We start from the raw sequence: 114,193 nt of genomic DNA, 5'->3' as shown, positions 1-114,193 counted from the left end.
GTGGCGTCGTCCACCACCGTCACCCCGGGGGCGGCGACGCGCTGGCCCATGCGCCCGGCGAAGGCCGAGCTGCCCTTGCGGTTGAAGTCGCCCTCCAGGCCGTGGCCCACCGCCTCGTGGAGCAGGATGCCGGGCCAGCCCGGCGCCAGCACCACCGGCAGCTGGCCGGCCGGGGCGTCGACCGCCTCGAGGTTGACCAGCGCCTGGCGTACTGCCTCCTTCGCATAGCGCTCGGCCACCCCCTCGTCACGCAGCCGCGACATGGGGTAGCGGCCGCCACCGCCGGCGCTGCCCCGCTCGCGGCGGCCGTCACGCACGGCGATCACGCTGACGTTGAAGCGCACCAGGGGGCGGATGTCCGCCGCCAGGGTGCCGTCGCTGCCGCGCACCAGCACCACCTCGTGGACCCCGGAGAGCGAGGCGCTGACCTGGCTCACCGCGGGGTCGGCGGCGCGCGCCGCGCGATCCGCCGCCTTGAGCATGGCGACCTTCTCCTCGGCGGAGAGCCCGGAGAGCGGGTCGACCCCGGCGTAGCGGGCGGCGGGCGCCACCGCCACCGGCACGCCGGCGGTCAGGCGGCTGCCGTGGCGCACGATGCCGGCGGCGGTGCGCCCGGTCTCGGCCAGGGCGTCGGCGGTGATCTGGTTGGAGTAGGCGAAGCCGGTCTTCTCGCCGGCCAGCGAGCGCACGCCCACCCCGCCGTCGATGCTGTAGCTGGCCTCCTTGACCTCGCCATCCTCGAGCACCCACCCCTCGTGCCAGCTGCGCTGGAAGTAGAGGTCGGCGTAGTCGATACCCGGCCCCAGGGCGTGGCCCAGGCCGGACTCCAGGTCCTCCAGGGAGAGCCCGCCGGGCGCGAGCAGGATGCCGGCGGCTTCGTCTAGCTGTGCGTGTCGGGTCATTCGGCGCTTTCCACTGAGATCTGCGGCGCGGTCCAGGGGCCGCGCACGCGGTAATGAATTCGGGTCACGCTGTCGATGGCGTCGCCGAACAGGCGATCGGCGATGAACAGGGCACCCCCCACCACCGGGGCACCGGCGATCACCGCGGCCAGCGGCAGGTTGCGGCTGATGGGTACCGTGACCCCCAGCCCCATGTCGAGTTCCCGCCGCGCCAGGTCGACGCTGCCGTCCAGGGTGAAGCGGGTCGCGGGCCCCTCGACCTCCACCGGCCCGCGGGTCTCCAGGGTGCCACCATACAGGGTCGCCGCGCCGCTGACACGGTCGAAGGCGGTGCCCTGGCCGGTCACGTCGGAGAAGTCCAGGCGCAGCCGGCGTACCAGGTTGTCCAGGTTGAGCAGTCCGACCAGCCGTGCCGGGGCCGACTCCAGGTTGACGAAGCGCCCGTCGCGAAGCTGTGCCTCGACGCTGCCCCGGGAGCGCTCCAGGGCGAACTGCCAGGGCGTGCCGGGCCAGGCCAGCTGGCTCCTGACCCGGGTCTCGGCGCTGCGGATGGCGGGGGGCTGGCCGAGGCGCTCCAGCGCCGTCCCCAGGTCGCGACCGTCCAGGTCGAGCCGCGCCCGGGTCAGGCTGGCCTCCGGACCGGCGGCCTCCCAGACCAGTTCGCCCCGGGCGCTGACCTGGCCCAGGGTCAGCCCCAGCGGCACGATGCTGAGCCGCTCGGGGGTGGCCCGCCAGCGGGCGGTGAGGGGCCCCAGGCGCTGCCCCTGGCGGGTGATCTCGGCGATGCGCAGCCGCCCGGCGGGCAGCGTCGCCACCCAGTCGGGCAGCGGCTCGGGGGCCGGCGGCGTGGCGACCTCGTCGAGCAGCGACCCGGCCCGGGCGGTGGCGGGCGTCAGGGGGTCCAGCGCCAGGCGGGTCAGGCCGATGTCCAGTGGCTCGGCCAGCCCCGGCCGGTAGTCGAGCTGGCCCGCCAGCAGGCTGCCCTCCAGCCCCAGGCGCCAGCCGCCGCCGGCCTGGGGACGCGCCCTGGCCTGGAGCGAGCCCAGGCAGCGCTGCTCGTGGGAGAGGCAGTCGCTCTCAAGGCGCACCTCGCGCAGCGCCTGGGCACTCGTCCCGCCGCCAGCGACCCCACCGCCGAGGGCGGCGGCCCACTCGGCCGGGGCCAGGCGGGGCAGGTAGGCATCCACCCACCAGCCCTCGCCGGCCGGCCAGTCGCCGCCGGCCGGGCGCCCCAGCCACACCTGGCCCTGGCCCGAGGTGCCATCGAGCCGCCGCCAGCGCAGTGCCAGCGCCTCGCCCAGCCACCCCTCCAGCCGGCCCCGGGTCAGGTCCATGTCGAGTCGCAGGGGGCGAACCTCGCCGGCTGCCTTGCCCAGGGGCGACGGCAGGTCGATGGCGAGGCCGGTGAGGTCGCTGGCAAGGCCCAGGCTGACGCTCGCCTCGGCGATCGCCAGGCGGCCCTGCCAGTCGACGGCCCCCGCGAGCGGCCCCGCCAGCGAGGCGACATCGCCCAGCGCCAGCAGGGGGGCGATCTCGGCGCGTCCGGAAAGGTCGAGGCCGCCGGCGGCGGTGTCGATCTCGGCACGCACCGGGCCACCCAGTGCCCGCCCCTCGAGGCGCCCCTCGAGGCCGCCCGCCGCGCCCTGCTGGCGCCAGGTCAAGGGCCCCTCGAGGTCACGGAAGGCGAGCCCCAGGGGGGCGTACTCGAGGCGCGGGAAGGCGGCCTGGGTGGTGACCGTGAGCGCGATGGCCTCCGGGTCGTCCAGGGGTAGCGCAAGGCTCAGGTCGCCCTCGGCGCGCCCCTCGGCCCACCAGTCGTCGAGTGCCTCCATGCCGGCCACCGGCATCGCCGGCAGGAAGTCGCGCAGGGCCTCGGCGTCGGCCGCGACGGCGCCCTCCACCTGAAGGCGCTCGTCGGCCAGGCGCACACGTCCCTCACCGGCCTGGACGCCGAGGCTCTCGGCCCGCGTCACCTCGGCGTCGAGCACGCCGTCGTCGAGGCGCAACCGCCCCTCGACACCGTCGAGGGCCGGCCAGCCCGGGGCGATGGGCAACCGGCCATCGCGGATCGCCAGGTCGAGTCCGAAGCTCGGCGCCAGGCGCTCGCCACTGCCGCCGGAGAGCGGCACGTGCAGGCGCAGCGAGCCCTCGGGGACCCGGCCGGCCACGCCCTCGGCGAGCCAGGCGCGCAGCTCGTCGCCGAGGATCTTGACCGGCAGCCACTCGACCAGCGGCGTCGCCACGGCGTCCACCTCTTCCAGGGCCAGGGTCAGGCCGAAGCCGCCCCGGGCACCGCGCCCGGTGGAGAGGCCGAAGCCGCCGCGCACCGTGGCGCCGTTCCAGACCACCTCGAGATCGCGGCCGCTGACCATGCTGCGCGGGCCATCGTAGGACCAGTGCACCTCCCCCGAGGCGCGCTCGAGGGCCATGGGGCCGGCGAAGACCTCGGGAAAATGCAGCGTGGCGGCGTCATCGCCGACGAAGCGCACCCGGCCGTTGCCGCCGCGCGCCTCCACCCACATGTCCAGGGGACCACCTCCCGGGGCCTGCTGCCAGGGGGATACCGCCACGCCGCGCAGCGCGGCCCGGGCCTCCCACTCGCCGTCGCGCCGCCCCAGCGCGAAGCCCATCACCCGCCCGCGCGGGTCGAGGCTCTCCACGGCCCGGCCCAGCGCCTCGGGCAACGGCACCCGGTCCCGCCAGGCGGCCAGGGAACCGAGGTCGAAGGCGCCGGTGGTCAGCCACCAGCCGGCATCGTCGCCGCGCAGGTGCCAGCGATAGGGCAGCGCCGGCCCCCAGCGTCCCGCCAGGTCGTCCGGCTCGCTGGCGTCGCGGCTCTCGGCGTCGCCCTCGAGCCACGCCTCCCAGCCTGTCTCGCGGCGCAGCCACTGGCCACGGGCGGTGACGCTCTCCAGGGCCAGCTCATGGCGCTCGCCGGCCGAGTCGGCATGGCTCACCGCCAGGCGCTCGACGTCCAGCGCCAGGCGCACGTCCTCCAGGGCGGCGCGATGCCAGCGCCCCCACAGCCGCGCCTCGCCGCTGGCCTCGTCGAGGCGCAGCGGCTGGTCGCGCCCCAGCACCGCGGCCAGCGCCACCAGGCTATCGAGGCGCATGTCGGCCTGCAGGGCGGCGTTGAAGTCGCCGAGCCCCCGGGGCCCCGGCAGCACCTCCAGGACCACCTGCATGGCGATGTCACGGTCGCCGACCAGGCGCAGGGTGCCCTCGAGATGGGCGCGGCGGGCATCCCCGGTCATCAGCAGCCGCGGCGCCTCGAAGGCCACCTCCCGGTCGCGGCCGTGGAGTACCACCCGCACCTCCTCGGCCCAGGCGCGCTGGCGCAGCAGCACGCCGACCCAGAAGTCGAGGCGCTCCAGGTCGAAGGGCTCGTCGGGCTGCAGCACGGGCGGCAGATCGGCGGGTGGGGGCCAGTGCCAGCCACCATCGGCGGCCTGGTAGAGGTGCAGGGTCAGCCCCTCGAGGCGGGCGTCCTCCACCACCGGCAACCCCTCGCGCAGGCTTCGCCAGGTGTCCAGGCGCAGGTGGCCGGCCTCGACCTCGAGCAACGGCCGGTCCCCGGCGCGGGTGCGCAGGTCGAGCCCCTCCACGGCGAGGTGGGGGTCGAGGCGCGAGAGCCCCCCCTCCAGCCCGGCGAGGCTGACCTCGGCGCCGAAGCGCGCCGAGAGCAGCGCCTCGAGCCGCGGCGTCAGCCCATCCACCATGCCCAGCGCCAGGCGCGCCGCCAGCGTCAGCAGCGCCAGCGCCGCCAGCAGCAGGGCCAGCAGGGTCAGGGTCCAGCGGATCAGCGGGCGAAGCGCGGCCATGGGCTCACATCAGCACGATGTCGTACTGCTCCTGGGAGTAGTGGGTCTCGACCTGGAAGCGGATCGGCTTGCCGATGAACTCCTCCAGGTCGGCCACCGCCGCCGACTCCTCGTCGAGCAGGCGGTCCACCACCGCCTGGGCGGCCAGCACCATGTAGGTCTCGGCGCTGTAGGCGCGCTCCTCGCGCAGGATCTCGCGGAAGATCTCGTAGCAGACGGTCTCGGGGGTCTTGAGGGTGCCACGCCCCGCGCAGGTGGGGCACGCCTCGCAGAGGGTCTGCTCGAGGCTCTCCCGGGTACGCTTGCGGGTCAGCTGCACCAGGCCCAGCTCGGTGACCCCGGTACACTTGGTCTTGGCGTGGTCGCGCTCCAGCGACTTCTCGAGCATGCGCAGCACCTGGCGCTGGTGCTCGGTGTCCTCCATGTCGATGAAGTCGATGATGATGATGCCGCCAAGGTTGCGCAGGCGCAGCTGGCGGGCGATGGCGGTGGCGGCCTCGAGGTTGGTCTTGAAGATGGTCTCCTCGAGATTGCGGTGCCCCACGTAGCCGCCGGTGTTGACGTCGATGGTGGTCATCGCCTCGGTGGGGTCGATCACCAGGTAGCCGCCGGACTTGAGCTGCACCTTGCGCCCCAGCGCCTTGTGGATCTCGTCCTCGACGCTGTAGAGGTCGAAGATCGGCCGCTCGCCGGCGTAGTGCTCGATGCGCTCCACGGCGTCGGGCATGAACTCCTCGGCGAACTCGATCAGCTTGACGTAGTTCTCCCGGGAGTCGATGCGCACCTTCTCGATCTCGTGGCGCATCACGTCGCGCAGGATGCGCATGAACAGCGGCAGGTCGTCGTAGATGACGCTGGGCGCCGGCGCGGTGACCTTGCGCTCGCTTACCTTGCGCCACAGCCGCAGCAGGAAGTGCATATCGGCGGCGAGCTCCTCGACCCCCACCCCCTCGGCGGCGGTGCGCACGATGAAGCCGCCGGTCACCTCCAGGGTCTGCTGGGTCTGGGCCTCCTCGATCAGGGCCCGCAGCCGCTCGCGCTCGCGCTCGTCCTCGATGCGCTGGGAGACGCCGTGGTGGGGGGCATCGGGCATGTAGACCAGGTAGCGCGAGGGCACCGAGAGGTGGGTGGTGAGCCGCGCCCCCTTGGAGCCGATGGGGTCCTTGGTGACCTGCACCACCAGCGCCTGGCCCTCGTGGAGCAGGTGGCCGATGGAGAGCTGCTCATCGGCCGGGGTGCCGGGGGGCATCACCTCGTGGGCGTGGATGAAGGCGGCCCGGTCGAGGCCGATATCCACGAAGGCCGCCTGCATGCCCGGCAGCACCCGCACCACGCGCCCCTTGTAGATGTTGCCGACGATGCCGCGCCGCCGGCTGCGCTCGATGAAGGCCTCCTGCAGCACGCCATTCTCCACCACGGCGACACGGGTCTCCATCGGCGTCAGGTTGATCAGTACTTCGCCGCTCATGCGGAAATCCTTGTCCAGATTGCTTTGCGGCCATTATGACATAGAGCCCCGCGCCCCAGGCGTTGAGACGCGCCACGCGAGCCGCCGGCTCGCCGGCGGCCTGGCCGGCGCGTCACCCGAGAAGAGGCCCTCAGGCGAGGGCGCCGTCCCAGAGCGGCACGCCCTGGCGGCGCAGCAGCGCGGCGGTCTCGAAGAGCGGCAGCCCCACCACCGCCGAGTGGCTGCCGGCGATGCGCTCGACAAACACCGCGGCCAGCCCCTGGATGGCGTAGCCGCCGGCCTTGTCGGCGGGCTCGCCGCTCGCCCAGTAGGCGGCGATCTCGGCATCCGAGATCTCGCGCATCGCCACCCGGGTGGTCACGCAGGCATCGAGCAGCCCGGCGGGGCCGCTCACCGCCACCGCGGTGAGCACCCGGTGCTCACGGCCGGAGAGCGAACGCAGCATGGCGGCGGCATGCGCGGCATCCTCGGGCTTGCCGAGGATCTCGCCGTCGCGCACCACCGCGGTGTCGGAGCCCAGGGTCGGCAGCTCGCCATGCCCTGCCCCCGCCCGGGCCTTCTCCCGGGCCAGGCGGATCACATAGGCCTCGGCGGCCTCGCCGTGGTGCGGGGTCTCGTCGATGTCGACCGGGCGCACCGTCACCGGGACGCCGATGGAGGCCAGCAGCTCGCAACGCCTGGGCGAGGCGGAGGCGAGACAGAGCACGGGCGGGGCCGTGGGCATGGGAGAGGCAGTGGGCATGGGAGGGCTCCGTCAGTCGCGGGCCAGGCGCCGCCCCAGCAGGTTGAACAGGGTGGCGAACCAGGGCCAGAGCAGCGCGCCGATCAGCGACGGCGTCAGGAAGGCGAGGTGGATGGAGAAGCTGCCCACCAGGGTGCGCAGCCACTGGTCGGCGAGCTGCACGCTGCCCAGCAGCACCAGCACCATCAGCGCCTGCTGCACCAGCGAGTAGGCGCGGAAGCGTGGATAGACCAGCGCGGAGAGGAAGGCCAGCAGCGACAGCAGCAGGGCGTTGTGGCCGAGCACGGCGCCCTCGATCAGGTCGAGCAGCAATCCCAGCACGAAGCCATGGAAGACCCCCACCCGATAGGGGGTCTTCATGCACCAGTAGACCAGCATCAACCCCAGCCAGTCGGGGCGCCAGAGCTGCCAGCCCTCGGCCAAGGGCATCACCTGCAGGCAGAGCGCCAGCAAGAGCGAGAGCCAGATCCAGGGCAGCGCCAGGTTGGCGGCGGAGGGGGGAGCCATCAGCGCGCCTCCTCGTCGTCGACGCCCGCCACCGCCCGCGCGGCCTCGATGGCGACGGCACTGAGCTCGCCCTCCCAGGCCTCGAGGGGACGACGCTCGGGCGGGAACAGCAGCAGGAAGTGGCGCGAGCGCTGCAGCTGCGCCACCGGCTCGGCGGTGACCCGGGCGAAGGGCTCGCCGGGGTCATGCACCACCTCGCCCACCCGCGCCACTGGGTAGCCCGGCGGGAAGCGCCCGGCCAGGCCCGAGGTGACCAGCAGGTCGCCCTGGCGGATGTCGGCGGTATCGGGGACGTGCAGCACGTTCAGGCGGTCGTAGCGCCCGCCGCCCTGGAGGATGAAGCGCAGGCCGTTGCGGTTGACGCGCACCGGCAGCGCATGGCTGGCGTCGGCCACCATCAGCACCCGACTGGAGTAGGCCGACACCGAGGTGACCTGGCCCACCAGGCCGGCGGCGTCCATCACCGGCTGGCCCACGCGCACGCCGTCGCGCCGGCCGCGGTCCACCACCATCTGGTGAGCGAAGGGGTCAGGGTCCAGGGAGAGCAGCTCGGCGGTGATGAAGGGCACCTCCTGCTGGCGGGCGGCGGCGAGCAGCTCGCGCAGGCGCACGTTCTCGGCGGTGAGGTCGGCCATGCGCTGTACGCGATGGGAGAGGGTGAGGATCTGCTCGCGCAGGCGCTGGTTCTCCTCCACCAGCGCCCGCTGGTCGGAGAGCGCCAGGGTGCTCCAGCTGAGCACGTCACTGGGCAGGCTGACCACCCACTGGATGGGCGCCACCAGCGTGGAGAGCTGGGCACGCACCTCCTCCATCCGGGTCAGGCGCAGGTCGGCGACCATCAAGCCCACCGCCAGCGCACCGCACACCAGCAGGCGGTAGACGGGCAGCGGTCCATGCGAGAACAGCGGCTTGATGACGCGTCCTCCCGGGTCAGTCGCTGGAGAGCAGCTCGAAGGTGTGCTGGTCGATCATCTCCAGGGCCTTGCCGCCGCCGCGGGCCACGCAGGTCAGCGGATCCTCGGCGACGATCACCGGCAGGCCGGTCTCCTCGGCAATCAGCTTGTCCAGGTCGCGCAGCAACGCGCCGCCGCCGGTGAGCACCAGGCCACGCTCGGCGATGTCGGAGGCGAGCTCGGGGGGCGACTGCTCCAAGGCGTTCTTCACCGCCGCGACGATGGAGGCCAGGGTCTCCTGCAGGGCGTCGAGGATCTCGTGGGAATTGAGGGTGAAGCTGCGCGGGATACCCTCGGCCAGGTTGCGGCCGCGCACGTCGATCTCGCGCAGCTCGCCACCGGGATAGGCGCAGCCGATCTCCTCCTTGATGCGCTCGGCGGTGGCTTCGCCGATCAGGCTGCCGTAGTGGCGGCGCACGTAGCCGATGATCGCCTCGTCGAAGCGGTCGCCGCCGACGCGGATCGACTCGGAGTAGACGATGCCGTTGAGCGAGATGATGGCGATCTCGCTGGTGCCGCCACCGATGTCGACGACCATGGAGCCCTGGGCCTCCTCCACCGGCAGGCCGGCGCCGATGGCAGCGGCCATGGGCTCCTCGATCAGGAACACCTCGCGGGCACCGGCCCCCTCGGCGGACTCCTTGATGGCGCGCCGCTCCACCTGGGTCGACATGCAGGGCACGCACACCAGCACCCGGGGGCTTGGCGTCAGGAAGGTGCTCTGGTGGACCTTGCGGATGAAGTGCTGGAGCATCTGCTCGGTGACGGTGAAGTCGGCGATCACCCCATCCTTCATCGGACGGATGGCGGTGATGTTGCCGGGGGTGCGGCCCAGCATGCGCTTGGCGTCGGAGCCCACGGCCGCCACGCTGCGCATGTTGCCGGACTGGCGGATGGCCACGACCGATGGCTCGTCGAGCACGATACCGCGGCCGCGGACGTAGATCAGCGTATTGGCCGTGCCCAGATCGATCGACAGATCGCTGGAGAACAGCCCCCTCAAGCGTTTGAACATGGAAGTCGTTACCTAGTGCAGTCCGGGAACCCTGTGCGGAGGCAAACGGTATCACCGCACCCCACCCGCAGCAAGCGAAACGCCCGCGGCACGGGGCATCCTCGCCAGGCGAGGCGAGACGCAGCGTGAGGCCTCGACGACCGGCCGCGACGGCGCCACTGCCACTGCCCGAAAGGCGGCGATTGTGGTACCGTCTCGGGCCTGATTTTCTCCATCGAGGACACCCGACTCATGGCGCTAGAACACGCTGACGTGCTCCGGGCCGCGCACCTCGCCCGGCTCGGCCTCACCGACGACGAGGCCGCCCACTACCAGGCGGACCTCGGCCGCATCCTCGAGATGGTCGACCGCCTTCAGGCGCTGGACACCGAGGGCGTCGCCCCCCTGGCCCACCCGCTGGACACCACCCAGCGGCTGCGCGCCGACGAGGTCACCGAGAGCGACCAGCGCGACCGCTTCCAGCGCAGCGCCCCCGCGGTGGAACAGGGCCTCTATCTGGTCCCGCGGGTGGTCGAGTAACCCTCGCCCCTCTTCCTGTCCCGGCAATGCCCACGGAGCCTCCGGCCCATGCATGACAAGACACTGACAGAGCTCGCCGCCGGCCTCGCCGCCGGTGAGTTCATCAGCCGCGAGCTGACCGAGCACCTGCTCGCGCGCATCGAGCGCCTCGACGGCACCCTCAACAGCTTTATCACCGTCACCGCAGAGCAGGCCCTGGCCGCCGCCGACGCGGCCGACGCCGCCCGTGCCCGCGGCGAGGCCGGGGCGCTGACCGGCGTCCCGGTGGCGATCAAGGACCTCTTCTGCACCGAGGGGGTGCTGACCACCGCCGGCTCGAGGATGCTGGCCGACTTCGTCTCCCCCTACGACGCCACCGTGGTGGAGCGACTCAAGGCCGCCGGCACGGTGAGCCTCGGCAAGCTCAACCTGGACGAGTTCGCCATGGGCTCCTCCAACGAGAACAGCGCCTTCGGCGCGGTGAAGAACCCCTGGGACACCCGCGCCGTGCCGGGCGGCTCCTCCGGCGGCAGCGCCGCCGCCGTGGCCGCGGGCCTGGCCCCGGCGGCCATGGGTACCGACACCGGCGGCTCGATCCGTCAGCCGGCGGCCTTCTGCGGCATCACCGGCCTCAAGCCCACCTACGGCCGGGTCTCGCGCTGGGGGATCATCGCCTACGCCTCGAGCCTCGACCAGGCCGGCCCCATGGCACGCTCGGCCGCCGACTGCGCCCTGCTGATGAACGCCATCGCCGGCCTCGACCCCCGGGACTCCACCAGCGTGGCCCGCGGCGTGCCGGACTACACCGAGGAGCTCGCCGCCCCCCTCGCCGGGCTGAAGATCGGCCTGCCCAGGGAGTACTTCGGCGACGGCCTCGCCCCCGAGGTGGAGGCCGCGGTGCGCGAGGCGGTCAAGGTCTACGAGTCGCTGGGTGCCACGGTGCGCGAGGTGAGCCTGCCCCACACCCACTACGCCATCCCGGCCTACTACGTGATCGCCCCGGCGGAAGCCTCCTCCAACCTGTCGCGCTACGACGGCGTGCGCTTCGGCTACCGCTGCGAGGCGCCCTCGGACCTGAACGACCTCTACAAGCGCTCCCGCGCCGAGGGCTTCGGCGAGGAGGTCAAGCGGCGCATCCTGATCGGCACCCACACCCTCTCCGAGGGCTTCTTCGACGCCTACTACAAGAAGGCGCAGCAGGTGCGCCGGCTGATCCGCCAGGACTTCCTCGACGCCTTCGAGGAGGTGGACGTGCTGATGGGCCCGGCCTCCCCCACCCCGGCCTTCGACCTGGGCGCCAACAAGGACCCGGTGACCATGTACCTGCAGGACATCTACACCATCGCCGTGAACCTGGCCGGCATCCCCGGCATCAGCGTGCCGGCGGGCTTCGCCGGCGGCCGCCCGGTGGGCCTGCAGATACTCGGCACCCACTTCGCCGAGCCGCGCCTGCTCAACGTCGCCCACCAGTTCCAGCAGGCCACCGACTGGCACCTGCGCCGCCCCGAGCTTGCCGAGGAGACCGCCTGATGCAATGGGAAACCGTGATCGGGCTGGAGGTGCACGTCCAGCTCGCCACCCGCTCCAAGATCTTCTCCGGCGCCTCCACCGCCTTCGGCGCCGAGCCCAACACCCAGGCCTGCGCCGTGGACCTGGGCCTGCCCGGCGTGCTGCCGGTGTTGAACGAGCAGGCGGTGGCCATGGCCGTGCAGTTCGGCCTGGCGATCCACGCCGAGATCCCCGAGGTCTCAGTGTTCGACCGCAAGAACTACTTCTACCCGGACCTGCCCAAGGGCTACCAGACCAGCCAGATGTACCACCCCATCGTCGGCCCCGGTGAGGTGGAGATCACCCTGGAGGACGGCAGCACCAGGCGCATCCGGGTGCACCATGCCCACCTCGAGGAGGACGCCGGCAAGTCGCTGCACGAATCCTTTTCTGACGGCATGGGCCACGCCATGACCGGCATCGACCTCAACCGTGCCGGTACGCCGCTGCTGGAGATCGTCTCCGAGCCGGACATGCGCTCGGCCAAGGAGGCGGCCGCCTACCTCAAGGCGATCCACTCCATCGTGACCTACCTGGGGATCTCGGACGGCAACATGGCCGAGGGCTCGATGCGCTGCGACGTCAACGTCTCGGTGCGCCCCAGGGGCCAGGAGACCTTCGGCACCCGCGCCGAGATCAAGAACGTCAACTCCTTCCGCTTCGTGGAGCGCGCCATCGAGTTCGAGGTGGAGCGCCAGATCGAGCTGATCGAGGATGGCGGCGAGGTGGTCCAGGAGACGCGCCTCTATGATCCCGAGCGCGACGAGACCCGCAGCATGCGCACCAAGGAGGAGGCCAACGACTACCGCTACTTCCCCTGCCCCGACCTGTTGCCGGTGGTGCTCGATGACGCCTACGTCGATCACCTGCGCGAGGCCCTGCCGGAGCTGCCCGCCGACAAGCGCGCCCGCTTCCAGGACGAGCTCGGCCTCTCCGCCTATGACGCCGGGGTGCTCGCGGCGAGCCGCGAGATGGCCGAGTACTTCGAAGTGGTCAAGGACACCTGCGGCGATGCCAAGCAGGCCGCCAACTGGGTCCAGGGCGAGCTCGCAGGCGCGCTCAACCGCGAGGGGCTGGCCATCGGCGACAGCCCGGTCAGCGCGCGCCAGCTCGGCGAGCTGATCGCCCGGGTGATGGACGACACCATCAACGGCAAGGCCGCCAAGCAGGTCTTCCAGGCGCTGTGGAACGGCCAGGGCGAGAGCGCCGACGAGGTGATCGAGGCCAAGGGGCTCAAGCAGGTCACCGACACCGGCGCCATCGAGGCGATGATCGACCAGGTGATCGCGGACAGCCCCGCCCAGGTGGCCCAGTACCGCGACGCCGAACCCGAGAAACGCGGCAAGATGATCGGCTACTTCGTCGGTCAGGTGATGAAGGCCTCCCGCGGCACCGCCAACCCGCAGCAGGTCAACGCGCTTCTCAAGGAGAAGCTGGACGCCCTGTGCTGAGGCACGCGGCGAGGGATAGAGCCAAGGAGACGCGCCATGGCCGATGACGTCGGCGAACGCCTGCGCACCCTGCGCACCCTGCGTGGTATCTCCCAGCGTGAGCTGGCCAAGCGCTGCGGGGTGACACACTCCAGCCTGTCGCTGATCGAGCAGGGCAAGGTGAGCCCCTCGGTGAGCTCGCTGAAGAAGATCCTCGACGCCATCCCCATGAGCGTCGGTGACTTCTTCACCATGGACCTGGAGAACGGCCGCCGAGTCTTCTATTCGGCTGAGGACCTGGCCGACGTGGGCGCAGGCGACGTCATCTACAAGCTGGTGGGCGCCGATCGTCGCGACCGGGCCTTGGCCTTCATGATCGAGACCTATCCCCCCGGCGCCGACACCGGCCGCGAGATGATCGCCCACCAGGGTGAGGAGGCCGGCGTGGTGCTGGAGGGAGAGATCGAGATCACCATCGGCGCCGAGTCGCGAATGCTGAAGGCCGGCGAGGCCTACTACTTCGAGACCAACGTGCCCCACCGCTTCCGCAACCCGGGCGGCGAGCCCTGCCGCCTGGTGAGCTGCGCAACCCCTGCCCGGGCCTTCTGAGGGCCGGGCTCAGCCCTTTTTTACAATAAGGCCGACGCCATGGCGCCGGCCTCGTCGCGTGGCGGGTGATCGCGCGGCTCAGGTGGCCAGCGACATCCACACACTCTTGAGGTCGGAGTACTCCTCGAGGCTGTGGTGGGACTTGTCGCGGCCATTCCCGGACTGCTTGACCCCGCCGAAGGGCATGGTCTGGTCGCCGCCGGCCCAGTTGTTGACGAACACCTGGCCCGAGGCCAGCCGCCGGGTCACCCGCATGATGCGGTCAATGTCCTGGCTCCATAGCCCCGCCGCCAGGCCGTAGACGCTGTCGTTGGCCAGGCGCACCGCCTCCTCCTCGGTGTCGAAGCCGAACACCGCGAGCACCGGGCCGAAGATCTCCTCGCGGCCGATGGCCATCTCGGGGGTCACGCCATCGAACACCGTGGGCGGGATGAAGAGCCCCTTGCCATCCACCTCGGTGGCCTCGCCACCGGCGCGCAGTCGGGCGCCCTCCTCCTGGCCACGGCGGATGAACTCCAGCACCCGGCGGTGCTGGGTCTCGTCCACCATGGCGCCCATGAAACTCTCCGGGTCCAGCGGGTCGCCGGGCTGCATGGTCTCGGCCGCGGCCACTAGCTTGTCGATGAAGGCCTCGCGAATGCTGTTCTCCACCAACAGCCGGGAGCCGGCGATGCACACCTCGCCCTGGTTGTGGAAGATCGCCTCGGCGGCGTGGCGAGCCACCTTATCGAGATCCTTGCAGTCGGCGAAGACGATATTCGGGCTCTTGCCGCCGCACTCCAGGTAGAGGCGCTTGAGGTTGGACTCGCCGGCGTACTGCATCAGCTGCTTGCCCACCCCGGTGGAGCCGGTGAAGGCGAGGCAGTCCACCCCCATGGAGAGCGCCAGCGCCTTGCCCACGGTGTGGCCGAAGCCCGGCAGCACCTGGAAGACGCCCCGCGGCAGGCCCGCCTCCTTGGCCAGCTGGGCCAGGCGCAGCGCCGAGAGCGGCGACTTCTCCGAGGGCTTCAGTATCACGCTGTTGCCGGCGGCGAGCGCCGGGGCCACCTTCCAGGCGGTCATCATCAGCGGGAAGTTCCAGGGCACGATGGAGGCCACCACGCCCAGCGGCTCGCGCAGCACCAGCGCCAGGGTATCCTCGCCGGTGGGGGCGACCTCGCCGTAGAGCTTGTCGATGCACTCCGCCTGGTAGCGGAAGCAGGCGATGGCGCCGCTCATGTCGCCCAGCGAGCTTGCGATCGGCTTGCCCATGTCCAGGGTGTCGAGCAGGGCGAGATCGGCCTTGTGGGCCTCCATCAGGTCGGCCAGGCGCAGCAGCGTCTTCTTGCGCCTGCCCGGGGCGAGGCGCGACCAGGCGCCGCCATCGAAGGCGGCGCGGGCGTGGCTCACCGCCACGTCGGCGTCGGCGGCGTCGCAGCTCGCCACCCTCGCCAGCACCTCGCCGGTGGCCGGGTTGGTGCTCTCGAAGGTCTCGCCGCTGGCGGCGTCGACGAAAACGTCGTTGATGAAGGCGCGGGTCTCAAGGCCTTCTCCGGCGGTCAGGTCGGCGGCACGTTGCTTCCACTCGGCCCGGGTGCGGGGCATCTCGGGGCGACTCATGCGGAGGTCTCCTCGTGCTGTTCGGTGGTCGTGTCGGCCAGTCGGGCCAGGGTAGCATCCAGGGCGGCGCGCGCCTTGTCGACGAGCTCGTCGATCTCGGCGTGGGTGATCACCAGCGGCGGCGAGATGATCATGGTATCGCCCACCGAGCGCATCACCAGCCCCGAGGCGAAGCAGAGGTCGCGGCACAGGTTGCCCACCGCCAGCGCCTCGTCGAAGCGCTCGCCGGTGGCGGGGTCGACCAGCTCCAGGGCGCCGATCAGCCCCAGCGAGCGCGCCTCGCCCACCAGGGGATGCGCGGCGAGGGCCTGCCAGCGCTTCGCCAGGTGGGGGCCGAGGTCGTCGCGTACCCGCTCGACCACGCCCTCCGCCTCCATCAGCTCGAGGTTCTTCAGGGCTACCGCGGCGCAGGTGGGGTGGCCGGAGTAGGTGAAGCCGTGGAAGAACTCGCCGCCCTCCTCGATCAGGGTGTCGGCGACCCGGTCCCCCACTAGCACCCCGCCGATGGGCAGGTAGCCGGAGGAGAGCCCCTTGGCGATGGGCATCAGGTCGGGCGCAAGTCCGTAGTGCACGCTGCCGAACCACTCGCCCAGGCGGCCGAAGCCGCAGATCACCTCGTCGGCCACCAGCAGGATGTCGTACTTGGCGAGCACCGCCTTCACCGCCGGCCAGTAGCTCGCCGGGGGAATGATGGCGCCGCCGGCACCCTGCACCGGCTCGGCGATGAAGGCGGCCACGTTCTCCTCGCCGAGCTCGAGGATCTTCGCCTCCAGGGCCGCGGCGCAGTCGCGCCCGAAGGCCTCGGGGTCCTGGCCCTCGGATCGCCCTTCTCCAAACCGCCCTTCTCCAAACCAATAGGGCTGGCGCACATGGGCGATCTTCGGCACCAGGGGGCCGCCCTGGGCGTGCATGGGGGCCATGCCGCCGAGGCTCAGCCCGGCCACGGTGGAGCCGTGGTAGGCGTTCTCGCGGCCGATCACCCACTGCTTCTCGGGCTGCCCCTTCAGGGCCCAGTAGCGGCGCACCATGCGCAGCACGGTGTCGTTGGCCTCGGAGCCGGAGCCGGTGAAGAAGACGCGGTTGAGGTGCCCGGGCGCCAGGCGGCAGAGGGTCTCGGCGAGCCTCACCGCCGGCGGGTGGGTGGTCTTGAAGAAGTTGTTGTAGTAGGGGAGCTGGCGCATCTGGGCGGCGGCCGCCTCCACCAGCTCCTCGCGGCCGTAGCCGAGGTTGACGCACCACAGGCCGGCCATGCCGTCGAGGATGCGGTTGCCCTCGGAGTCGATGATGTAGACCCCCTCGCCACGCTCGATGATGCGGCTGCCCTCCTCGCCCAGGGCCTTGAAGTCGGTGAAGGGGTGCAGATGGTGGGCGCGGTCGAGGCGCTGGTAGTCAGGCGTCTGCATGGTCGAGGGCTCCCGGGGACTGGACACGGTGGGCGTGACGCGCCCCGCAGGCCGCGGCGAAGGCGCGGAACAGGGCGTCATAGAGGGGGTGCTCGCGGGGCTGCCACTCGGGGTGCCACTGCACCGCCAGGGCGAAGCCCGAGGCATCGCGCACCGAGATCGCCTCGACGAGCCCGTCCGGGGCGTGGGCCTCGGCGACCAGGCCCGGCCCCAGGCTGGCGATGCCCTGCTGGTGCAGCGAGTTCACCCGCGAGGCGGGCTCGGCATACAGCGCGGCCAGCCGACCGCCGGGCACGATGGCAAGGTCGTGGCTCGGGGCGTACTTCTCCGCCCGCTCGCCCTCGGGCTCGCGGTGGTCCATCAGCCCCGGCACCGTCTGCACCGCCTGGTGCAGGGTGCCGCCGAAGGCCACGTTGAGCTCCTGGAAGCCGCGACAGATGCCGAACAGCGGCAGGCCGAGATCGAGGGCGGCGGGAACCCAGGCCAGGGCGGCGGCATCCCGATCCCGATCGTCGCGGGTATTTTCCGGGGCCCGCTCGGCGCCGTAGCGGCCCGGTGCCATGTTGGTGTAGCTGCCGGTGAGCAGCAGCCCATCAAGGTGGGCCGGCAGGTCGCCGGCCACGGCATCCTCCCAGACCGGCAGGATCACCGGCGCCAGGCCATAGTCGCGCAGCGCGGCCAGGTACTTGTCGGTGACCATGTGGGCCGGATGGCCCTCCACCTCGCGACGGCAGGCGATCACGCCCACCAAGGGTCGGGACGTCATGGCGCCCTCCTCTCGGTTATGAAGCCAGATGTTATGCTTTGCTCAACATAGCGCGTCACACCGCCGATGCCAAGCGACACCCCGGAAGACGTCAGAAAGGATAATTAAAGCCTGAAGAAAGAGGCAACCTCGAGGCGCCGGCGCGGCGGACAGCCGGCCGGCTCGCCGTAAAGAATTTGACAACACCCCGAGCCACCCTCAAAGATAGCGCCATGCCAAGCAGAACAAGGGACGTCACGCCATGTCGCCACACCCCGCCGCCGAGGCGCGAGACTTCCTCGCCCGTCATCCCGAGATCGAGACCGTCGACCTGCTGATCAGCGACCTGAACGGCGCGCTGCGCGGCAAGCGGGTGGCGAGGGAGAACCTCGAGAAGGCCTACACCCAGGGCATCAACCTGCCCGCCTCGGTGTATGCCCTGGACATCCTCGGCAACACCATCGAGGAGACCGGGCTGGGGCTGGCCAGCGGTGACGCCGACCGGGTCTGCCGGCCGTTGCCCGGCACCCTGATGCCTACGCCCTGGCGCCGCCAGGGGCGTCAGGCCCAGCTGCTGATGGCCATGGAGGAGCCGGATGGGACGGGTTTCTTCGCCGAACCACGACGGGTGCTGGCGCGCCAGCTGGCGCGCCTGGCCGAGCGCGGCCTGACCCCGGTGGTCGCCGTGGAGATGGAGTTCTACCTGGTGGATCGCGAGCGCGATGCCGCCGGCGGCATCCAGCCGCCCTGCTCGCCCGCCACCGGCGAGCGGGCCCACCACAGCCAGCTCTATTCGGTCGGCGAGCTCGACGAGTATGCCGACTTCCTCGGCGAGGTGCAGGCGGCCGCCGAGGTCCAGGGGCTGCCGCTGGACACCATGCTCAAGGAGTGTGCCCCGGGCCAGTTCGAGATCACCCTCAAGCATGGCGCGGACGTGCTGGCCGCCTGCGACGCGGCGGTGCTGCTCAAGCGGCTGATCAAGGGGGTGGCCCAGAACCACGGCGTCGAGGCCACCTTCATGGCCAAGCCCTACGGCCTGGAGGCGGGCAACGGCACCCATGTGCATATCAGCCTGCTGGACGCGGCCGGGGAGAACGTCTTCGCCGACGCCGAGGGCGACGTGCTGGGCAGCACGACGCTGAAGCAGGCGATCGCCGGTCTGCTGGCGCTGATGCCGGCGAGCGTGGCGCTGTTCGCGCCGAACCTCAACTCCTTCCGCCGCTTCCAGCCGGGGCTCTACGTGCCCATGGCCCCCACCTGGGGCTTCGACAACCGCTCGGTGGCGATCCGCATCCCCTCCGGGCCCAACGCGGCGCGGCGCCTGGAGCACCGGGTGGCCGGTGCCGACGCCAACCCCTACCTGCTGCTGGCCGCCCTGCTGGCCGGCATCGAGCACGGCCTCTCCGGCGAGCTCGCGCCCCCGCCCCCGATCACCGGCAACGCCTACGACCAGGTCGCGCCCAGCCTGACCAACAGCTGGCGCCAGTCACTGGAGCTGCTCGAGGCGAGCGAGCCGCTCCGCGCGGCCCTGGGCGGCGACTTCCTCGGGGTCTTCCTGGCCAACCGCCGCGCCGAGCGTGACCAGGCGATGCAGCATGTCAGCCGCCTGGAGACCGACTGGTACCTGCGCCACGTCTAGGCGCGGCGCGCCTTATGCCTCGGTGATGGCCTCGGCCGACGCCTCCCCGGACCCGGCCCGCCACTGCACCTCGCCGTCGACGACCGGCAGGCGCTCGGCCTGGGGGGGCTCCTCCAGGCGGTGGATGAGCTCCTCGCCATCGAGGCGGTAGGTGACGTCATAGCCGTGGGTCTCCTGGTGCGTCTCCATGACCGTGCGGCACTGCTCCTCGGTGATCACCCGCTCGCGGGTCTCGTAGCGCGTCTCGTAGCGCACCTGGCCGCCCGCCTGGGCATGCTGGCGCGCCTCGACCCGCTCCTGCACCTCGCGCCCGGCCAGGGCACCGCCGATGGCGCCGGCCACGGTGGCGATCTTCTTGCCACTGCCGCCGCCCACCTGGTTGCCCAGCAGGCCGCCCACCAGGGCCCCCGCCGCGCTGCCGACGATGCGGTGCGGGTCGCGGCTCGCCGCCGGCCCGGAGGGGGCCTGCACCGGTACCTCCACCGGCACCTGCTCGGTGACCACCCGTTCCACGTCCTCGCACACCTCACGGGGACGCTCCACGCTGCGGGTCACCGGCTGCACCCCCACGATCTCTGCGTAGCGGGGACCGCTCGGCTGCTGCACCTGCCAGGCCCCGAAGGCCAGCCCGCCCAGGCCCAGCACGGACAGGGTCGTCCCTACCACGATCGACTTGTTCATCTGTCACCTCCTGTAGTGAGTGGCATACCACTCGCTGAAACACCATCGGGCTCCAGGCGTGAGTGACCCTATCGGGGAGTAACGATGAGAGAGGCGGCACGCTCCAGTGCCACCCGATGGGGAGCAGTATACGTGAGGGCACAGGAGCAGACGGCGCAGGCAGGCGGCTTCCACAGACTCTCCCTGGCCGTCTCCAAAAGGAGACAGCCAAGGCATTACGCGGGTCTCACGACACTCGCCGATGCCCGGGAGACAAGGCGCACGACTCGAGCGGGGCCCCAACCAGGGGCCGAGGGCGAACGTCGCCTACAGGCAGCGCTGGAACAGCGTCTTGAGGTTTTCGACGGTCAGAGGCACCGGGTTTCCACCACAGCTGGGGTCCTGGATCGCCATGGCGGCCAGGTCGTCGAGGCGATCCGGGGTGACCCCGACCTCGGAGAGGGTGCGCGGGATGCCCAGCCGATCATTGAGTTCCTGGGCGAAGGCCCGGAAGCCATCGAAGCCGTCCGCGATGCCCAGATAACCGGCCGCCATGTCGAACCGCTCGCGGATCGCCTCGGCGTTGAACTCGAGCACCGCCGGCATGCAGATCGCATTGGTGGTGCCGTGGTGGGTGTTGAAGACGGCGCCGATGGGGTGGCTCATGGCGTGGATGGCGCCCAGCCCCTTCTGGAACGCCGTGGACCCCATGAGAGCCGCACTCATCATGTGCGCCCGTGCCTCCAGGTCCGTGCCGTCGGCATAGGCGCGCGGCAAGTACTCCTTGACCAGGCGCATGCCCTCCAGGGCGATGCCCTGGCTCATCGGGTGATAGTGCGGGCTGGAGAACGCCTCGACGCAGTGGGCGAAGGCATCCAGCCCGGTACCGGCGGTGATCGGCCTGGGCATGCCGACCGTCAGTTCGGGATCGCACAGCACCACCCTGGGCAGCACCCTGGGATGGAAGATGATCTTCTTCTCATGGGTACGGGAGTTGGTGATCACGCTGGCCCTACCGACCTCCGAACCGGTCCCGGCGGTGGTGGGCACCGCCACGATGGGGGCGATGGCCTCGGCATCCGCGCGCTGCCACCAGTCACCGATATCCTCGAAATCCCACACCGGACGCGTCTGGCCGGACATGAAGGCCACCATCTTGCCCAGGTCCAGCCCCGAGCCACCGCCAAAGGCGATTACCCCGTCGTGGCCGCCAGCCCGGAACGCCTCGACCCCTGTCGCCAGGTTCCGCTCGTTCGGATTGGGATCCACCTCGGCAAACAGGTGGCGGCCAAGCCCCGCGGCCTCGAGGATATCCAGCGCTGTCCGGGTGATCGGCAGGTCCGCTAGGCCACGGTCGGTAACCAGCAGCGGTCGGCTCATGCCCGCCTCGGCACAGGCCGCGGGCAACTCCTCGATGCGACCCGCACCGAAGCGGATGGCGGTGGGATAGGTCCAGTTTCCGGTCAGCATCATGTCGTCACCCTCTTCGTCATGTTGTTGTTTTCTTTAGATAGTAGGACTTCGGCCGGGTCAGGTTGTGGTAGCCGATCACCGACAGGCCACCGCCGCGCCCGGTCTCCTTGCAGCCGGTCCAGCACAGGCCAGGGTCCAGGTAGTCGGCGCGGTTCATGAACACGGTGCCGGTCTCGACACGGTCTCCCACCCGCTGGGCCCGCTCGATATCGGCGGTCCACAGGCTGGCGGTCAGGCCGAAGCGGCTGTCGTTCATCAGCCGGATTGCCTCCTCATCGTCCGCCACCGGCATGATGCCGACCACCGGCCCGAAGCTCTCATCACGCATCACGCGCATCTCATGGCTCACCCGGGTGAGGAGCTGCGGCGTCAGGTAGGCGCCCCCATCATCCTCGGGCTTGCGGGCGATATGCGCCCTGGCACCGGCCGCCAGGGCCTCGTCGATCTGGGCACGCACCTCCCGGGCGAAGCGGATATTCGCCATCGGACCGATATCGGTATCGGCGGCCAGGGGGTTGCCCAGCTTGTAGCCCTCGACGATCGCAACCGCCTTGTCGACGAAGGCCTCGAAGAGGCTCTCGTGCACATAGATGCGCTCGATCCCGCAGCAGCACTGCCCCGAGTTGAACATCGCGGCGTCGATCAGGGTGGCGACCGCGGCATCGAGGTCGGCATCCTCCATGACATAGCCCGGATCCTTGCCGCCCAGCTCCAGGCCCAAGCCGATGAAGGTACCGGCCGCCGCCTGCTCCATGGCGCGCCCTCCGCCGACCGAGCCGGTGAAGTTGACGAAGTCGAAGGCCCGCTCGGCGATCAGGGCCGAGGTCGTCGCGTGATCCAGGAAGACGTTCTGGAACACCTCCTCCGGCACCCCGACCGAGTGGAAGGCCCGCGCCAGGCGCTCGCCCACCAGCAGCGTCTGGGTGGCATGCTTGAGCACTACCGTATTCCCCGCGATCAGCGCCGGGGCCAGGGTGTTGATCGCGGTCATGTAGGGGTAATTCCAGGGGGCCACTACCAGCACCACTCCATGCGGGACTCGCTTGATGAAGCGCCTGACCGTGGCGTCCTCCCCCACCGCGATGTCCGCCAGCGCCTCCTCGGCGATGGCCGCCATGTGGGCGCCGCGCTCCTCGAAGCCAGCGAACTCGCCGCCATAGCGAACCGGTCGGCCCATCATGTGTGCCAGCTCCGGCACCACCTCGTCGTTCATCTCCCCCACCGCGGCGATACCCGCCCGCACCAGCGCGATCCTTTCCTGGACAGGGCGTGCCGCCCAGCTCGCCTGGGCCGAGCGCGCCCGCGCCGCGGCCTGCTGCGCGGCCTCTAGCGACAGGGCCTCTCGCTCGGCGTAGACCGAGCCGTCGATCGGCGAGATGCATGTCAGGATGTGACCCATCGTCTTCTCCCATGTGTGGAAAGTGCGTCTCCCCTGCCCTCGTGGGCAGGGGTCCGGTCGGCATAGCGCGGCGTCACGAGCGCTCGAAGCCGCGTGCCACCTCGTAATCGGTCACCACCCGGTCGAAGTCCTCGAGCTCCACCTCGGCGGCGCGACTGTAGTGATCGACCACCGCATCCCCCATGGCCTCGCGCAGCATGGCGGACTCCTTCAGGGCGTGCATGGCATCGCGCAGGGTCTGCGGGATCAGGCCCGTCTCCCCCTCGTAAGTGTCCCCCATGGCGGGCGGCGGCAGCTCGAGCGCCTCCTCGATGCCCTTGATGCCGGCGGCGAGCTGTCCCGCCATGGCCAGGTAGGGGTTCAGGTCAGAACCGCCGATGCGACACTCGATGCGCACCGCCCGTGTGTTGTCGGCGCAGAGACGAAACCCGGCGGTACGGTTGTCGACCGACCAGACCGTTCTGGTCGGGGCGAAGGAGCCCTTCTGGAAACGCTTGTAGCTGTTGATATAGGGGGCCAGGAAGCAGGTGTAATCCGCCGCATACTTCAGCAGGCCGGCCAGGTAATGCTTCATCAGTGCCGACATGCCATGGGCATCACTCTCGTCGAAGAAGGCCGGGGTATCTCCCTGCCACAGCGACTGATGGATATGGGTGGAACTGCCCGAATGGCCGTGATGCCACTTGGGCATGAAGGTCACCGCCCTGCCCTGCTGCCAGGCGATCTCCTTGGTCGCATGCTTGGCGATGGTGTGATAGTCCGCCGTATCGAGCGCCTTCGCATAGCGGATATTGAGCTCACCCTGGCCGGATCCGGCCTCGCCCTTGGTGCCTTCCACCGGTATGCCGGCCGCATAGAGATGGTTGCGCAGGGGGCGCAACACATGCTCTTCCTTGGTGGTCTGGAGGATATGATAATCCTCGTTATAGCCGCTGATCGGCTCGATATCGCGGAAGGCGTTGCGGCGGATCTCGTCGAAGCTCTTCTCGAACAGGAAGAACTCGAGCTCGGTGGCCATGAGCGCATCGAACCCCAGCGCCTCCAGCCGTGCGAGCTGGCGCTTGAGGATGGTGCGCGGGGCATGGGGCACCGGCTCGTGGGTGTGATGATCCAGCACATCGCACAGCACCATGACGGTGCCCTGAAGCCATGGGACGGGGCGCAGCGTGGTCAGGTCCGGCTTCATGATGTAGTCGCCGTAGCCGGCACTCCAGGAGGTGCTGGCATAGCCATCTGGCGTTTCCATCTCGAGATCGGTGGCCAGCAGGTAGTTGCAGCAATGGGTCTCGCCCCAGCCGTCCTCCACGAAGTGGCGCGCATGGAGCCGCTTGCCCATCAGGCGCCCCTGCATGTCGACGATGCACGCGAGCACCGTATCCACCTCACCGCTTCCCACCTTGGCCTTCAGGTCCTCAAGGGCATCCAAAGCCAGCGCGTTGGTCATTGCCGACGCTCCTCATCGCATCCAGAAATCCATGCCGGCCCCGGTCGGGGCGGCGCCTTGCCCATTGGAGATGCCCCGGCACCCGCCGGGGCGTGTGACCCGATCAGGCATCGGTGTAGCGGTAGGGCCGCCCGGCCTTGCGCATATCGGCGTTGTACTGCTTGAAGATCTCGACCACCCTGGCCTTGGTCTCCGACTCCGCCGCGATCTCGTCCCAGAACGCCTGGGCGGCGGTTTCCACCTGATCCCACTCGGCATCGGGAATCGAGGTGAGCTCCAGCTTGTCGCCATGGACGCGCAGCCTGGCCTCGCCCCCCCAGTACCAGTGCTGGCGGTAGTAGTGGGACTGTTCGCAGCACACCTCGAAGAGCAGTCGCAGGTCTTCCGGAAGCTCGTTCCAGCGCTCCATGTTGACGAAGAAGTGACCGATCCAGGCACCCGAGATGTTGTTGGTCAGGAAGTAGTTGGTGACGTCGGCCCAGCCCACCGTGTAGTCCTCGGTGATGCCGGACCAGGCGATGCCATCCAGCTCGCCGGTCTGGACAGCCACCTCGATGTCCTCCCAGGGCAGGGTCACCGGCACCACGCCGAACTGCGACAGGAAGCGCCCAGCGGTGGGGAAGGTAAAGATACGCTTGCCCTCGAGGTCCTTGAGGCTGCGGATCGGCTCCTTGGTGGCGAAATGGCAGGGATCCCAGGCACCGGCGCTGACATGCTTGACGCCGACCTTGGCATACTCCTCCTCCCAGATCTCCTTGAGGCCGTACTGGTTGAATAGCACCGGCACATCGAGGCTGTAGCGCGAACCGAAGGGGAAGTAGCCACCGAAGACGGTGACCTCGGTGGGGGATGCCATGGAGTCGTCGTCCGACTGCACGGCATCGATGGTGCCGCGCTGCATCGCCCGGAACAGCTCGCCCGTCGGCACCAGCTGATCGGCATAGTAGAGCTCGATCTGCATGCGGTCCCCGGCGATCCGGTTGAACAGGTCGATGGCCGGCTTGGCGACATGCTCCGCCAGGGCGGCACCGGCATAGGTCTGCATGCGCCACGTGATGGTGGGCTCGGACGGCGACTGAGCCATGACCCGAGAGGCGAGGGGCGCGATGGCGGCACCCGCCGCGGCGTTGATCAGAAACTTGCGTCTTGTTGTCATTTTCTCGTTCTCCTGGTGGTAACTATCGGATGTGACACCTTGCCGGCCCCTGGTGAGGCTCTTGTTGTTGATTCCTGCCACGGTCAATTCCCATAGATGTAGCCCGGGAGCCAGAGTGCAATCTGCGGAAAGACCATCACCAGGCTGAGGGCGACCGTCATCACCAAGACGAAGGGGAGGATCGACCGATAGATATCGCCAAGCCCGATCTCGGGCGGCGCCATGGCACGCATCAGGAACAGGTTGTAACCGAACGGCGGGGTCATGTAGGCGATCTGGGTGGTGATCGTGTAGAGCACCCCGTACCAGATCAGGTCGAAGCCGAGCGCATCGACCAGCGGGACATAGAGCGGCGCCACGATCACCAGCATGGCGGTATCGTCGAGGAAGGTCCCCATCACGATGAAGCTAAGCTGCATCAGGATCAGGATCATCCAGGGCGACAGCCCCAGGCGCTCGGTGAACAGGTCCTCGATGGCCCTGACCGCGCCCAGCCCGTCGAAGATGGCGCCGAAGGCGAGCGCGGCTAGGATGATCCACATGAACATGCAGGTGATGGCCAGGGTCTGGCGCACCGACACCTCGAACACCTTGCGGGTCATCCGCCCCTTGAGCGTCGCCGCCAGCAGTGCGGTCACCGCCCCCACGGCGGAACTCTCGACCAGCGACGTCCAGCCCTTGACGAAGGGCACCATCATCACCGCGAAGATGGCCAGCGGCAGCAGGCCCGCCCTCAGCAGGCGCAGCTTCTCGGCAAGCGACACATTGCGCTCCTCGACGGGCAGGACCGGCCCCAGGGAGGGCTGCAGGCGGCAGCGGACATAGATATAGATGATGAACAGCGTCGCCATCATCAGCCCCGGCAACACCCCGGCTAGCCACAGCTGGCCCACGGGCTGGCGCGCGATCATCGCGTAGAGCACCAGCACCACCGAGGGCGGCACCAGAATCCCCAGGCTGGAACCCGCCTGGATGACGCCGGTCACCATGATCTTGTCGTAGCCCCGCCGCAGCAGTTCGGGCAGGGCGATGGTGGCACCGATCGCCATCCCGGCCACCGACAGGCCGTTCATGGCCGAGATGAGCACCATCAGACCGATGGTCCCGATGGCGAGGCCGCCCCTGACCGGCCCCATCCAGACATGGAACATGCGGTAGAGGTCATCGGCGATGCGGCTCTCCGAGAGCACATAGCCCATGAAGATGAACATCGGCAGGGTCAGCAGCGGGTACCATTTCATCAGCTTCATCGCCGATGAAAACGGGATATCGACACCCCCCGTGCCCCACAGCAGCACGCCGGCCACGGCCCCGACGAAACCGATGGCGCCGAACACACGCTGGCCGGTGAACAGCATCAGCATCATGGCGCTGAACATGACGATGGCGATCATCTCGTACGGCATCAGTCGAGCACCCCGCGCAGACGGCCGATATCCTTGAAGAACTCGGCGAGGGACTGGAGGATCATCAGGAACACGCCGAGACAGAGGAGCGTCTTGATCGGCCACAGCCAGGGCCGCCAGGCCGTGGGGCTGCGCTCCAGGAAGCCGAGCGCCTCGCCCGCCGCCGACGGGCCCTCGGTGAAGAAGGTCGCGATGAGGGACAGGAAGAAGTCGAAGGGTTCGCTACCGAAGTAGCCGAGGGAATAGGCCGTCGACACCAGGCCACCATAGAGCAGCACGCCGAGATAGAAGAGCAGGAAGAAGACGGTGATGGCATCGACCCACGCCTTGGTCTTGGGACTCCAGTCGCCATAGAAGAGGTCCATGCGCACGTTCGCCCCCATCTGGATCGAGTAGGGCCCGCCCAGCACGAAGTAGGCCACCATGACGAATTGCGCGGTTTCCAGGGTCCACAGCGAGGGGGTCATGAACACCTTGGACGCCGACGACCATAGCAGCACCGCCATCAGCACGAAGATCAGGTACATCGCCATTCGCCCGATGACACGGTTCATGGCCTCGATGGCGCCGATATAGATCAGGATGGCCCTAGGCATCGTGCTGCCCCTCCTCGGCCGCTGGCGCCATCCCCAGGCTGGCCAGGGCGGGCCGGATCAGCTGCGACAGCTCCCGGGCCAGCGCCTCCTCCCCTTCCGGCGTGGCCAGCAGGTCATTGCGAATCTCGATCATCACGTTCGCCAGCCCGTTGTCGATACCATGCCGCTTCAGCGAGTGGGTCACCCCATCCTCGGGCCCGTAGGGAGCATTACGCTGAATCTTTCGATGTGGCAGGAGGTGGGATTGCGCCAGCATCGCATCGGCCATTCGCCGGTCGACATCATGCAGGATGCCGATCTCGACCGTGCGGGCCTGACCATGAAAGCTCGGCGTGAAGCTATGGATAGTGATCAGCACCGTCGGGGCACGGCGCGACGCACGCTCGGCGATCACCCGAGCCACGGCGTCGCAGAACGGACGATAGACCGCCTCGACCCGGGCCAAGCGCTCATCTGCCGTCAGCTGGTGATTGCCCGGCACGTCGATCACTTCCACGCGCTCGGGCATCGCGCTTTCCGCCTCGGGGGGACGGTTGCAGTCGTAGACCAGCCTGGAGATCCGGCTGGCCACCAGCGGCGAATCCAGCATCGCTGACAGCGTCACGGCCACGGCCCTAGCACCGGGATCCCATGCCGCGTGACTGCAACGATGCTCGGGCTTCAGACCCAGGTCATGGTATCGCTCGGGGATATGATGAGACGCATGTTCGCACAGGATCACGGCGGGGCCGCTGCCCTGACGGTTATGGATCTCGACACTCGGGGATGACGACTCGATTGCGCTGGACATCAGGACTCCTCCACGGTCCTGTAAAGATATAGACGTCGAAAAGTCGGCGTGTCAATATTTCTTCAATCACCGTTTCAACGTCGATCCGCCCGCGTAATCGGGTAACCGATGCCTACCAGAAAGGACGCGTTATGAAGGACTCGTCATGACGACCGCCAACTCCCCCCCCACCGTGCGAGAGCTGATCCGCCAGCATTACCCGGCGCTCACGCAAGCGGAACGCAAGTTTGCCAACGCCCTGCTCGACAACTATCCAGCGGCCGGCCTGGCCTCCATCACCATCGTGGCTGGCAACGTGGGCGTCTCCTCTCCAACGGTGGCAAGGATGGTCAAGAAGCTGGGGTTCAAGGGCTATCCGGAGTTTCACCGGGCGCTTCTGGGCGAGCTGGAGGCAACGGGGGTCGGCCCTACCCAGAGGCGCGCCAACTGGTCATCCGAAGCCCCCGAGACCCATCTGCTCAACCGCTTCGCCCAGGCGGTCACGGGCAACATCCAGCAGACCTTCGCGCATATCGAGACGGAGCGGTTCGACCGGGCCACCGCTCAACTGGCCGATGCCGACCGGCGACTCTACATCGTCGGCGGGCGCATCACCCAGGCGCTGGCCGACTATGCCTTCACGCACTTCCAGGCGGTGCGACCCCGGGTGACCCACATGACCTCGTCCTCCGGCACCTGGCCCCATTACGTCCTGGACATGGCGCCGGGTGAGACCCTGCTGATCTTCGATATTCGACGTTACGAGACCAACCTGCTGCGGCTCGCGGAGATGGTCAGCAAGCGTGACGTGCGCATCGTGCTGTTCACCGACCAGTGGGGCTCACCCGTCTCCTCCCTGGCCGACGTCACCTTCAACTGCTGGGGGGAGATTCCCTCGGGATGGGACTCCAGCGTGGCGACCCTGATGCTGCTGGAGACCATGATCGCCGCGGTCCAGGAACGGCGCTGGCCGGAAGCCCGCGACCGCTACGAGCGACTGGACGAGCTGTTCGACATGACGAGCCTATTCCGCAAGTTCACCTGATTCCCCGCCTCCCACGCCTGTCGCTGTCCCGGCATCAGTGAGGGGGCCGGCCCCTATATCCCTAACCTGTCGCGGGTCTGGTAGTACCAGGCGCCGATCGCCGAGAGCGGCACCCGCAACAGGCGCCCCCCCGGGAACGGCAGCTGGGGCAGCCCGGCGAAGGCATCGAAGCGCTCCCCCTGGCCGTGCATCACCTCGGCGATCAGCTTGCCGGCCAGGTGGGTACAGGTGACCCCGTGGCCGGAGTAGCCCTGGGCGTAGTAGACATTGCCGTTGACCACCCCGAACTGGGGCAGGCGGTTCAAGGTCATCAGGAAGGTGCCGCTCCAGGCGTAGTCGATCGCCACGTCGGCAAGCTGGGGAAAGGTCTTGAGCATCTTGGGCCGGATCACCGCCGTGATATCCGCCGGGTCGCTGCCGCCGTAGTTGACCCCGCCGCCGTAGAGCAGGCGGTTGTCGCGGGTCAGCCGGTAGTAGTCGAGCAGGTAGTTGCAGTCCTCCACCGCCAGGCCATTGGGGAGCAGCGCACGGGCGCGCTCCTCGCCCAGCGGCTCGGTGGTGATGATCTGGGTGCCGCAGGGCATCGACCGGCCCTCGATCTCCGGCAGCACGCCCTTGAGGTAGGCGTTGCCGGCCATCACCACCCGTTCGGCGCGCACCTGGCCGTTGGCGGTGGTCACCACCACGGGTTCGCCATGCTCAAGGCCGGTCACCGGTGAGTCTTCGAAGATGCGCCCACCCAGCGACTCGACCGCCGCCGCCTGACCCAGCACCAGGTTGAGCGGGTGCAGGTGGCCGCCGCCGTGATCCACCAGGGCGCCGGTGTAGCGGTCGGAATTCACCTCGCGCTTGAGCGCCGCCCCCTCCAGCAGCTCCAGTTCGCGGTAGCCATAGCGCTCCCACAGCGCCTGGTGCTCACGCAGCCCCTCGAGCTGCTTTTGATTGCAGGCGGCGAAGAGGTTGCCGTCGGTGAGGTCGCAGTCGATGGCGTAGCGCTCGACGCGCTCGCGGATGATGCGGTTGCCCTCGAAGGCCATGTCGCCCAGGGCACGGGCGGTCTCGGCACCGTACTTGGCCTCGATCACATCCATGTCGCGGCTGTAGCTGTTGACGATCTGGCCGCCATTGCGCCCGGAGGCGCCGTAGCCGACCCGGACCGCCTCCAGCACCACCACCGAGAGGCCACGCTCCGCCAGGTGCAGGGCGGCGGAGATGCCGGTGAAGCCGGCGCCCACCACACAGACGTCGCATTCGACCTCGCCCTCGAGGGCGGGGCGCTCGGCAGCGGGGTTGGCGGTGGCGGCGTACCAGGACGCGGCGTGATCGGGCTCGAACGAGACGGACATGAGACCCCCTTGGAAATTTTATTCAACACCTTATCGCCATACTACCGAGGCTTGGCGGAATATGGCAAACGGCATGACATGTAATACTCACCAACAGAACGCCGCCGGAGGCGAGCCTCCGGCGGCGTGATGGCACGCGAGGGCGGTTCAGCGGCTACGCGCCTCGTTCCACAGCTCCTGAAGCAGCTCCAGCTGCTCGCCGCTCACCGAGGGGGTGAAGTGCAGCCGCTCGCGGGCGGCGGCGTCGGGCATCACCGGCGGCTCGCGCAGGGCGTCGTCGACCCGCTCGAGGGCGGCCTCGTTGGGCGTGGTGTAGAAGTTGTAGTTGGCCAGGCGGGCGGCCACCTCGGGGCGCAGCAGGTACTCGATAAAGGCGCGGGCGGCCTCGGGATTGGGCGCCCGGGCGGGGATCGCCATGACGTCGACCCAGCGCTGGGAGCCCTCCTCGGGGATGAAGAAGCCCAGCTTGCCGTAGGTCTCGGGATCCTCGGCGCGCTTGCCGGCCAGATCGCCGTTATAGGCGATGCCGGCATGGATCACGCCGCTGGCCACCTGCTCGATGGCCGCCGTGGCATCCACGAAGCCGACGAAGTTGTCGCGCCCGCGGGTCTCGATCACCAGACGCGCCGCCTCCACCCAGGGCGCCTGCCCCACGCAGTCAAAGCCGGCGCCCTGGAAGGCGCAGGCGGTGCCGAAGGTGAACTGGGCATCGCCCTTGAGCAGCGCGAAGGGGTAGTCGCCGTTGACCTCGGGGTCATAGAGCAGCCCCCAGCTGGGTGCCGGCTCGGGCCAGGTCTCGGTGTTGTAGACGATGCCGGTAGCGCCCCACAGGTAGGGCACGGTGTAGTCACCTTCCGGGTCGTAGCTCGGCGCCCGGAACTCGGCGAGGATGTTGTCATGCCCCGCGAGTGCCTCGCCCTGCTCGGCCAGCGGCTGCACCAGGCCGGCGTCGATCAGGCGCGGCACGAAGTAGTCCGAGGGCACGATCAGGTCGTACTGGGCGTCGCCGCCGGCGGTGAGCTTGGAGAACAGCTCGGCGTTGGAGTTGTAGTAGTTCTGCACGACCTCCAGGCCGCTCTCCTCCTCGAAGTCGGCGATGATCGCCGGGTCCATGTAGTCGGACCAGTTGAACAGCCGCAGCTTGCCGTCGTCGGCGGCCGCGGCCACGCTCAGCGTAAGCAGGCCCAGTCCGGCCAGCGGCGCCCAGCGACTCGGTGTCATCGGCATCGTCACTCTCCTTGTCTCGTTCCTGTTGGATGGAGCCCTCGTGGGGCGAGGGCCCCGCTATCAGCCTAGACCCGAAGCAGCAGATGCTCCCGCTCCCAGGAGCTGATCACCTGGAAGTAGGCGCGGTGTTCGGCGCGCTTCACCGCCAGGTAGCTGTGGGTGAAGCGCTCGCCGAGGATATCGGCCAGGGCCTGGCAGCCGTGCAGCAGGTCCAGGGCCGGGCCGATATCGTCGGGCAGCTTGTGGCCACCGGACCAGGCGGAGCCGGTCATCGGCGGGCGCGGCTCGAGCTGGCTGAGCATGCCCAGGTAGCCGCAGGCCAGGGAGGCCGCCATCACCAGGTAGGGGTTGGCGTCGGCACCTGCCAGGCGGTTCTCCACCCGGGTCGCCGCGGCGCCGGAGACCGGCACCCGCAGCCCCACGGTGCGGTTGTCCATGCCCCACTCCACGTTGATGGGCGCCGAGCCGCTGCTATCGGTACGCATCAGGCGGCGGTAGGAGTTGACGTTGGGGGCCAGCAGCGGCATCGCCGCGGGCAGGTACTTCTGCAGCCCGCCGATGAAGTGGTGGAAGAGGCGGCTGGGCTGGCCATCATCGCCGGCGAAGACGTTGTGGCCCTCCTTGTCCAGCAAGCTCTGGTGGATATGCATGGAGCTGCCCGGCTCGTTGGCCATGGGCTTGGCCATGAAGGTGGCGTACATGCCGTGGCGCAGCGCCGTCTCGCGCAGGGTGCGCTTGAACATCACCACCTGGTCGGCCAGTGCCAGCGGGTCACCGTGCTGGAAGTTGACCTCCATCTGGCCCGCCCCCTCCTCGTGGATCAGGGTGTCCAGGTCGAGGTTCATGGCCTCGCAGTAGTCGTACATCTCCTCGAACAGCGGGTCGAACTCGTTGACCGCGTCGATGGAGAAGGACTGGCGACTGCTCTCCTGGCGCCCGGTGCGCCCGATCGGCGGCTCCAGGGGGTAGTCGGAGTCGGTGTTGGTCTTGACCAGGTAGAACTCCACCTCCGGGGCGATCACCGGGGTCCAGCCGCGATCGGCGTAGAGCGCCAGCACCCGCTTGAGCACGTGGCGCGGCGCCAGCTCCACCGGCTCGCCGGTCAGGTAGTAGCAGTCGTGGATGATCTGGGCGGTGGGGTCGTCGGCCCAGGGCACCAGGTAGATGGCCCCGGGGTCGGGCACCAGCTCCATGTCACGCTCGGCGGGGTTCCAGAAGCGGATGTCCTCGTCGTCGGGGTAGCCCCCGGTGACGGTCTGGATGAAGATCGAGTCGGGCAGGCGCGGCCGCCCGCCGTTGAGGTACTTGCCGGCGGGCATGATCTTGCCCTTGAGGATGCCGGTCAGGTCGCTGACCAGGCACTCCACCTCGGTGATGCCGTGATTCTGGAACCAGTCGTTGAGGAGCGGCTGCTCCTGTCGGTTACTCATGGGAATGTCCTTGCTCATGGGAAGGCGGCCCCCGTCGCCGGGGGCCGTCCGCTCAGCGTGACTGCACCTCCGACCACAGCTGCTGGAAGATCTGTAGCGACTCGCCCTCGAGGCTCGGCGTGAAGCGCAGGCGCTCCATGTCCGCCTCGCTGGGCTGCACCGGCGGCTGGGTCAGCACCTCGTCGAGGTAGGGCTCGGCGGCGGCATTGGGGCTGGCGTAGTAGTTGTAGTTGGAGAGCTGGGCGCCGACCTCGGCATCGAGGATGAAGTCGATGAACTTGTGGGCCATGTCGGGGTTGGGCGCCTCGGAGGTGACCATCATGGAGTCGACCCACATCTCGGCGCCCTCGTCGGGGATCATGAAGTCCAGCGTGGCGAAGGACTCGGGATCCTCGTCCTTGAAGAAGAGGTAGTCGCCGTTGTAGGAGAGCCCGACGTGGGTCACGCCGCGGGCCAGCTGCTGCAGCGCCGGGGTGCCGTCGGTGAAGCCGCTGAAGTTGTCACGCCCCTTGGTGTCGATCAGCAGGCGCGCGGCCTCCTTCCAGCCCTCGGGGTCGGTGCAGTCGTAGCCGTGGCCGAGGTAGGCGCAGGCACCGCCCAGGCTCACCTGGCCGTCGCCCATCAGCGCGAAGGGGTGGTCCGGGTTGACCTCGGGGTCGAACAGCAGCGACCAGCTCTTGGGCGCGTCGGGGAAGGTCTCGGTGTTGTAGACCACCCCGGTGGTGCCCCACTGGTAGGGCGCGGTGTACTCGGCGCCCGGGTCGAAGGCCGGATCCTGGAACTGCTCCATGACGTTGGCGAAGTTGGGAATCTTCGACTTGTCGAGCTTCTGCACCAGGCCGGTCTCGATCAGCCGCGGCACATAGTAGTTGGAGGGCACGATGATGTCGTACTGGGAGACGCCGCCGGCCTGCAGCTTGGAGAGCATCTCCGGCAGGGAGTTGAAGTAGTTCTGCACCACCTCGACGTCGTGGGCCTCCTCGAAGGCCTCGATGATCGCGGGGTCCATGTACTCGGTCCAGTTGAACAGGTAGAGCTTGTTCTCCTGGGCCTGGACACTGCCGGCCAGCAGCGCAGCGCCGACGGACAGGGCGAGGGCGGTCTTGTTGATTGTCATGATGACTCTCCTGGTTTCCCCGTTGGGATGGAATGCCGGCTCAAGCCTGCCGGCGACGGCTGAACATCAGGCTGATGATGGCGGCGATGGCCACCGCGCCGATCATCAGGGTAGCGATGGCGTTGATCTCCGGCGACACCCCCTTCTTGATCGCGCCCCAGATGTAGATCGGCAGCGTCGCGCTCTCGGGCCCGGCGGTGAAGAAGCTGATGACGAAGTCATCCACCGAGAGGGTGAAGGAGAGGAAGAAGGCCGAGATCAGCGCCGGCTTGATGGTCGGCAGCATGAAGTGGATCACCCGCTTGGCGGGGGTGGCGTAGAGGTCCTTGGCCGCCTCGAACAGCGTCGGGTCGAGCCCCACGAAGCGCGAGTAGACGATCAGCGCCACGAAGGGGATCTGGAAGGTGACGTGGGCGATGATCATGGTGCCGAGCCCCGGCTGGAAGAGCCCGGTCAGGCGATGGACCTGCACGAAGAAGGCCATCTCCGAGATGCCGAAGACGATGTCCGGCAGCACGATGGGCAGGTAGATCAGCACGATCAGCCAGCCCAGCTTGCGGTGGCGATGGCGGTACATGCCGTAGCCGATCAGGCAGCCGATGCCGAGGGCGATCACAGAGGAGACGATGGCCAGCACCATGCTGTTGGCGAAGGCCGAGAGGATCTGCTCGTTGCCCATCAGCTGGTGGTACCAGCGCCACGAGAAGCCGGTGAAGCTGGCCGCGCTGTTGGAGGCGTTGAAGGAGAACAGCACCACCACGGCCAGCGGCAGGTAGAGGAAGGCCAGGGTGAACCACCAGAAGCCGGTCAGGCCGCGCTTGAGCGTGCGCTTTCTCATATCACCACCTCCTCGCCGCCACCCAGGCGCTTGCCGATGCGACGCATGGCGAACAGCCCCACGAAGGTGGCGATCAGCATCAGGATCGCGCCGGCCGCCCCCAGCGGCCAGTTGGCCCCGCCGGAGAACTGGTTGGCCACCAGGTTGCCGAGCATCATGCCCTTGCCGCCGCCGAGCAGCTCTGGGATCACGTACATGCCGAAGGCGGGGATCGCCACCAGCACGATGCCGGCCAAGAGCCCCGGCAGGGTCTGGGGGAAGACCGCGTGCCAGAAGGCGCGCACCGGCGAGGCATAGAGGTCCTGGGCGGCCTCCACCTGGGCGGTGTCGAGCTTCTCGAAGGCGGCGTAGAGCGGCAGCACCATGAAGGGCAGGAAGTTGTAGACCAGCCCTAGGGTGACCGCGAAGTTGGAGGGGTAGAGCCCCATGTTGGGCGGAATCAGCCCCAGCCCCTCGGCCAGGCCGGAGAGCGGGGTCCCCGGCGCCAGCAGGTTCATCCAGCCGAAGGTGCGGATCACCTGATTGGTCCAGCTGGGCACCACCACCAGCAGCAGCATGATCGGCCGCCATTTCTCGCGGCAGGTGCTGATGTAGTAGGCGATGGGATAGGCCACCAGCACCACCAGGCCGGTGGAGACCAGGGTCTGCCACAGCGAGCGCAGCAGGGTGTAGAGGTTGCCCGGGCTCCAGCCCAGGAAGCCGAAGCCCGCCAGGCGCTCGAACGACGCAAGCGACAGCGGCATCTCCGGCAGGCCGTAGGGGCCATTGGTCATGAAGGCCACGCCCATCAGGTAGGCGCTGGGCAGCACCAGGAAGATGACGATCCAGGTCGCCCCCGGTGCCACAGTGAACAGCAGGTGGCGGCTCTCGCGCACCATGGCCCGGCTGCGGGCCGTCGGGGTCACGCCGGCGTAGGACATGGGAGGCTCCTCATTCGCTCAGGGTGACCAGGTCTTCCGGCGCCACCGTCACGGTGACCCGGTCGCCGACCTCGGGAAGACGCCGGCCGCGGTTGTTGACCGTGGCCTGCAGGGTGCTCTCGCCCACCTCCAGCCGATACTCGGCGTGGCTGCCGCGGTAGAGCCGCTCGCCGACGGTGGCCGGCAGGCGGTTCTCTCCGGGCTGGTCGCCGGGCAGCAGGTCGAGGGTCTCGGGGCGGATCAGCAGCAGCTCGCCCTGCCCCGCTCCCTCGGCGGTGAGCACGCCGAGAGGGGTGGTCAGGCGGTCGCCGTCGCGGGCGCTGACCGGATAGAGGTTGGCATGGCCCATGAAGCGGGCCACGAAGGCGTTAGCCGGATGCTCGTAGACCTCCCGGGGCGGCCCCACCTGCTGGATCACCCCGCCGTTGAGCACGGCGATGCGATCCGACATCACCATCGCCTCGTCCTGGTCGTGGGTGACGAAGACGAAGGTCATGCCCAGGCGCTTCTGTACCCGCAGCAGCTCCACCTGCAGCTGGCTGCGCAGGCCGGCGTCCAGCGCCGAGAGCGGCTCGTCGAGCAGCAGCACGTCAGGCTCGTTGACCAGCGCCCGGGCCAGGGCGATGCGCTGGCGCTGGCCGCCGGAGAGCTGGTCGACGCGCCGGTCCACCAGGTCGCCCAGCTGGATGAACTCGGCGATCCTGGCCACCCGCGCCTCGCGCTCCCGGGGGGCGATGCCCAGCATCTTGAGGCCGAAGGCGAGGTTCTCGCGTACCGAGAGGTGGGGGAAGAGCGCGTAGGACTGGAACACGGTATTGACGCTGCGCTTGTGGGGCGGCACCTCGGTGACGTCGCGCCCGCCGATGGACAGCCGGCCGTCGTCGGCCTCCTCGAGGCCGGCAAGGATGCGCAGCAGGGTGGTCTTGCCGCAGCCGGAGGGGCCCAGCAGGGTGAAGAACTCGCCGGCCTCGATGGTCAGGTCGACGCCAGCCAGGGCCACGGTGTCGCGACCGAAGCGCTTGTGCAGCCCCTGCATCTCGATGGAGGACGCCTCGCGGGCCGGCTCGGCGGTCGCGCCGTCCGCGGCTCGCGAGGCCTCGGCGCTGTCCAGGGTCAGGGTGTCGGTCATGGGCTTGCCCTCGGTGGTCTTGTTATCGATCCGCCGGCCGGTCACAACCGGTCGCGCAGCTTGTAGAAGGTGGTCGCCAGCACCAGCAGCGGGGTGCGCAGCAGGGTGCCGCCGGGGAAACGCCGGTGGGGCATGGCGGCGAAGGCGTCGAAGCGTTCGGCCTGGCCGGCGATCGCCTCGGCCATCAGCCGCCCCGCCAGCCCCGCCAGGGCCATGCCGTGGCCGGAGTAGCCCTGGGCGTAGTAGACGTTGCGGCCCAGGCGACCGAAGTCGGGGGCCCGGTTCAGGGTGATGGCCACGTCGCCGCCCCAGCGATACTCGATGGGGATGCCCGCGAGCACCGGGAAGAGCCGGGCGATCTTGGCATCCATGCGCGCCTGGATGCCCTTGGGCTCGCGACCGTCGTAGCTCACCTCGCCGCCGTAGATGAGACGGCGATCGCCGGAGAGGCGGTAGTAGTCGAGCACGAAGTTGGCATCCGACAGGGCGTCGTTGTGGGGCAACACCTCAGCTGCTTGCGCCTCGCTCAAGGGGGCGGTGGCGATCATGTAGTTGGCCGCCTTCATCACCCGCCCGGAAAGCGCCGGCACCAGGCCCGACTGGTAAGCATTGGTGCCCAGCACCACATAGTCGGCGGTGACGACGCCGCGGGCGGTGCGCACCCGGGCCGGCTCGCCATGCTCGATCGCCACCACGGCGCTATGGGCGTGGAGGGCCACCCCGGCCTCGCCGGCGGCGCGGGCCAGCCCCAGGGTGTAGTTGAGCGGATGCAGGTGGCCGGCACCGGCCTCGTGGAGGGCTGCCGGGTAGGCGTCGGTGACCACCCGCTCGCGCAGGGCGTCGCCCTCGAGCATCTCGAGGTCGTGGTAGTCGTAGTCCCGGGCCATGCGCTCGCGATGCTCGGCCAGCTCGCGCACGTGGCGCGGCTTGACCGCGGCATGCAGGTAGCCCCACTGCAGGTCGCAGGGAATGGCGTGGCGTTCGACGCGCTCGGCGGTGAGGCGCACGGCCTCGCGGCTCAGCGCCCAGATGTCACGGGCCGCCTCGCGCCCCAGGGCCGTCTCCACGGTGGCCATGTCGGTGCCCAGCCCCGGCAGGATCTGGCCACCGCTGCGCCCCGAGGCGCCATGGCCGATCTCGCCGGCCTCCAGCAACACCACCGAGTAGCCACGCTCGGCCAGCTCCAGCGCCGCCGAGCAGCCGGTGATCCCGCCCCCCACCACGCAGACATCGGCGCGCACCTCGCCCTCGAGGGGGGAGCAGTCGCCCGGGTCCACGGCGATGGAGGCGCGATACCAGGAGGTCGGTGGGTCGAGAGGGTCGATCATGCGGGCTCCCCGAGGCTGGGCGCGGTGCGCCGTGGCGAATGGTTGTTGTTGGCGTGATGGCCGTCGTGGTGACCTCAGTTTGACACCAGACGCCGCATCGATGTCAAGTATTCAATAACAACGCTTACCGAGCCACCGCCACCCGCCTACCCCGCTTTCTCGCCATTTCACGCCGCCCCCGGGAATATTCCGAGGCATGCCAGACACCCCGCCAGGGCCCCGTCGTCAAGAAAACACGAGCACTACGCCTCGCCACAGACGGGGCAGCGCGGGTCGCGGGGCACCGTGAAGCGGCGCCACTCGCCGCTGAGCCCATCGAAGGTGGCGAGCCCCCGATGCGGGGTCCCAGCGCCGGCCAGCAGCTTGATCGCCTCCAGCGCCTGGAAGCTGCCGATCAGCCCCACCAGCGGCGCCACCACGCCGCTCTCCGCGCAGGAGAGCGCGGCGTCGCCCTGGCCGTCCGGAGGGTAGAGGCAGGCGTAGCAGGGTCCCTCGGAATCACGGGGATCGAACACCGCCAGCTGGCCGGAGAAGCGGATCGCCGCCCCGGAGACCAGCGGCACCCCGGCCGCGCGGCAGGCGGCGTTGATGGCGTAGCGGCTGGAGAAACGGTCGGTGCAGTCGAGCACCACGTCGGCCGCGGCTACCGCCGCCGTCATGGCCTGCCCCTCCAGGTGGGTCGTGCGCGCCTCGATGCGACACCCCGGGTTGAGCGCTTGGGCCGCCTCGCGGGCCGACTCGGCCTTGTTGCGCCCCAGGTCCGCCTCGCCATGGGCGATCTGGCGCTGCAGGTTGGAGAGCTCGACCTCGTCGGCATCGGCCAGGGTCAGGCGCCCCACCCCGGCGGCGGCGAGATAGAGGGCCACCGGCGAGCCGAGCCCGCCGGCGCCGACCACCAGGGCGTGGCCGGCCAGCAGGCGCTCCTGCCCCTCGATGTCGATGGCCTCCAGCATGATCTGGCGGCTGTAGCGCAGCAGGTCGCGGTCGTGCATGGGGGGATTCACTTGCTGTCGAACTCCTCGATGTCGGGCACGTGCAGGGAGAACGCCTCCTTGACCTCCTCCATCACCACATAGCTCTTGGACTCCTTGACCCCGGGCAGGGTCAGCACCACGTCGCCGAGCAGCTGGCGGTAGGCGGCCATCTCGGGGATGCGGCACTTGAGGATGTAGTCGAACTGGCCGGAGACCAGGTGGCACTCCTGGATCTGGGGCAGCCGCGCCACGGCGCGACGGAACTCGTCGAACACCGCCGGGGACTGGGTCTCCAGGCTGATCTCCACGAACACCAGCAGGTTGGCCTTGAGCGCACGGGGGTCGAGCACGGCCTTGTAGCCGCGGATCACCCCGGCGCGCTCCAGGCGCTTGACCCGCTCCAGACAGGGGGTGGTGGAGAGCCCCACCTGGGCGGCGAGGTCGACGTAGGAGATGCGGGCGTTCTCCTGCAGGCAGCGCAGGATCTTGAGGTCGATACGGTCGAGAGAGCGTGTCTTGGCTTTCATTGTAATGGCAGGCACCGGTCGGCAGAGTCTTGAGCGCCGCCGTGACAGCGAAATCCACTGGAAATCGCCCGAGATCACGGCGGCAAACGGAAAAATCCTCTGCCGAAGGTGTACCACAGCCTCCCGTCGGCGGCTATCAACGCTTGGTCTGACTCAGGCTGGCTGGCGCCCCAGGCTGATGCGCTCGTGGCCACCCAGGTCGCGGCGGCTGGCCACCTCGGCGTAGCCCGCCGCGAGAAGGGCCTGGCGCACCGCCGCGGCCTGGCGAAAGCCATGCTCCAGCAGCAGCCAGCCAGCGGGTCGCAGGTGCTCCCGCGCCCGGGCCACCAGGTGGCGCAGGTCGGCCAAGCCCGCGTCGCCGGCCACCAGCGCCGAGCGCGGCTCGAAGCGCACGTCGCCTTCGGCCAGGTGCGGGTCGTCCGCGGCGATATAGGGAGGGTTGGAGACGATCAGGTCGAAGCGCTCGGCGGTCGCCCCCGCGGCCAGGGCCGAGAACCAGTCGCTCTCGCGGAACTCGGCGTTGGTCAGGGCGTGGCGTGCGGCATTGTGTCGCGCCAGGGCCACCGCCTCCGGCTGCAGCTCCAACCCCAGCACCCGCCAGCCGGGGCGCTCGCTGGCGAAGGCCAGGGCGATGGCGCCGCTGCCGCTGCCCAGGTCGAGAAGCCGTCCCCGGGTCGCCGGCGCCAGGGCCAGCGCCGCCTCCACCAGGGTCTCGGTGTCGGGCCGCGGGATCAGGGTACTGGGGTCGGTGGCCAGGGCGAGCCCCCAGAACTCCCGCTCGCCGGTCAGGTAGGCCACCGGCTCCCCGGCCTCGCGGCGTGCCACCAGCTCGCGGAAGCGCCGCGCCGCCGCCGCCTCGGCCGGGCGGTCGCCCCAGGTGTAGAGCCAGGTGCGCTCGACCCCCAGCACATGGCATAGCAGCACCTCGGCGTCGAGGCGCGCCGAGGGCGAGCCGGCGGCGACCAGGCGCGTCGCGGCCTCGACCAGCAGGGCATCGAGGGTCACGGCCGTCGTCGACACCTCAGGCCTCCTGCTGGAGGGCGGCGAGCTGCTCGGCCTGGTACTCGTGGATCAGCGGCTCGATCACCTCGTCGAGCTGCTCGCCGCCGATCACCTCGGCGAGCTTGTAGAGGGTGAGGTTGATGCGGTGGTCGGTGACCCGCCCCTGGGGGAAGTTGTAGGTGCGGATACGCTCGCTGCGATCGCCGGAGCCCACCAGCGAGCGCCGGGTATCGGCCTGCTGCTGGCGCTGGCTGTCCACGGCGTGCTGCTTGAGCCGGGCGGCCAGCAGCGACATCGCCTTGGCGCGGTTCTTGTGCTGGCTGCGCTCCTCCTGGCACTCCACCGCCACGCCGCTGGGCAGGTGGGTGATGCGGATGGCGGAGTCGGTGGTGTTGACGTGCTGGCCACCGGCGCCGCTGGAGCGGAAGGTGTCCACGCGCAGGTCGTTCGGGTCGAGGTCGATGTCGCCCACCGCCTCCACCTCGGGCATCACCGCCACGGTGCAGGCGGAGGTGTGGATGCGCCCCTGGGACTCGGTGGCCGGCACGCGCTGCACGCGGTGTGCGCCGGACTCGAACTTGAGCCGGGCGTAGGCCCCCTCACCCTTGATGCGCGCGATGATCTCCTTGTAGCCGCCCTGCTCGCCGTGGCTGGCGCTGATCACCTCCACTTTCCAGCCGTGCTTCTCGGCGTAGCGGGAGTACATGCGGAAGAGGTCGCCGGCGAACAGCGCCGCCTCGTCGCCGCCGGTGCCGGCGCGCACCTCGAGGAAGACGCTGCGGCCGTCGTCGGGGTCCTTGGGCACCAGCAGGCGCTTGAGGCGCGCCTCCAGGGCGTCGCGCTTGTCGCGCCCCTCGGCGAGCTCCAGCTCGGCCAGCTCGCGCATCTCGGGGTCGCTGTCGGAGGCGAGCTGTTCGGCGGCCTCGAGGTCGCCCTCCACGGCGCGGTAGTCGCGCCACGCCTCCACCAGCGCCTCGAGCTCGGCGTATTCGCGGGAGTAGTCGCGGAAGCGGGACTGGTCGCCGATCACCTCGGGCTCCGCCAGCAGGGCGGCGAGCTCCTCGAAGCGCTCGCCGAAGGCGTCGAGACGCGCACGCAGGGAAGCTTTCATGGATGGTCCTATCGGGTCTTGTCGGGGGTCGCGTCGAGCAGCAGGTCGGTCGCCGCCTGGAGCAGGTCGTGACGCTCGGCGGAGGCCGCCTCGCGCAGGGCCACGGTGGGGCCGTGCAGCAGCCGGTTGGTCAGCTGGTGGGCCAGGCGCCGCACCACCGCCTCGGGCTCCTCGCCGCGGCCAAGCCGCGCCAGGGCCTGCTCCAGGGAGTGGTCGCGCAGGCTCTCGGCGCGGGAACGGTAGTCGTGGATCAGCTCTCCGCCGCTGCGGATGCGCCGGTCGTGGAGCCAGGCGCCCACGCCGTGCTCGATCAGCGACTCGGCCTGGTCGGCGGCCACCTGGCGGTGACGGCGGTTCTCCGCGATCACCTCCTGCAGGTCGTCGACCGTGTAGAGGAAGATGTCGGCCAGTTGCCCCACCTCGGGCTCGATGTCCCGGGGCACGGCGATGTCGACCATGAAGATCGGCCGGTAGCGGCGCTTCTTCAGCGCCCGCTCCACCATGCCCTTGCCGAGGATCGGCAGCGGGGCGGCGGTGGAGGAGATGACGATGTCGGCCTCCGCCAGGGCGTCGGGGATGGCGTCCAGGGTGATCGCCTGGCCCCCCAGGGGCGCGGCCAGCTGTTCGCCGCGCTCGCGGGTGCGGTTGGCCACGGTCAGCTGGCGCACCCCCGCCTCCACCAGGTGGCGGGCGACCAGCTCGATGGTCTCGCCGGCGCCGATCAGCAGCGCTCGGGCGCGGCCGAAGTCCTCGAAGATGCGGCTGGCCAGGCTCACCGCGGCGTAGGCCACCGATACCGGGTTGCGGCCGATGCCGGTCTCGGTGCGCACCTGCTTGGCCACCGCGAAGGTGTGCTGGAAGAGGCACTCGAGCTCCTTGCCCAGGCCACGGGCCTCGCGGCTGGCCTGGTAGGCATCCTTGAGCTGGCCCAGGATCTGCGGCTCACCCAGCACCATCGAGTCGAGCCCCACCGCCACCCGCATCAGGTGGCGCGCGGCCTCGTGGTCCAGGTAGTGGTAGGCGCAGCGCGAGAGGTCCTCCACCGGCAGGCCGTGGAAGCGGCCCAGCCAGTCCAGCACCACCGTCTCGCCCTCGGGCTCGGTCACGCAGTAAAGCTCGGTGCGGTTGCAGGTGGAGAGCACGGCCGCCTCCCTGACCTCGGGCAGGCTACGCAGCTCGCCCAGCGCGGCGTCGAGCTCGGCGGGGTCGAAGGCCACCTGTTCACGCACCTCTACGGTGGCGGTGCGATGGTTGATTCCAAGGGCAAGCAGCGTCATGCGTCGGGCATCTTGAACGTGGTGTGTGCGGCGATTCGGCCTCCAGGCCGAGCGCCAGGATTCTATCACAGCCCTGCCGGCAAGGGCTCTCCCCCGCGGTGCCTTTGCCCGCGCCGGCCGAGCCGTTATGCTGGGGCCACGCCCCGCAAGCCGAGACCCCCATGGCCCGCGCCCCCTTCTCCTCCCCGTTACTGCGCCTGGCGGCCCCCTCGCTGGCCCTGCTGCTGGCCGGTTGCCAGGCGCTCTCCCATGATGCGGCGGGGACGCCGGCGATGGCGGACCCGCTGGAGGGCGCCCCGCCCATCACCCGCGGCCTCGACGCCGAGGGGCTGGCGGGGCTGCTCACCGCGGAGCTCGCCGGCCAGCGTGGCGACTACCGTCGCGCCGCCGAGGGCTACCTGGCGGCCAGCGAGCGCTACGGCGATCCCGGCCTGGCCGAGCGGGCGGCCCTGGCCGCCAGCTTCGGCGACCAGCGCGAGCTGCTCAACCGCGCCGCCCGGGAGTGGCAGGCGCTCTCCCCCGACAGCCCTGCCCCGGCGCGGCTGCTGGCCGGGCTCGCCGTGCAGCGCGGCGACTGGCCCGAGGCGCTGCGCCAGCGCCTGGCCCTGGTGCGCGAGGGCGGCGACAGCGAGATCACCTCGCTGGTGGAGTCGGCACTGGCCGCCGAGGCCGACCCCGCCCCGCTGTTGGCCCTGCTGCGCGACCACCTGCGCGAGGCGCCGAGCGACGCCCGTCGTCACGATGCCGAGCTCGCCACCGCCCTGCTCGAGGTCGCCGTCGGCGATACCGAGGCCGCCGAGCGCCGCCTCGACCGCCTGGGCGACCGTGCCCCCGAACTTCCCGCGCTGTGGCTGACCCGGGCCCGCCTGACCCAGGAGGCCGACGACCCGCGCGCCGCCCGTGCCGCCGCCGCCCGCGGCCTCGAGGTCTCCCCCGGCGATGCGCGTTTCATCCTGCTGCTGGCCCAGAGCGAGCTGCGCCTTGGTAACGTGGCGGCCGCCGAGGCGCGCACCGACGCCCTGCTCGCGGAGCACACCGGCGACGCCAGCCTGGCCATCGGCCTGGCCCGGCTCTACCTCGACGAGGGCTACCCCGAACCGGCGCGCCGCCTGCTGCTGCCCCTGGTGGAGGAGCCCGATGCCCCGGCCGGCGCCTTCCTGCTGCTGGGTGACATCGCCCGAGACGAGGGCGAGGCCGACAACGCCCTCCTCTATTACCGCCAGGTGCGTGACGACGAGGCCTTCCTGCTCAGCCGCCTGCGCGCCGCCGAGGCGCTGATCGAGGAGGACCGCCTCGACGACGCCCGCGACTTCCTGCGCGCCGAGCGCCTGCGCCACGACGACCGCTTCGACGACCTGGTCGGCCTGGAGGTGGAACTGCTCGACCGCGAGGGACAGGAGGCGGCCGCCGACGCCCTGCTCGACCGCGAGCTCGCGCGCACCCCCAATGACGAGGCGCTGCTCTACCTGCGCGGCATGCGCGCCTTCGAGGCCGGTGACCTCGAGGGCATGGAGCGCGACCTGGGGCGCATCATCGAGCGAAACCCCGACAACGCCATGGCCCTCAACGCCCTGGGCTACACCCTGGCCGACCAGGGGCCCGCCGCGCGCCTGGATGAGGCCCGCGAGCTGATCGAGCGGGCCCACGAGCTCGACCCCGACAACCCCGCCATCCTCGACAGCCTGGGCTGGGTGCGCTATCGACAGGGCGACCCCATGGCCGCCCTACCCTGGCTCGAGCGTGCCTACGCGGCGATGCCCGACCAGGAGATCGCCGCCCATCTCGCCGAGGTGCTGTGGGTGCTGGGGCGCCAAGAGGCGGCCCGCGAGCTGGTCGGCGAGGCCCTGGAGCGCTTCGACGAGCGCCCGCTGATCGAGGAGCTGCTCGAGCGAGAGCCGGGACTCACCCCCGCGCCTGCCGCCGACTGATCACGCCTGCCCGCCATTCAAGGAACCCCATGCGACACCCACGACCGCTACGCCTTATCGCCGCCCTGCTGCTGCTGGCCCTGGCCGCCGGCTGTGCCCGCCAGGCGCCACTGCCCGAAGGGGAACGCGCCGCCGGCCAGTGGCAGGCCCAGATCGAGCGCGTCGAGGCCCTGGAGACCTGGCAGCTGGCCGGCAAGGTCGGGCTGCGCACCCCGCAGGACTCCACCAGCGCCACCCTCGACTGGAGCCAGTACCCCCACTACTACCGCCTGCTGATCAGCGGCCCCTTCGGCGGCGGTCGCACCACCCTGGAGGGACGCGAGGGGCGCTTCTCGCTGACCAACGCCGAGGGACGCTTCGAGGCCGAGACCCCCGAGGCGCTGATGGAGGCACAACTGGGCTGGTCGCTGCCGCTGGGCGCCCTCTCCCGCTGGGTGCGCGGCCTGCCCGGCGAGGCGAGCGCCCACCGCCTGGAGAGGGACGAACTGGGCTTCCCCGCGCGCCTCGAGCAGGATGGCTGGGAGATCGCCTACCGCGACTGGACCCGCGGCGAGGGGCTGTGGCTGCCGCGTCGGCTGGTGATGACCTACGGCGAGCTGCGCGTCACCCTGGTGGTCAACGAATGGCGTCCCGGCGACGATGAGTGATGCCCTGCCCGCCTCGCGCCTGACCCTGCCGGCGCCGGCCAAGCTCAACCGCATGCTGCACATCACCGGGCGACGCGCCGATGGCTACCACGAGCTGCAGACGCTGTTCCAGTTCCTCGACCACGGCGACACCCTGCACCTGGCGCCCCGCGACGACGGCGAGATCCGCCTGACCCCGGGGATCGCCGGGGTGGCGCCCGAGAAGAACCTGATCGTGCGCGCCGCGCGCCGCCTCCAGGCCGAGAGTGGCTGCCCGATGGGCGCCGACATCCACCTGGAAAAGCGCCTGCCCATGGGCGGCGGCCTGGGCGGCGGCAGCTCCGATGCCGCCACCACCCTGCTGGGCCTCGATGCCCTCTGGGGACTGGGACTGTCGCTGGAGCGCCTAGCCGCGCTGGGCCTCGCCCTGGGGGCCGACGTACCGGTCTTCGTGCATGGCCACGCCGCCTGGGCCGAGGGGATCGGCGAACGGCTCACCCCGGTGACCCTCGACACCCCCTGGTTCGTGGTGGTGCACCCCGGCATCGAGGTCGCCACCCCCGCGGTGTTCCGGGCCCCCGAATTGACACGTCACACCCCCCCGATTACCATGGCGCGCGCACTGCAGGGGGGGGCGTCCAGCTGGCGCAACGACTGCGAGGCCACGGTACGAGCGCTCTACCCGCCGGTGGCCGCGGCGCTGGACTGGCTCTCCGAGCGCGCGCCGAGCATGCTCACCGGCACCGGTGCCTGCGTCTTCGCCCGTCTGGCGACGGAGGAGCAGGCCGATCGGCTGCTCGCCGCGATCGGCGAGCGCTGGCAGGCCTTCAAGGCGCGTGGCCTGAACCGCTCTCCTCTTCATGACGTTCTGGATCGTTGATCCTCCCCGATCCGAACCCTGTCGACCCAACACTGCATAGGTGGCTGCGCGTGTCAAATTTGATGGTTTTCGCCGGGAACGCCAATCCCGAACTCGCCCGTAAGATCGCCGAGAGTCTGGACACCTACCAGGGCAACGCCACGGTCGGCCAGTTCAGCGACGGCGAGATCGCGGTCGAGATCAACGAGAACGTGCGCGGCAAGGACGTCTTCGTGCTGCAGTCCACCTGTGCGCCGACCAACGACAACCTGATGGAGCTGATCCTGATGATAGACGCCCTGCGCCGGGCCTCTGCGTCACGGATCACCGCGGTGGTGCCCTACTTCGGCTACGCCCGTCAGGACCGTCGCGTGCGCTCCGCCCGGGTGCCGATCTCGGCCAAGATCGTCGCCGACATGATGGTCAAGGCCGGCGTCGACCGGGTGATGACCATGGACCTGCATGCCGACCAGATCCAGGGCTTCTTCGACGTGCCGGTGGACAACGTCTACGGCTCGCCGATCCTGCTCGACGACATCGAGCGCCAGAACTACGAGAACCTGGTGGTGGTCTCCCCCGACGTGGGCGGCGTGGTTCGCGCCCGGGCCATCGCCAAGCAGCTCAACGCCGACCTCGCCATCATCGACAAGCGTCGCCCCTCGGCCAACCAGGCCCAGGTGATGCACATCATCGGCGAGATCGAGGGCCGCAACTGCGTGGTGGTCGACGATATGATCGATACCGCCGGCACCCTGTGCAAGGCCGGCGAGGCGCTCAAGGATCACGGCGCCCATCGCGTGGTGGCCTACGCCACCCACCCCATCCTCTCCGGTCCGGCGGTGGACAACATCACCGGCTCGGTGCTGGACGAGGTAGTGGTCACCGACACCATCCCGCTCTCCGACACCGCACGCCGCAGCGGCAAGATCCGCCAGCTCAGCGTGGCCGGGCTGATCGCCGAGGCGATCCGTCGGGTGAGCAACGAGGAATCCGTCAGCGCCATGTTCCACTGAGAGAGCTCCACTGAGGGCAACCTCGGCAACAGGCGCCGGAAAGCGCCCTTCGGGGCACCCGGAAGCGTCAGGGCTCTGGTCGCGGACCCTGGCGTTTCCCTACTTCAAACGAGAGGCAATTCCATGTCTGACTTTACCCTTAACGCCAGCGTTCGCAACGACCTGGGGAAAGGTGCGAGCCGCCGCCTGCGTCGTGCGAACGAGCAGGTTCCCGCCATCGTCTACGGCGGTGAGCGCGAGCCGCAGCCGGTCGCCGTCGAGAAGTCCGCCTTCTACAAGGCGATCGAGCAGGAGTCCTTCTTCTCCTCGGTTATCAACCTGGTGATCGACGGCAAGAGCGAGCAGGTGGTGGTGCGTGACCTGCAGCGTCACCCCTACAAGCCGCTGGTCACCCACGCCGACTTCCTGCGCGTGGACGCCACCCACGAGATCACCCTCAACGTGCCGCTGCACGTGGTGGGCGAGGAGAAGTGCAAGGGCATCAAGGACGAGGGTGGCGAGCTGCACGTGCTGGCCAACGAGGTCCAGATCAGCTGCCTGCCCAAGGACCTGCCCGACTACCTCGAGGTGGACATCACCGCCGTCGAGCTGGGCAGCACCCTGCACCTCTCCGACCTGACGCTGCCGGCCGGCGTGACCCTGGTCGAGCTGAGCCACGGCGAGGACCATGACCAGGCGGTGCTGAGCATCACCAAGCCCAAGGTGCGCGCCGAGGAAGACGAAGGCGAGGCCGCCGAGGGCGAGCAGGGCGAGGAGTGATCCTCACCCGCTCAGGGGCCGCGCCTGGCGCGGCCCTCCCCCTGTCGATCAAGCGCCCCGGCGCTTGATTTTTTTTGGAGGCAAGACGCATGGGACAGGTCAGAGCGATCGTCGGGCTGGGCAACCCCGGCGCCGACTACGAAGCCACCCGCCACAACGCTGGCGCCTGGCTGGTGGAGGCGGTGGCCCGCCGCGCCGGCGCCGCGCTGCGTGCCGACCGCAAGTTCCTGGGGCTTCACGCGCGGGTGCAGTTCGAGGGCCATGACCTGCACCTGCTCAACCCCACCACCTTCATGAACCGCAGCGGCGGCGCCGTGGCCGCGCTGTGCCAGTTCTACAAGATCGCCGCGGACGAGCTGCTGGTCGCCCACGACGAGCTGGATATCGCCCCCGGCACCGCACGCTACAAGAGCGGCGGCGGCCACGGCGGCCACAACGGCCTGCGCGACATCGTCAGCGCCCTGGGCAACGAGCGCGGCTTCCATCGCCTGCGCATCGGCATCGGCCACCCCGGTGACTCGCGCCAGGTGACGAACTACGTGCTGGGTCGCCCCGGCAAGGCCGAGCACGCCGCCATCGAGGCCGCCATCGACGAGTGCCTGGCCACCCTCCCCGACGCCCTCGACGGCCAGTGGGCCAAGGCCATGAACCGGCTGCACAGCTTCTCCGCCTGAGGCGGAGAAGCCGGCCGTAAGCCGTAAGCCGTAAGCCGTAAGCCGTAAGCCGTAAGCCGTAAGCCAGTATGTGGCGGCAAAGACTCACGCCCGGGGTTTTCTTACAGCTTAAAGCTTAGAGCTTACCGCTGTTATCTCGTAGAATACTCGCCACTTTCCACTCGCGAACACGCTTTCCAGGACGATCCCATGGGTTTCAACTGCGGTATCGTCGGCCTGCCCAACGTCGGCAAGTCGACCCTCTTCAATGCCCTGACCAAGTCCGGCATCGACGCCGAGAACTTCCCCTTCTGCACCATCGAGCCCAACGTCGGCATCGTGCCGATGCCGGACCCACGCCTCGACAAGCTGGCCGAGATCGTCAAGCCGGAGAAGGTGGTGCCCACCACCATGGAGTTCGTCGACATCGCCGGCCTGGTGGCGGGCGCCTCCAAGGGTGAGGGGCTCGGCAACCAGTTCCTGGCCAACATCCGCGAGACCCAGGCCATCGCCCACGTGGTGCGCTGCTTCGACAACGACAACGTCATCCACGTAGCCAATCAGGTCGACCCGCGCGCCGACATCGAGACCATCAACCTGGAGCTGGCCCTGGCCGACCTCGACACCGTGGAGCGTGCCATCCAGCGCCTGGTGCGCGTGGTCAAGGGGGGCGACAAGGAGGCCATCGCCACCAAGGCGATCCTCGACCGCATCCAGCCCCACCTCGCCGAGGGCCAGCCGCTGCGCAGCTTCGGCCTCGACGACGACGAGAAGAAGCAGCTCAAGAGCTTCGGCTTCCTGACGCTCAAGCCCACCATGTACATCGCCAACGTCAACGAGGACGGCTTCGACGACAACCCCTACCTCGAGGTGGTCAGGGAGATCGCCGCCGAGGAGGGCGCCGTGGTGGTGCCGGTGTGCAACCAGATCGAGGCCGAGATCGCCGAGCTCGACGACGAGGAGCGCGCCATGTTCCTCGACGAGATGGGCATGGAGGAGCCGGGGCTCGACCGCGTGATCCGCGCCGGCTACGCCCTGCTCGGCCTGCAGACCTACTTCACCGCCGGGGTTAAGGAGGTGCGGGCCTGGACGGTGAAGGTGGGCGCCACCGCTCCCGAGGCCGCGGGGGTGATCCACACCGACTTCCAGAAGGGCTTCATCCGTGCCGAGGTGATCGCCTTCGATGACTTCGTCACCCTGGGCGGCGAGCAGGGCGCCAAGGACGCCGGCAAGTGGCGCCTGGAGGGCAAGGAGTACGTGGTCCAGGACGGCGACGTCATCCACTTCCGCTTCAACGTCTGAGCCCGCCCCTCGTCATCGCCCTGCCCCATGCGCCCCCACCACGCCGGGGGCGCCTGCGTCGAGGCGGCGTGACCGCCGAGCGCCGGGGACTCCCCCGCCGTGTCTCTGGCGTGCCACAATGACCTCATCCCCCAACGACGAGGAGACCCGCCATGCCCTGGAAAATCGAGAAGAGCGACGCCGAATGGCGTGAGCAGCTGACGCCCGAGCAGTACCGCGTCACCCGCGAGCAGGGCACCGAGCCCCCCTTCAGCGGCGACTGGCGGGTCAGCGAGGAGCACGGCATCTACCACTGCGTCTGCTGCAACGCCCCGCTGTTCGAGAACGAGCACAAGTTCGAGGCCGGCTGCGGCTGGCCCAGCTTCGACCGCCCCATGACGCCGACCTGCATCGAGGAGCATCCGGACACCTCCCACGGCATGCGGCGTACCGAGGTGACCTGCGCCCGCTGCAGCGCGCACCTCGGCCATGTCTTCCCCGACGGCCCCGCCGACACCACCGGCCTGCGCTACTGCATCAACTCGGTGGCGCTGGACTTCCACGCCGGGGAGTAGCCTTGCGTCACATCCTGCCGCGGCCGTGCATCTGCTAAGATGGGCGGCCGTTTTCCAAGGCAGACCAAGAGAGGCCGCCCATGCTCGGCTGGTACCCGGGACACATGCACAAGGCGCGGCGCCAGATCACCGAGGCGCTGCCGGAGATCGACGTGGTGATCGAGGTCCTCGATGCCCGCCTCCCCTACTCCAGCGCCAACCCCATGCTCGCCGAGCTCACCCGCCACAAGCCGGTGCTCAAGATCCTCTCCCGCGCTGACCTTGCCGACCCCGAGCGCACCCGGGAGTGGGTCGCCCACTTCGACGCCCAGCCCGACATGCGCGCGCTGGCCGTGACCACCACCCAGGCCCGGGAGCTCAAGCGCATCCCGAAGCTATGCCACGAGCTGGCCGGCCAGGTCCGCGCCGACCGCGACGTGCGGGTGATGGTGATGGGCATCCCCAACGTCGGCAAGTCGACCCTGATCAACGGCCTGGCCGGCAAGGCGATCGCCAGGACCGGCAACGAGCCGGCGGTGACCAAGCGCCAGCAGAAGGTGCGCATCGGCAACCGCGTGGCGCTGATCGACACCCCCGGGGTGCTGTGGCCCAAGATCGAGGACCAGGCCAGCGCCTATCGCCTGGCCGCCAGCGGCGCCATCCGCGACACCGCCATCGACTACGTCGACGTGGCAGTGGTGGCCGCCGCCGAGCTGGCCCGCCGCTACCCCGAGGCACTCACCGCCCGCTACCGGCTCAAGGCACTGCCGGCCTACACCCCCAACCCCGAGGCCGAGCGGGTCGAGGCCGACGGCCCCGACAGGGTCGACCTGCTGGCCGTGGCCGGCTTCGACGGCCATGCGATCCTGGCCGAGGTCGCCAGCCGGCGCGGCGGCCTGCGCCCCGGCGGCGAGGTGGACCTGCACCGCGGCGCCGAGGTGCTGCTCCACGAGCTGCGCGACGGCAAGCTCGGCCGCCTGACCCTGGAGACCCCGGCGGACATCCCGCCGGAGCCCGTGGAGGCGCCACCCTCCGGCGAGGGTGACGCCGACGCCGGCCACACCGCATAATCTTCCAATCACTGATCACCTGGGTGGCGGGGCGCCGGGGACGGGTCGAAGGGAATGCACCAAGACCCGTCGCCGGATCAGCCCCGATCGCATGACAGCCCTGGTAACCACCCTGGACACTGGACACCGACCGACATGGACACCGCCCCGATCCGGAAATCGCACAAGCTGCACAACGTCTGCTACGACATCCGCGGCCCGGTCCTCGACCATGCCAAGCGCCTCGAGGAGGAGGGCCAGCGCATCCTCAAGCTCAACATCGGCAACCCCGCTCCGTTCGGCTTCGAGGCCCCCGAGGAGATCCTCCAGGACGTGATGCGCAACCTGCCCACCGCCCAGGGCTACTGCGACTCCAAGGGGCTCTACTCGGCGCGCAAGGCGATCATGCAGGAGTGCCAGCGCAAGGAGATCCCCGGGGTCGGCATCGAGGACATCTACATCGGCAACGGCGTCTCCGAGCTGATCATGATGGCCCTGCAGGCGCTGCTCAACGACGGCGACGAGGTGCTGATCCCGGCGCCGGACTACCCGCTGTGGACCGCCGCCGCCAACCTCGCCGGGGGCCACGCCGTCCACTACCTCTGCGACGAGCAGGCCGACTGGGCGCCGGACCTGGACGACATCCGCGCCAAGGTCACCGCCCACACCCGGGCCATCGTGATCATCAACCCCAACAACCCCACCGGCGCCGTCTATCCGCCGGCGGTGCTGCGCGAGCTGCTGGAGATCGCCCGCCAGCACGACCTGGTGGTGTTCTCCGACGAGATCTACGACAAGATCCTCTACGACGAGGTCGAGCACGTGGCCACCGGCGCCCTGGCCGGCGATGACCAGCTGGTGGTGACCCTGAACGGCCTCTCCAAGAGCTACCGCTGCGCCGGCTTCCGCTCCGGCTGGCTGACCCTCTCCGGCAGCATCGCCAAGCAGCGCGCCGCCGACTTTATCCAGGGGCTGACCATGCTCGCCTCGATGCGCCTGTGCGCCAATGTGCCGGCGCAGCATGCCATCCAGACGGCGCTCGGCGGCTACCAGTCGATCAACGACCTGATCCTGCCGGGCGGGCGCCTGCTGGCCCAGCGCGACATCACCTTTGAAAAGCTCAACGCCATCCCCGGCGTCAGCTGCGTCAAGCCGAAGGGGGCGCTCTACGCCTTCCCGCGCCTGGACCCCAAGGTGTTCAACATCCAGGACGACCAGCGCATGGTGCTCGACCTGCTGCTGCAGGAGAAGATCCTGCTGGTCCAGGGCACCGCCTTCAACTGGCCGGAACCCGACCATGTGCGCATCGTCACCCTGCCCTGGGCCGACCAGCTCGGCGACGCCCTGGACCGCTTCGCCCGCTTCCTGTCACGCTACCGGCAGTAGCGGCGCCGGCCAGGGCACCCGGCGCTTGAAACCCACGGGCCCCGGCCGTATCTAAGCTAATGCTTCTGAACGCCGCGCCTCGGCGCGGCACCTCACTCCGGCCCCCTTTCCCCCGATAACCATTGGAGACCCCCACCATGATGCGAATCCTGCTCTTCCTGGCCACCAACCTGGCGGTACTGCTGGTGGCGAGCATCACCCTGCGCCTGCTGGGCGTGGAGAGTTATCTCAGCGACCAGGGGATCAACTTCCAGAGCCTGCTGATCTTCTGCTTCATCTTCGGCATGGCCGGCTCGATGATCTCGCTGTTCCTCTCCAAGTGGATGGCCAAGCGCAGCACCGGCACCGTGATCATCGAGACGCCGAGCAACGCCACCGAGAAGTGGCTGCTCGACACCGTGGAGGAGCTCTCCCGCAAGGCCGGCATCAAGACGCCCGAGGTGGGCATCTTCCCCGCCCAGCAGTCCAACGCCTTCGCCACCGGCTGGAACAAGGACGACGCCTTGGTGGCGGTCTCCGCCGGGCTGCTCAACCGCATGCGCCCCGAGGAGGTGCGCGCGGTGCTGGCCCACGAGATCGGCCACGTGGCCAACGGCGACATGGTCACCCTGGCGCTGATCCAGGGGGTGGTGAACACCTTCGTGATGTTCTTCGCCCGGGTGGTGGCGCACCTGGTGGACCAGTTCCTGCGCGCCCGCAGCGACGACGGCGCGGGGCTCGGCTTCATGGGCTACTTCGCGGTGGTGATCGTCGCCGAGATCGTCTTCGGCATCGTCGCCTCGGCCATCGTCGCCTGGTTCTCGCGCTTCCGCGAGTACCGCGCCGACGCCGCCGGCGCCAGGCTCGCCGGCTCCGGGGCCATGATCAACGCCCTGGCGCGGCTCAAGGCCGAGACCGAGCTGCCCGACCAGATGCCGGACACCCTGCGCGCCATGGCCATCACCAAGGGCCAGACCCGCTCGCTGATGGAGAAGCTGTTCGCCAGCCACCCCCCTCTGGACGACCGCATCCGCGCGCTGAAGGAAGCCGCCTACCGCGAGTAAGGTCGGGTTCGCGCGCTCAAGGAAGCCGCCTGCCGCGAGTGATACCGAGGCAACACCGCCACGCAACGGGCCCGCCTTTTGGCGGGCCCGTTGCGTTGGCACGTCTACGGTGAGGCTAGGCGGTGGTGACCCGGGCCCCCGCCCCGGCGAGCCACCGCGCCGTCTCGCGCTCCGCCGTCGGCAGGACCACCTCGAGGGTGGCGAACTCCCGGCGCAGGGGATAGTCGGCGCGGCAGGCGTCGAAGCCGGCGGCCATGCCCCGGGCACGATGCTCGCGGCGCAGGGCGTCGTGGTCGCGACGCGGGTCATAGACCGCGCGCAGGGCCAGGCGCAGGGCCTCCTCGGGGCCGAGCCCCGGCCCCAGCACCAGGCGGGCCAGCGGCGGCGCCGGCAGCAGGTCGTCGAGGGTGACCCGGCACGGCAGGCCGAAGGCCTGGCAGAGTGCACGGGTGATCTGATGGGTGCCGCGCAGCTTGCCGTCCAGGCTGTGGCCGGCGACATGGGGGGTAGCGATCTCGGCGAGGTCGCGCAGGGCGGCGTCGATGGCGGGCTCCCGCTCCCAGACGTCGAGCACCGCGGCGATATCGGCCTGCCCCGCCAGGCGCGCACGCAGGGCGTCACCCGCCACGCAGTCGCCCCGCCCGGCGTTGAGCAGCACCGTCCCCGGCGCCAGGGCGGCGACGCGCTGGGCATCCAGCAGGTGATGGGTGGCATGGGGGCCCTCGCGCACCAGCGGGGTGTGCAGGCAGAGCACGTCACAGGTCTCGATCAGGGCATCGAGGGAGACGAAGCGCGCGGCCTGCTCGGGCGGGACGTCGCCGGCCTCGACCCGCGGCGGGTCACAGGCCAGCCAGTCGATGCCCATGGCTGAGAGGCGCGCGAGCAGGCGTCCGCCCACGTTGCCGGCGCCCACCACCCCCACCCGGCGCTCCGCCAGCCGCCAGCCCTGGCGCTCGGCGAGGGTCGAGAGGCTGACCAGCACATAGTCAACCACCGCCTCGGCGTTGCAGCCCGGGGCACTGGCGAAGCCGATGCCACACTCGGCCAGCAGCGCGGTATCCACATGGTCGGTACCGATGGTGCAGGTACCCACGAAGCGCAGCCGCCGTGCCTCGGCCAGCAGCGCGGCATCGACCCGGGTGATGGAGCGCACCACCAGGGCATCGACGTCGCACAGGTCGGCGGGGGCGATCTCGCGCCCCGGACGGCGCACTACCTCTCCCAGCGGAGCGAGGCAGGCGTCGGCGGCGGGCACGTTGGCGTCGACGAGGATCCTCATGGCACGTTGTCCGCCTCCGGTAAGCCATTACAATAGGCCACCACCTTACCACTTCGCCGCCCAGGCCGGCACGCAGCAGCGCGGGAGCTTCGATGATCATTCGCTGGGAAACCGACCATGACTATGTGCTGGTGCACATCCACCAAGACATGTTCGGCGACTGGATCTTCAGTCGTGCCTGGGGGCAGATCGGCACCCAGTTCGGCGGCCTGCGACACCAGCTGGCCGACGATCGCGACCAGGCGCTGATGTGGCTGGCCGACGAGGCCACCATCCAGGCCTCGCGGGGCTTTCGCAAGGTGCTGGAGGAGGAGGATCACACCCCGGAGGGGCGCGAGGCGGTCAGCCAGCTCTCGCTCCTCGAGACGTAAGTTTCCAGGAGCGAAGCGACGCTCATCCCGCTCCTGACGACGCCGGGCTATCCCAGATAGCGCCTGCCGCCGCGCAGCGTCGCCGGCCGCGCCACGCGGGGCTCGGCCTCGCCGGCAAGCTCCCGCGCGAGTAACCTCCAGGCCGCCTCATCCAGCCAGCCCCGGGCCGCCAGCCAGGCTCTGAGCCGCTCGGGCTCGAAGCCACGATCGAGCTCGTCGCCCTCGCCATCGGCAAGCACCGGGATGCGCACCCCGTAGCGCGCCATCAGCCGCTCGTCCTCGCTGATCTCGACCCGCTCGAGGGTGACCGGCGCGTGGCAGAGCCGCGTCAACAACGCCTCCAGCTGGGTGCAGAGGTGGCAACCCAGGGTGGTGTAGAGGGTCAGCCGGATCATGCGTCGCCCCCTCTCCGGGATTCCCGGTGGCGGATCAGGAAGACGTGGTGCAGGTCGGGGTTGCGCGAGAAATCCGGGTCGAAGGTCCGCGCCGAGATCTCCTCCACCGCGTAGTGCTCCGCCAGGTCACCGTCCAGGGTGAAGCGGCGCTGGTTGTTGGAGAACACCAGGGTGCCGCCCGGTGCCAGGCGGGCCATGGCCAGGCGCACCAGGCGGCCATGGTCACGCTGGATATCGAGGGTGTCCGCCATCTTCTTGGAGTTGGAGAAGGTCGGCGGGTCCATGAAGATCAGGTCGAACTCGGCGCGCGCGCCCTGCAGCCAGCGCAGGCAGTCGTCGCGTATCACCCGGTGCCGGCCGGGGTCGAGGCGGTTCAGGGCGAAGTTGTCCCGGGCCCACTGCAGGTAGGTGTTGGAGAGGTCGACGCTGACGCTCTCGCTGGCCCCGCCCAGGGCCGCCTGAACGGTGGCCGCCCCGGTGTAGCAGAAGAGGTTGAGGAAGCGCCTGCCCGCGGCCATCTCGCCGAGCATCCGACGCACCGGCCGGTGATCGAGGAAGAGCCCGGTGTCCAGGTAGTCGCGCAGGTTGACCCACAGCCTGGCGGGCCCCTCGCGGACCTCGAAGCGCTCGCCGGTGGCGGCCTGTTTCTGGTACTGGTCGCGTCCGCTCTGGCGCTGGCGACGCTTGACCACCACCCGGGCGGGGTCCACCTCGAGCACCTCGGGAATCACCGCCAGCGCCTCGTGAAGCCGCTTCTGGGCCTGGGCGGCGTCCACCGACTTCGGCGCCGCATACTCCTGGACGTGCACCCGGTCGCCATAGACGTCCACCGCCACCGCGTACTCCGGCATGTCGGCGTCGTAGAGCCGGTAGCAGCGCTCGCCGCTCTTCTTGAGCCACTTCCTCAGCCGCTTGCGGTTCTTCTCCAGGCGGTTGGCGAACATCTGTGCCCCCTCTGAGCGCGTCGGGACGGAGGCAACCTCGGCGTCATCGCCGCCCTCGGGCACCGCCATCAGCAACAGCTTCGCCTCCAGGGGACCGTTGCGCAGCGCATACTGCTTGTGGGCACGCAGGCCGATGCGATGCCCCAGGTCCGGGTTGGCGGTGAACACCGCCAGGGCCCAGCCGGGGAAGGCGGCGCGTACCCGTTCACCCAGTCGCGCGTAGAGCGTGACCAGCTCCGGCAGCTCGCCCAGGCGCTCACCGTAGGGCGGGTTGGTGATCACCAGCCCCGCAGGCGCCTCCTCGAGCCCCGCGGGACGCTCGAGCTCGGCCAGGCCCGCCCCACGCAGCGTGATCAGCGCCGGGATGCCGGCGCGCATGGCGTTGGCCTTGGCCGCGGCGAGGGCCGCCGGGCTCTGGTCGAAGCCGAACAGGCGCGAGCGGCAGCGCCGGCGGCCGATGCCGGCCCGCGCCTCGGCCTCGCGCCTGAGCTCGCGCCAGGCGGCCTCGTCATGGGCGGCCCAACCGTGGAAGCCGAAGCGCTCCCTGGCCAGGCCCGGGGCGATATCGGCAGCCATCATGGCGGCCTCGATCAGCAGGGTGCCGGCGCCGCACAGCGGATCCACCAGCGGTGCCCCCTGACGCGCCAGCGCCGGCCAGCCCGAGCGCACCAGCAGCGCCGCGGCGAGGTTCTCCTTGAGCGGGGCGTGGCCCACGTCGCGCCGGTAGCCGCGCCGGTGCAGGCTCTCCCCGGCGAGGTCGATGCCCAGGACGAGGCGACCGCGGTGCAGGTGGGCGTAGAGGCGCAGGTCGGGGGCCTTGATGTCCACCGACGGGCGCGCCTGCCCGCGGGCCTGCAGGCGCTCCACCACGCCGTCCTTGACCGTCTGGGCGCCGAAGCGGGTATGGCGGATCTCGTCGCTGCGACCATGGAAGTCCACCGCCAGGGTGCTGCCCTCGGCCAGGTGCTGTTCCCAGGGCAGGGCTGCGGCGGCGAGGCGCAGCGCCTCGGGGGTGGCGGCGCCCTCCTCCCGGGCGAGACACAGGATCACCCGGTTGGCCAGGCGTGACCAGAGGCAGAGGCGGTAGGCGGTGGCGACATCGCCAGCGGCGCTCACCGCCCCCACGGTGCGCTTGCCGGGGGTAGCGCCGAGGGCCTCCAGCTCCTCGGCCAGCAGCTCCTCGAGGCCGCGTGGGCAGGTCACCAGGAGGTCGAGGGGAGAAGGGGCTTGGGTCGAAGTCATGTCGGGTACCGCGGCGGCAATAGGATGAATGTGGACGATGACAGGCGCTTGAACGCGCTGTTACAAATCGATGGTCGACAACCCGGATCAGGATGGGCTATCAATAAGTCAGTAGCTACTGGAAACACGCATGCGTTCCTGTCAGCGGGCCTGTCGCACCCGGCCCGTGGCACGTTACGGCTCGGCCTGATGTCGCAGGCCGAGCCAGTCAGATACCTTTTCAAGAGGTAGTCCAATGAAACGACAGAAACGTGATCGCTTCCAGCGTGCCTATATCCATGGCTATAAGGCAGGTGTCTCAGGTCGCTCCCGCGATGACTGTCCCAGTCAGGACGTCAATCTTCGCGAATACTGGATGAGCGGTTGGCGTGAAGGTCGTGGGGATCATTGGGCCGGCATGACCGGTGTCTCCGGCATCCACAAGAACCCCATGGTGGTGTGATCCCAATCCCGCAAGCGGTTCACGCTTCCCCGAGCCCGCGCCGCGTCGCGGGCTTTTTGCGTCCGGGTATCGGCATCGGTCGATCCGCGTCACGCCCCGTCGCGCAGGGCCCGGGCGCACTCCCCCACCAGTTCGGGCCCCCGGTAGATGAAGCCCGAGTAGAGCTGCACCAGGTCCGCCCCCGCCTGGCGCTTGGCCAGGGCCGTCTCGCCGCTGTCGATGCCGCCCACGCCGATGATCGGCATCTCGGGCAGCTGGCAGCGCAGCTCGCGGATGACGGCGTTGGAGGCCTCGAACACCGGCCGCCCGGAGAGGCCACCCGCCTCCTCGGCGTGGGCCAGGCCCGCCACCCCCTCCCGGGACACGGTGGTGTTGGTGGCGATCACGGCATCGATGGCGTTGTCGGCCAGGCACCTCGCCACCAGCCCCACCTCCTCGGCGTCCATGTCGGGGGCGATCTTCACCGCCAGCGGTACCCGGCGGCCGCTGGCGCGGTCCAGGCGCGTGCCCGCCTCGCGCAGCGCCGAGAGCAGGCCGTCGAGGTGCTCACCGAACTGCAGGTTGCGCAGCCCCGGGGTGTTGGGCGAGGAGATGTTGACAGCGACGTAGTGGGCGTGGGCATGGACCTTCTCCAGGCAGGCCAGGTAGTCGTCCACCGCGCGCTCCACCGGGGTGGTCAGGTTCTTGCCGATGTTGATGCCGATCACGCCGTCGTAGCGGCTGGCCCGCACCCGGGCCACCAGGTGGTCGACCCCGGCGTTGTTGAAGCCCATGCGGTTGATGATGGCACCCGCCTCGGGCAGGCGGAACAGCCGCGGGCGGGGATTGCCGGGCTGGGGCCGGGGGGTCACGGTGCCCACCTCGACGAAGCCGAAGCCCAGGGCGCCCAGGGCATCCAGGTGGTCGGCGTTCTTGTCGAGCCCCGCGGCCAGCCCCACCCGGTTGGGGAAGCGCAGCCCCATCAACTCCACCGGATCCGCGACGCGCCCACCGCCGAGTCGCGCCGCCAGCCCCAGGCGCCCGGCCAGGTCGAGCCCCCTGAGCGACACGTCGTGGGCGGTCTCGGGATCCAGGCGGAAGAGCAGCGAGCGGGCGACGGAATACATGGCATCTCCTGGCGATGGGCGGGAGGGGGCAAGGGTGTCGAGCGAGGGCGGGCGTGAGTATAGCAGTGCGGCGGCCGCGAAACGACGCCGGCGCAGGACAGCCCCGGGGGGTTTTGTGATCTACTAGGGGACAGAGACGACGGAGGGTGCCGCGGCACCGACATACCACCAGGGAGAACCGCATGGCCGATACCACCGAAACCCTCGAGGACCGCCTCTCGCGCATCCACCGCGCGCTGGGCGACGGCCGGCTCGACGCCGTGGATGCGGTGCTGGCCGACCTGGAACCCGCCGAGATCGCGCTGCTGCTGGAATCGCTGCCGCCGATGGCGCGCATCCGGCTGTGGCAACGCGTGCCGGGCGAGGTCGACGGCGAGGTACTGCTGCACGTCCACGACGAGGTGCGCAGCACCCTGCTCGACGACATGGACCACGAGGAGATCGTGGCCGCCGCCACCGGCATGGACACCGCCGACCTGGCGGAGATCTTCGAGGACCTGCCCCAGCAGGTCGCCGAGGACATGCTACGCTCCATGGACGCCCTGCAGCGCGAACGCCTCGAGGAGACCCTCTCCTTCGAAGAGGACAGCGCCGGTCGCCTGATGCGCACCGACACCATCGCGGTGCGCAGTGACGTCAGCCTGGAGACGGTGTGCCGCTTCCTGCGCTGGAAGGCGCCGATCCCCGACAACACCCACCTGCTGATGGTGGTGGACCGTGACGGCCTCTTCCAGGGTACCCTGCCGATGGCACGGCTGATCAGCCACCCGCCGGAGATGGCGGTGGCCGACCTGATGGACCACGAGGTGGACAGCATCCGGGTGGACATGAAGTCCCGCGACGTCGCCACCCTGTTCCAGACCCACGACCTGGTCTCCGCCCCGGTGGTGGACGAGTCGGGCCTGCTGCTGGGGCACATCATGATCGACGACATCGTCGACGTGATCCGCGAGGACTCCGAGCAGGCGCTGATGAACATGGCCGGCCTCGACGAGGAGGAGGACCTGTTCGCCCCGGTGCTGCCCAGCGCCCGACGGCGCTCCGTGTGGCTGGGCATCAACCTGCTCACCGCCTTCCTCGCCGCCTGGGTGATCGGCCGCTTCGAAGACGCCCTGGAGCAGATCGTCGCCCTGGCGGTGCTGATGCCCATCGTCGCCAGCATGGGGGGCATCGCCGGCAGCCAGACCCTGACCCTGGCGATCCGCGGCCTGGCGCTGGGCCAGATCAGCAGCACCAACAGCAGCTGGCTGCTGCGCAAGGAGGTCGGCATCGCCATCCTCAATGGCGTGCTCTGGGCGCTGGTGGTGGCGGTGCTGGCGCTGCTGTGGTTCAAGAGCGTGGCGATCGGCGCGATCATCGCCGCCGCACTGGTGATCAACATGCTGGCAGCGGGGCTAGCCGGCATCGCCGTGCCGCTGGTGCTCAAGCGCCTGGGCATCGACCCGGCGCTGTCGGGGTCGGTGATCCTCACCACCGTCACCGACGTGGTGGGCTTCATGGCCTTCCTGGGGCTGGCGACCCTCTTCCTGCTCTGATTGCCCTTCCCCGCAACGACGAACCCCGCCGGATGGCGGGGTTCGTCGTTTCCGGGTGAGCGCCGCGGATCAGGGGTCGCGGCTGCTCTCGGCGAAGTCCACCAGCTCGCGGACCACCACGGCGAACAGCGGGAAGCCGCCCTGGCCACCGCTGCCCACCTGCTCGAGCAGGCGGCACCAGCGCGCGTGCATGGCGTCGTGACGCTCGAGCCAGGCGGCGACCCGCTCGGCAGGCGCCTCGGGCCCCTCCGCCATCTGCAGCACGCTGACGGTCAGCGCCAGCTGCTGGCGGTCGATGTCGTCGCGGAAGGTCTCCCGCGCCTGGGCCTGCCAGCTGTCGCGCACCTTGAGCTCGGTGATCTGGCGAATCATCCACGGCAGCTCGAGGCGGTGGCCCACCTCGTAGAAGACCTCGGCCACCCGCTCGGGAGGCACCTCGGTCTGGCGCGCCGCCTGGATGATGCCGAGCCCGGCGTAGAGGCTGCCGGTGGCGGCCACGCTGGCGGCCAGCGCCTCGGGCACCCCGGCCTGGACCAGCTCGTCGCGACGGGCCTCCCAGGCCTCGCGCTCCTCGCCGCTCAAGCGCTCGCCGATGCTCTCCTGAAGGGTCGCCAGGCGCGGCGCGAAGTAGTCGATGCACTGGGCGGTATCGCCGCCGGCGCGACCGCGCAGGAACCAGCGCGTGGCGCGACGGATCAGGCGCATCAGGTCGAGCATCATGGCGTACTGCACGGCGCTTGGCACCCGATTGTCCAGTGCCTCGATCTGCTCCCAGCTCTCGCCCAGGCGGAACACCTCCCGGGCGATGACGTAGGCCCGGGCGATCTCGGCCCGGCCGGCACCGGTGGAGTCGATCAGGCGACGCACGAAGACGATGCCCATGTGGTCGACCAGGTCGCAGGCCACCTGGGTGGCGACGATCTCGCGCTTGAGACGGTGCTCGTACATCTCGTCGCGATAGCGCTCCACCAGCACCCGTGGGAAGATGCGCTCGACATGGCGCACGATGACCGGGTCGTCGGGCACGTCGGAGGCGATCAGGTCGCCCTTGAGCACGCTCTTGGCATAGGAGATCAGCACCGAGAGCTCGGGCAGAAGCATGCCCTGCTGGTTGGCGGCCCGCTCCTGGAGCACCTCGTCGTCGGGCAGGAACTCCAGCCCCCGGTCGAGCTGCCCGGCGGCCTCCAGCTCGCTGATGAAGCGCCGGAAGGGGCCGACCCCCTCGCGGGACTGGAGCTCGGCCAGGTCCAGCGCCTGGGTCTGGCGGTAGTTGTCGCGCAGCACCAGCTCGGCGACCTCACCGGTCATGTCGGCGAGCAGCCGGTTGCGCTGCTTCTCGGTCATGTCGCCGCGGGCCACCACCTCGTCGAGCAGGATCTTGATGTTGACCTCATGGTCGGAGCAGTTGACCCCTCCGGCGTTGTCGATGAAGTCGGTGTTGATGCGCACGCCGCGAGCGGCGGCCTCCATGCGGCCACGCTGGGTGAAGCCGAGGTTGCCGCCCTCACCCACCACGCGGCAGTTGAGCTCGCGGCCGTCGATGCGCAGGGCGTCGTTGGCCTTGTCGCCCACCTGGGCGTCGCTCTCCTCGCTGCCCTTGACGTAGGTGCCGATGCCGCCGTTCCAGATCAGGTCCACCTCGGCGCGCAGCATGGCCTGGATCAGCTCGTTGGGGGAGAGCCTGTCCGCCTTGATGCCGAAGCGCTGTTTCATCTGGGCCGAGATCGGGATCGACTTGGCGCTGCGCTTGAACACCCCGCCCCCCTCGGAGATCAGCGCGGCATCGAAGTCCTCCCAGCTGGAGCGCGGCATCTCGAACAAGCGCTGGCGTTCGGCAAAGGTCGCCGCGGCGTCGGGGTCGGGATCAACGAAGATGTGCAGGTGGTTGAAGGCCCCCACCAGGCGGATGCGGTCGGAGAGCAGCATGCCGTTGCCGAAGACGTCGCCGCTCATGTCGCCGATGCCCACCACGGTGAACTCGTCCTGCTGGGTGTTCACGCCGAGGTTGCGGAAGTGGCGCTTGACCGACTCCCAGGCCCCCTTGGCGGTGATACCCATCTTCTTGTGGTCGTAGCCGTTGGCGCCCCCGGAGGCGAAGGCGTCGCCCAGCCAGTGGCCATACTCGGCGGAGATCTCGTTGGCGATATCGGAGAAGGTGGCGGTGCCCTTGTCCGCCGCCACCACCAGGTAGGGGTCATCCCCGTCGTGGCGCACCACCTCGCGCGGCGGCACCACCTCGCCCCCCTTGAGGTTGTCGGTCACGTCGAGCAGCGCGCGGATGAAGGTCTTGTAGCACTCGATCCCCTCGCGCTGATAAGCCTCGCGATCGCCCTCGGGCAGGCGCTTGCAGACGAAGCCCCCCTTGGCGCCCACCGGTACGATCACCGAGTTCTTGACCTGCTGGGCCTTGACCAGGCCCAGCACCTCGGTGCGGAAGTCCTCGTGGCGATCGGACCAGCGCAGGCCGCCGCGGGCCACCTTGCCGCCGCGCAGGTGGACCCCCTCGACCCGCGGCGAGCAGACGAAGATCTCGAAGGCCGGGCGTGGCTTGGGCATGCCGGTGACCTTCGACGGCTCCAGCTTGACGGCGATGTAGTCCTTGACCCCGCCGTCGGCGCGCCGCTGGTAGTAGTTGGTGCGCAGGGTGGCGCGGATCAGTTCCATGTAGCGGCGCAGCAGCTGGTCGTCGTTGAGGCTGGCGACATCATCCAGCAGGCGCTGAATACGCTCCACGCAGGCCGCCTCCTCGCCCTCGCCGGGGCGGTCGGCGGGGTCGAAGCGCAGCTCGAACAGGGTCACCAGCTCGCGGGTGATCTCCGGGTAGCTGGCCAGGGTGTTGGCCATGTAGTCCTGGGAGACGCCGAAGCGGATCTGCTTGAGGTAGCGGGCGTAGGCGCGCAGCATCGCCACCTCGCGCCAGTCGAGGTTGGCGCCGATGATCAGCCGGTTGAAGGCGTCGTTGTCCGCCTCCCCCGCCCAGATGCGCTGGAAGGCCTCGATGAAGGGCTCGCGCATCTCCTGGAGGTTCACCTCGACACTGGTGTGGTGCTCCAGGTCGAAGTCATGGATCCAGTAGACGGCATCGCTGGCTTCGATCTCGTAGGGACGCTCGCCGATCACCCGCAGGCCGAGGTTCTCCATCATCGGCAGCACGTCGGAGAGCGGGATCGGTGCATCGCGGTGGAACAGCTTGAGGTTGACCCCGCTGCCCTCCTCCTCCACCAGCCGGTAGAGCGACAGCGACAGCGGCGCGCCGTCGTCCAGCTCGCCGATGTGGTGCAGGTCGTAGACCGCGGTGCGGGCGCTGAAGTCGTCGCGGTAGCTGGCGGGGAAGGCCTCGCGGAAGCGAGCCATCAGGCGGTTGGCCTGCTCCTCGCCGAAGCCGTCGATACAGGCGCTGTGGAGGTCGTCGCGCCAGTTGCGCGCCAGCTTGGCGAGCTTGGCCTCGAGACGGCGCAGGTCGTACTCGGCGGGCTGCTCGCCCTTGAAGCGCAGGATGAACTGGATGCGCGCCAGCACCGACTCGGAGAGGTAGGTATTGAAGTCGCCGAAGGTGGCGTCGAGCTCCTCGCAGAGCATGTCCTGGATGCGCAGGCGCAGCTCGGTGGAGAAGACGTCGCGAGGCACGAAGGCCAGGCAGGAGTAGAAGCGGCCGGGGCGGTCCTCGCGCACGAAGAGGCGCACGCGGCGGCGCTCGCGGATGCTGAGGATGCCCAGCGCCGTCTCGGCGAGCTCGTGGGTGTCGATCTGGAAGAGGTCGTCACGCGGATAGACCTCGAGGATGTGCAGCAGGTGCTTGCCGTTGTGCCCCTTGGGGTTGAAGCCGGCGATATCCATCACCGTCTTGAGCTTGCGACGCAGGATCGGCACGTTGCGCGGCGACTCGTTGTAGACGGTGGCGGTGAAGAGCCCCAGGAAGCGGTGCACGCCGATCAGGTTGCCCTTGGCGTCGTAGCGGTCGATGGAGATGTAGTCGGGGTAGGTCGGACGATGCACCCGGGCGTGATGGGCGCTCTTGGTGAAGGTCAAAAGCTCCGGCACCAGCACGTAGTGGCCATCCTCAAGCCCCTGCTCGGTGCGGATGCGCTCGCGATAGCGCGGCTGGTCGAGGCGGAAGACCCCGAGCTCGCTGTCCTTGACCTTGTCGAGGCTCTCCTTGCCGTCCTTGTGGGTCGTCACCGTGTAGGCGTCGTAGCCCAGGAAGGTGAAGTTGTCGTGGAGCATCCATTCCAGGAAGGTGATCGCCTCGGCGTGGTCGTCGGGGTCGCTCTGGGGCGGGCAGCCGGCCCGCAGCTCGGCCAGGGCCTCCTCCACCTTGGCGCGCATGGGGTCGTAGTCGGCCACCGCGGTGCGCACGTCGACCAGCACCTCCTCGAGGCTCTGCTGCATCTCCTGTAGCACCTCGGCGTCGGAGTGGCGGTCGATCTCGATGACGATCAGCGACTCCCGCTGGGCCGGGGCGTCGGCCGCCTTGGGCGAGGCCACCCGCACCAGGCGATGGTCGCGGCCGCGCTCCGTGGCCAGCACGGCGTTGTGGATGGCATGGACGGTGAGGCCACGCCGGTTGAGCTCGATGCGCACCGAGTCGACCAGGAAGGGCATGTCCTCGTGGAGCACCGCCACGAAGGTGTGCGGCGACTGCCAGCCATGCTCCTCGAAGTCGGGGTTGAAGACCCGCACCTTGGGCTCGGCAGGGTCGAACTGCTGCAGGAAGTGCCACACCGAGAGGGTGGCGCCGTAGACGTCGTCGAGCCGCCGGTCCTCCAGGTCATCCAGCGGCACCTCGGCGTAGAAGTAGTCCGCGAAGGCGCCCACGGCCTCGGCCTTGGCAGCGTCCAGCCTGGTGCCGAGCCGCTCGTGAAGCTGCTTGAGCAGGTCCTGTCTGGCCTCGTCATTCGCAACGTGCTGCATCCATCACCTCGGTGTCCGACGGTCGCTCCTGCGACCGGTAGGGTTCGACACGGCGGCGCGGTGCGCCGCCCTGCCGCCAGCTTACGCGACTCCCGAAGCCCGCCCCAGCCACTTGACCTCTTGCTCATGGAGCATGCCGGGTGCGCATCGCCGCCGAGGTCGGGCGGCTAGTCGCGCCGCTCCAGCAGCACCCCGCACTCGCAGTGGTGGGTCCAGGGAAACTGGTCGAACAGGGCCAGGCGCGTGACCCGGTGGGTCTCGGTCAGGCGCTCCAGGTTGCTCGCCAATGTCTCCGGGTTGCATGAAATATAGACGATGCGTGCGTAGTCGCTGAGCTGGCGGCAGCTGGCGTCATCGAGACCGGCCCGCGGCGGGTCCACCAGCACGGTGCTGAAGGTGTAGTCGTCGAGGCGCCACTCGGCGACCCGGCGCCCGCCCTTCTCCCCCTTGAGGGCGGCGGCGAACTCCTCGGCGGACATGCGCCCCACGGTGGCGTTGTCGATGCCGTTGGCGGCCAGGTTCTCCCGGGCGCTTGCCACCGAGGTGCGCGAGATCTCGGTGGCCAGCACGCGGCGGAAGTTCTCCGCCAGGGCCACGGTGAAATTGCCGTTGCCGCAGTAGAGCTCCACCAGGTCACCCGCCTGGCTGCCCCGGGTCACGTCCCGGGCCCAGGCCAGCATCGAACGGCAGATCTCGGCGTTGGGCTGGGTGAAGCTGTTCTCGACCTGCTGGTAGACGAGTTCGCGCCCCTCCACCGCGAGGCGCTCCCAGACGTGGTCCCGCTCGAGCACACGGCGTTGCTTGCGGGCGCGGCCGATAATCATCACCCCCAGCGCCGCCTGGAGGTCGCGTGCCGCCGCCTCCCAGGCGTCGTCCAGCGGGCGGTGGTAGATCAGGGTGATCAGCGCCTCGCCGGAGAGGGTGGTGAGGAACTCCACCTGGAAGAGCTTGCGCCGCAGCACCGGCTCGTCGCGGATGGCATCGAGCAACGCCGGCATCAGCGCATTGATCCGCCGGCTGGCGACGGGATAGTCATCCAGGCGGACCACCTCCTTGCGCCTGGGGTCCTCGGGGTCCACCTCGAACATCGCATAGAAGAGGTCGTCGCCCTCGTGCCAGACACGGAACTCGCAGCGCTGGCGGTAGTGGCTGGGGGGCGAGGGATAGACCTCGAGCTCGGGCACGTCGAAGCGCGCGAAGTCGCGGCGGATGCGCTCGGCCTTGGCCTCGAGCTGCTGGTCATAGCGGGCGGGGTCGACGACGGGAATGGCCAAGGAGCCTCCTGAGGGAATCGATGATGGGTGAATCGAGAGGAGCAGTCGGGGATGGCAGCCGGGCTCAGTCGATGACGAGCCGACGCGGGGCGGCGAAACCGAAGCGTGCCAGGGCGGCGGCCAGCGCCGGGTCCGGGGCGGTGGCAAGGCTCGGCCCGGGCCCCGCGGCGAGGGTGACCCCGGCGGCCACCTGGGCGGTGCGCCGGGCGATGGCGTCGCTGGAGTCGACCCAGGCCACCGCCCGCGGCGCCGCCGCGGCCAGGGCGTCGCGCAGCAGCGGGAAGTGGGTGCAGCCGAGCACCACGGTGTCCAGTTCGGGATCGTCCCAGAGCGGCGACAGGGCGGCCTCGATCACGCCGGGATCGGGCGGCTCCCCGGCGAGGCGGCGCTCCGCCTCGCGCACCAGCGCATCGGCGGCCACCCGCCGTACCACGCAGTCGGCGGCGTAGGTCTCGATCAGGTGCTGCGTGTAGGGACGCGACACCGTGGCGCTGGTGGCCAGCAGGCCGATATGACGGCTACGGCTGGCGGCCGCGGCCGGCTTGATGGCTGGCACCGTGCCCACCACCGGGATCCGCAGCCGCTCACGCAGGGCATCCAGAGCCAGGGTGCTGGCGGTGTTGCAGGCCACCACCAGCGCCACGCAGCCGCTGGCGGCCACCGCCGCCTCGCACACCGCCAGAATGCGGCGCACCAGCCAGGCATCCTCGCGCAGGCCGTAGGGCAGCATGGCGTTGTCGCAGACATAGGCGAGGGCGGCGCCGGGCAGGCGCCGGCGCAGCGCGGCCACCACCGAGAGGCCGCCCACCCCGGAGTCGAACACCAGCACCGGCCCCAGGGTCATCGCGCCACCTCCACGCCGCCGTGGCAGCGGCACGGCGCGACGGCGGCGCCGCGCCACGGCTGGCGGGCGGCGGATGACGGGCAAGGACGGGGTGGCGTGGGACTCGGCATGGGGCGCATTCTACCCCAGCCGCGGGGAGGCTGGCAGCCCGGGCATCAGACCCCGGGCATCAGACCGGGACCGGCGCCTCCTTCAGCTCGGCGTAGAGCTCCGGATAGGCCTGCTGGAGCCGTTCGAGCCTGGCGGCGGCATCGTCCGGCAGCGCCTCGGCCAGGCGCTCCAGGGCCTTGTCGTCGAAGTGCTCTCGGATCATCGGGAAGAGCTTCTCGCGTTCGTCGCGCAGGTAGGCGAGGTGGGCGTCGAGGTAGGCCTTGAGGTCGTCGGAGAAGCGATCCATGGGCACCACGGCGTCCATCAGGATCATGTCGAGGTCGTTGGAGAGCCGGGCGAGGCGGGAATTGAGCTTGCGGTAGTCCTCGGCCAGCTGCTCGGTGACCTCACGCCCCCCTTCCACCTTCTCGAGCTGTTCGCTGAACAGCCGCTCCAGCGGGTGGGTGAAGCCGTCCATGTAGTCGAGGATGTAGTCGACCACCTCACGCATCAGCTGGAAGTTGGGTCGCTCGCCGGTCGCCAGGGTCTTCTGCTTGAGCTGCAGAACGTGCAACATGCGCGCCATATTGGCATGATCCTGACGCAGCTGGGTCAGCATGGGCATGTCGGGCCCTCCTGTATGGGACATGGGAGAAGGCACTCTCCATTGGATGCGCCATCACGGACAGGGTTCGGCGCACGGCCGGCTCGGCCACGCACCGCTCCCCCACTCTAGCACCCCGGCCGGCCGCCTGCCGCTTCCGGATCAACGCAAGGAGTCGCCCATGGACCTCTTCTCCCGCGACCGCGACGAGGATGCGCCCCTGGCCTGGCGCATGCGCCCGCGACGCCTCGACGACTACGTCGGCCAGCAGGCCCTGGTGGGGCCCGGCAAGCCGCTGCGCCGCATGGTCGAGGGCGGCGCGGTGCGCTCCATGATCCTGTGGGGGCCGCCGGGCACCGGCAAGACCACCCTCGCCGAGATCCTGGCCGCCGAGTCCGGCGCCCACCTCGAGCACCTCTCGGCGGTGATGGCCGGCGTCAAGGAGATCCGCGCCGCGGTGGAGCGTGCCCGCGCCCTGCAGGCCCAGGGCCGCTCGACCCTGCTGTTCCTCGACGAGATCCATCGCCTCAACAAGAGCCAGCAGGATGCCCTGCTTCCCCACGTGGAGTCGGGCCTGCTGACGCTGATCGGCGCCACCACCGAGAACCCCTCCTTCGAGGTCAACTCGGCGCTGCTCTCCCGGGCCAGGGTGCACGTGCTGACCGCGCTCTCCGAGGCGGAGCTGGTGGAGGTGCTGGAGCGCGCCCTGCAGGATGCGGAGCACGGGCTAGGCCGGCGCGGGATCCGGGTGGAGGACGAGGTCCTGGCGATCCTGGCCCGGGCCGCCGCCGGCGACGCACGCCGGGCCCTGGGGCTGCTGGAGAGCGCCTGCGACTTCGCTGAGCCGGACCCCGAGGGGGGCGAGCGGCTGCCGCGCCAGGCGCTGGAGGCGGTGCTGGGCCACCAGGCCAGCGCCTTCGACAAGCAGGGCGACCACTACTACGACCTGCTCTCGGCGATCCACAAGTCGGTGCGCTCCTCGCGCCCCGACGCCGCCCTGCTCTATATCGCCCGCTTCCTCCAGGGGGGCGGCGACCCGCTGGACGTCATCCGCCGACTGACCGCCATCGCCTCGGAGGACGTGGGCAACGCCGACCCGCGAGCCCTGCCGCTGGCGATGGCGGCCTGGGACGCCTACCTGCGCCTGGGCGACTACGAGGGGCAGCGCGCCATCGCCCACGCCGCCATCCACCTGGCGGTGGCGCCCAAGAGCAACGCCATCGACCAGGCCTGGAAGCGCGCCAAGGCGTGCGTGGCCGCCCAGCCCCGCCTGGAGGTGCCGACCTACCTGCGCAACGCCCCGACCAGGCTGATGGAGAGCCTGGGCCATGGCGAGGGCTACCGCTACGCCCACCACGAGCCCCACGGCTACCCCGCCGGCAGCGCCCACGACTGCTGGCCGGAGGCGGTGCCCCGGGAGCGCTTCTACCGCCCCACCGAGCTCGGCCAGGAGAAGCGCTACGCCCAGCTGATGGCCTGGCGGGCGCAGCTCGATGCCGAGGCGGACGAAGGCGGCGCGTGATGCCAAGAGGTGAGGCAGCCTCATCCCAGACAAAAGGAGCAAGCCAAGGGGGTTCCTTGAAGCTTGCTCCTTGTGCCTTGCCGCTGGCCGAAGGCCTCAGTAGGTGTCGCGGATCACGTCGGTGCCCTCCGGCACCTCGAGGGTGAAGCGCGCGTCGTCGATCGCGGCGTTCATCTCGACCGCGCTGAAGGCGATGGCGGTACGCTGGCCAGTGCTGTCCAGCATCTCGAGCCCGCGCAGCCGCTCGCCGCGGAAGGTCATGGTCAGGGTCTCGAAGAGGGTATCGGCGTCCTTCGGCTGCAGGGTGAAGCGCTCGGCGCTGCCCTGCTGGCTGCGACTGACCTCGAAGCTCGCCACCAGCTCGTCGGCGCTGCCGGAGAGCAGCAGCGCCGGGGTGTGGGTCACCCGCTGGTCCAGGGCCTGCACGGTGGCCTGCTCCAGGTCCGGGTCGTAGAGGGTGACCTCCTCGCCGTCGGAGACCACCAGCTGCCGGTAGGGGGCGTCCACCTCCCAGCGGAACTTGCCGGGGCGCGACAGCCACATGGTGCCCCGCGCCTCCTGCAGGCGGTCGCCGCCGGCATCGAGGATCTGCTGCTCGAAGTCGGCCTGGTAGGTCTCGAGCGGCTCCAGCAGCCGGATCAGGCGCTCAGCGCCTTCGCTGGCCAGCGCCGAGAGCGGCATGGCGAGGCCCAGGGCGAGGGCGGCAAGGGTCGTCTTCACTGTCATCTCTGTCTCCCAGAAGGGGGTCGGTCGTCCTGACCCTCGGACCGCGGCACCGCCGGCGGGTTGCGGAGCGGCCGGCGGGTTCACGGTGGTTGCATGGTCACGGCCCCGCCGTCGCCGCAAGGCGACAGTGGCGGTCACTCGCCTACCGGGGGCGGCGCGAGCACCTCGCGGGCCCCGTTGGTGCCCATGGTGGAGACCACGCCGGCCATCTCCATCGCCTCCACCAGGCGTGCGGCACGGTTGTAGCCGATCTTGAAGCGGCGCTGCACCGCCGAGATGGAGGCGCGGCGCGACTCGGTGACATAGGCCACCGCCTCGTCGTAGAGGGCGTCCTGCTCGGCGTCATCATCGCCGCCGCCCTCGCCCTCCAGGCCGGTCAGCGCCTCGGCGGAGACGCCGCCGGAGAGGATCTCCTCGATGTACTCCGGCTCGCCGCGGCGCTTCCAGTCCTCCACCACGCGGTGAACCTCGTCATCGTCGACGAAGGCACCATGCACCCGGGTCGGCATGCCGGAGCCCGCCGGCAGGTAGAGCATGTCGCCGTGGCCCAGCAGGTTCTCGGCGCCGCCCTGGTCGAGGATGGTGCGCGAGTCGACCCGCGAGGAGACCTGGAAGGCCATGCGGGTGGGCACGTTGGCCTTGATCAGGCCAGTGACCACGTCCACCGAGGGGCGCTGGGTGGCGAGGATCAGGTGGATGCCGGCGGCCCGCGCCTTCTGAGCCAGGCGGGCGATCAGCTCCTCCACCTTCTTGCCGACGATCATGAACATGTCGGCGAACTCGTCGATCACCACCACGATGTAGGGCAGCTTCTCGAGCACCGGCGGCGTCTGGTGCATCTCCCAGGGCTGCGGCTCCCACAGCGGGTCGGCCACCTGGGCGCCGGCCTGCTCGGCCTCGTCGAGCTTGGCGTTGAAGCCGGCGATGTTGCGCACGCCCATGGCCGCCATCAGCTTGTAGCGGCGCTCCATCTCGGCCACGCACCAGCGCAGGGCGTTGGCGGCCTCCTTCATGTCGGTGACCACCGGCGCCAGCAGGTGCGGGATGCCGTCGTAGACGGAGAGCTCCAGCATCTTGGGGTCGACCATGATCAGCCTGAGCTCCTCGGGGGTCGCCTTGAGCAGCATGGAGATCAGCATGGCGTTGACTCCCACCGACTTGCCCGAGCCGGTGGTACCCGCCACCAGCAAGTGGGGCATCTTGCCGAGGTTGGCCACCACCGGGCCGCCGCCGATGTCCTGGCCCAGGGCCAGGGTCAGGGCGGAGTCGGCCTGCTGGTAGCGGTCGGAGTCGATCACCTCGCGCAGGCGGATCATCGCCCGGTGGGGGTTGGGGATCTCGATGCCTACCGTGGGCCGCCCCGGGATCACCTCCACCACCCGCACGCTCTTGACCATCAGCGAGCGTGCCAGGTCCTTGGCCAGGTTGCTGATCTTGGAGACCTTCACGCCGGCGGCGGGCTTGATCTCGAAGCGGGTGATCACCGGCCCCGGCCAGGTCTCCACCACCTCGGCCTTGACCCCGTACTCGCGCAGGCGCACCTCCAGCAGCTCCGCCATCTCGGCCAGCTGCTCGCCGGAGAAGTTCTGCTTCTGGGGCGAGGGCGGCGTCAGCAGGCGCAGGCTGGGCAGGGTGCCGTCGGGCTCGGGCAGCTCATCCAGCACCGGGCGCTGGTTCTGGAGGTGCTCCACGGTCCACAGCCGCATGCCCTCCTCCTCGGCGGCCTCCCGGGCCTGCTCGGCACCGGCCAGGCGCGGAGTGTCATCATCCTCCTCCTCACCCGGGGCCTGCTCGGGTTCCGGCGGCTGGAGCGCCGCGGGGGGCAGGCCCGCCGATGCCGTCTCGCGAGACGTCGGCGGCCGGACCGGTTCGGGCGCTTCCGCCTCCTCGGCCACCGCCGGCTCGTCCCAGCTCAGGCGCGGTTCGTCGTCATCGGTGCCGTCGCCGTCGACCCACTGGCTCTCGGTCAGGGCCGGCTCGCGGCGTGTCGCCTCTCGGGAGGGGGATGGCGCCGGGCTCGGCGCCGGACGCGAGGGCGCGGCCCGCTCCGTCAGGCGGTGAGTATCGGCCGTCTCGTCGTCACGCGCGCTCAGCACGGGGGCATCGCGGGGTGGCACGGGGTCGTCGTCATCGGGCAGCACCGGCTCCGGCACGCTCTCGGGCGCGCGCCGCGGGGTCACCGGGCCTGGCGTCGCGGGGGCATCCTGCGAGGCGCCCGTCGCCCCGGCGGTACCGCGGGAGGGCTCACCCGCGGCACGGGGGGTGGCGGAAGCGGCCTCGGCGGGGCCGGGCTCACGCCGCGCGGCCGCGGCATGCTCGGCGTAGGCCGCACCCGGCTGCTTGGCCGAGGGGGTGCGCTCGGGCACCTCCCAGGGGATGGCGGTGTCGCCATCATCGCCGAAGCCCGGCTCGCGGCGGCCCTCGCCGACCGCCTCGGGCTCGCGGGAGGCGGCGGGCCGTCCCGGCACCAGGCGCCGCCACCAGGCGGGCCGTGACGATGCCGGTGGCCCCTCGTCGGACGCTTCGGGTGCGGCAGGCGTCTCTTCCGGGGCCGGCGCCTCGTCGCGGGTAAAGGCGAAGCGTCGGGCGACCCCGCCCCACAGCCGGATCGCGCCGCGCCCCAGCTCGTCCATCACGCTCAGCCAGGAGATGCCGGTGAACAGCGGGACGCCGCACAGCAGGGCCGCCGAGGCCAGGAGCCCGGTGCCGCCCACGCCCACCATGGGCAGCAGGGCCCCCACCAGGCCCTCGCCGAGGATGCCGCCGGTGGAGTAGGGCAAGGGGCCCTCGGGCCGGTAGAAGTGCAGCGCCCCCAGGGTGGTGGTGCCCAGCAGCAGCAGGATCAGGCCACCGCCGCGTACCGCCAGCAGGGTGGCGTCCCAGGTCAGGCTCACCTGCCGGGAGCGCAGCAGCCGCCAGGCGGCGAAGCCCAGCATGCCGGGCCACCACAGGGCGCTGACGCCGAACAGCGAGTAGAGCACGTCGGCGAGCCAGGCCCCCACCGGGCCCATCCAGTTGGCCACCTGGGTCTCGGGGCCGCTGCGCGACCAGCCGGGATCGCTGCCGGCGTAGCTGAACAGCGCCAGCAGCAGGAAGACACAGGCCGCCAGCAGCACGATCGCCACCCCCTCGCGCGCCGCTCCCTGCAGCTTCACCCCGAAGCGTTTCGCCGATTCCGTGGCGCTGGTCGCGCGCGAACGACGCGACACGGTCTGCTTGTCGACACTCAACTGGTCATCCCCCTTGCGCCACGCCTGGCGCCTTGCGAATGCGTGGCGCCAATCATACCGAGCGCGGCCGCCGCATCACAGTGGCCAGCGCTTGAGCGCCGCCCTCGCCACCGGCACACTGGGGGGATCGTCGCAAGGATGCCCCGCCATGTTGCCCTGGCTGCCCCCCTTCCCCGTGCACTTCCCGCCCGTGGAGGAGGCCCTTGGCGACCCCGATGGCCTGCTCGCCGCCGGTGGCGCCCTTACCCCCGAGTGGCTGCTGGCCGCCTACCGCCGTGGCATCTTCCCCTGGTACGGCGACGACCAGCCGATCCTGTGGTGGAGCCCCGACCCGCGCATGGTGCTGCGCCCGGAGGAGCTGCGGGTGCGCCGCAGCCTGGCCAAGCGACTGCGCAATGCAGGCTTCACGGTCACCGCCGACCGCGCCTTCGATGCCGTGGTGGCGGCCTGCGCCGGGCCCCGCGATGGCCAGCCGGGGACCTGGATCACCGAGGCGATGCGCCAGGCCTACGGCCACCTGCACGCCCTGGGCGCCGCCCACTCGGTGGAGGTGTGGCAAGGCGAGCGCCTGGTGGGCGGGCTCTACGGCGTGGCCCTGGGGCCGGTGTTCTTCGGCGAGTCGATGTTCTCGCGGGAGCCGGACGCCTCCAAGGTGGCGCTGGTGCGGCTGGCCCGAGCCATGGCGAGCGGCGGTGGCCGGCTGATCGACTGCCAGATGCATACCGCCCACCTGGCCAGCCTGGGCGCCCGGGACATCGCCCGGGAGGCCTTCATCGGCTATCTTGAAGAGTGGCTGGGCCGCCCCGGCGAGGACGCCGCGTCGACGGATCGCTTCCTGCCCGCCTGCTGGTCCTTCGCGACCCTCGAGGGTCCGCCAGCCCCCAACGACCGTACGCCCTGAGCCAGGGAGAGAGCCACCGTGAGCAGCAACACCCCCCGCCAGCCGACCCGGGATCTGCGCTTCTTCCTCACCGTGCCCCACGCCTGCAGCTACCTCCCCGGGCACGAGGCCACCACGCTCTTCCTCGATCCTCAGGAGTCGCCCGGCCAGGGCGTCTACGATGCCCTGGCGCTGCTCGGCTTCCGGCGCAGCGGGCGCCATCTCTACCGGCCCCGCTGCGAGGGGTGCAGCGCCTGCATCTCGGTGCGCATCCCGGTGGCGGAGTTCACCCCCAGCCGCACCCAGCGGCGCCTGGCCCGGCGCAACGCCGACCTGACCCTGCACCTGCGCCCGGCGATCTTCGACCCCGAGCACTACGCCCTCTATGCGCGCTACATCCGCACCCGTCATGCCGACGGCGACATGTACCCGCCGAGCCACGAGCAGTACCGCACCTTCCTGACCCTCGACCAGCCCTATGCGCGGCTGCTGGAGCTGCGCCAGGCCGGACGGCTGGTGGCGGTCTCGGCCTTCGACCAGCTCGAGCACGGGCTCTCGGCGATCTACACCTTCTTCGACCCGAACCCCGCCTGGGAGCGCCGCTCGCTGGGCACCTTCGCGGTACTCACCCTGGTGGAGATGGCCCGGCGACGCGGCCTGCCCCACGTCTACCTGGGCTACTGGATCCGCGAATGCCGCAAGATGGCCTACAAGCAGGCCTTCCAGCCGCTGGAGCGACTGGAGGGACGCCACTGGCGGCGACTGATTCCCACCTGAGGCAATCGCCTGGCCCTCGCAGGGCTATCGCAGATGGAAGCACCGCTCAAGGCTTTCCCGGGGACAGACCCCGGAGCGCCGGACCATCGATGGGGCGCTGTGGACCCCTCCCTGGGTGCTACCGATGCCCTGCTGCGCTCTCGCGTCCCGCTCCGCTTGAAGGTCCGGTGCTGGCCATCCATGGCCAACCCGTTCGGAGGCATGCTCCTCACCCCTGGCATAGGACCCCCTCTACGACCTGTCCCCGGCGCCTTTCGCTATCGCGGCATGGCTAACTGCGATCGCACTAGCCCTCGCGCCCTTTCTTTGCCAGGGCTATCGCAGTTACCGAACCAAGGGGCGCTGGGGATAAGCCGAAGAGGAGGTCCGAGGACCAGGGACGGCCGAGGTAGCGTACAGGGAGGTATTTACAGCGCCTCCTCGTAGGCTTATCGCCAGATCAGCCCCGAGCTATCGAGCAGCCAGGCTATCTGCGATAGCCCTGCTTTCTTTGCCTTGCCGGTCGGCATGCGGCACAATATCGCGCTATTCTTGTACGTCTCACCCACAGCGAGGAAACGCCTATATGGCACGTGAAGACCATATCGAGATGGAAGGCGTCGTCGTCGACACCCTTCCTAACACCACCTTCCGCGTCGAGCTCGAGAACGGCCACGTGGTCACCGCGCATATCTCCGGCAAGATGCGCAAGAACTACATCCGCATCCTCACCGGCGACAAGGTCAAGGTCGAGCTGACTCCCTACGACCTGACCAAGGGCCGCATCGTCTACCGCTCCCGCTGATCCCCGCGGTCGAGCCCTCCCCTCCTCGACGCCTGCCCCGACACGACAACGCCCCGTCTCTCGACAGGGCGCTGTGTCGTGGGTGAACGGCGGGCTGGCGCCCGCCGCGGTCAGGGCGCGTCGGCCATCTCCGACTCGGTGGCGAGATGCAGCTCGCCCGCCTCCACGCTGACGTGGACCACGCCGCCGTGCTCGGAGAGCTCGCCGAACAGGATCATCTCCGCCAGCGGCTTCTTGAGCTTCTCCTGGATCAGGCGCGCCATGGGGCGGGCCCCCATGTCCGGGTCGTAGCCCTTCTCCGCCAGCCAGGCGCGCGCCGCCTCGTCGACATCGAGCTGCACGCGCTTCTCGTCGAGCTGGGCCTGCAGCTCCACCAGGAACTTGTCCACCACGCTACGCACCACCGAACCGGGCAGCGCATGGAACTGGATGATGCCGTCCAGGCGGTTGCGGAACTCCGGCGAGAAGGTCTTGCGGATCACCTCCATGGCGTCCGTGGAGTGGTCCTGGGTCTGGAAGCCGATGGAGCGCCGGGTGGCCTGCTCGACCCCGGCGTTGGAGGTCATGATCAGGATCACGTGGCGGAAGTCCGCCTCGCGGCCGTTGTTGTCGGTGAGCCGGCCGTGGTCCATCACCTGCAGCAACAGGTTGAAGACCTCGGGGTGCGCCTTCTCGATTTCGTCGAGCAGCAGCACGCAGTGCGGGTGCTTGGTGATCGCCTCGGTGAGCAGGCCACCCTGGTCGTAGCCCACGTAGCCCGGGGGCGCACCGATCAGCCGCGACACCGTGTGGCGCTCCATGTACTCGGACATGTCGAAGCGCACCAGCTCGATGCCCATGATATGGGAGAGCTGGCGGGCCACCTCGGTCTTGCCCACCCCGGTGGGGCCGGCGAACAGGAAACTGCCCACCGGCTTGTCCGGCGACTTGAGCCCGGCCCGGGAGAGCTTGATCGCCGCCGCGAGGCTGTCGATCGCCTCGTCCTGGCCGAACACCAGCATCTTGAGGTCGCGGTCGAGGTTCTCCAGCAGCTTGCGGTCGGAGCTGGAGACGCTCTTCGGCGGGATGCGTGCGATGGAGGCAACCACCGCCTCGACCTGGTCGGTGTCGATGGTGTCGACGCGCACCTCCGGCGGCAGCAGGCGCTGGTGGGCGCCGGCCTCGTCGATCACGTCGATCGCCTTGTCGGGCAGGTGGCGGTCGTTGATGTAGCGATCTGCCAGCCGCGCCGCGCTCTCCAGGGCGCCATCGGTGTACTTGAGCTGGTGATGCTCCTCGAAGCGCGAGCGCAGCCCCTTGAGGATGCGGATAGTGTCCTCCACCGAGGGCGCCGGCACGTCGACCTTCTGGAAGCGCCGTGCCAGGGCACGATCCTTCTCGAAGATGCCGCGATACTCCTGGAAGGTGGTGGAACCGATGCAGCGCAGCTCGCCCGAGGAGAGCAGCGGCTTGAGCAAGTTGGAGGCGTCCATCACCCCGCCGGAGGCGGCGCCAGCACCGATCACGGTATGGATCTCGTCGATGAAGAGGATGGCGTTGGGCTGCTTGCGCAGCTCGGCGAGCAGCGCCTTGAGACGCTTCTCGAAGTCGCCACGGTACTTGGTACCGGCCAGCAGCGCGCCCATGTCCAGGGAGTAGACCACGGCGTCGCCGATCACCTCGGGCACGTCCTCCTCGACGATGCGCTTGGCCAGGCCCTCGGCGATGGCGGTCTTGCCCACCCCGGCCTCGCCCACCAGCAGCGGGTTGTTCTTGCGCCGCCGGGCGAGGATCTGCACCACCCGCTCGAGCTCGTGCTCGCGACCGATCAGCGGGTCGATCTTGCCCATCCGGGCCTGCTCGTTGAGGTTGGTGGCGTAGCCGGTCAGCGGGTTGGAGGCGGTCTCGCCGCCCTCCTCGGCCTCCTCGGAGTCGCTCGCCGCGGAGGACGGCGCCTGGTCATGCCCGGCGACCTTGGAGATGCCGTGGGCGATGTAATTGACGGCGTCCACCCGCGCCACGTTCTGCTGCTTGAGGAAGTAGACCGCCTGGCTCTCCTGCTCGGAGAAGATCGCCACCAGCACGTTGGCGCCGGTCACCTCGCTCTTGCCGGAGGACTGCACGTGGAAGACCGCGCGCTGCAGCACGCGCTGGAAGCCCAGGGTCGGCTGGGTCTCGCGGTCGGCCTGATCCTCGGGGATCAGCGGCGTGGTGGAGTTGATGAAGTCCTGCAGGTCGGACCGCAGCTTGTCGAGGTTGGCCCCGCAGGCGCGCAGCACGTCCGCCGCGGAGGCGTTGTCGAGCAGCGCCAGCAGCAGGTGCTCCACGGTCATGAACTCGTGACGCTTGGAGCGCGCCACGGTGAAGGCCGTGTTCAGGGTCAGTTCAAGTTCTTTGCTCAGCATGGCAGTCCCCTTCTTGCCGCCCAGGGCGTTGCGTCGGATCTTTTCGGGTCCGGCATCATCAACATCGGGCACAAACGCCGCCGTTGCAAGCTCGCCAGCCAACGGCAGCCCGGCGCGGCCCGTCGCGACCATGTCCGGGGAGTCAGTCCGCCGCCTCGATGTCGGAGAGCAGCGGGTGCTGACACTCTCTAGCGTATTGATTGACCTGATGGCTTTTGGTTTCCGCGATGTCGCGGGTGAAGATGCCGCAGGTGGCCTTGCCCTGCGTGTGCACCGTCAGCATCACCTGCACCGCGGTCTCGCTGTCCATGTGGAAGAAGGTCTGCAGCACCTCCACCACGAACTCCATGGGGGTGAAGTCATCGTTGTGCAACACCACCTTGTACATCGGTGGCGTCGCCAGCTCCGGCTCGGCGGTCTGCACCGCCAGGCCGTCGTCCTCCTCGGTGCCGGGCGGGCGGGTCATCCCGCCGCGTACCACGCCTGCGAACTCATGCTCGAACATAGGAAATAGGGGTCTCGACTGTGCCGGCATCCCGGGTCCATCCAGCTGGATTGGACGCCTTCGGGCCGGCAGGGTTCAGCGCCCGCCTCAACGCAACGACCCCCGCCCGCCGGTTCGGCGGACGGGGGCCGGCGATCGGGGGCACGTCGTTACATGTTATCGGCGACGGCCTGGCCGAACTCGGAGCACTTGAGCAGGGTGGCATTGTCCATCAGGCGCTCGAAGTCATAGGTGACCTCGCCCCTGGAGATCGCCTTCTCCATGCCCTTGAGCACCAGGTCGGCCGCCTCGACCCAGCCCATGTGGCGCAGCATCATCTCGGCGGAGAGGATCAGCGAGCCGGGGTTGACCTTGTCCTGGCCGGCGTACTTGGGCGCCGTGCCGTGGGTCGCCTCGAACATGGCGGTGGTGTCGGAGATGTTGGCGCCCGGCGCGATGCCGATGCCGCCCACCTCGGCCGCCAGGGCATCGGAGAGGTAGTCGCCGTTGAGGTTCAGGGTGGCGATCACGTCGTACTCGGCCGGGCGCAGCAGGATCTGCTGCAGCATGGCGTCGGCGATCACGTCCTTGATGACGATCTGCTTGCCGCTCTTCGGGTTCTTCATGGTCATCCAGGGGCCGCCGTCGAGCGGCTCGGCGCCGAACTCCTCGCGGGCAAGCTCATAGCCCCAGTCCTTGAAGGCCCCCTCGGTGAATTTCATGATGTTGCCCTTGTGCACCAGGGTCAGCGACTCGCGGTCGTTGTCGATGGTGTACTGCAGGGCCTGGCGCACCAGGCGCTTGGTGCCCTCCACGGAGACCGGCTTGACGCCGATGCCGCAGTTCTCCGGGAAGCGGATGTTGGTGACCCCCATCTCCTCGCGCAGGAACCGAATGACCTTGTCGGCCTCCGGGGTGCCGGCCTTCCACTCGATGCCGGCGTAGATGTCCTCGGAGTTCTCGCGGAAGATCACCATGTCGACGTCGGCGGGCTTCTTCACCGGGCTCGGCACCCCCTCGAACCAGCGCACCGGGCGCTGGCAGACGTAGAGGTCGAGCTTCTGGCGCAGGGCGACGTTCAGCGAGCGGATGCCACCACCCACCGGGGTGGTCAGCGGGCCCTTGATGGAGACGATGTACTCCTTGACGGCCTCCAGGGTCTCCTCCGGCAGCCAGGTGTCGGCGTCGTAGACCTGGGTGGCCTTCTCGCCGGCGTAGACCTCCATCCAGTGGATCCTGCGCTCGCCGTTGTAGGCCTTCTCCACGGCGGCGTCGATGGCGATCATCATCGCCGGGGTGACGTCGACACCGATGCCATCACCCTCGATATACGGGATGATCGGCTGGTTCGGCACGTTCAGGGTGTTGTCGGCGTTGGCGGTGATCTTCTGGCCACTCTCGGGAACGACGATCTTCTGATACCCCATGGCGAACTCCCGTGCTGGTCTGTTCAGTGGAGCCGGGAGTATAGCACCGCCCTCCCGAGGGGAGTAAGGAGGCCGGGACATTTGTCGACAATCCTGCTAGGATCACCCGCCAGCCGGGGAGCCAGCGACGTGACGCGGTCCCCACGCCTCCGCTGTGACCAGAGAGATCAACGCTACCATGTCCAAAACGCCGAAGATTATCTACACGTTCACCGACGAAGCGCCTGCGCTGGCGACCCACTCGCTGCTGCCGATCATCGACGCCTTCACCGATGCCGCCGGCATCGAGGTGGAGACTCGCGACATCTCCCTGGCGGCGCGGATCCTCTGCCAGTTCCCCGACTACCTGGGCGACGACAGACGCGTCGAGGACCACCTGGCCGAGCTGGGCGACCTGGCCAAGACGCCGGAGGCCAACATCATCAAGCTGCCCAACATCAGCGCCTCCATGCCGCAGCTGCGTGCGGCGATCAAGGAGCTGCAGGGCCAGGGCTACCCGCTGCCGGACTACCCGGACGAGCCGGCAAGCGACGAGGAGCGTGACATCAAGGCGCGCTACGACCGGACCAAGGGCAGCGCCGTCAACCCGGTGCTGCGCGAGGGTAACTCCGACCGTCGCGCCCCCAAGGCGGTCAAGGAGTACGCCCGCAAGTACCCGCACCACATGGGCGAGTGGAGCCAGGCCTCTCGCACCCACGTCTCGCACATGCACGGCGGCGACTTCTATCACGGCGAGAAGTCGATGACCCTGGATCGCGCCCGCAACGTGAAGATGGAGCTGATCACCGCCAGTGGTGAGACCCGGGTGCTCAAGCCCCGCGTCGAGCTGCAGGATGGCGAGGTCATCGACAGCATGTTCATGAGCAAGAAGGCGCTGCTCGCGTTCTACGAGCGCGAGATCGAGGATGCCCGCAAGACCGGCGTGATGTTCTCGCTGCACGTCAAGGCCACCATGATGAAGGTCTCGCACCCCATCGTGTTCGGCCACTGCGTGCGGATGTTCTACAAGGAGGCCTTCGAGAAGCACGGCGCGCTGTTCGACGAGCTGGGCGTCGACGTCAACAACGGCATGGCCAACCTCTACGAGAAGCTGGACACCCTGCCCGAGGCCCAGCGTGACGAGATCGTCCGCGACCTGCACGCCTGCCACGACGAGCGCCCGGAGCTGGCGATGGTCGACTCGGCACGCGGCATCACCAACTTCCACTCGCCCAGCGACGTGATCGTCGACGCCTCGATGCCCGCCATGATTCGCGCCGGCGGCAAGATGTACGGCGCCGATGGTCGCATGAAGGACGTCAAGGCGGTGATGCCGGAGTCCACCTTCGCCCGCATCTACCAGGAGATGATCAACTTCTGCAAGTGGCACGGCGCCTTCGACCCGGCCACCATGGGCACCGTGCCCAACGTCGGCCTGATGGCCCAGAAGGCCGAGGAGTACGGCTCCCACGACAAGACCTTCGAGGTCCCGGCGGCGGGTGTCGCCAACATCACCGACCTGGATACCGGCGAGGTGCTGCTCTCCCAGGATGTCGAGGAGGGTGATATCTGGCGCATGTGCCAGGTCAAGGATGCGCCGATCCGCGACTGGGTCAAGCTGGCCGTGAACCGCTGCCGCGACTCCGGCATGCCGGCGGTGTTCTGGCTCGACCCCTACCGTCCCCACGAGAACGAGCTGATCAAGAAGGTCCGCACCTACCTCGCGGAGCACGACACCGAGGGGCTCGACATACAGATCATGTCCCAGGTGCGCGCCATGCGCTACACCCTGGAGCGCGTGGTGCGCGGCCTCGACACCATCTCGGTGACCGGCAATATCCTGCGTGACTACCTCACCGACCTCTTCCCGATCCTGGAGCTGGGCACCAGCGCCAAGATGCTCTCCATCGTGCCCCTGATGGAGGGTGGCGGCCTGTTCGAGACCGGCGCCGGCGGCTCCGCGCCCAAGCACGTCCAGCAGCTGCTCGAGGAGAACCACCTGCGCTGGGACAGCCTGGGCGAGTTCCTGGCCCTGGGCGCCTCCCTGGAGCACCTCGCCAAGGCCTTCGACAACGAACGCGCCGCGCTGATGGCCGACGCCCTGGACAAGGCCACCGGCCGCTTCCTCGAGGAGAACAAGTCGCCGTCGCGCAAGGTGGGCGAGATCGACAACCGCGGCAGCCACTTCTACCTGGCCCTCTACTGGGCCGAGGCCCTGGCCGCCCAGGACAAGGACGCCGGCCTCAAGGAGCGCTTCGCCCGCCTGGCCGAGACCCTTGTGGCCAAGGAGGCGACCATCATGGAGGAGCTCAACGGCGTGCAGGGCCAGCCGGTGGACCTCAAGGGCTACTACCATGCCGATCCCGAGCTGGCCCGCTCGGTGATGCGTCCCAGCAAGACCCTCAACGAGGCCCTGGCGCTGGTCGCCAACGCCTGATCCGTCGCCCCGGCGACCGCCGCCTGCGGGCGGCCCTACCGGCTCCCGTCCGCCGCCAGGCAGACGGGAGCCGCTGCGTTATGGCACCGGGCATGGCATAGTGCTCGACATGAAGGGATGCCCGCGATGAACCTCTACCTGCTCCACAAGCCCTACCGCATGCTCTCCCAGTTCACCGACCGGGGGAGCGCGGACGGCGAGCGGCGCGCCACCCTGGCCGACGTGATCGACGTGCCCGGCATCTACCCCGCCGGGCGCCTGGACCACGACTCCGAAGGCCTGCTGCTGCTCAGCGACGACGGCGAGCTGATCCACCGCATCAGCCACCCACGCCACAAGCAGCCCAAGACCTACCGGGTGCAGGTGGAGGGCGACCCCGATGAGGCCGCCCTGCAGGCGCTGCGCGACGGCGTCGCCCTCAAGGACGGCATGACCCGGCCGGCGAAGGTGCGCCGCCTGGCCCAGAGCGGCCTGCCCGAGCGCGACCCGCCGGTGGATCCCCGGCGCCACCCGGTCACCACCTGGCTGGAGCTGACCATCGGCGAGGGGCGCAACCGCCAGGTGCGGCGCATGACCGCCCGGGTGGGCCACCCCACCCTGCGCCTGGTCAGGGTGGCTATCGGCCCCTGGCGGCTCGACGGCCTGGCCCCTGGCGAGTGGCGCCGCGAGACGCTGCACGCCCCGCGCCAGCCCCGGGGCAAGGGGCGGCATCCGGCAAGAGGAAAAGGAGGCAGGCGATGAGCCGCTGGCACCCCTATGTCACCGTGGCCTGCGTGGTGGAGCGCGCCGGCGCCTTCCTGATGGTGGAGGAGGAGCGCGGCGGCCCGCAGACGCTGTTCAACCAGCCCGCCGGCCACCTGGAGCCCGGCGAGCGGATCCGCGACGCCGTGCTGCGCGAGGTGGAGGAGGAGACCGCCTGGCGGGTCGGTATCAGCGACTACCTGGGCATGTATGTCTACCAGGCCCCGGACGGCAAGACCTTCCACAGCCACGCTTTCCTCGGCATGGCCCTGGCCCATATGGGCAACGCCCTCGACCCGGCGATCCACGCCGTGCACTGGCTGACCCTGGAGCAGATCGAGGCGCTGGAGCGCGAGGGGCGGCTTCGAAGCCCCCTGGTGCTGCGCCGCATCCGCGACGCCCTGGCCGGACGCTTCTACCCCATGGACGTGATTCACGAAAGGTAGGGGCAAGCTGCAAGCTGCAAGCTGCAAGCTGCAAGCTGCAAGACCAGGATGATGCCCTCTGTTGCAGCGCAAGCAAGGGCTGTCCCTGTAGCGAGTGACGTGTCACATATGGCCGTTCACCACATCGGGGGTTGCTTGTGGCTCGCCCCTTGTGGCCGACCGCTCGGCGCCTGGCCCTCGTATCATGTATAATCACGCCCCATTTATGTCACACCGATTCCGAGGGCGCCCATGACCGCCACCCCAGGCAAGGTGATCGTCGGCATGTCCGGCGGCGTCGACTCCTCCGTCTCCGCCCTGCTGCTGCTCGAGCAGGGCTACGACGTCGAGGGCCTGTTCATGAAGAACTGGGACGAGGACGACGGCACCGAGTACTGCACCGCCAAGGCCGACCTGGCCGACGCCGAGGCCGTGTGCGAGAAGCTCGGCATCCGACTGCACACCGCCAACTTCGCCGCCGAGTACTGGGACAACGTCTTCGAGCACTTTCTCGCCGAGTACCAGGCCGGGCGCACGCCGAACCCGGACATCCTCTGCAACCGCGAGATCAAGTTCAAGGTGTTCCTGGAGTACGCCGAGATGCTCGGCGCCGAGAAGATCGCCACCGGCCACTATGTTCGCCAGGGAATTCGCGGCGGCCGCCCGCGGCTGCTCAAGGGCCTCGATGCCAACAAGGACCAGAGCTACTTCCTGCATGCCGTGCCCGAGGCCGCCATCGCCCGCACCCTCTTCCCGGTGGGTGAACTGGAGAAGCCCGAGGTGCGCGCCATCGCCGAGCGCCACGGCCTGGTGACCGCCAGGAAGAAGGATTCCACCGGCATCTGCTTCATCGGCGAGCGGCGCTTCCGCGACTTCCTGCGGCAGTACCTTCCCGCCCAGCCCGGGGTGATCGAGACCCCCGAGGGCGAGGTGATCGGCGAGCATATGGGCCTGATGTACTACACCCTGGGCCAGCGCCAGGGGCTCGGCATCGGCGGGCTGCCCGACCATCCCGAGGCGCCCTGGTACGTGGCCGCCAAGGACCTCGAGCGCAACGTACTGATCGCCGTGCAGGGCAAGCACCACCCGCTGCTCTACACCGACAGCCTGGCCACCGAGGCGATGGAATGGGTCGCCGGCGAGGCACCGATGGCCGAGGGCCGGCTCACCGCCAAGACCCGCTACCGCCAGGCCGATGTCCCCTGCACCTTCCGCACGCGGCCGGACGGCGGCGTGGAGGTGCGCTTCATGGATCCCCAGCGCGCCGTCACCCCCGGGCAGTCGCTGGTGCTCTACGACGGCGAGATCTGCCTGGGCGGCGCGGTCATCCGCGAGACATGGAACGCCGCGGAGGTCGCCGCATGACCGCCTCCACGCCGATCCACCGGGTCCCCGACGATCCCGTCACCCGCCAGGCCTTGGCCCTGGCCGGCGTCTTCCAGGCCGCCAGCCTGGTCGACGATCTGGCCCGCACCGGCCAGGTCGACCAGCGCGCCTGGGACACCCTGATCCGCGCCACCCTGGATACCAACCCCGAGAGCTTCGAGGCGATCTACGGCGGCCATCCCAACAACCTGCGGCGCGGCCTGGAGGTGCTGGAGAGCGTCATCGGCCGCAAGCAGGCCAACCCGGTGGTGCTGCGCTACGGCTTCACCCTGCTGCTGCTGATGAACAAGCTGCGACGCCACACCGCGATGATGGACGCCCTGGGCGAGAAGCTGACCCGCATCCAGGGCCAGGCCGAGCACTTCGGCGAGACCCACGAGAACGTCGTCGCCAGCCTCGGCGAGGCCTACCAGGAGACGCTCTCCACCTTCAAGACCCGCATCGTGGTGCAGGGCGACCCCTCGCTGCTGCAGAGTCGCATGATGCCCGAGCGGGTGCGCGCCTGCCTGCTGGCCGGCATTCGCTTCGCCCTGCTGTGGCACCAGCAGGGCGGCCGGCGCTGGAAGCTGATCCTGCAGCGCGGCGCCCTGAAGAAGTCCCTGGACCGGCTCGGCTGAGCCGCTCCCCCACCACGATGCCCCACGTCCTCACGAACCGGAACACGCCCATGCACGCCCTGCCCCTGTCCGCCCTTACCGCCCTCTCCCCCGTCGACGGCCGCTACGGCGCTAAGGCCGAACGCCTGCGCGAGCACTTCAGCGAATTCGGCCTGATCCGCGCCCGGGTCATCGTCGAGATCCGCTGGCTCGAGCGCCTGGCCGAGCTGCCCGGCGTCACCGAGGTACCGCCGCTCTCCGCCGAGGCCACCGCCTTCCTCGAGGGGCTGATCCGCGACTTCTCGGTGGCGGACGCCGAGCGCATCAAGACCATCGAGCGCACCACCAACCACGACGTCAAGGCGGTGGAGTACTTCCTCAAGGAGCGCATCGCCGAGGTCCCGGAGCTGCACGCCATCACCGAGTTCGTGCACTTCGCCTGCACCAGCGAGGACATCAACAACCTCTCCCACGGCGTGATGCTCACCGACGGCCTCAGGGCCCTGCTGCCGGTGATGCACGAGGTAGCCGACCAGGTCGCCCGCCTGGCCCAGGAGCACGCCGCGCTGCCGATGCTCTCGCGCACCCACGGCCAGACGGCGAGCCCCACCACCCTGGGCAAGGAGATGGCCAACGTCGCCTACCGCCTGCGTCGCCAGCTCAGGCTGATCGAGGGGGTGGAGATACTCGGCAAGATCAACGGCGCGGTGGGCAACTACAACGCGCACCTCGCCACCTACCCGGAGGTGGACTGGCAGGCCAACGCCCGCACCTTCGTCGAGGGGCTGGGCCTGACCTTCAACCCCTACACCACCCAGATCGAGCCCCACGACTACATCGCCGAGCTGTTCGACGCCGTGTGCCGCTTCAACACCGTGCTGATCGACTTCGACCGCGACGTCTGGGGCTATATCTCGCTGGGCTACTTCAAGCAGAAGACCGTCGAGGGCGAGATCGGCTCCTCCACCATGCCCCACAAGGTCAACCCCATCGACTTCGAGAACTCCGAGGGCAACCTGGGGCTCGCCAACGCGGTGCTCGGTCACCTGGCCCAGAAGCTGCCGATCTCGCGCTGGCAGCGTGACCTCACCGACTCCACGGTGCTCAGGAACCTGGGCGTGGGCCTGGCCTACGGCCTGATCGCCTACGAGGCCGCGCTCAAGGGCATCGGCAAACTCGAGGCCAACCCCGAGCGCATCGCCGAGGATCTCGACGCCAGCTGGGAGGTACTGGCCGAGCCGATCCAGACGGTGATGCGCCGCTACGGCATCGAGAAGCCCTACGAGAAGCTCAAGGAACTGACCCGCGGCAAGCGCATCGACCAGGCCGGCTTGGCCGCCTTTATCGACACCCTGGCGCTGCCCGATGAGGTCAAGGCCGAACTCAAGGCGCTGAGCCCGGCGACCTATATCGGCAACGCCGAAGCGCAGGCGAGGAGCCTATGAGCCCCGACACTCCGCTGGCCATGCTCGGCGGACTCACGCCGGCCGAGTTCCTGGGCGATGTCTGGCAGCGCCGGCCGCTGCTGATCCGCGGCGCCTTCGCCGACTTCGAATGCCCGCTCTCCCCCGACGAGCTCGCCGGGCTCGCCTGCGAGGAGGGCATCGAGGCGCGCCTGGTGGAGGAGCGCGGTGCGGATGGCCCCTGGCAGGTGCGCCACGGCCCCTTCGACGAGGCCACCTTCGCCGCCCTGCCCGACCGCGACTGGACCCTGCTGGTGCAGGCCGTCGACCACTATGTGCCGGAGGTGGCCGAGCTGCTCGAGCGCTTCGCCTTCCTGCCCCGTTGGCGGCTGGACGACGTCATGGTCAGCTACGCCCCGTCGGGGGGCAGCGTCGGGCCCCACGTCGACCAGTACGACGTCTTCCTGCTTCAGGGCATGGGGAGCCGCCGGTGGCAGCTGGGCGGCCGGGTCGCGGATGATGCCGCGATCATCCCCGGGATCGACCTGCGCATCCTCGAACGCTTCGAGGTGGAGGCCGGCGACGACTGGGTGCTGGAGCCGGGCGACATGCTCTACCTGCCCCCGGGCTGGGCCCACCACGGCGTCAGCCAGTCCGACGACTGCCTGACCCTCTCGGTGGGCTTCCGGGCCCCCTCGGCCGACGAGGCCATCGTCTCCTTCGCCGACTTCCTGGGTGACAAGCTCCCCGACTCGCTGCGCTACGCCGACGCCGGCATGGCCCCGCCCGTCGATCCCGGCGAGCTCGATGACGCCGCCGTCGAGCGCATGCGCCGTCTGATCCTCGACACCCTGGACGACCCCACCCGGCTCGCCCAGTGGTTCGGCCGGGTGATGACCCAGCCCAAGTACGCCGACCAGCTGGTGGCCAACGAGACGCCCACCGACCCGGCAGAGCTTGTCGCCGCACTACAGCAGGGCGAGGTGCTGGTGCGCACCCCGGGCTCCCGCTTCGCCTGGCATGCCCTGGGCGAGGGTCGCGCCACCCTCTTCGCCGATGGCGATGGCGCTGAGTGCGCGCTGCCACTGGCCCGGCTGATCGCCTCCCAGGCGGTGCTGGATGCCGAACTGCTGACCCACGAAGGGGCCGATGCACTGCTCGCCGCGCTGCTCGACGCCGGCAGCCTGGCCTGGGCGGATGAGCTCGAAGAGTAGCAAGGCGCAAGGCGCAAGGCGCAAGGCGCAAGGCGCAAGGAAATCATGATCCAACCGGGAGCTGCTTATCATGCAAAGGGATACCGTGGAGATTCGCGAGGGTAGCTGGGAGGCGCTCGGGGCCCAGGCCACCGAGATCCGCCACTTGGTCTTCATCGAGGAGCAGGGGGTCTCCCGGGAGGAGGAGTGGGACGGCCGTGATGGCGAGTGCCACCACTTCCTTGCCCTCCTGAATGGCCGGCCGGTGGGCACCGCCCGCCTGCTGCCGGATGCTCATATCGGACGGGTCGCGGTGCTCGCTGGGGCGCGCGGCCACGGCATCGGGGCGGCGCTGATGCACACCGCCATCGAGGCCGCCCGCCGCCATGGCCACCCCGGCGTGGAACTCGCCTCCCAGACCCACGCCCTGCCCTTCTACGAACGCCTCGGCTTCGTGGCGCAGGGCCCCGAGTTCCTCGACGCCGGCATACCGCACCGCAATATGCGCCTCTCGCTGACCGGCGAGTGAGCCCCCTTCCCCGGATTCAAACGAAAAACCACTACAGGATGGCCCATCGAGGGGCTCTCCTGTAGTCGAGCTACAACCCTCTCTTCCCCTAAGGGGCAATTGTTGCCCCGCGTGGGCGTGGGCCATAGTGCCAGTCAAGGCGAACGCGGAAGCGCTCGTATCGGGATCCCCCACCGGTCTCATACGTTCGTTTCAAATTCGCCAAGCTTCGACCAAGGCAGCAGAGACAGGCCGCCAGGGATCGACGAACCTGACTTCACTTCGCAGGTGCAGCATTTACGGCACCGGCAAGCGTCCCACACCGAGAGAGGATGGCCCCATGTCATACCAGGAAGATATCAAGGCACTGTCGCAGCTTCGTGAAGCCATGCGTGGCAAGTGGGCGGACATCAGCCCCGAGAACGCCGCCCGCATGCGTGCCCAGAACCGCTTCAGGACCGGCCTGGACATCGCCCGCTACACCGCGAAGATCATGCGCGAGGACATGGCCGCCTACGACGCCGACGCCTCGCAGTACACCCAGTCGCTGGGCTGCTGGCACGGCTTCATCGGCCAGCAGAAGATGATCTCCATCAAGAAGCACTTCGGCACCACCAAGCGCCGCTACCTCTACCTCTCCGGCTGGATGGTCGCCGCCCTGCGCTCCGAGTTCGGCCCCCTTCCCGACCAGTCCATGCACGAGAAGACCGCGGTCTCCGGGCTGATCGAGGAGCTCTACACCTTCCTGCGTCAGGCCGATGCCTGGGAGCTCAACCACCTGTTCCGCGCCCTGGAAGAGGCCAAGGCCGCCGGCGACGCCGCCAAGGTGGCCGAGCTCGAGGCCCAGATCGACGACCACGAGACTCATGTGGTGCCGATCATCGCCGATATCGACGCCGGTTTCGGCAACGCCGAGGCCACCTACCTGCTGGCCAAGAAGATGATCGAGGCGGGCGCCTGCTGCATCCAGATCGAAAACCAGGTCTCCGACGAGAAGCAGTGCGGCCACCAGGACGGCAAGGTCACCGTGCCCCACGAGGACTTCCTGGCCAAGATCAATGCCGTGCGCTACGCCTTCCTGGAGCTGGGTGTCGACGATGGCGTCATCGTCGCCCGCACCGACTCCCTGGGCGCCGGCCTGACCCAGAAGATCGCCGTGACCAACGAGCCAGGCGACCTGGGCGACCAGTACAACAGCTTCCTCGACGGCGACGTGATCGAGAAGGCCGAGGACATCAACAACGGCGACGTGGTCATCAAGCAGAACGGCCAGCTGGTCAAGGTCAAGCGCCTGGCCTCCGGCCTCTACCAGTTCAAGCCGGGCACCGGTGAGGATCGCGTGGTGCTGGACTGCATCACCAGCCTCCAGAACGGCGCCGACCTGATCTGGATCGAGACCGAGAAGCCCCACGTCGGCCAGATCGCCGGCATGGTGAACCGCATCCGCGAGGCGGTGCCGGACGCCAAGCTGGTCTACAACAACAGCCCCTCCTTCAACTGGACGCTGAACTTCCGCCAGCAGGTGTTCGATGCCTGGCAGCAGGAGGGCAAGGACGTCTCCGCCTACGACCGCGCCCAGCTGATGAGCCCGGAGTACGACGGCACCGAGCTGGCCAGCCTGGCCGACGAGTGGACCCGCAACTTCCAGCGCGACGCCTCTCGCGATGCGGGCATCTTCCACCACCTGATCACCCTGCCCACCTACCACACCGCGGCCCTCTCCACCGACACCCTGGCCAAGGGCTACTTCGGCGACGAGGGCATGCTGGCCTACGTGGAGGGCGTGCAGCGCCGCGAGATCCGCGAGGGCATCGCCACGGTCAAGCACCAGGACATGGCCGGCTCCAACATCGGCGACGACCACAAGGAGTTCTTCCACGGCGAGGCGGCGCTCAAGGCCGGTGGCAAGGACAACACCATGAACCAGTTCTGAGCCCGAGGCTCGGAGAACGCAGGGACGGCATCGCCCGGCGATGCCCGCTAGCCCGGGGAGGCCATGGCCTCCCCTTTTTCGTGCCCGCCGCCAAGGATGCACTTTCCTTGACACTTCATCGGGCTAGAATGGACGGTACGCAGCGAGGCTGGCCAACGCCCGTGTGGCCGGCTAGAATCCGCGTTACTGAACAGTGTTCACTAATTCGACAGGATGTCCCGAGCCGCGGCTCGTCACGAATGCCCCCTGGAGGTCATGCCATGATTGCCATGAAACGTCTTCTTCCCGTGGTCGCCGTCGGCGCCCTGACCCTGGCCGGCTGCGCCAACACCGCCCCCATGGGCGGCAACGTCTACAGCAGCAACCAGGTGGGCGCGGAGCAGACGGTACGCTTCGGTACCATCCAGGCCCTGCGTCGGGTGCAGGTCCAGGCCGACAGCCGCGCCGGCGGCATCGTCGGCACCGGTGGCGGCGCGGTGATCGGCGGCCTGCTGGGCAACCAGGTGGGCGGCGGCTCCGGCCGCACCCTGGCCACCGCCGCCGGCGCCATCGCCGGCAGCGTGGCGGGCAGCAAGATCGAGGAGTCCGCCAACCGTGTCGACGCCTGGGAGATGGAGATCCGTCGCGACGACGGCATCGATATCGTGGTGGTGCAGAAGGCCGACCAGGCCTTTCAGGTGGGTCAACGCGTGCGCCTGATCGGCAGCGGCCGCAACGTCACCGTCGCCCCTTACTGAGATAAAGGCTGAGGGGCACGGCTCGGCCTCCCGAGCCTGCCCCAGGCACGTCACCATCCGAGAAAGGCCCGCGGATCGCTCCGCGGGCCTTTCGTCCTTCTCGGCTGACGGATGGCGTCAGTGCAGGTCCACCTTGTCCATCGCCCAGCCACCGAGCTTGACGGCGACCAGTGCCAGCACGCCCAGCAGGATGGCGGTGAGCAGCACGTCCACCGGGCGCACGATGGTGGTGGCCCCGAGTACCGCCAGCGCCAGGCTCCAGACCAAGGCGTTGTCACCGTCGGTCTTCATGGCACGGGGCAGCAAGCAGTCCAGGCTGGCGCTCAGCGAAGGCCAGCGCTTGAGGGCGAGGGCGAGGATCGCGGCGAAGGCGATCAGCCAGATCACGACTTGGGCCATGGGAATCTCCAGATATCGAGTGGGGGAATCGGGGAAGAATCGGGTGGCGGTAGGTTATCCCCGGCACCCGGGCGACGCAACCATCCGAAGGTCGCCGCCCCGGGTGAACGCCACTCAGGATACCCCCGGCCATCCTGAAAATGCCCCATCGCCCCTGACAGCGCGACGGTCGGCACGTTACCATGCGCCTGACATGCACTCACCGAAAGGTTCATCAATGCAGATTGCGCAGAATTCCGTTGTCGCGTTCCACTACACCCTGACCAACGATGCAGGTGAAGTGCTGGACAGCTCGGAAGGTCGCGAGCCGCTGACCTATCTCCACGGCGCCGGCAACATCATTCCGGGCCTCGAGAAGGAGCTTGAGGGCCGCGCCGCCGGCGACAAGCTCAACGCCACCGTGACCCCGGCCGAGGGCTATGGCGAGAAGCAGGACCAGCTGGTGCAGGAAGTGCCGCGTGACGCCTTCCAGGGCGTCGAGAGCATCGAGCCCGGCATGCAGTTCCAGGCCCAGACCCAGGGCGGCCCGCTGATGGTCACCGTGACCAAGGTCGAGGGTGACACCGTCACCGTCGACGGCAACCATCCCCTGGCCGGCCAGACCCTGAACTTCGACGTCGAGATCGCCTCGGTGCGCGAAGCCAGCGAGGAAGAGGTCGAGCACGGTCATGTGCACGGCGAGGGTGGCCACGAGCACTGAGTCACTCAGTGAGCGACACCGCATCGTGAAGGGGCAGCCGATAGGCTGCCCCTTTTACGTGTGCATGCCGGTGACGAGTCAGCTGGCGGCGGCACCCTCCGGACGCCGCCGCCACAGCCAGATGGCGATGGACAGCGTCACACCCAGCACCAGCCAGGAGCCGAGCGCGATGCCCGGCCAGCCGCCCAGCCCCCAGAAGGGCTCCAGCCAGAACACCCCCAGGCTCGCCCCGGTGTAGTAGAACACCAGGTAGAGCGCCGAGGCGCTGCCGCGGGCCCGGCGGGCGTTGCGCCCCACCCAGCTCGAGGCCATGGAGTGAGCGACGAAGAAGCCGAAGGCGTTGATGGTAAGCCCGGCCAGGATCACCGGCAGGCGGTCGGACAGGGTCACCAGGGTGCCGGCCATCAGGATCAGGATCCCCATCACCATGCAGGCCGGCTGGGAGAGGTGGCGCACCAGGCGCCCGGAGAGCGACGAGCCCAGGGTGCCGCCCAGGTAGGTGAGGAAGATCAGGCCCAGCAGGGTGGCACCGAGCTCGAAGGGGGGCTCGGCCAGGCGGAAGGTGAGGTAGCTGTACTGGTTGATGAAGATCAGGAAGTTGAGCCCGCCGAGCAAGTAGGCGGCCAGCAGCGCCGGGGTGCGCAGATGCGCCGCCAGGTCGGCCAGGGCCCCGGCGAGCTCGAAGCGCCGCGGGGTGAAGCCCCGCGACGGTGGCAGCAGCCGCCAGAACACCGCCACCCCCACCAGGGTGATGGCGCCCACCGCCAGGAAGCTCGCCGTGCTGCCGCCGATCTCGGCCATGCCGCCCCCCACCACGCGCCCGCTGATCCCTCCCAGGGTGTTGGCGCCGATATACAGGCCCACGGCGGCCAGCATGGCATCGGGCTCGAACTCGTCGCCCATCCAGGCGATGGCCACCGCCGGCAGGCCGCCCAGCACGAAGCCCTGCAGCGTGCGCAGCACCAGCAGGGTCTCGAAGTTGGGTGCCAGGGCCAGGGCCAGCGAGAGCACGCCGGCGGCGAACAGGGTCAGGCGCATGATGCCGCCGCGGCCGATGGCGTCGGAGAGCGGCCCGAACACCAGCAGCGAGGCCGCCAGCGCTAGGGTCGCCACCGACATCACCAGGCCCACCACCAGGGTGGAGACGCCATAGGCCTCACGCAGGTCCGGCAGCAGCGGCTGGGGGGCGTAGAGGTTGAGGAACACCAGCAACGAGCCCAGGCTCAGCGCCAGAGTGGCCCGCCACCAGGCGGCGGTGCGCATGCGGATCATCGCAGCCCTCGAGGCGGCCGGGCGGGACGGGTGGCGAGGTCAGGCATCGCCGCTGTCGAGCAGCCGCTGGGCCAGGCGGGTCGGCTCCAGGGTGCGCCTGGCCTGCCAGAAGTGCCGGCGCCAGTAGTGGTTGTCGAGCTCGGAGATCATCACCCCGCGCGATGAGGAGGCGTGCAGGAAGCGCCCCTCGCCGAGGTAGATGCCGACATGGTCATAGACCCCGGGCGGGCGAAAGAACACCAGGTCGCCGGGGGCCAGCTCGTCCCGCTCCACGGCCCGTCCCTGGCGCACCTGCTCGCCGGTGGTGCGCGGCAGCGTGACGCGGAAGGTCTCGGCGAAGACGTTCTGTACCAGTGCCGAGCAGTCGACCCCGCCGAAGCCGCTGCCCCCCAGGCGGTAGGGCGTGCCGGCCCAGCGCTCGTGCTGGGCCAGAAGGGCCTGCTTCACCAGCGCCGGCGGGGGGTTGTCGAGGCGGCGTGCCTCGAGGATGGGGTTGTCCACCGGCGACATCATGGGATCCCAGCCGCCGGGCAGGCCGGGGAGCTCCCGGGCGAAGTAGGGGGCATCGGCGTCCCGGGAGGCCTGCTCCCGCGGCGTGGAAGCACAGCCGGCCAGTACCAGAAGCGACACGACAACCAGCAGGGCACGACTCGCGTCGGTGACCACCATTCAAGCGACCTCTTCCCTGAGCCGCGCCCGCCGGCATCGCGTGTTGGGCGGGGAGCATCGCTGTGGCAGTGGCGCCGGGGCAACCGGTAACACTGCCAGAGCGGCCTGTCGGCGACTCGCTGTGATCCCAGGCTCCCGACAGGTGGAGCCACATCTTCGCTGCGACGACTATAAACCAGCCCCGCGGGCCTGACGAGCCCGCGGGCGGTCCGGCGTCAGTGCAGCAGCCGGGCATCCCCCGGCAGGGTATCGATATGCAGCGGCGCCCAGTGGCGCGGGCGTGCGCCCGGGAACTCCAGGCTCGCCCAGGGCCCCGCCAGGGGCGGGGCGGCGGCGAGCCAGGCCACCAGCGCCTGGCGCAGGCCGGCCAGGAAGCTCTCGCGCTCTGGGGTCTCCCCCATGAAGAAGGAGAAGCCGGCGTAGAGCCCGCGGGCGTAGGCCTCCCAGCCCGAGTAGTGGCGTGCGGCGAGGGCGTGGGCGCGCTCCAGCACCCGCGCGAAGGCGGCGCTCTCCAGCCACCCCAGCTGGCGGGCGGCGATGGCCAGGTCCACCGCCTGGGCCAGGTCCCAGGCGGTGAGGTCGGTATCGTTGCAGCCATCCTCGTTGTCGCGCACCCGCTGCAGGCGCAGCAGGTGGGTGTGCTCCTCGTCGCTGCACTCGCCGCTCTCCAGGGTGGCGATCTCCGAGGCGAGGCGCGCGGCGTTCAGCGTGTAGGGGGCGTAGTTGATCTGGTACTCCTGGCGATCGCCCGCCTCCAGCAGGTACTCCAGGAACTCGGCCAGCTCCTCGGCGGAATGCAGGCCGTAGTGGCCGTCGATCCACTCGCGGATCGCCACCGCCTCGCGCTCGCTCTCGCGGTGCGGCAGGCTCCAGGGCGGGCTGTTGAGCGGCCCCACCAGCGCCAGCGCGGTGAACTGGGAGAGGCGCGGCCGGGGCCCGGGCTCGCGCCACTCGTCCTGGCGCCAGTCGAGCCAGTGGAACAGGCTGCCCGGGTCCTCCAGGTGCCAGGCAATCTCCCGGGTCAGCGGCGGCTGTCCCTCCTCCGGCAGCAGCGCATCCCAGCGCGACCACGCCTCCAGCAGGCGGCGGGCGTCGGGGTAGAAGCGGCACAGCGAGCCGCGCAGTGCCTCGGCCAGCGCGGCGAGTTTCCCGGGGTCGAAGGCCTCGCTGTCCAGCGCCATCTGCAGGTAGAAGGCGTACTTCTCGGCCATGTGGATGGTGGCCGCGTGACGGCTGGCCTGGCGCAGGCCGTCACGCACCGCCAGCGCCGCCGGCTCGGGGGCTCCGAAGGGGGTCTCGGCGGGGGGCAGCGCCCCATGGGCGGCATCGGCGGCGAGCTGGTTGAGGTGGTGGGCCTGGGCCGGTAGCCAGTAGCGCACCAGCGCCTCCACGCCCTCGTCGGCGTGCAGCTCCAGGGTCTCCTCGAGGTAGCGCCGGGCATCCTCGCGTCGCGCCGGCTCCACCGCCACCGCCGGCCCCTGGCGGGCGGCCAGCTCGGGCTCGCGCACGCTGGCCAGTGCCAGCACCCAGTGGCGCGGGTCGGCGCGCCAGGCGCGGATGGCCTCGCGGGCCGGCGCCAGCTCGGCCTCCTCCACCAGCCCCTGCAGCGGCGTGCGCCAGGGGCTGACCGGCGACTGCAGCAGCAGGCGCCAGTCGGCCTCGAAGGCCGCCAGCCGGTTGCGCCCCTCGAAGAGACTGCGGCCCCGCTGGTAGGCCCGCGCCAGCGCCGACCAGTCGCTGTAGCGGTGCTGCACCAGGTCGGCGGCATGCAGGGCGAAGGCCTCGGCCTCCTCGGCCGCGAGCCAGCCCAGGCAGGCGCCGGCCCAGGCCAGGTCGACCAGGCGCAACCAGTCCCAGGCCGCCCACTCCAGCGGCTCGCCCTGCGCCAGGAAGGCCAGCAGGGTGCGGCCATAGCGGCGCTCGTCCCCCTCCAGTCCCTCGCACCAGGCGACGGCGGCGTCGTGGTCCAGGCCCAGCAGGCGGCTGGCGTCGAGGTCCCAGCCCTGGCGGTCGCCCTGAGCGGCAAGCCACAGCAGGGTCCGCAGCAGGTCGTCGCGGTCGCGTACCTGCCAGGACCCATCGAGCCACTCGTGAAGGCCTGCCCAGTCCTGCTCACCCGCGGGCAGCGCCAGCACCGGGGCGAAGCCGGCCCGCAGCCGCCAGGCCCGGGCGCCGCCGGCCTCGGGCCATGGCGGCTCGGGACGGTCATGCACCGCCAGCCACTCCCCCAGGCGCTCCCAGGTGACGCCATCGCCCTCGTGCTCCAGCACCGAGAGCGCCTGGCAGGCCTCCAGAAAGCCGTCGTCGCCGTGGACCCAGCCCTCGGCGCTGCGGGCATGGCGCAGCGCCTCCAGCCAGGCGTCCAGGTCGCGGTGGTGGGCGGCGATCTCGCCGGCCAGCCAGTGCCCCCAGGCCCGCGCCTGCTCAAGCGTCAGCCAGCCGGCGGCGCCGGCCAGGGCGGTCAGCTCCAGCGCCCCCAGCAGGCGGGCCGGGTCGGCCCCCGCGCCGCCCTCGCCCAGGGCCTCCAGCAGCCGCCAGCCCAGCTCGCCACGATCGGGAACCGCCAGGGCCACGAGGCGGTCGCGGGCCTGCTGCGGGTCCACGCCGAGCGGGTCGGGGTCGAAGGCCCAGTCGCACAGTACCAGCTGCTGGGCCCACCAGGCGTTGAGGGGATCGATCAAGGCGCACCTCGCGTTCGCGTCGCATGAAGCCGCGGCAGGCGGCGGTTTTTCGGCGCCATAGTGTAGCCGAAAGCGTCGCCCGCGCCGATGGGCAGGGCCACCTTTCCAGGCTTGCCTGGCCGGGCGCCGGAGAGGCTTGGCGAGTCGTTTGAAATAATGCACACTGCGTCAAATATGACAACAACATCCCCGGAGGACCCCATGGCCGAGCTGCCCGACATCCTGATCCCTAAGGCCCTCATCGCCGGCGAATGGCGCGATGCGGCGACGCGCTTCGCGGTCACCGACCCGGCCAGCGGCGAGGTGCTGGCCGAGGTGCCCGACCTCGACGCCGAGGCCACCCGCGATGCCGTGGCCGCCGCCGAGGCCGCCTGGCCGGCATGGAGGAAGCGCACCGCCAAGGAGCGCGCTACCCTGCTGCGTGCCTGGTACGACGCCCTCATGACCCATCAGGAAGACCTCGCCCGGCTGATGACCCTCGAGCAGGGCAAGCCGCTGGCCGAGGCCCGCGGCGAGGTGGCCTATGGCGCCTCCTTCGTGGAGTTCTACGCCGAGGAGGCCAAGCGCATGGCCGGCGAGACCCTGCCCAGCCACGGGGTCGACAAGCGCATCCTGGTGTTCCGCGAGCCGATCGGCGTGGTGGCGGCCATCACCCCCTGGAACTTCCCGCTGGCGATGATCACCCGCAAGTGCGCCCCGGCGCTGGCCGCCGGCTGCCCGGTGGTGATCAAGCCCGCCGAGGCCACGCCGCTGACCGCCCTGGCGGTAGCGCGCCTGGCCGAGCTGGCCGGCTTCCCTGCCGGGGTGATCAACGTGGTCACCGCAGCCCGCCCGGCCGAGGTCGGCGAGGTGCTGACCACCGACCCGCGGGTGCGCAAGATCTCCTTCACCGGCTCCACCCCGGTGGGCAAGAGGCTGCTGGCCCAGTGCGCCGGCACCATCAAGAAGGCCTCCATGGAGCTGGGCGGCAACGCCCCCTTCATCGTCTTCGACGACGCCGACCTGGACGCCGCCGTGGAGGGCGCCATCGCCTCCAAGTACCGCAACTCCGGGCAGACCTGCGTGTGCACCAACCGCCTGCTGGTGCAGGCCGGCATCTACGACGCCTTCGTCGAGAGGCTGGCCGCCCGGGTCGCCGAGCTCCGGGTGGGCAGTGGCCTCGAGAAGGGGGTGGTCCAGGGGCCGCTGATCAACGCCGCTGCGGTGGAAAAGGTCGAGGCGCACATCGCCGACGCCCTGGCCAAGGGCGGCCGCCTGGTCACCGGCGGCAAGGCCCACGCCCTGGGTGGCACCTTCTTCGAACCCACGGTGATCGCCGATGCCAGCGAGGAGATGCGGGTCGCCCGCGAGGAGACCTTCGGCCCGCTGGCACCGGTGTTCCGCTTCGAGACCGAGGAGCAGGCGATCGCCATGGCCAACGCCACCGAGTTCGGCCTCGCCGCCTACTTCTATGCCCGCGACTACCGCCGCATCTGGCATGTGATGGAGGGGCTGGAATATGGCATGGTGGCGGTGAACGAAGGGATCCTCTCCACCGAGCTGGCCCCCTTCGGCGGCGTCAAGGAGTCAGGCCTCGGGCGCGAGGGTTCCCACCACGGCCTGGATGAATTCACTGAACTAAAATACGTGTGTGTCGGCGGCCTGTGAGCGACCGCCACCCAACCACCCAGGAGGCCACATGACTAACGCTGAACTCAACGACCTCAAGAAGCGCTATGTCGCCAACGGCGCCGCCAGCCCGGCGACCCAGTTCGCCGACCGTGCCGAGAACGCCCTGATCTGGGACGCCGACGGCAACCGCATCATCGACTTCGCCGGCGGCATAGGCGTGCTCAACATCGGCCACCGCCATCCCAAGGTGGTCGAGGCGGTCAAGGCGCAGCTCGACAAGGTGATGCATACCTGCCAGACCGTGATGCCCTACGAGGGCTACGTGAAGGTGGCCGAGCGGCTCAGCCAGGTCACCCCGGTGCGCGGCGACGCCAAGGTCATGCTGGCCAACTCCGGCGCCGAGGCGCTGGAGAACGCGGTCAAGATCGCCCGCGCCGCCACCGGCAAGAACAACGTGATCTGCTTCGACGGCGGCTACCACGGCCGCACCTTCATGACCATGGCCATGAACGGCAAGGTCGCCCCCTATGCCGCCGACTTCGGCTCCATGCCCGGCAACGTCTTCCGCGCCCCCTACCCGGTACCCTACCACGGGGTCAGCGAGGAGGAGGCGATCCGCGGCCTGAAGATGGCGCTCAAGACCGACGCCAACCCGCGCGACACCGCGGCCATCGTGCTCGAGCCGGTGCTCGGCGAGGGCGGCTTCTACCCGGCGCCGGCCAGCTTCCTCAAGGCGATCCGCGAGATCTGCGACGAGCACGGCATGCTGATGATCATCGACGAGGTGCAGTCCGGCTTCGGCCGCACCGGCAAAATGTTCGCCATCGAGCACAGCGGCGTCGAGCCCGACCTGATCACCATGGCCAAGAGCATGGCCGACGGCATGCCGATCTCCGCCGTGGTGGGCACCGACGTGCACATGGACGCCTCCGGCCCCAACTCCCTGGGCGGCACCTACACCGGCAGCCCGGTCTCCTGCGCCGCGGTGCTGGCGGTGCTGGACGTCTTCAAGGAGGAAGCCATCCTCGAGAAGAGCCAGGCGCTGGGCGAGAAGCTCGGCAAGCGCTTCGAGAAATGGCAGCAGCAGTTCGACTGTGTCGACAACGGCCGCCACATGGGCGCCATGGCCGCGGTGGACATCGTCTCCGACAAGGCCAAGCACACCCCGGACGCCGACCTGGCGGCGGCGCTGTGCAAGCGCGCCCGCGAGAAGGGGCTGGTCCTGCTCTCCTGCGGCCTCTACGGCAACACCATCCGCTTCCTGATGCCCGTCACCATCGAGGACGAGGTGCTGGAAGAGGGCCTGGCCATCGTCGAGGAGTCCCTCAAGGAACTGGTGGGCCAGCCCGCCACCGCCTGATCCCGGCGACCTCGCCCGACCTCACCGCCCGGCCATGTACCGGGCGGTGCTCGTTGGGCTCGGCGAATCCAGTCACGTCACTCGAGGCTAATCCGGCGCCTCTCGCTTGGGAACGAGACTCTTGCCAGACCACCGCCCAGCCGGAAAGATGACGACGACCACCGCGAGGCCATAGCGTGATACTCAGAACCCTCTCCCTGCTGCGCTCCCTCCAGGGCGCCCGCGACACCGCCGACGAGGCCCGGGGCCGCGTGCAGCAGGCCAGCGACTACCGATGGCTGCGCGACCAACTGCGCCACGGCGCGGTGGTCGACGAGGCGGCACGCCTCGCCGACGGCACCCCGGCGCTGGCCATCGCCCTCGCCTACCCGGCCACCGCGAAACGCCTGGCCGGCGGCCACTGGCCAGAGGCCCCCGAGGCCCGCGAGCGCTGCCACGTGGCCGGCAGCCACGCCTGCCGCGCCGCCGGCGCGCCGGCCTACCGCACCCTGGAGAGCCTCTCGCGGGGGGTCGCGGAGGGCGCCATCGCCGTGCTGCGCGACGCCGCCCGCTTCCAGTACCTGCTGGAGCGCGACGCCCTCGAGCTCGCCTGGCGGCGCCCAGAGCGCCTGCCGGCCGGCCTCGCCGCCGCCCTGCCCGCGGCCTCCGGCGCCAGCGGCTGGTTCCTGCTCACCCTGCGCGTCCCCGGCACCCAGCCGCCGCCCCGTCTCGGCGGCGCCTGGCTCGACGAACGCCTCGACCGCTACCGTCGGATCCTGCCCCACTCCGGCTGAGCGGGCACCCCGCCACGCCCTCGCCCTGCCGTTCGCGGCACGCCCCCAGCGCCGCGTCACGCATGCGGCAAATTGCCGACACCCTGCTACGCTGGAATAACGTAAGACGCGAGTGACGGACGACTCCGGCCAGACAATCACACCAGACAATCACAACAACGGCTCGGCGCCAGGGAAGCCGGTGCCTGCCCGCCAGGAGCAGTGCCATGACGAAACTCCCTCCCGACACCCGGACCCGCGGCATCCACGAGCTCTACGCCAAGGATCCCGAGACCGCGGATCGCCTGCTATGGGATCGCGAGGTCGACCCGGTGACCCGCCGCGGCTTCCTCAAGCGCTCCAGCCTGCTGGCCATGGCCGCCGCGGTGGGTGGCTCCATCCCCTTCGCCGACCGGATGCCCGGTGGCCTGATCCCGGCGGCCCTCGCCCAGAGCGAGGAGCCCTTCACCCTGGAGGGCAAGGAGGGGCTGACCGTCCTCAACGACCGGCCGATCAACGCCGAGACCCCCGCCCACCTGCTGGACGATGACATCACCCCGGCGAAGCACATGTTCGTGCGCAACAACGGCATCCCGCCCGAGGTGGAGAGCATCGACGCCGATACCTGGGAGCTGGAGATCGCCGGCGAGTCCTGCGCCAACCCCCAGACCTTCACCATCGCCGACCTCAAGGAGCGCTTCGAGCACCACACCCTGCAGCTGCAAGTGGAGTGCGGCGGCAACGGGCGCAGCGAGTACGTGCCCTCGGCCAGCGGCAACCAGTGGACCACCGGCGCGGTGGCCTGCCCCACCTTCACGGGGGTGCGCCTGCGCGACGTGCTGGAGGCCTGCGGGATCAAGGAGGACGCCGTCTATATCGGCTACTACGGCGCCGACCGTCACGCCAGCGGCGACCCCAACAAGGAGGCGATCTCGCGTGGCGTGCCCATGGAGAAGGCGCTGGAGGACGAGTCGCTGATCGCCTGGTCGATGAACGGCGAGGATATCCCCTACCTCAACGGCTACCCCCTGCGGGTGGTGTGCGGCGGCTGGCCGGGCTCGGTCTCCGGCAAGTGGCTCAAGCGCATCGTGATCCGTAACCAGAAGCACGACGGCGCCAAGATGGGCGCCCCCTCCTACAGCGTGCCAAAGCACCCGGTCGCCCCGGGCAGCGTGGTGCCCGAGGAGGACTTCGTCACCATCCAGTCGATGCCGGTGAAGTCGCTGGTCACCTTCCCCAAGTCCGGCATCGACCACGCCCTGGGCGAGGCGATGACGGTGCGCGGCCACGCCTGGGCCGGCGACCTGGCGGTGAAGGAGGTGCATGTCTCCATCGACTTCGGCGCCACCTGGCAGAAGGCCGAGTTGAAGGAAGCCCCCAACCGCCTGGCCTGGCAGCGCTGGACCACCAGCGTGGAGTTCCCCGAGCCCGGCTACTACGAGGTATGGGCCAGGGCCACCGACGAGCAGGGGCACTCCCAGCCCATGGTCGTCCCGGGCTGGAACCCCAAGGGCTACCTCAACAACGCCTGTCACCGCATCGCGGTCCAGGTGGCCTAGGAGGTTCCCATGACGCCGTTACAGACGCTCGCCACGGCCTCCCTGGGGCTGGCCCTAATGACCCTGCCGCTGGCGGGGATGGCGCAGGAGGCACCGGAGAGCGACCCAGAGACCGGCCTGGTGATGGCCGAGGGGTGGGAGACGGTGCGCAGCAACTGCACCGCCTGCCACTCGGCCAGCCTGGTGACCCAGAACAGCGGGACCCGCAACCACTGGGAGTACCTGATCCGCTGGATGCAGGAGACCCAGGGGCTCTGGGAGTTCCAGGAGGAGACCGAGGCCACCATCCTGGACTACCTGGCCGAGTACTATGGCCCCAAGGAGGACACCCGGCGCCCGGCGCTGCCCCGCACCCTGATGCCGGACAACCCCTACCCCACCGTCGCCGACTCCGGCTGACGCGCCACCCACCCACCGACGCGACCAGGCCCCTTGCGAGGGGCCTGGTCGGCGTTCAGGGTCAGGGCGGGGAATCGCTCAGGGAATCAGCACCGCCGCCCCGGAGAGGCGTCCCTCGCGCAGGTCATCGAGGGCCCGGTTGGCCGCCTCCAGGGGGTAGGCGCGGGTCTCGGTGCGGATCGGCACCTCGGGGGCCAGGGCCAGGAACTCCTCGCCCAGAGCAGTGATCTCGCCGACCACCTCGTGGCCGGGCACCAGCGGCAGGCGCGGGTCGGGCAGCTCGCCGTCCACCACGTGCAGGTCGGTGCGGCACACCCCACAGGCCAGCACCCTGAGCTGCACCTCGCCGCGGGCGGGCTCGGGGCGCGGCAGGGTCTCCAGCCGCAGCGGCTGGCCGGGGGCGTGCAGGCGCATGGCGCGCATGGTATCGCTCATCGGGCGTCTCCTGTCGACGGGTCCTGTCCACGGATCCTGTGCACGGACCCTTGGGACTCAGCCGACAGGATAGCCGAAGCGTCAGGCGACGACCCTGACCTCGTACCCGGTGTACTTGCGCAGGTTGATCACACCCGTGTCGAGGATCAGGTACTGGCCCTTGAGGCCCAGCAGGGTGCCGCCGACCTCTGGGGTCTGATCGAGGTTGTGGGAGACCACCTTGGTGGGGTACTCGAGCACCGGATAGGCGAGGCACACCGGGGCTTCGTCCAGCACGCGGATGGCGTCAGCGCCGAAGCGTTCCTGCAGGCTGGCGAGACCGCTCTCGAGGCGAGCCAGCAGGCGATCACGCTCGGCGGGCAGGTCGAGCTCGGCGGCCTCGCCCTTGAGCATGGCGCGCCAGTTGGTGCGATCCGAGACCGCCTCCTTGAAGAGCATCTCCACGAAGCCCGACTGCTGGCGGGTATCCACGGCGAAGATCGGCAACGCCTGCACCGCGCCCTGGTCGAGCCAGCGGGTCGGTACCTGGGTCGCCCGGGTGATCCCCACCTTGAGGCCCGAGGCATTGGCCAGGTAGACGACATGCGGCTGGAAGCAGTGGCGCTCGGCCCACTCGGGTTCGCGGCAGGTGCCCGCGAAGAAGTGGCAGGTCTCCGGCTTCATGATGCAGGTGTCGCACTGGGCCAGCGTCTTGAAGCAGGGGTAGCAGTAGCCCTGGGCGAAGCTCTTCCGGGTCGCCCGGCCACAGTGGGTACAGGCGATGGCCCCGCCCCAGGCAAGGGAGAGCGGCTTGCCGAGTCGTTCGTTGAGGTCGAGGCGCGACGCGCCGGCGCGCAGGGTATAGCGGGCGGGCTCACCGCCCTGCCCCGGGGCGATCGCCATCTTGGTCAGGCAGCCCGTTACCTCGGCGGCGGCGGCGATGGACTCAGTCACGGCCGGCATCCCTGGCCAGGCCCGCCAGGGCGGGATCGACGTTCGCCCCGCTGCTGGCGCCACCACAGGTGCGCCGCTCCAGGTAGCCGACCCGCTCGCTCTCGGGCACCTGGTTCTCCACCTCATAGCGCATCACCGCCTCGAGGCAGAGCTCGGTCTGCTCGCGGGTCAGCATCCGCCCGTCGGGCCACTTGCGCAGGGAGACCGCCTGCTTGAGGCTCTGGTAGATGGCCGGGGTCATCTGCTGGATCATGCGCTCGAAGGTCATATCACTCATCGTCAATCTCTCCACGGGGTCGAGGCGTCAGCGCCGCCGGCGGGCGCGCGCGGAATAGTACCAGCCCAGGGCCAGGCCCACGACCAGCCCGCCCAGGTGGGCCTCGTTGGCCACGTTGCCGAAGCCCACCGCGCCGGCCATGTCGGTCATGGTGAAGACCATCCAGCCGAGCATGAATACCACCAGCATCTGGGGCACGAAGAAGCCGCTGCCGGGCAGGCGCCGTGACATCAGCCAGACGTAGCCCAGCAGGGCGAAGTCGACACCGGACATGCCGCCGAACAGTGCGGTGCCGGCGGCGTACTGGGCCAGGTTGCCACCGATACCGGCGGCGACGACCAGCAGCAGCATCCGCCCGCTGCCCTGCAATGCCTCCACCTGGCGACCGAAGTACCACAGCCACAGCATGTTGAAGATCAGGTGCATCCAGCCGAAGTGCAGGAAGGCCGGCGACAGCAGCCGCCACACCTGGCCCGCCGCCAGCGCCTCGGCCAGGGTGCCCACCGCCAGCCCACCCTCGGGGCTGATGCCCAGCGGCACGATCGCCAGCAGCGCGATCACCAGGTCGCCAAGGATCGCCATGGCGGCGAACACCGCCAGGCACAGCCCCAGGGTGGCGGCGGTGAGGGGCGCCTGGCGCAGCACCGGCGCCAGGTCGCCGCCACGGCGGGTGGAGCGCGACGCAGGGGCGTCGGGCAGCGGCTCGCCGCGCTGCCAGCGCCCCACCACCTCCCGCAGCGCCTCCTGCTGGTTGGGGTCCGCCAGCCAGAGCATCTGCCCCTCGGCCTCCTCGGTGATGCGATGGCCGATGCGCGCCGCCCACAGGGCACGGCGCAGCTCGCGGGTGTCGGCATCGGCGGGCAGCAGCATCACGCGGTACATGGCATCACCTCGCGTCCCCGCCGCGCCAGGCGCGATGACGGACACACAGAAAAAATCCGGCGGAGTGGGCCGCCGGACAAGAGCAAGGGATCATTCAAGGGAACACCTACTCAGATGGCGGACGGCACCGGGAGTTCAGCCCCCGGCCCGATAATTTTGTAACGGTTTGTATCAATCGAGATCGATCTCCCAGGGCTGAGGCCTCACCCGCTCCTCGCGCGGCACCCGCAGCCACACGAAGCGGTCGGCATCCAGGCGACGCTCGCCGCTCCAGCGATAGGCCACCAGGCGCCCGAACTTCACCGCGCTGTAGTCCAGGCAGGCGATGTTGGGGGCGGGCAGCGCCGGGACCCCCTCGCACCAGTAGTGGCCGATGAACAGCGGGGGCTCCTCGGCGCCATAGTGGCTGAGGCGCGCCCGCTGCTCCTCGGTCAGCGGGCGCTGCTCCAGGTCGCCGGGCAGGTTGTCGGGCTGGAACACCACATCGCCCCAGGTCTCGGGGTGACGCGCCCAGAAGTGGGCACGGAAGCTGCGCCGGGTGAAGCCGTCGCCGGAGTGGATTTCCACCCCCAGCGGCAGGGGGATCTGGGTGCCACGGGTCAGGCGGTCGAGGATGCGGAACGCCGAGGTGCCGGGCGCCGTGGACTCCACCAGGAAGGCCTCGTCCAGGCAGCCATCGGGGCGGCGCTTGCGGAGCTCGTCGATCAGCGACTGGTCCCAGCAGGCGTGCACCACCCGCAGGCCGTCACGCTCCAGGCAGAGCGGGATCTCCATGAACCAGGCCAGCGCCTCGTCCCACTCCTGGGGGTGGTCGCGGTACTGGTCGAGGGTCTCGCGGATCAGGCGGTTGTTGCGCGGGGTATGCGCCCGCAGCCAGTCGCGCCCCAGGCCGGCGGGGGCACGGTGGCAGTAGGTCAGGGCGTTGTATTCATGGTTACCCATGACGATATGCGCCTCGCCCTCCTCGACCATGCGCCGGGCGATCTGCACCGCCAGGCGGATGCGCGGCCCGCGATCCACCAGGTCGCCGAGGAAGATCACCCGGCGCCGCGGGTGGCGGTAGACGCCGCCGCGCTGGTGGTAGCCCAGCTTCTCCAGCAGCGCCGCCAGGGTGGCGCCGCAGCCGTGCACGTCGCCGATCAGGTCGTAGCCTTCGAGCCTCGCCCGGTGGTTCACGTCAGTCTCCCAGGCGATGGCTCCAGCCCAGCTTGCTGCGCAGGACCTCGTAGAAGTTGTGGCCCACCGGGTGTACCAGGTGCACCGTGTGGGGCTTGCGGCGGATCACCAGGACGTCGTCGGGCTTGGCCACCGCCCGGGTCTGGCCGTCGCAGCTGATGTGCGGGTAGGTCTGGTTGGTCTCGCCGATATGGATGCGGATCTCGCTGGCGGCATCCACCACGATGGGGCGGCTCGACAGGGTGTGCGGGAACATCGGCACCAGGGTCAGCACGTCCAGCCGCGGGTGCATGATGGGGCCGCCCCCGGAGAGCGAGTAGGCGGTGGAGCCGGTGGGGGTGGCGACGATCAGGCCATCGCTGCGCTGGCTATAGACGAACTGGCCATCGAGGAACAGCTCGAACTCGATCATGCGCACCGCCTTGCCGGGGTGCAGCACCACCTCGTTCAGGGCATCGCCGCCGCCCATGGGGGTGTCGTCACGGTAGAGCTCGGCGTCCAGCAGGAAGCGCTCCTCCACCTCGTAGTGGCCGTCGAGCACCTCGCCGACCCGCGTCTCCAGCTCATCGGGGGAGATATCGGTGAGGAACCCCAGCCGACCGCGGTTGACCCCCAGCACCAAGGTGCCGCTGTGGCACAGGGTCCGTGCGGCCCCCAGCAGGCTGCCGTCGCCTCCCACCACGATCACCAGGTCGCACAGCTCGCCGAGCATGCGGCGGCTCGCCTCGGGGTGGCCATGGTCGAGCAGCACCGTGGCGGTGCGGTCCTCGATAATCACGTGCAGGCCGCGCGTCTCGAGGAAGCGCAGCAGCCGCTTCAAGGTCTCGACCACCTTGGCGCTGCCCAGGCGGCCGATCAGGCCGATGTTGCGGAAGGACGCCGCGCGCCCCTCGGGGGGTGTCTGTGGGGATGGCATGCCGGGGCCTCTCGCATCGCAGCAGGACATTATGGCGAGTGCGAAGGCCCCGGGCAAACGGCCTCAGGCCATGGTGGCGAGGCGCCGGCGTCGCTCCCACCACTCGTTGAGCAGCAGGGCGGCGAGGATGATGGCGCCCCCCAGCGCCAGGCGGACGAGGTCGGCGTCGCGATTCCAGATCACCAGGTTGACCACCAAGCCCGCTGGGATCAGGGCGTTGTTCATGATCGCCAGCGCCCCGGCGTCGACCCGCACCGCCCCGAGATTCCACAGGAAGTAGCCGAGCCCCGAGGCGACCAGCCCCAGCCACAGCAGCACGCCCCACTGCATCTCGCTGGTGGGCAGCGCCGCCGCGTCGCCGAGCAGCGCGAAGGCCGGCAGCGCCACCGCCAGGGCGCCGAGGTAGAACCAGGCGAAGACGCTGTAGCGCGGCAGCGAGGCGGGCAGCTCGGCGGAGAGCCGTCGATAGCCCACCTGCCCCAGGGCGAAGCAGAGGTTGGCGCCCTGCACCACCATGAAGCCCAGCCAGAAGCCGCTGTCCACGCCGTCGTAGCGGATCACCCAGGCCCCCAGCACCGCCAGCGCCGCGGTCACCAGGTAGAAGGGGGTGAAGCGACCGAACAGGGCGTCATCCAGCAGGGTGATGTAGAGCGGCGTGAAGATGGTGAAGAGCAGCACCTCGGGTACCGAGAGCAGCAGGAAGGACTGATAGAAGAAGAGATACATCACCCCCAGCTGCACGGCCCCAAGCCCCATCAGCACCAGCCGCTGGCGGCCCCGCAGGCGTGCCGGGCGCAGGAAGGGCAGGAACACCAGAGCGGCCAGCGCCACCCGCATCAGCACCGCGAAGTAGCTGTCCACCTGGCCCGCCAGGTAGACGCCTATCAGCGAGAAGGAGAAGGCCCAGAGAACGGTGACGCCGACCAGCAAGCCCATTGGTAAACCTCAGTTATCAAATCAGGTTGACCAATCCTACCGCCCGTCCCCGCCGCTGCCAAGCGCACCGTGCGCGAGGTGCCCCTGGACCCGCCGCCAGGCGTAGATCGCCCCGGGAATCCAGCCCAGCAGGGTCAGCGCCAGGCCCAGCGCCACCCGCCTCGGCGGCTCCCCGGCCAACGCCAGGGCCAGCGGCGGCAACAGCACCGCCAGGGCCAGCAGCGCGTGGCGCAGGGCCGGCGGTGCCTCGCGGGGCGGCTCGGCGGGAGCGGCGGCGGCCCGGTCGCCGCCCGCGGGTGACGCGGGTGGCGTGAAGACCCCCACGGCGTCATCGCCGGCGGCGCGCGCCTCATGGTCCAGGGCACGACGGTGGGCCTCGCGGTCGATCTTCTGGGTGATCGCCTCGGCCCCCTCGGCCAGGTCATCGTGGTAGCGCTCCCACTCCTCCCAGTCGAAGGGCGTGCCGGCCCGTGGGCGATGGTCACCCGCCTCCCGGGCCCGGGACCAGGCCTTCTCCTCCAGGGTGTTGGGCCGCTCGCGGTCGCGCTCCCCGTCGAGCCCCTGTCGGGCGAGATACTCGCGTGCATCCATGGTCCGTCTCCCGCAGTGAACAGATGGGTGATCCTGAATTGGAAAGGGGTGGGCCGTCGCGGGTTCCCCGCCGTCGTGGTGACGAGCGTTGAAGCGCCACCACCACCAGTAGCGGACAGCGCCGCCGGGTCGACTATGCTGAGGGCAAACCGGCACAAGGAGATCCGCCATGCCCAACAAGGCCCCCACCATCGTGCGCGAGATCATGTCCCGCGACTGCTATCGGGTCACCGGCAAGACCTCGGTGTCGACCCTGGCCGAAGGCCTCTCGCTGCACCGCCTGCCCGGGGTGCCGGTGGTCGACGACCACGACCACCTGATCGGCTTCATCTCCGAGCAGGACGTGATGGGCAAGGTGCTGGAGAGCGCCTACCTCAACGACGAACCACCGCTGGTCAGCGACCTGATGCGCCATGAGGTGCTCTCGGTGTCCCCCACCAAGAGCATCACCGACCTGGCCCAGGAGATGCTCGGCAACAAGCCCAAGGTCTACCCGGTGGTGGAACAGAACCGCCTGGTGGGCATAGTCACCCGCCGCGACGTGCTCAACGCCATCCTGCGCATGCGCCACCGCTGAGCAGGCTGTCACACCAGGCTCTCTCGTCATAGCCCATCGTCTCGCCACAGCAGGCCGTCACGACGCCCCGCCGCCGCGGGGCGTCGGCGCGTCCGGCCCCGACGCGACAGTCACCCAAAAAGAAGGCCGCCTCGAAGGAGACGGCCAAGATGCGATCGAAACTGCCAGCGGGCAACAGTGTTAGCGACTGCTATCGCGACTGGCGGTACAGGATCAGACAGCGTGAGACGAGAAAGTTCGCGGCGTCGGCAAATTTTTCTTTTCCGCCAGGCAAAAGGGTGTCCCCGGGCTTGCATCGCTAAGGGGCTGGTTTTACTATCGAATCGACTCGCGGGTGTAGCTCAATGGTAGAGCAGAAGCTTCCCAAGCTTAAGACGAGGGTTCGATTCCCTTCACCCGCTCCATCGCTTCCCTCCGTGGCCTTTTCCTGTCGCTTCCGCGGCCACCCAGGTGCACCCCATGGCCCTGTATCTGCTGGTCTTCGCCGTCTGCCTGGTCATCTTCGGCGGCATGACCGCCTTGCTGCTGCTCTCCGGCACACCCCGATTTCGCACCGATCCCGACCAGTTGTTGCGCCTCTTCGACCAGGCGCTGGACAACCGTGTGGACGAGACCGAGTGGAACACCCTGATGGGCTACCCGATCCGCCACGACGACTACCTGGACGGCGTGCGCCGCCGCGCCCAGCGGCTGATGGAGGAGCACGGCAACCACCGGCGCGCCGCCCGGGGCAAGCCGCTGCTGGACCCTACCGGCCAGGCGGAGCTCAGGGCGCTGCGCGACCATCTCGCCCGGCGCCAGGCACTGCAACAGCGTTGACAGAGCGCGGAACCCGGCGTGGAAGCGCCTCGGTTACCATGGGTCACCGCCCGCCGGCTGAAGGGAGGCCGTCATGCAAAGCGTGATCCGCCAGATCCCCCTCGACACCGCCACGCGCCACCACGCCCATGATTACCATCAGATCGTGATCGGGCTGCAGGGACGCGCGGAGTTCGAGATCGAAGGCCTCGGCGGCGCCATCTCGGCGCTTTCCGGCTGCATCGTGCCGGCCAACCACGTCCACTACTATGCCGGTACCGGCGACAACCGCCAGCTGATCCTCGACCTGCCAGCGCACTCGCCGGCCCTGTCCGGGCCCCACCAGGAGCTCGCCAGCCTCTTCGATGCGCCCCGCTTCTTCACCCTGGACGACCCGCTGCGCCACTACCTGCGCTTCCTGCTGCTGGAACTGGAGCGCAGCGGGGGGGATGGTCACCAGGGGGATCGCCTGGCCGCCACCCTGCTGGGCTGCCTGCACGACCGCCTGGCCGCGACGCCTTCCCAGCAGCCGACCCGGCCGCCGGCCCGGCTCGACCTGGCCCACCTCGAGCGCTTCATCGACGCCCACCTCGCCCGCCGCCTGAGCGTGGCCGACCTGGCCCGCGAGGCGTGCCTCAGCGAGTCGCACTTCCGCGCCTGCTTCCGCCGCCAGGCCGGCCTCACGCCCTGGCAGTTCGTGCGCCGGCGCCGCCTTGAGGCCGCCCGCCGCCTGCTCGACGAGAGCCGGCTGCCACTGGCGGAGATCGCCGCCCTCACCGGATTCAGCAACCAGAGCGCCCTCTCCCATGCCTGTCGCGAGGCCTACGGCCAGACACCCAGCCGTCTGCGTCGCCCCGACACCAGATCCTTGCCGGCCAGCGGAACGGCACGGCGACACTCCCTCACCACAGAATAAGACGAAAGTCTAACGATCTGACGCCATCGTCGGCCAACTCCCGCGGTTTTCGCAACAACTCCCGCGGAATCCACAAGCATCATCGGCGCCGGGCACCTACAGTCAGGGGGAGGCCAGGCTGCGACAGCCTCGCCCGCATGGCGCCATCGAGACAACAATGTCAACAAAGCGGTGCCCCACTGCCGGTCCCTCCGGCAGCGGCACCAACCACTCGGAGCCCGGCTCCGCCCTGATGAACTGGAGAGGTTTCATGGAAACTGGTGTATGGATCAGCCTGATAGGCTACTTCGTGCTCATGCTCGCCATCGGCGTCTACGCGATGCAGCGTGCCACCTCGTCCTCCGAGGACTACATGCTGGGGGGGCGCGGCCTGAGCCCCAAGGTAGCGGCCCTGTCCGCCGGGGCCTCGGACATGAGCGGCTGGCTGCTGCTGGGTCTGCCGGGGGCGCTGTTCGTGTCGGGCCTCGGCTCGGCGTGGATCGGCATCGGCCTGCTGGTGGGCGCCTTCTTCAACTGGACCCTGGTCGCGCCGCGCCTGCGTGAGCAGACGGTGCACTACGGCAACGCGATCACCATCCCCGAGTTCCTGGCCAACCGTTTCCCGACCCGGGCCCTGTCGCTGCGCACCGTGTCGGCGATCGTCATCGTGGTGTTCTTCGCGGTCTACACCGCCTCCGGCCTGGTGGCGGGCGGCAAGCTGTTCGAGAGCGCCTTCGCCGGGGTGTTCAACTTCGGCGGCATGAGCGACTACACCGCCGGGGTCGTCATCACCCTGGGCATCGTGCTGGTCTACACCGTGATCGGCGGCTTCCTGGCCGTCAGCCTGACCGACTTCGTGCAGGGCTGCATCATGATGCTGGCGCTGGTGATCATGCCCGCCGTGGTGCTGTTCGGCGAGGGCGGCGGCGGCTTCTCGCAGGCCTCCCAGACGCTCAACGAGGTGGACCCCACCCTGCTCTCCTGGACCGAGGGGCTGACGATCATCGGTTGGCTCTCCGCGGTGACCTGGGGCCTGGGCTACTTCGGCCAGCCGCACATCATCGTGCGCTTCATGGCCATCCGCAGCCTCAAGGAGGTCCCGGTGGCACGCAACATCGGCATGTCCTGGATGGCCATCTCGCTGATCGGCGCCGTGTCGCTGGGCCTGTTCGGCCGCGCCTACGCGGTGCGCAACGGCATGGATGTCGAGGACCCGGAGACCATCTTCATCATCCTCGCCGACCTGCTGTTCCACCCGCTGGTCACCGGCTTCCTGTATGCCGCGCTGCTGGCGGCGATCATGAGCACCATCTCCAGCCAGCTGCTGGTCTCCTCCTCCTCGCTCACCGAGGACTTCTACCGGCTCTTCCTGCGCAAGGAGGCCTCTGAGAAGGAGACGGTGGCGATCGGCCGCCTCTGCGTGGTGCTGGTGGGTGTGGTCGCCGTGATGATCGCCTCCAACCCCGACTCCCAGGTGCTGGGCCTGGTCAGCAACGCCTGGGCAGGCTTCGGCTCGGCCTTCGGCCCGCTGATCATCCTTTCGCTGATGTGGCCGCGCACCAACGGCGCCGGCGCCATCGCC

The 114,193-nt window shown here is 69.7% G+C and carries 100 protein-coding genes and 1 tRNA gene (2 of these 101 running past the window's edge); 45 read left to right on the top strand and 56 right to left on the bottom strand.

Annotated features, from left to right (window positions below):
• The 7 genes from tldD to Q673_RS27425 all read right to left on the bottom strand — a co-directional run.
• Positions 1-902: the 5' portion of a metalloprotease TldD gene (gene tldD / locus Q673_RS27455; RefSeq protein ID WP_023005910.1), read on the bottom strand. It extends 547 nt beyond the left edge of the window; 902 of the gene's 1,449 nt are visible here — the first part of the coding sequence; its start codon is at positions 900-902; its stop codon lies off the left edge, out of view.
• A complete protein-coding gene (locus tag Q673_RS27450; RefSeq protein ID WP_023005909.1) occupies positions 899-4,723 on the bottom strand; it encodes a YhdP family protein in 3,825 nt (1,274 codons plus the stop codon). Before Q673_RS27450 ends, tldD begins: the two co-directional genes overlap by 4 nt.
• 4 nt (positions 4,724-4,727) lie before the next feature.
• Positions 4,728-6,191 (bottom strand): ribonuclease G, encoded by a 1,464-nt coding sequence (rng, locus tag Q673_RS27445; RefSeq protein WP_023005908.1) that lies wholly within the window; start codon positions 6,189-6,191, stop codon positions 4,728-4,730.
• 130 nt (positions 6,192-6,321) lie between these two features.
• A complete protein-coding gene (locus tag Q673_RS27440; protein WP_031218103.1) occupies positions 6,322-6,933 on the bottom strand; it encodes a Maf family protein in 612 nt (203 codons plus the stop codon).
• Positions 6,934-6,945: 12 nt separating this feature from the next.
• On the bottom strand, positions 6,946-7,440 hold the full coding sequence (gene mreD, locus Q673_RS27435; protein ID WP_023005906.1) for a rod shape-determining protein MreD: 495 nt from the start codon (positions 7,438-7,440) through the stop codon (positions 6,946-6,948).
• On the bottom strand, positions 7,440-8,312 hold the full coding sequence (gene mreC / locus Q673_RS27430; RefSeq protein ID WP_235048506.1) for a rod shape-determining protein MreC: 873 nt from the start codon (positions 8,310-8,312) through the stop codon (positions 7,440-7,442). The genes mreD and mreC overlap by 1 nt, the downstream gene beginning before the upstream one ends.
• A 58-nt stretch (positions 8,313-8,370) precedes the next feature.
• Positions 8,371-9,408: a rod shape-determining protein gene (locus Q673_RS27425; RefSeq protein WP_023005904.1), complete on the bottom strand. Its 1,038-nt coding sequence runs from the start codon at positions 9,406-9,408 to the stop codon at positions 8,371-8,373.
• 231 nt (positions 9,409-9,639) lie between these two features.
• Here Q673_RS27425 and gatC point away from each other — a divergent pair, with 231 nt between their 5' ends.
• The 4 genes from gatC to Q673_RS27405 are packed head-to-tail and all read left to right on the top strand — an operon-like array spanning position 9,640 to position 13,493.
• Positions 9,640-9,927, top strand: coding sequence for an Asp-tRNA(Asn)/Glu-tRNA(Gln) amidotransferase subunit GatC (gene gatC, locus Q673_RS27420; protein WP_023005903.1), 288 nt, complete (start codon positions 9,640-9,642; stop codon positions 9,925-9,927).
• A 48-nt stretch (positions 9,928-9,975) separates the two neighbouring features.
• A complete protein-coding gene (gatA, locus tag Q673_RS27415; RefSeq protein WP_023005902.1) occupies positions 9,976-11,436 on the top strand; it encodes an Asp-tRNA(Asn)/Glu-tRNA(Gln) amidotransferase subunit GatA in 1,461 nt (486 codons plus the stop codon).
• The gene (gene gatB / locus Q673_RS27410) at positions 11,436-12,905 is read left to right on the top strand and encodes an Asp-tRNA(Asn)/Glu-tRNA(Gln) amidotransferase subunit GatB (RefSeq protein WP_023005901.1); all 1,470 of its coding nucleotides are present in this window, start codon (positions 11,436-11,438) and stop codon (positions 12,903-12,905) included. Before gatA ends, gatB begins: the two co-directional genes overlap by 1 nt.
• 36 nt (positions 12,906-12,941) lie before the next feature.
• Complete coding sequence (locus Q673_RS27405; RefSeq protein ID WP_023005900.1) at positions 12,942-13,493, top strand: cupin domain-containing protein; 552 nt, start codon at positions 12,942-12,944, stop codon at positions 13,491-13,493.
• 78 nt (positions 13,494-13,571) lie between these two features.
• Here the strand turns inward: Q673_RS27405 and Q673_RS27400 are convergent, their stop codons facing one another.
• From Q673_RS27400 to Q673_RS27390, 3 genes are read right to left on the bottom strand one after another with little or no spacing between them, the layout of a single operon-like run.
• Positions 13,572-15,092, bottom strand: a complete 1,521-nt coding sequence (locus Q673_RS27400) for an aldehyde dehydrogenase (RefSeq protein ID WP_023005899.1) — start codon at positions 15,090-15,092, stop codon at positions 13,572-13,574.
• Complete coding sequence (locus Q673_RS27395) at positions 15,089-16,495, bottom strand: aspartate aminotransferase family protein (RefSeq protein WP_023005898.1); 1,407 nt, start codon at positions 16,493-16,495, stop codon at positions 15,089-15,091. Before Q673_RS27395 ends, Q673_RS27400 begins: the two co-directional genes overlap by 4 nt.
• On the bottom strand, positions 16,482-17,261 hold the full coding sequence (locus Q673_RS27390) for a gamma-glutamyl-gamma-aminobutyrate hydrolase family protein (RefSeq protein ID WP_023005897.1): 780 nt from the start codon (positions 17,259-17,261) through the stop codon (positions 16,482-16,484). The genes Q673_RS27395 and Q673_RS27390 overlap by 14 nt, the downstream gene beginning before the upstream one ends.
• A gap of 241 nt (positions 17,262-17,502) precedes the next feature.
• On the opposite strand from Q673_RS27390, the gene Q673_RS27385 reads away from it, so the two are divergent.
• Entirely contained in the window at positions 17,503-18,879 is a 1,377-nt protein-coding gene (locus Q673_RS27385) for a glutamine synthetase family protein (RefSeq protein ID WP_023005896.1), read from the top strand.
• A 12-nt stretch (positions 18,880-18,891) separates the two neighbouring features.
• Here Q673_RS27385 and Q673_RS27380 read toward each other — a convergent pair whose 3' ends face one another.
• The 8 genes from Q673_RS27380 to Q673_RS0118355 form a co-directional block, all read right to left on the bottom strand.
• On the bottom strand, positions 18,892-19,560 hold the full coding sequence (locus Q673_RS27380; RefSeq protein WP_023005895.1) for a glycine zipper 2TM domain-containing protein: 669 nt from the start codon (positions 19,558-19,560) through the stop codon (positions 18,892-18,894).
• A 306-nt stretch (positions 19,561-19,866) separates the two neighbouring features.
• Positions 19,867-21,012: an iron-containing alcohol dehydrogenase gene (locus Q673_RS27375; RefSeq protein WP_023005894.1), complete on the bottom strand. Its 1,146-nt coding sequence runs from the start codon at positions 21,010-21,012 to the stop codon at positions 19,867-19,869.
• A 16-nt stretch (positions 21,013-21,028) separates the two neighbouring features.
• Positions 21,029-22,411 carry an aldehyde dehydrogenase family protein gene (locus Q673_RS27370; RefSeq protein ID WP_023005893.1) on the bottom strand — a complete coding sequence of 461 codons (1,383 nt, stop codon included), beginning with the start codon at positions 22,409-22,411 and terminating at the stop codon, positions 21,029-21,031.
• A gap of 73 nt (positions 22,412-22,484) precedes the next feature.
• On the bottom strand, positions 22,485-23,855 hold the full coding sequence (locus Q673_RS27365; RefSeq protein WP_023005892.1) for a glutamine synthetase family protein: 1,371 nt from the start codon (positions 23,853-23,855) through the stop codon (positions 22,485-22,487).
• A 103-nt stretch (positions 23,856-23,958) separates the two neighbouring features.
• Positions 23,959-25,011, bottom strand: a complete 1,053-nt coding sequence (locus Q673_RS27360) for a TRAP transporter substrate-binding protein (protein WP_023005891.1) — start codon at positions 25,009-25,011, stop codon at positions 23,959-23,961.
• Between the two features lie 83 nt (positions 25,012-25,094).
• A complete protein-coding gene (locus Q673_RS27355; RefSeq protein WP_023005890.1) occupies positions 25,095-26,417 on the bottom strand; it encodes a TRAP transporter large permease in 1,323 nt (440 codons plus the stop codon).
• Positions 26,417-27,013 carry a TRAP transporter small permease subunit gene (locus tag Q673_RS27350; protein WP_023005889.1) on the bottom strand — a complete coding sequence of 199 codons (597 nt, stop codon included), beginning with the start codon at positions 27,011-27,013 and terminating at the stop codon, positions 26,417-26,419. The genes Q673_RS27355 and Q673_RS27350 overlap by 1 nt, the downstream gene beginning before the upstream one ends.
• Positions 27,006-27,803, bottom strand: a complete 798-nt coding sequence (locus Q673_RS0118355; RefSeq protein ID WP_043524799.1) for an N-formylglutamate amidohydrolase — start codon at positions 27,801-27,803, stop codon at positions 27,006-27,008. Before Q673_RS0118355 ends, Q673_RS27350 begins: the two co-directional genes overlap by 8 nt.
• Before the next feature lie 145 nt (positions 27,804-27,948).
• Between Q673_RS0118355 and Q673_RS27345 the strand changes: the two genes are divergently transcribed.
• Positions 27,949-28,827 (top strand): MurR/RpiR family transcriptional regulator, encoded by an 879-nt coding sequence (locus tag Q673_RS27345; RefSeq protein ID WP_023005886.1) that lies wholly within the window; start codon positions 27,949-27,951, stop codon positions 28,825-28,827.
• 53 nt (positions 28,828-28,880) lie between these two features.
• Here Q673_RS27345 and Q673_RS27340 read toward each other — a convergent pair whose 3' ends face one another.
• From Q673_RS27340 to hemA, 13 genes are all read right to left on the bottom strand, one after another.
• Positions 28,881-30,173, bottom strand: coding sequence for an NAD(P)/FAD-dependent oxidoreductase (locus Q673_RS27340; RefSeq protein ID WP_023005885.1), 1,293 nt, complete (start codon positions 30,171-30,173; stop codon positions 28,881-28,883).
• Between the two features lie 147 nt (positions 30,174-30,320).
• The gene (locus Q673_RS27335) at positions 30,321-31,400 is read right to left on the bottom strand and encodes an ABC transporter substrate-binding protein (protein ID WP_023005884.1); all 1,080 of its coding nucleotides are present in this window, start codon (positions 31,398-31,400) and stop codon (positions 30,321-30,323) included.
• Positions 31,401-31,465: 65 nt separating this feature from the next.
• Entirely contained in the window at positions 31,466-32,830 is a 1,365-nt protein-coding gene (locus Q673_RS27330) for a glutamine synthetase family protein (RefSeq protein WP_023005883.1), read from the bottom strand.
• 52 nt (positions 32,831-32,882) lie between these two features.
• On the bottom strand, positions 32,883-33,947 hold the full coding sequence (locus Q673_RS27325; protein ID WP_023005882.1) for an ABC transporter substrate-binding protein: 1,065 nt from the start codon (positions 33,945-33,947) through the stop codon (positions 32,883-32,885).
• Between the two features lie 40 nt (positions 33,948-33,987).
• Complete coding sequence (locus tag Q673_RS27320) at positions 33,988-34,785, bottom strand: ABC transporter permease (protein ID WP_023005881.1); 798 nt, start codon at positions 34,783-34,785, stop codon at positions 33,988-33,990.
• Complete coding sequence (locus Q673_RS27315) at positions 34,782-35,705, bottom strand: ABC transporter permease (protein WP_023005880.1); 924 nt, start codon at positions 35,703-35,705, stop codon at positions 34,782-34,784. Before Q673_RS27315 ends, Q673_RS27320 begins: the two co-directional genes overlap by 4 nt.
• A 10-nt stretch (positions 35,706-35,715) precedes the next feature.
• Entirely contained in the window at positions 35,716-36,834 is a 1,119-nt protein-coding gene (locus Q673_RS27310; protein ID WP_031218097.1) for an ABC transporter ATP-binding protein, read from the bottom strand.
• Positions 36,835-36,875: 41 nt separating this feature from the next.
• Positions 36,876-38,162 (bottom strand): NAD(P)/FAD-dependent oxidoreductase, encoded by a 1,287-nt coding sequence (locus tag Q673_RS27305; RefSeq protein WP_023005878.1) that lies wholly within the window; start codon positions 38,160-38,162, stop codon positions 36,876-36,878.
• 242 nt (positions 38,163-38,404) lie between these two features.
• The gene (locus Q673_RS27300) at positions 38,405-39,154 is read right to left on the bottom strand and encodes a HesA/MoeB/ThiF family protein (RefSeq protein ID WP_023005877.1); all 750 of its coding nucleotides are present in this window, start codon (positions 39,152-39,154) and stop codon (positions 38,405-38,407) included.
• 8 nt (positions 39,155-39,162) lie between these two features.
• Entirely contained in the window at positions 39,163-39,663 is a 501-nt protein-coding gene (locus tag Q673_RS27295) for an Lrp/AsnC ligand binding domain-containing protein (protein WP_023005876.1), read from the bottom strand.
• Positions 39,664-39,816: 153 nt separating this feature from the next.
• Positions 39,817-40,668: a peptide chain release factor N(5)-glutamine methyltransferase gene (gene prmC, locus Q673_RS27290; protein WP_023005875.1), complete on the bottom strand. Its 852-nt coding sequence runs from the start codon at positions 40,666-40,668 to the stop codon at positions 39,817-39,819.
• A gap of 16 nt (positions 40,669-40,684) precedes the next feature.
• On the bottom strand, positions 40,685-41,776 hold the full coding sequence (prfA, locus tag Q673_RS27285; protein WP_023005874.1) for a peptide chain release factor 1: 1,092 nt from the start codon (positions 41,774-41,776) through the stop codon (positions 40,685-40,687).
• 8 nt (positions 41,777-41,784) lie between these two features.
• Positions 41,785-43,053, bottom strand: coding sequence for a glutamyl-tRNA reductase (gene hemA, locus Q673_RS27280; RefSeq protein WP_023005873.1), 1,269 nt, complete (start codon positions 43,051-43,053; stop codon positions 41,785-41,787).
• Positions 43,054-43,214: 161 nt separating this feature from the next.
• On the opposite strand from hemA, the gene Q673_RS27275 reads away from it, so the two are divergent.
• The 11 genes from Q673_RS27275 to htpX all read left to right on the top strand — a co-directional run bounded on the left by Q673_RS27275 (position 43,215) and on the right by htpX (position 54,204).
• Positions 43,215-44,981 (top strand): tetratricopeptide repeat protein, encoded by a 1,767-nt coding sequence (locus Q673_RS27275; RefSeq protein WP_023005872.1) that lies wholly within the window; start codon positions 43,215-43,217, stop codon positions 44,979-44,981.
• A 29-nt stretch (positions 44,982-45,010) separates the two neighbouring features.
• Positions 45,011-45,628 (top strand): lipoprotein insertase outer membrane protein LolB, encoded by a 618-nt coding sequence (lolB, locus tag Q673_RS27270; RefSeq protein ID WP_023005871.1) that lies wholly within the window; start codon positions 45,011-45,013, stop codon positions 45,626-45,628.
• The gene (gene ispE / locus Q673_RS27265) at positions 45,621-46,487 is read left to right on the top strand and encodes a 4-(cytidine 5'-diphospho)-2-C-methyl-D-erythritol kinase (protein ID WP_023005870.1); all 867 of its coding nucleotides are present in this window, start codon (positions 45,621-45,623) and stop codon (positions 46,485-46,487) included. The genes lolB and ispE overlap by 8 nt, the downstream gene beginning before the upstream one ends.
• 50 nt (positions 46,488-46,537) lie before the next feature.
• Complete coding sequence (locus tag Q673_RS27260) at positions 46,538-47,479, top strand: ribose-phosphate pyrophosphokinase (protein WP_200861406.1); 942 nt, start codon at positions 46,538-46,540, stop codon at positions 47,477-47,479.
• A gap of 123 nt (positions 47,480-47,602) precedes the next feature.
• Positions 47,603-48,238 carry a 50S ribosomal protein L25/general stress protein Ctc gene (locus tag Q673_RS27255; protein WP_023005868.1) on the top strand — a complete coding sequence of 212 codons (636 nt, stop codon included), beginning with the start codon at positions 47,603-47,605 and terminating at the stop codon, positions 48,236-48,238.
• 89 nt (positions 48,239-48,327) lie between these two features.
• Positions 48,328-48,912 (top strand): aminoacyl-tRNA hydrolase, encoded by a 585-nt coding sequence (gene pth, locus Q673_RS27250; RefSeq protein WP_023005867.1) that lies wholly within the window; start codon positions 48,328-48,330, stop codon positions 48,910-48,912.
• A gap of 189 nt (positions 48,913-49,101) precedes the next feature.
• Positions 49,102-50,193 (top strand): redox-regulated ATPase YchF, encoded by a 1,092-nt coding sequence (gene ychF / locus Q673_RS27245; RefSeq protein WP_023005866.1) that lies wholly within the window; start codon positions 49,102-49,104, stop codon positions 50,191-50,193.
• A 152-nt stretch (positions 50,194-50,345) separates the two neighbouring features.
• The gene (msrB, locus tag Q673_RS27240) at positions 50,346-50,747 is read left to right on the top strand and encodes a peptide-methionine (R)-S-oxide reductase MsrB (RefSeq protein ID WP_023005865.1); all 402 of its coding nucleotides are present in this window, start codon (positions 50,346-50,348) and stop codon (positions 50,745-50,747) included.
• Positions 50,748-50,827: 80 nt separating this feature from the next.
• Positions 50,828-51,796, top strand: a complete 969-nt coding sequence (ylqF, locus tag Q673_RS27235; RefSeq protein ID WP_023005864.1) for a ribosome biogenesis GTPase YlqF — start codon at positions 50,828-50,830, stop codon at positions 51,794-51,796.
• Between the two features lie 135 nt (positions 51,797-51,931).
• Entirely contained in the window at positions 51,932-53,161 is a 1,230-nt protein-coding gene (locus Q673_RS27230) for a pyridoxal phosphate-dependent aminotransferase (protein ID WP_023005863.1), read from the top strand.
• 137 nt (positions 53,162-53,298) lie between these two features.
• On the top strand, positions 53,299-54,204 hold the full coding sequence (htpX, locus tag Q673_RS27225; RefSeq protein WP_023005862.1) for a protease HtpX: 906 nt from the start codon (positions 53,299-53,301) through the stop codon (positions 54,202-54,204).
• Between the two features lie 115 nt (positions 54,205-54,319).
• Here htpX and pdxB read toward each other — a convergent pair whose 3' ends face one another.
• A complete protein-coding gene (gene pdxB / locus Q673_RS27220; RefSeq protein ID WP_023005861.1) occupies positions 54,320-55,483 on the bottom strand; it encodes a 4-phosphoerythronate dehydrogenase PdxB in 1,164 nt (387 codons plus the stop codon).
• Between the two features lie 92 nt (positions 55,484-55,575).
• Between pdxB and Q673_RS27215 the strand changes: the two genes are divergently transcribed.
• A complete protein-coding gene (locus Q673_RS27215) occupies positions 55,576-55,854 on the top strand; it encodes a hypothetical protein (RefSeq protein WP_023005860.1) in 279 nt (92 codons plus the stop codon).
• Positions 55,855-55,901: 47 nt separating this feature from the next.
• Here Q673_RS27215 and Q673_RS27210 read toward each other — a convergent pair whose 3' ends face one another.
• Entirely contained in the window at positions 55,902-56,249 is a 348-nt protein-coding gene (locus Q673_RS27210; RefSeq protein WP_023005859.1) for a glutaredoxin family protein, read from the bottom strand.
• The gene (gene rlmKL, locus Q673_RS27205) at positions 56,246-58,435 is read right to left on the bottom strand and encodes a bifunctional 23S rRNA (guanine(2069)-N(7))-methyltransferase RlmK/23S rRNA (guanine(2445)-N(2))-methyltransferase RlmL (RefSeq protein ID WP_031218094.1); all 2,190 of its coding nucleotides are present in this window, start codon (positions 58,433-58,435) and stop codon (positions 56,246-56,248) included. Before rlmKL ends, Q673_RS27210 begins: the two co-directional genes overlap by 4 nt.
• 235 nt (positions 58,436-58,670) lie before the next feature.
• Here rlmKL and rmf point away from each other — a divergent pair, with 235 nt between their 5' ends.
• Positions 58,671-58,877, top strand: coding sequence for a ribosome modulation factor (rmf, locus tag Q673_RS36010; protein WP_081712014.1), 207 nt, complete (start codon positions 58,671-58,673; stop codon positions 58,875-58,877).
• Between the two features lie 89 nt (positions 58,878-58,966).
• On the opposite strand, the gene Q673_RS27200 is transcribed toward rmf, so the two are convergent.
• Positions 58,967-59,983 carry a quinone-dependent dihydroorotate dehydrogenase gene (locus Q673_RS27200; protein WP_023005857.1) on the bottom strand — a complete coding sequence of 339 codons (1,017 nt, stop codon included), beginning with the start codon at positions 59,981-59,983 and terminating at the stop codon, positions 58,967-58,969.
• Positions 59,984-60,165: 182 nt separating this feature from the next.
• Here Q673_RS27200 and mgtE point away from each other — a divergent pair, with 182 nt between their 5' ends.
• Positions 60,166-61,518: a magnesium transporter gene (gene mgtE, locus Q673_RS27195; protein WP_023005856.1), complete on the top strand. Its 1,353-nt coding sequence runs from the start codon at positions 60,166-60,168 to the stop codon at positions 61,516-61,518.
• Between the two features lie 69 nt (positions 61,519-61,587).
• On the opposite strand, the gene Q673_RS27190 is transcribed toward mgtE, so the two are convergent.
• The 4 genes from Q673_RS27190 to Q673_RS27175 form a co-directional block, all read right to left on the bottom strand.
• Positions 61,588-66,429 carry an NAD-glutamate dehydrogenase gene (locus tag Q673_RS27190; protein ID WP_023005855.1) on the bottom strand — a complete coding sequence of 1,614 codons (4,842 nt, stop codon included), beginning with the start codon at positions 66,427-66,429 and terminating at the stop codon, positions 61,588-61,590.
• Positions 66,430-66,596: 167 nt separating this feature from the next.
• On the bottom strand, positions 66,597-67,703 hold the full coding sequence (gene trmA, locus Q673_RS27185; protein WP_023005854.1) for a tRNA (uridine(54)-C5)-methyltransferase TrmA: 1,107 nt from the start codon (positions 67,701-67,703) through the stop codon (positions 66,597-66,599).
• Between the two features lie 64 nt (positions 67,704-67,767).
• Positions 67,768-68,547: a glutamate racemase gene (gene murI / locus Q673_RS27180; RefSeq protein ID WP_023005853.1), complete on the bottom strand. Its 780-nt coding sequence runs from the start codon at positions 68,545-68,547 to the stop codon at positions 67,768-67,770.
• A 169-nt stretch (positions 68,548-68,716) separates the two neighbouring features.
• The gene (locus Q673_RS27175) at positions 68,717-69,256 is read right to left on the bottom strand and encodes a hemerythrin domain-containing protein (protein WP_031218092.1); all 540 of its coding nucleotides are present in this window, start codon (positions 69,254-69,256) and stop codon (positions 68,717-68,719) included.
• Positions 69,257-69,422: 166 nt separating this feature from the next.
• Between Q673_RS27175 and Q673_RS27170 the strand changes: the two genes are divergently transcribed.
• Positions 69,423-70,763 carry a replication-associated recombination protein A gene (locus Q673_RS27170; protein ID WP_023005851.1) on the top strand — a complete coding sequence of 447 codons (1,341 nt, stop codon included), beginning with the start codon at positions 69,423-69,425 and terminating at the stop codon, positions 70,761-70,763.
• Positions 70,764-70,859: 96 nt separating this feature from the next.
• Here the strand turns inward: Q673_RS27170 and lolA are convergent, their stop codons facing one another.
• Positions 70,860-71,489 (bottom strand): outer membrane lipoprotein chaperone LolA, encoded by a 630-nt coding sequence (gene lolA, locus Q673_RS27165; protein WP_023005850.1) that lies wholly within the window; start codon positions 71,487-71,489, stop codon positions 70,860-70,862.
• A gap of 134 nt (positions 71,490-71,623) precedes the next feature.
• The gene (locus tag Q673_RS27160) at positions 71,624-74,719 is read right to left on the bottom strand and encodes a DNA translocase FtsK (RefSeq protein WP_023005849.1); all 3,096 of its coding nucleotides are present in this window, start codon (positions 74,717-74,719) and stop codon (positions 71,624-71,626) included.
• A 148-nt stretch (positions 74,720-74,867) separates the two neighbouring features.
• Here Q673_RS27160 and aat point away from each other — a divergent pair, with 148 nt between their 5' ends.
• From aat to infA, 3 genes are all read left to right on the top strand, one after another.
• Complete coding sequence (aat, locus tag Q673_RS27155; protein WP_023005848.1) at positions 74,868-75,620, top strand: leucyl/phenylalanyl-tRNA--protein transferase; 753 nt, start codon at positions 74,868-74,870, stop codon at positions 75,618-75,620.
• A gap of 18 nt (positions 75,621-75,638) precedes the next feature.
• On the top strand, positions 75,639-76,376 hold the full coding sequence (locus tag Q673_RS27150) for an arginyltransferase (protein ID WP_023005847.1): 738 nt from the start codon (positions 75,639-75,641) through the stop codon (positions 76,374-76,376).
• A gap of 565 nt (positions 76,377-76,941) precedes the next feature.
• On the top strand, positions 76,942-77,160 hold the full coding sequence (infA, locus tag Q673_RS27145) for a translation initiation factor IF-1 (RefSeq protein ID WP_010627817.1): 219 nt from the start codon (positions 76,942-76,944) through the stop codon (positions 77,158-77,160).
• 110 nt (positions 77,161-77,270) lie between these two features.
• On the opposite strand, the gene clpA is transcribed toward infA, so the two are convergent.
• From clpA to icd, 3 genes are all read right to left on the bottom strand, one after another.
• The gene (gene clpA / locus Q673_RS27140) at positions 77,271-79,544 is read right to left on the bottom strand and encodes an ATP-dependent Clp protease ATP-binding subunit ClpA (RefSeq protein ID WP_023005846.1); all 2,274 of its coding nucleotides are present in this window, start codon (positions 79,542-79,544) and stop codon (positions 77,271-77,273) included.
• A 142-nt stretch (positions 79,545-79,686) separates the two neighbouring features.
• A complete protein-coding gene (gene clpS, locus Q673_RS27135; RefSeq protein WP_043524818.1) occupies positions 79,687-80,010 on the bottom strand; it encodes an ATP-dependent Clp protease adapter ClpS in 324 nt (107 codons plus the stop codon).
• Between the two features lie 188 nt (positions 80,011-80,198).
• Positions 80,199-81,455, bottom strand: a complete 1,257-nt coding sequence (icd, locus tag Q673_RS27130; protein ID WP_023005844.1) for an NADP-dependent isocitrate dehydrogenase — start codon at positions 81,453-81,455, stop codon at positions 80,199-80,201.
• A 178-nt stretch (positions 81,456-81,633) separates the two neighbouring features.
• Between icd and Q673_RS27125 the strand changes: the two genes are divergently transcribed.
• From Q673_RS27125 to Q673_RS27080, 10 genes are all read left to right on the top strand, one after another.
• Positions 81,634-83,871, top strand: coding sequence for an NADP-dependent isocitrate dehydrogenase (locus tag Q673_RS27125; protein ID WP_023005843.1), 2,238 nt, complete (start codon positions 81,634-81,636; stop codon positions 83,869-83,871).
• Between the two features lie 126 nt (positions 83,872-83,997).
• Complete coding sequence (locus Q673_RS27120) at positions 83,998-84,612, top strand: pseudouridine synthase (RefSeq protein ID WP_023005842.1); 615 nt, start codon at positions 83,998-84,000, stop codon at positions 84,610-84,612.
• Positions 84,609-85,058 carry an NUDIX domain-containing protein gene (locus Q673_RS27115; protein ID WP_023005841.1) on the top strand — a complete coding sequence of 150 codons (450 nt, stop codon included), beginning with the start codon at positions 84,609-84,611 and terminating at the stop codon, positions 85,056-85,058. Before Q673_RS27120 ends, Q673_RS27115 begins: the two co-directional genes overlap by 4 nt.
• A gap of 231 nt (positions 85,059-85,289) precedes the next feature.
• Positions 85,290-86,402 (top strand): tRNA 2-thiouridine(34) synthase MnmA, encoded by a 1,113-nt coding sequence (gene mnmA / locus Q673_RS27110; RefSeq protein WP_023005840.1) that lies wholly within the window; start codon positions 85,290-85,292, stop codon positions 86,400-86,402.
• A complete protein-coding gene (gene hflD / locus Q673_RS27105) occupies positions 86,399-87,040 on the top strand; it encodes a high frequency lysogenization protein HflD (RefSeq protein ID WP_023005839.1) in 642 nt (213 codons plus the stop codon). The genes mnmA and hflD overlap by 4 nt, the downstream gene beginning before the upstream one ends.
• A 59-nt stretch (positions 87,041-87,099) precedes the next feature.
• Positions 87,100-88,464: an adenylosuccinate lyase gene (gene purB, locus Q673_RS27100; protein ID WP_031218086.1), complete on the top strand. Its 1,365-nt coding sequence runs from the start codon at positions 87,100-87,102 to the stop codon at positions 88,462-88,464.
• A complete protein-coding gene (locus Q673_RS27095) occupies positions 88,461-89,636 on the top strand; it encodes a cupin domain-containing protein (protein WP_023005837.1) in 1,176 nt (391 codons plus the stop codon). Before purB ends, Q673_RS27095 begins: the two co-directional genes overlap by 4 nt.
• Positions 89,637-89,706: 70 nt before the next feature.
• Positions 89,707-90,144, top strand: coding sequence for a GNAT family N-acetyltransferase (locus tag Q673_RS27090; protein ID WP_023005836.1), 438 nt, complete (start codon positions 89,707-89,709; stop codon positions 90,142-90,144).
• A 319-nt stretch (positions 90,145-90,463) separates the two neighbouring features.
• Positions 90,464-92,056, top strand: coding sequence for an isocitrate lyase (locus Q673_RS27085; protein WP_023005835.1), 1,593 nt, complete (start codon positions 90,464-90,466; stop codon positions 92,054-92,056).
• 269 nt (positions 92,057-92,325) lie between these two features.
• On the top strand, positions 92,326-92,793 hold the full coding sequence (locus Q673_RS27080; RefSeq protein WP_031218085.1) for a glycine zipper 2TM domain-containing protein: 468 nt from the start codon (positions 92,326-92,328) through the stop codon (positions 92,791-92,793).
• Positions 92,794-92,910: 117 nt separating this feature from the next.
• Here Q673_RS27080 and Q673_RS27075 read toward each other — a convergent pair whose 3' ends face one another.
• Positions 92,911-93,192: a hypothetical protein gene (locus tag Q673_RS27075; protein ID WP_023005833.1), complete on the bottom strand. Its 282-nt coding sequence runs from the start codon at positions 93,190-93,192 to the stop codon at positions 92,911-92,913.
• 217 nt (positions 93,193-93,409) lie between these two features.
• Between Q673_RS27075 and Q673_RS27070 the strand changes: the two genes are divergently transcribed.
• Positions 93,410-93,892 (top strand): FKBP-type peptidyl-prolyl cis-trans isomerase, encoded by a 483-nt coding sequence (locus Q673_RS27070; RefSeq protein WP_023005832.1) that lies wholly within the window; start codon positions 93,410-93,412, stop codon positions 93,890-93,892.
• A 78-nt stretch (positions 93,893-93,970) separates the two neighbouring features.
• Here the strand turns inward: Q673_RS27070 and Q673_RS27065 are convergent, their stop codons facing one another.
• From Q673_RS27065 to Q673_RS27055, 3 genes are all read right to left on the bottom strand, one after another.
• Complete coding sequence (locus Q673_RS27065; RefSeq protein ID WP_023005831.1) at positions 93,971-95,164, bottom strand: MFS transporter; 1,194 nt, start codon at positions 95,162-95,164, stop codon at positions 93,971-93,973.
• Positions 95,165-95,203: 39 nt separating this feature from the next.
• Positions 95,204-95,833, bottom strand: a complete 630-nt coding sequence (locus Q673_RS27060; RefSeq protein ID WP_023005830.1) for a C40 family peptidase — start codon at positions 95,831-95,833, stop codon at positions 95,204-95,206.
• Positions 95,834-96,048: 215 nt separating this feature from the next.
• Positions 96,049-98,514: a DUF1266 domain-containing protein gene (locus tag Q673_RS27055; protein WP_023005829.1), complete on the bottom strand. Its 2,466-nt coding sequence runs from the start codon at positions 98,512-98,514 to the stop codon at positions 96,049-96,051.
• 201 nt (positions 98,515-98,715) lie between these two features.
• Here Q673_RS27055 and Q673_RS27050 point away from each other — a divergent pair, with 201 nt between their 5' ends.
• From Q673_RS27050 to Q673_RS27030, 5 genes are all read left to right on the top strand, one after another.
• A complete protein-coding gene (locus Q673_RS27050) occupies positions 98,716-100,161 on the top strand; it encodes an NAD-dependent succinate-semialdehyde dehydrogenase (protein ID WP_023005828.1) in 1,446 nt (481 codons plus the stop codon).
• A 31-nt stretch (positions 100,162-100,192) separates the two neighbouring features.
• On the top strand, positions 100,193-101,485 hold the full coding sequence (gene gabT, locus Q673_RS27045; RefSeq protein ID WP_023005827.1) for a 4-aminobutyrate--2-oxoglutarate transaminase: 1,293 nt from the start codon (positions 100,193-100,195) through the stop codon (positions 101,483-101,485).
• Between the two features lie 176 nt (positions 101,486-101,661).
• On the top strand, positions 101,662-102,258 hold the full coding sequence (locus Q673_RS27040) for a hypothetical protein (RefSeq protein ID WP_023005826.1): 597 nt from the start codon (positions 101,662-101,664) through the stop codon (positions 102,256-102,258).
• Between the two features lie 206 nt (positions 102,259-102,464).
• Entirely contained in the window at positions 102,465-103,796 is a 1,332-nt protein-coding gene (locus Q673_RS27035) for a sulfite oxidase (protein ID WP_023005825.1), read from the top strand.
• Between the two features lie 9 nt (positions 103,797-103,805).
• Positions 103,806-104,195, top strand: coding sequence for a hypothetical protein (locus tag Q673_RS27030; protein ID WP_023005824.1), 390 nt, complete (start codon positions 103,806-103,808; stop codon positions 104,193-104,195).
• Positions 104,196-104,273: 78 nt separating this feature from the next.
• Here the strand turns inward: Q673_RS27030 and Q673_RS27025 are convergent, their stop codons facing one another.
• The 8 genes from Q673_RS27025 to Q673_RS26990 form a co-directional block, all read right to left on the bottom strand.
• Positions 104,274-104,630: an alcohol dehydrogenase catalytic domain-containing protein gene (locus tag Q673_RS27025; RefSeq protein WP_023005823.1), complete on the bottom strand. Its 357-nt coding sequence runs from the start codon at positions 104,628-104,630 to the stop codon at positions 104,274-104,276.
• A gap of 81 nt (positions 104,631-104,711) precedes the next feature.
• On the bottom strand, positions 104,712-105,572 hold the full coding sequence (locus Q673_RS27020) for a DUF2797 domain-containing protein (protein ID WP_152527097.1): 861 nt from the start codon (positions 105,570-105,572) through the stop codon (positions 104,712-104,714).
• Positions 105,556-105,840 carry a YeaC family protein gene (locus Q673_RS27015; RefSeq protein WP_031218084.1) on the bottom strand — a complete coding sequence of 95 codons (285 nt, stop codon included), beginning with the start codon at positions 105,838-105,840 and terminating at the stop codon, positions 105,556-105,558. Before Q673_RS27015 ends, Q673_RS27020 begins: the two co-directional genes overlap by 17 nt.
• Positions 105,841-105,867: 27 nt before the next feature.
• Positions 105,868-106,722, bottom strand: a complete 855-nt coding sequence (locus Q673_RS27010; protein WP_023005820.1) for a rhomboid family intramembrane serine protease — start codon at positions 106,720-106,722, stop codon at positions 105,868-105,870.
• A gap of 171 nt (positions 106,723-106,893) precedes the next feature.
• Positions 106,894-107,898, bottom strand: a complete 1,005-nt coding sequence (locus tag Q673_RS27005; protein WP_023005819.1) for a metallophosphoesterase — start codon at positions 107,896-107,898, stop codon at positions 106,894-106,896.
• 1 nt (position 107,899) lies between these two features.
• Positions 107,900-108,814, bottom strand: coding sequence for an NAD(+) kinase (locus tag Q673_RS27000; RefSeq protein ID WP_023005818.1), 915 nt, complete (start codon positions 108,812-108,814; stop codon positions 107,900-107,902).
• Positions 108,815-108,877: 63 nt separating this feature from the next.
• Complete coding sequence (locus Q673_RS26995; protein ID WP_023005817.1) at positions 108,878-109,750, bottom strand: carboxylate/amino acid/amine transporter; 873 nt, start codon at positions 109,748-109,750, stop codon at positions 108,878-108,880.
• Positions 109,751-109,786: 36 nt separating this feature from the next.
• Complete coding sequence (locus Q673_RS26990) at positions 109,787-110,341, bottom strand: YqaE/Pmp3 family membrane protein (RefSeq protein ID WP_023005816.1); 555 nt, start codon at positions 110,339-110,341, stop codon at positions 109,787-109,789.
• A gap of 169 nt (positions 110,342-110,510) precedes the next feature.
• Here Q673_RS26990 and Q673_RS26985 point away from each other — a divergent pair, with 169 nt between their 5' ends.
• From Q673_RS26985 to putP, 5 genes are all read left to right on the top strand, one after another.
• Positions 110,511-110,918 (top strand): CBS domain-containing protein, encoded by a 408-nt coding sequence (locus Q673_RS26985; RefSeq protein WP_023005815.1) that lies wholly within the window; start codon positions 110,511-110,513, stop codon positions 110,916-110,918.
• 330 nt (positions 110,919-111,248) lie between these two features.
• A tRNA-Gly gene (locus Q673_RS26980) sits at positions 111,249-111,322 on the top strand.
• Positions 111,323-111,377: 55 nt separating this feature from the next.
• Entirely contained in the window at positions 111,378-111,737 is a 360-nt protein-coding gene (locus Q673_RS26975; protein WP_023005814.1) for a hypothetical protein, read from the top strand.
• Positions 111,738-111,810: 73 nt separating this feature from the next.
• Positions 111,811-112,632 (top strand): AraC family transcriptional regulator, encoded by an 822-nt coding sequence (locus Q673_RS26970; RefSeq protein ID WP_023005813.1) that lies wholly within the window; start codon positions 111,811-111,813, stop codon positions 112,630-112,632.
• A 250-nt stretch (positions 112,633-112,882) separates the two neighbouring features.
• Positions 112,883-114,193: the 5' portion of a sodium/proline symporter PutP gene (gene putP, locus Q673_RS26965; protein WP_023005812.1), read on the top strand. 180 nt of this gene lie beyond the right edge of the window; the window shows 1,311 of its 1,491 coding nt (coding positions 1-1,311); it begins with the start codon at positions 112,883-112,885; its stop codon lies off the right edge, out of view.

This window comes from Halomonas sp. PBN3 (genome assembly GCF_000475415.1).
In the GTDB taxonomy this organism is placed as follows: Bacteria; Pseudomonadota; Gammaproteobacteria; order Pseudomonadales; family Halomonadaceae; genus Halomonas; species Halomonas shengliensis.
This window is presented reverse-complemented; position numbering and strand designations above follow the sequence as displayed.

Coding starts and splice junctions, on each gene's coding strand:
- Q673_RS27450 (WP_023005909.1), bottom strand. CDS start 4,723: ATGGCCGCGCTTCGCCCGCTGATCCGCTGGACCCTGACCCTGCTGGCC.
- rng (WP_023005908.1), bottom strand. CDS start 6,191: ATGAGCGGCGAAGTACTGATCAACCTGACGCCGATGGAGACCCGTGTC.
- Q673_RS27440 (WP_031218103.1), bottom strand. CDS start 6,933: ATGCCCACTGCCTCTCCCATGCCCACGGCCCCGCCCGTGCTCTGTCTC.
- mreD (WP_023005906.1), bottom strand. CDS start 7,440: ATGGCTCCCCCCTCCGCCGCCAACCTGGCGCTGCCCTGGATCTGGCTC.
- Q673_RS27425 (WP_023005904.1), bottom strand. CDS start 9,408: ATGTTCAAACGCTTGAGGGGGCTGTTCTCCAGCGATCTGTCGATCGAT.
- gatC (WP_023005903.1), top strand. CDS start 9,640: ATGGCGCTAGAACACGCTGACGTGCTCCGGGCCGCGCACCTCGCCCGG.
- gatA (WP_023005902.1), top strand. CDS start 9,976: ATGCATGACAAGACACTGACAGAGCTCGCCGCCGGCCTCGCCGCCGGT.
- gatB (WP_023005901.1), top strand. CDS start 11,436: ATGCAATGGGAAACCGTGATCGGGCTGGAGGTGCACGTCCAGCTCGCC.
- Q673_RS27405 (WP_023005900.1), top strand. CDS start 12,942: ATGGCCGATGACGTCGGCGAACGCCTGCGCACCCTGCGCACCCTGCGT.
- Q673_RS27400 (WP_023005899.1), bottom strand. CDS start 15,092: ATGAGTCGCCCCGAGATGCCCCGCACCCGGGCCGAGTGGAAGCAACGT.
- Q673_RS27395 (WP_023005898.1), bottom strand. CDS start 16,495: ATGCAGACGCCTGACTACCAGCGCCTCGACCGCGCCCACCATCTGCAC.
- Q673_RS27390 (WP_023005897.1), bottom strand. CDS start 17,261: ATGACGTCCCGACCCTTGGTGGGCGTGATCGCCTGCCGTCGCGAGGTG.
- Q673_RS27385 (WP_023005896.1), top strand. CDS start 17,503: ATGTCGCCACACCCCGCCGCCGAGGCGCGAGACTTCCTCGCCCGTCAT.
- Q673_RS27380 (WP_023005895.1), bottom strand. CDS start 19,560: ATGAACAAGTCGATCGTGGTAGGGACGACCCTGTCCGTGCTGGGCCTG.
- Q673_RS27375 (WP_023005894.1), bottom strand. CDS start 21,012: ATGATGCTGACCGGAAACTGGACCTATCCCACCGCCATCCGCTTCGGT.
- Q673_RS27370 (WP_023005893.1), bottom strand. CDS start 22,411: ATGGGTCACATCCTGACATGCATCTCGCCGATCGACGGCTCGGTCTAC.
- Q673_RS27365 (WP_023005892.1), bottom strand. CDS start 23,855: ATGACCAACGCGCTGGCTTTGGATGCCCTTGAGGACCTGAAGGCCAAG.
- Q673_RS27360 (WP_023005891.1), bottom strand. CDS start 25,011: ATGACAACAAGACGCAAGTTTCTGATCAACGCCGCGGCGGGTGCCGCC.
- Q673_RS27355 (WP_023005890.1), bottom strand. CDS start 26,417: ATGCCGTACGAGATGATCGCCATCGTCATGTTCAGCGCCATGATGCTG.
- Q673_RS27350 (WP_023005889.1), bottom strand. CDS start 27,013: ATGCCTAGGGCCATCCTGATCTATATCGGCGCCATCGAGGCCATGAAC.
- Q673_RS0118355 (WP_043524799.1), bottom strand. CDS start 27,803: ATGTCCAGCGCAATCGAGTCGTCATCCCCGAGTGTCGAGATCCATAAC.
- Q673_RS27345 (WP_023005886.1), top strand. CDS start 27,949: ATGACGACCGCCAACTCCCCCCCCACCGTGCGAGAGCTGATCCGCCAG.
- Q673_RS27340 (WP_023005885.1), bottom strand. CDS start 30,173: ATGTCCGTCTCGTTCGAGCCCGATCACGCCGCGTCCTGGTACGCCGCC.
- Q673_RS27335 (WP_023005884.1), bottom strand. CDS start 31,400: ATGCCGATGACACCGAGTCGCTGGGCGCCGCTGGCCGGACTGGGCCTG.
- Q673_RS27330 (WP_023005883.1), bottom strand. CDS start 32,830: ATGAGTAACCGACAGGAGCAGCCGCTCCTCAACGACTGGTTCCAGAAT.
- Q673_RS27325 (WP_023005882.1), bottom strand. CDS start 33,947: ATGACAATCAACAAGACCGCCCTCGCCCTGTCCGTCGGCGCTGCGCTG.
- Q673_RS27320 (WP_023005881.1), bottom strand. CDS start 34,785: ATGAGAAAGCGCACGCTCAAGCGCGGCCTGACCGGCTTCTGGTGGTTC.
- Q673_RS27315 (WP_023005880.1), bottom strand. CDS start 35,705: ATGTCCTACGCCGGCGTGACCCCGACGGCCCGCAGCCGGGCCATGGTG.
- Q673_RS27310 (WP_031218097.1), bottom strand. CDS start 36,834: ATGACCGACACCCTGACCCTGGACAGCGCCGAGGCCTCGCGAGCCGCG.
- Q673_RS27305 (WP_023005878.1), bottom strand. CDS start 38,162: ATGATCGACCCTCTCGACCCACCGACCTCCTGGTATCGCGCCTCCATC.
- Q673_RS27300 (WP_023005877.1), bottom strand. CDS start 39,154: ATGCACGACCGCGACCTGCTGCGCTACAGCCGCCAGATCATGCTGGAG.
- Q673_RS27295 (WP_023005876.1), bottom strand. CDS start 39,663: ATGAAAGCCAAGACACGCTCTCTCGACCGTATCGACCTCAAGATCCTG.
- prfA (WP_023005874.1), bottom strand. CDS start 41,776: ATGAAAGCTTCCCTGCGTGCGCGTCTCGACGCCTTCGGCGAGCGCTTC.
- hemA (WP_023005873.1), bottom strand. CDS start 43,053: ATGACGCTGCTTGCCCTTGGAATCAACCATCGCACCGCCACCGTAGAG.
- Q673_RS27275 (WP_023005872.1), top strand. CDS start 43,215: ATGGCCCGCGCCCCCTTCTCCTCCCCGTTACTGCGCCTGGCGGCCCCC.
- lolB (WP_023005871.1), top strand. CDS start 45,011: ATGCGACACCCACGACCGCTACGCCTTATCGCCGCCCTGCTGCTGCTG.
- ispE (WP_023005870.1), top strand. CDS start 45,621: ATGAGTGATGCCCTGCCCGCCTCGCGCCTGACCCTGCCGGCGCCGGCC.
- Q673_RS27255 (WP_023005868.1), top strand. CDS start 47,603: ATGTCTGACTTTACCCTTAACGCCAGCGTTCGCAACGACCTGGGGAAA.
- pth (WP_023005867.1), top strand. CDS start 48,328: ATGGGACAGGTCAGAGCGATCGTCGGGCTGGGCAACCCCGGCGCCGAC.
- ychF (WP_023005866.1), top strand. CDS start 49,102: ATGGGTTTCAACTGCGGTATCGTCGGCCTGCCCAACGTCGGCAAGTCG.
- msrB (WP_023005865.1), top strand. CDS start 50,346: ATGCCCTGGAAAATCGAGAAGAGCGACGCCGAATGGCGTGAGCAGCTG.
- ylqF (WP_023005864.1), top strand. CDS start 50,828: ATGCTCGGCTGGTACCCGGGACACATGCACAAGGCGCGGCGCCAGATC.
- Q673_RS27230 (WP_023005863.1), top strand. CDS start 51,932: ATGGACACCGCCCCGATCCGGAAATCGCACAAGCTGCACAACGTCTGC.
- htpX (WP_023005862.1), top strand. CDS start 53,299: ATGATGCGAATCCTGCTCTTCCTGGCCACCAACCTGGCGGTACTGCTG.
- pdxB (WP_023005861.1), bottom strand. CDS start 55,483: ATGAGGATCCTCGTCGACGCCAACGTGCCCGCCGCCGACGCCTGCCTC.
- Q673_RS27215 (WP_023005860.1), top strand. CDS start 55,576: ATGATCATTCGCTGGGAAACCGACCATGACTATGTGCTGGTGCACATC.
- Q673_RS27210 (WP_023005859.1), bottom strand. CDS start 56,249: ATGATCCGGCTGACCCTCTACACCACCCTGGGTTGCCACCTCTGCACC.
- rlmKL (WP_031218094.1), bottom strand. CDS start 58,435: ATGACTTCGACCCAAGCCCCTTCTCCCCTCGACCTCCTGGTGACCTGC.
- rmf (WP_081712014.1), top strand. CDS start 58,671: ATGAAACGACAGAAACGTGATCGCTTCCAGCGTGCCTATATCCATGGC.
- Q673_RS27200 (WP_023005857.1), bottom strand. CDS start 59,983: ATGTATTCCGTCGCCCGCTCGCTGCTCTTCCGCCTGGATCCCGAGACC.
- mgtE (WP_023005856.1), top strand. CDS start 60,166: ATGGCCGATACCACCGAAACCCTCGAGGACCGCCTCTCGCGCATCCAC.
- Q673_RS27190 (WP_023005855.1), bottom strand. CDS start 66,429: ATGCAGCACGTTGCGAATGACGAGGCCAGACAGGACCTGCTCAAGCAG.
- murI (WP_023005853.1), bottom strand. CDS start 68,547: ATGACCCTGGGGCCGGTGCTGGTGTTCGACTCCGGGGTGGGCGGCCTC.
- Q673_RS27175 (WP_031218092.1), bottom strand. CDS start 69,256: ATGCTGACCCAGCTGCGTCAGGATCATGCCAATATGGCGCGCATGTTG.
- Q673_RS27170 (WP_023005851.1), top strand. CDS start 69,423: ATGGACCTCTTCTCCCGCGACCGCGACGAGGATGCGCCCCTGGCCTGG.
- lolA (WP_023005850.1), bottom strand. CDS start 71,489: ATGACAGTGAAGACGACCCTTGCCGCCCTCGCCCTGGGCCTCGCCATG.
- aat (WP_023005848.1), top strand. CDS start 74,868: ATGTTGCCCTGGCTGCCCCCCTTCCCCGTGCACTTCCCGCCCGTGGAG.
- infA (WP_010627817.1), top strand. CDS start 76,942: ATGGCACGTGAAGACCATATCGAGATGGAAGGCGTCGTCGTCGACACC.
- clpA (WP_023005846.1), bottom strand. CDS start 79,544: ATGCTGAGCAAAGAACTTGAACTGACCCTGAACACGGCCTTCACCGTG.
- clpS (WP_043524818.1), bottom strand. CDS start 80,010: ATGACCCGCCCGCCCGGCACCGAGGAGGACGACGGCCTGGCGGTGCAG.
- icd (WP_023005844.1), bottom strand. CDS start 81,455: ATGGGGTATCAGAAGATCGTCGTTCCCGAGAGTGGCCAGAAGATCACC.
- Q673_RS27125 (WP_023005843.1), top strand. CDS start 81,634: ATGTCCAAAACGCCGAAGATTATCTACACGTTCACCGACGAAGCGCCT.
- Q673_RS27120 (WP_023005842.1), top strand. CDS start 83,998: ATGAACCTCTACCTGCTCCACAAGCCCTACCGCATGCTCTCCCAGTTC.
- Q673_RS27115 (WP_023005841.1), top strand. CDS start 84,609: ATGAGCCGCTGGCACCCCTATGTCACCGTGGCCTGCGTGGTGGAGCGC.
- mnmA (WP_023005840.1), top strand. CDS start 85,290: ATGACCGCCACCCCAGGCAAGGTGATCGTCGGCATGTCCGGCGGCGTC.
- hflD (WP_023005839.1), top strand. CDS start 86,399: ATGACCGCCTCCACGCCGATCCACCGGGTCCCCGACGATCCCGTCACC.
- Q673_RS27095 (WP_023005837.1), top strand. CDS start 88,461: ATGAGCCCCGACACTCCGCTGGCCATGCTCGGCGGACTCACGCCGGCC.
- Q673_RS27090 (WP_023005836.1), top strand. CDS start 89,707: ATGCAAAGGGATACCGTGGAGATTCGCGAGGGTAGCTGGGAGGCGCTC.
- Q673_RS27085 (WP_023005835.1), top strand. CDS start 90,464: ATGTCATACCAGGAAGATATCAAGGCACTGTCGCAGCTTCGTGAAGCC.
- Q673_RS27080 (WP_031218085.1), top strand. CDS start 92,326: ATGAAACGTCTTCTTCCCGTGGTCGCCGTCGGCGCCCTGACCCTGGCC.
- Q673_RS27075 (WP_023005833.1), bottom strand. CDS start 93,192: ATGGCCCAAGTCGTGATCTGGCTGATCGCCTTCGCCGCGATCCTCGCC.
- Q673_RS27070 (WP_023005832.1), top strand. CDS start 93,410: ATGCAGATTGCGCAGAATTCCGTTGTCGCGTTCCACTACACCCTGACC.
- Q673_RS27065 (WP_023005831.1), bottom strand. CDS start 95,164: ATGATCCGCATGCGCACCGCCGCCTGGTGGCGGGCCACTCTGGCGCTG.
- Q673_RS27060 (WP_023005830.1), bottom strand. CDS start 95,833: ATGGTGGTCACCGACGCGAGTCGTGCCCTGCTGGTTGTCGTGTCGCTT.
- Q673_RS27050 (WP_023005828.1), top strand. CDS start 98,716: ATGGCCGAGCTGCCCGACATCCTGATCCCTAAGGCCCTCATCGCCGGC.
- gabT (WP_023005827.1), top strand. CDS start 100,193: ATGACTAACGCTGAACTCAACGACCTCAAGAAGCGCTATGTCGCCAAC.
- Q673_RS27035 (WP_023005825.1), top strand. CDS start 102,465: ATGACGAAACTCCCTCCCGACACCCGGACCCGCGGCATCCACGAGCTC.
- Q673_RS27030 (WP_023005824.1), top strand. CDS start 103,806: ATGACGCCGTTACAGACGCTCGCCACGGCCTCCCTGGGGCTGGCCCTA.
- Q673_RS27025 (WP_023005823.1), bottom strand. CDS start 104,630: ATGAGCGATACCATGCGCGCCATGCGCCTGCACGCCCCCGGCCAGCCG.
- Q673_RS27020 (WP_152527097.1), bottom strand. CDS start 105,572: ATGCCGGCCGTGACTGAGTCCATCGCCGCCGCCGCCGAGGTAACGGGC.
- Q673_RS27015 (WP_031218084.1), bottom strand. CDS start 105,840: ATGAGTGATATGACCTTCGAGCGCATGATCCAGCAGATGACCCCGGCC.
- Q673_RS27010 (WP_023005820.1), bottom strand. CDS start 106,722: ATGTACCGCGTGATGCTGCTGCCCGCCGATGCCGACACCCGCGAGCTG.
- Q673_RS27000 (WP_023005818.1), bottom strand. CDS start 108,814: ATGCCATCCCCACAGACACCCCCCGAGGGGCGCGCGGCGTCCTTCCGC.
- Q673_RS26995 (WP_023005817.1), bottom strand. CDS start 109,750: ATGGGCTTGCTGGTCGGCGTCACCGTTCTCTGGGCCTTCTCCTTCTCG.
- Q673_RS26990 (WP_023005816.1), bottom strand. CDS start 110,341: ATGGATGCACGCGAGTATCTCGCCCGACAGGGGCTCGACGGGGAGCGC.
- Q673_RS26985 (WP_023005815.1), top strand. CDS start 110,511: ATGCCCAACAAGGCCCCCACCATCGTGCGCGAGATCATGTCCCGCGAC.
- Q673_RS26975 (WP_023005814.1), top strand. CDS start 111,378: ATGGCCCTGTATCTGCTGGTCTTCGCCGTCTGCCTGGTCATCTTCGGC.
- Q673_RS26970 (WP_023005813.1), top strand. CDS start 111,811: ATGCAAAGCGTGATCCGCCAGATCCCCCTCGACACCGCCACGCGCCAC.